This is a genomic window from Ensifer sp. KUDG1 (genome assembly GCF_050434285.1).
Lineage (GTDB): Bacteria > Pseudomonadota > Alphaproteobacteria > Rhizobiales > Rhizobiaceae > Ensifer.
This window is the reverse complement of the sequence record NZ_JBNDIG010000001.1, coordinates 167,010-275,417: the sequence shown is the minus strand read 5'-3', so window position 1 is coordinate 275,417 and position 108,408 is coordinate 167,010. Positions and strand designations below refer to the sequence as shown.

125 protein-coding genes (1 of these 125 cut by a window edge) are annotated in these 108,408 nt (G+C 63.9%); 70 read left to right on the top strand and 55 right to left on the bottom strand.

The features are described 5' to 3' along the window. The first annotated feature begins 115 nt into the window (after positions 1 to 115). From M2267_RS01475 to M2267_RS01465, 3 genes are all read left to right on the top strand, one after another. Positions 116 to 922, top strand: coding sequence for an AraC family transcriptional regulator (locus M2267_RS01475; protein WP_429112072.1), 807 nt, complete (start codon positions 116 to 118; stop codon positions 920 to 922). A gap of 95 nt (positions 923 to 1,017) precedes the next feature. Next, positions 1,018 to 1,935 carry a DMT family transporter gene (locus M2267_RS01470; protein WP_429112070.1) on the top strand — a complete coding sequence of 306 codons (918 nt, stop codon included), beginning with the start codon at positions 1,018 to 1,020 and terminating at the stop codon, positions 1,933 to 1,935. Positions 1,936 to 1,968: 33 nt separating this feature from the next. Further along, complete coding sequence (locus M2267_RS01465; protein ID WP_429112069.1) at positions 1,969 to 2,667, top strand: B3/B4 domain-containing protein; 699 nt, start codon at positions 1,969 to 1,971, stop codon at positions 2,665 to 2,667. 74 nt (positions 2,668 to 2,741) lie between these two features. Here the strand turns inward: M2267_RS01465 and M2267_RS01460 are convergent, their stop codons facing one another. Beyond that, entirely contained in the window at positions 2,742 to 4,325 is a 1,584-nt protein-coding gene (locus M2267_RS01460) for a peptide chain release factor 3 (RefSeq protein WP_429112068.1), read from the bottom strand. 91 nt (positions 4,326 to 4,416) lie between these two features. Between M2267_RS01460 and dut the strand changes: the two genes are divergently transcribed. Further along, the gene (dut, locus tag M2267_RS01455; protein ID WP_429112067.1) at positions 4,417 to 4,890 is read left to right on the top strand and encodes a dUTP diphosphatase; all 474 of its coding nucleotides are present in this window, start codon (positions 4,417 to 4,419) and stop codon (positions 4,888 to 4,890) included. A 154-nt stretch (positions 4,891 to 5,044) separates the two neighbouring features. Here dut and M2267_RS01450 read toward each other — a convergent pair whose 3' ends face one another. Next, on the bottom strand, positions 5,045 to 5,482 hold the full coding sequence (locus tag M2267_RS01450) for an Lrp/AsnC family transcriptional regulator (protein ID WP_060608367.1): 438 nt from the start codon (positions 5,480 to 5,482) through the stop codon (positions 5,045 to 5,047). 132 nt (positions 5,483 to 5,614) lie between these two features. On the opposite strand from M2267_RS01450, the gene M2267_RS01445 reads away from it, so the two are divergent. Together M2267_RS01445 and M2267_RS01440 are read left to right on the top strand one after the other, a co-directional pair. Beyond that, positions 5,615 to 6,529: a DMT family transporter gene (locus M2267_RS01445; RefSeq protein WP_429112065.1), complete on the top strand. Its 915-nt coding sequence runs from the start codon at positions 5,615 to 5,617 to the stop codon at positions 6,527 to 6,529. Beyond that, positions 6,526 to 6,831, top strand: a complete 306-nt coding sequence (locus tag M2267_RS01440) for an NIPSNAP family protein (protein WP_429112063.1) — start codon at positions 6,526 to 6,528, stop codon at positions 6,829 to 6,831. Before M2267_RS01445 ends, M2267_RS01440 begins: the two co-directional genes overlap by 4 nt. A 39-nt stretch (positions 6,832 to 6,870) precedes the next feature. Here M2267_RS01440 and M2267_RS01435 read toward each other — a convergent pair whose 3' ends face one another. Beyond that, positions 6,871 to 7,503 carry a LysE family translocator gene (locus M2267_RS01435; RefSeq protein WP_043615486.1) on the bottom strand — a complete coding sequence of 211 codons (633 nt, stop codon included), beginning with the start codon at positions 7,501 to 7,503 and terminating at the stop codon, positions 6,871 to 6,873. A gap of 174 nt (positions 7,504 to 7,677) precedes the next feature. Between M2267_RS01435 and M2267_RS01430 the strand changes: the two genes are divergently transcribed. Next, positions 7,678 to 8,295, top strand: a complete 618-nt coding sequence (locus M2267_RS01430; RefSeq protein WP_043615483.1) for a LysE family translocator — start codon at positions 7,678 to 7,680, stop codon at positions 8,293 to 8,295. Positions 8,296 to 8,432: 137 nt separating this feature from the next. After that, entirely contained in the window at positions 8,433 to 9,401 is a 969-nt protein-coding gene (gene cysK, locus M2267_RS01425) for a cysteine synthase A (protein WP_429112061.1), read from the top strand. A 77-nt stretch (positions 9,402 to 9,478) separates the two neighbouring features. Here the strand turns inward: cysK and M2267_RS01420 are convergent, their stop codons facing one another. From M2267_RS01420 to rsmI, 10 genes are all read right to left on the bottom strand, one after another. Beyond that, on the bottom strand, positions 9,479 to 9,967 hold the full coding sequence (locus M2267_RS01420; protein WP_429112059.1) for an SRPBCC domain-containing protein: 489 nt from the start codon (positions 9,965 to 9,967) through the stop codon (positions 9,479 to 9,481). Between the two features lie 114 nt (positions 9,968 to 10,081). After that, complete coding sequence (locus M2267_RS01415; protein ID WP_429112057.1) at positions 10,082 to 11,614, bottom strand: YifB family Mg chelatase-like AAA ATPase; 1,533 nt, start codon at positions 11,612 to 11,614, stop codon at positions 10,082 to 10,084. A gap of 216 nt (positions 11,615 to 11,830) precedes the next feature. Next, positions 11,831 to 12,778, bottom strand: coding sequence for a glutathione synthase (gene gshB, locus M2267_RS01410; RefSeq protein WP_429112056.1), 948 nt, complete (start codon positions 12,776 to 12,778; stop codon positions 11,831 to 11,833). 147 nt (positions 12,779 to 12,925) lie between these two features. After that, a complete protein-coding gene (locus M2267_RS01405) occupies positions 12,926 to 13,915 on the bottom strand; it encodes an endonuclease/exonuclease/phosphatase family protein (RefSeq protein WP_429112054.1) in 990 nt (329 codons plus the stop codon). Next, a complete protein-coding gene (locus M2267_RS01400) occupies positions 13,912 to 15,024 on the bottom strand; it encodes a sn-glycerol-3-phosphate import ATP-binding protein UgpC (RefSeq protein ID WP_429112052.1) in 1,113 nt (370 codons plus the stop codon). The genes M2267_RS01405 and M2267_RS01400 overlap by 4 nt, the downstream gene beginning before the upstream one ends. A gap of 65 nt (positions 15,025 to 15,089) precedes the next feature. Beyond that, on the bottom strand, positions 15,090 to 15,932 hold the full coding sequence (gene ugpE, locus M2267_RS01395) for a sn-glycerol-3-phosphate ABC transporter permease UgpE (protein WP_065775942.1): 843 nt from the start codon (positions 15,930 to 15,932) through the stop codon (positions 15,090 to 15,092). Between the two features lie 10 nt (positions 15,933 to 15,942). Further along, entirely contained in the window at positions 15,943 to 16,947 is a 1,005-nt protein-coding gene (locus M2267_RS01390) for an ABC transporter permease subunit (protein WP_429112050.1), read from the bottom strand. Between the two features lie 5 nt (positions 16,948 to 16,952). Beyond that, complete coding sequence (locus M2267_RS01385) at positions 16,953 to 18,251, bottom strand: extracellular solute-binding protein (protein WP_429112049.1); 1,299 nt, start codon at positions 18,249 to 18,251, stop codon at positions 16,953 to 16,955. Positions 18,252 to 18,410: 159 nt separating this feature from the next. Continuing rightward, on the bottom strand, positions 18,411 to 18,779 hold the full coding sequence (locus M2267_RS01380; RefSeq protein WP_429112047.1) for a YraN family protein: 369 nt from the start codon (positions 18,777 to 18,779) through the stop codon (positions 18,411 to 18,413). After that, entirely contained in the window at positions 18,769 to 19,698 is a 930-nt protein-coding gene (gene rsmI / locus M2267_RS01375; protein WP_429112045.1) for a 16S rRNA (cytidine(1402)-2'-O)-methyltransferase, read from the bottom strand. Before rsmI ends, M2267_RS01380 begins: the two co-directional genes overlap by 11 nt. A 252-nt stretch (positions 19,699 to 19,950) precedes the next feature. On the opposite strand from rsmI, the gene dnaN reads away from it, so the two are divergent. The 7 genes from dnaN to M2267_RS01340 all read left to right on the top strand — a co-directional run bounded on the left by dnaN (position 19,951) and on the right by M2267_RS01340 (position 25,115). After that, complete coding sequence (gene dnaN, locus M2267_RS01370) at positions 19,951 to 21,069, top strand: DNA polymerase III subunit beta (RefSeq protein ID WP_429112044.1); 1,119 nt, start codon at positions 19,951 to 19,953, stop codon at positions 21,067 to 21,069. A gap of 237 nt (positions 21,070 to 21,306) precedes the next feature. Continuing rightward, a complete protein-coding gene (pmtA, locus tag M2267_RS01365; RefSeq protein WP_082005986.1) occupies positions 21,307 to 21,909 on the top strand; it encodes a phospholipid N-methyltransferase PmtA in 603 nt (200 codons plus the stop codon). Positions 21,910 to 21,913: 4 nt separating this feature from the next. Further along, positions 21,914 to 22,501, top strand: coding sequence for a histidine phosphatase family protein (locus M2267_RS01360; RefSeq protein WP_429112043.1), 588 nt, complete (start codon positions 21,914 to 21,916; stop codon positions 22,499 to 22,501). Positions 22,502 to 22,504: 3 nt separating this feature from the next. Continuing rightward, a complete protein-coding gene (pyrF, locus tag M2267_RS01355) occupies positions 22,505 to 23,209 on the top strand; it encodes an orotidine-5'-phosphate decarboxylase (RefSeq protein ID WP_429112042.1) in 705 nt (234 codons plus the stop codon). A 115-nt stretch (positions 23,210 to 23,324) separates the two neighbouring features. Beyond that, positions 23,325 to 23,612 (top strand): DUF1330 domain-containing protein, encoded by a 288-nt coding sequence (locus M2267_RS01350; protein ID WP_043615443.1) that lies wholly within the window; start codon positions 23,325 to 23,327, stop codon positions 23,610 to 23,612. A 121-nt stretch (positions 23,613 to 23,733) separates the two neighbouring features. Beyond that, a complete protein-coding gene (locus M2267_RS01345) occupies positions 23,734 to 24,714 on the top strand; it encodes a complex I NDUFA9 subunit family protein (RefSeq protein WP_429112040.1) in 981 nt (326 codons plus the stop codon). Between the two features lie 239 nt (positions 24,715 to 24,953). Continuing rightward, positions 24,954 to 25,115, top strand: a complete 162-nt coding sequence (locus tag M2267_RS01340) for a hypothetical protein (RefSeq protein ID WP_034804494.1) — start codon at positions 24,954 to 24,956, stop codon at positions 25,113 to 25,115. Positions 25,116 to 25,280: 165 nt separating this feature from the next. On the opposite strand, the gene M2267_RS01335 is transcribed toward M2267_RS01340, so the two are convergent. Beyond that, positions 25,281 to 26,087: an undecaprenyl-diphosphate phosphatase gene (locus tag M2267_RS01335; RefSeq protein ID WP_429112039.1), complete on the bottom strand. Its 807-nt coding sequence runs from the start codon at positions 26,085 to 26,087 to the stop codon at positions 25,281 to 25,283. A 162-nt stretch (positions 26,088 to 26,249) separates the two neighbouring features. Here M2267_RS01335 and M2267_RS01330 point away from each other — a divergent pair, with 162 nt between their 5' ends. The 10 genes from M2267_RS01330 to M2267_RS01285 all read left to right on the top strand — a co-directional run bounded on the left by M2267_RS01330 (position 26,250) and on the right by M2267_RS01285 (position 37,790). Next, complete coding sequence (locus tag M2267_RS01330; RefSeq protein WP_043615432.1) at positions 26,250 to 26,942, top strand: glutathione S-transferase family protein; 693 nt, start codon at positions 26,250 to 26,252, stop codon at positions 26,940 to 26,942. Continuing rightward, a complete protein-coding gene (queG, locus tag M2267_RS01325) occupies positions 26,923 to 28,125 on the top strand; it encodes a tRNA epoxyqueuosine(34) reductase QueG (RefSeq protein WP_429112037.1) in 1,203 nt (400 codons plus the stop codon). The genes M2267_RS01330 and queG overlap by 20 nt, the downstream gene beginning before the upstream one ends. Further along, entirely contained in the window at positions 28,113 to 28,988 is an 876-nt protein-coding gene (locus M2267_RS01320) for an SDR family oxidoreductase (RefSeq protein WP_429112035.1), read from the top strand. Before queG ends, M2267_RS01320 begins: the two co-directional genes overlap by 13 nt. 461 nt (positions 28,989 to 29,449) lie before the next feature. Then, positions 29,450 to 29,824 carry a septal ring lytic transglycosylase RlpA family protein gene (locus M2267_RS01315; RefSeq protein WP_043615424.1) on the top strand — a complete coding sequence of 125 codons (375 nt, stop codon included), beginning with the start codon at positions 29,450 to 29,452 and terminating at the stop codon, positions 29,822 to 29,824. Positions 29,825 to 29,960: 136 nt separating this feature from the next. Then, positions 29,961 to 31,247: an RsmB/NOP family class I SAM-dependent RNA methyltransferase gene (locus M2267_RS01310; RefSeq protein ID WP_043615420.1), complete on the top strand. Its 1,287-nt coding sequence runs from the start codon at positions 29,961 to 29,963 to the stop codon at positions 31,245 to 31,247. A 188-nt stretch (positions 31,248 to 31,435) separates the two neighbouring features. Next, positions 31,436 to 32,716: an imelysin family protein gene (locus tag M2267_RS01305; RefSeq protein WP_043615417.1), complete on the top strand. Its 1,281-nt coding sequence runs from the start codon at positions 31,436 to 31,438 to the stop codon at positions 32,714 to 32,716. Between the two features lie 88 nt (positions 32,717 to 32,804). Continuing rightward, positions 32,805 to 34,295, top strand: coding sequence for a di-heme oxidoredictase family protein (locus M2267_RS01300; protein WP_429112032.1), 1,491 nt, complete (start codon positions 32,805 to 32,807; stop codon positions 34,293 to 34,295). Beyond that, positions 34,295 to 35,410, top strand: a complete 1,116-nt coding sequence (locus M2267_RS01295) for an imelysin family protein (RefSeq protein ID WP_429112031.1) — start codon at positions 34,295 to 34,297, stop codon at positions 35,408 to 35,410. Before M2267_RS01300 ends, M2267_RS01295 begins: the two co-directional genes overlap by 1 nt. A 231-nt stretch (positions 35,411 to 35,641) precedes the next feature. Further along, complete coding sequence (locus M2267_RS01290; RefSeq protein ID WP_429112029.1) at positions 35,642 to 36,631, top strand: magnesium transporter CorA family protein; 990 nt, start codon at positions 35,642 to 35,644, stop codon at positions 36,629 to 36,631. A gap of 73 nt (positions 36,632 to 36,704) precedes the next feature. Then, entirely contained in the window at positions 36,705 to 37,790 is a 1,086-nt protein-coding gene (locus tag M2267_RS01285) for a DUF1513 domain-containing protein (RefSeq protein ID WP_429112027.1), read from the top strand. 13 nt (positions 37,791 to 37,803) lie between these two features. On the opposite strand, the gene M2267_RS01280 is transcribed toward M2267_RS01285, so the two are convergent. Then, positions 37,804 to 38,358, bottom strand: a complete 555-nt coding sequence (locus M2267_RS01280; RefSeq protein ID WP_043625836.1) for a GNAT family N-acetyltransferase — start codon at positions 38,356 to 38,358, stop codon at positions 37,804 to 37,806. Positions 38,359 to 38,441: 83 nt separating this feature from the next. Here M2267_RS01280 and M2267_RS01275 point away from each other — a divergent pair, with 83 nt between their 5' ends. The 4 genes from M2267_RS01275 (at position 38,442) to guaA (ending at position 41,715) form a co-directional block, all read left to right on the top strand. Further along, entirely contained in the window at positions 38,442 to 38,894 is a 453-nt protein-coding gene (locus M2267_RS01275; RefSeq protein WP_043625839.1) for a TspO/MBR family protein, read from the top strand. Positions 38,895 to 38,970: 76 nt separating this feature from the next. After that, positions 38,971 to 39,423, top strand: a complete 453-nt coding sequence (locus tag M2267_RS01270; protein ID WP_043625842.1) for a PaaI family thioesterase — start codon at positions 38,971 to 38,973, stop codon at positions 39,421 to 39,423. Beyond that, complete coding sequence (locus M2267_RS01265) at positions 39,420 to 40,058, top strand: 5'-methylthioadenosine/S-adenosylhomocysteine nucleosidase (protein WP_429112025.1); 639 nt, start codon at positions 39,420 to 39,422, stop codon at positions 40,056 to 40,058. The genes M2267_RS01270 and M2267_RS01265 overlap by 4 nt, the downstream gene beginning before the upstream one ends. A gap of 94 nt (positions 40,059 to 40,152) precedes the next feature. Continuing rightward, positions 40,153 to 41,715: a glutamine-hydrolyzing GMP synthase gene (gene guaA / locus M2267_RS01260; protein ID WP_043625848.1), complete on the top strand. Its 1,563-nt coding sequence runs from the start codon at positions 40,153 to 40,155 to the stop codon at positions 41,713 to 41,715. 101 nt (positions 41,716 to 41,816) lie between these two features. Here the strand turns inward: guaA and M2267_RS01255 are convergent, their stop codons facing one another. Next, on the bottom strand, positions 41,817 to 42,263 hold the full coding sequence (locus M2267_RS01255; RefSeq protein ID WP_429112024.1) for a MarR family winged helix-turn-helix transcriptional regulator: 447 nt from the start codon (positions 42,261 to 42,263) through the stop codon (positions 41,817 to 41,819). 147 nt (positions 42,264 to 42,410) lie between these two features. Here M2267_RS01255 and M2267_RS01250 point away from each other — a divergent pair, with 147 nt between their 5' ends. The 6 genes from M2267_RS01250 to M2267_RS01225 all read left to right on the top strand — a co-directional run bounded on the left by M2267_RS01250 (position 42,411) and on the right by M2267_RS01225 (position 46,320). Further along, a complete protein-coding gene (locus M2267_RS01250) occupies positions 42,411 to 43,169 on the top strand; it encodes an alpha/beta hydrolase (RefSeq protein WP_429112022.1) in 759 nt (252 codons plus the stop codon). A gap of 257 nt (positions 43,170 to 43,426) precedes the next feature. Further along, positions 43,427 to 44,161, top strand: coding sequence for an SDR family oxidoreductase (locus M2267_RS01245; protein ID WP_429112020.1), 735 nt, complete (start codon positions 43,427 to 43,429; stop codon positions 44,159 to 44,161). A gap of 125 nt (positions 44,162 to 44,286) precedes the next feature. Then, complete coding sequence (locus M2267_RS01240; RefSeq protein ID WP_043625896.1) at positions 44,287 to 44,616, top strand: ArsR/SmtB family transcription factor; 330 nt, start codon at positions 44,287 to 44,289, stop codon at positions 44,614 to 44,616. Further along, complete coding sequence (locus tag M2267_RS01235; RefSeq protein WP_429112018.1) at positions 44,613 to 45,080, top strand: SRPBCC family protein; 468 nt, start codon at positions 44,613 to 44,615, stop codon at positions 45,078 to 45,080. Before M2267_RS01240 ends, M2267_RS01235 begins: the two co-directional genes overlap by 4 nt. A gap of 121 nt (positions 45,081 to 45,201) precedes the next feature. Beyond that, the gene (locus M2267_RS01230; RefSeq protein WP_429112016.1) at positions 45,202 to 45,615 is read left to right on the top strand and encodes a GFA family protein; all 414 of its coding nucleotides are present in this window, start codon (positions 45,202 to 45,204) and stop codon (positions 45,613 to 45,615) included. Positions 45,616 to 45,747: 132 nt separating this feature from the next. Further along, positions 45,748 to 46,320, top strand: a complete 573-nt coding sequence (locus M2267_RS01225) for a 2'-5' RNA ligase family protein (protein ID WP_429112014.1) — start codon at positions 45,748 to 45,750, stop codon at positions 46,318 to 46,320. Between the two features lie 122 nt (positions 46,321 to 46,442). On the opposite strand, the gene M2267_RS01220 is transcribed toward M2267_RS01225, so the two are convergent. Continuing rightward, a complete protein-coding gene (locus M2267_RS01220) occupies positions 46,443 to 46,907 on the bottom strand; it encodes a hypothetical protein (RefSeq protein WP_043625866.1) in 465 nt (154 codons plus the stop codon). A 175-nt stretch (positions 46,908 to 47,082) separates the two neighbouring features. Next, the gene (locus M2267_RS01215; protein ID WP_429112013.1) at positions 47,083 to 47,709 is read right to left on the bottom strand and encodes a glutathione S-transferase family protein; all 627 of its coding nucleotides are present in this window, start codon (positions 47,707 to 47,709) and stop codon (positions 47,083 to 47,085) included. A 169-nt stretch (positions 47,710 to 47,878) separates the two neighbouring features. Here M2267_RS01215 and M2267_RS01210 point away from each other — a divergent pair, with 169 nt between their 5' ends. Further along, positions 47,879 to 48,937: a peptidase M14 gene (locus M2267_RS01210; RefSeq protein ID WP_429112011.1), complete on the top strand. Its 1,059-nt coding sequence runs from the start codon at positions 47,879 to 47,881 to the stop codon at positions 48,935 to 48,937. Positions 48,938 to 48,963: 26 nt separating this feature from the next. Here the strand turns inward: M2267_RS01210 and M2267_RS01205 are convergent, their stop codons facing one another. Both M2267_RS01205 and M2267_RS01200 read right to left on the bottom strand, forming a co-directional pair. Continuing rightward, positions 48,964 to 49,437: an Lrp/AsnC family transcriptional regulator gene (locus M2267_RS01205; RefSeq protein ID WP_043625875.1), complete on the bottom strand. Its 474-nt coding sequence runs from the start codon at positions 49,435 to 49,437 to the stop codon at positions 48,964 to 48,966. Then, positions 49,430 to 49,630, bottom strand: a complete 201-nt coding sequence (locus M2267_RS01200; protein WP_402323569.1) for a hypothetical protein — start codon at positions 49,628 to 49,630, stop codon at positions 49,430 to 49,432. Before M2267_RS01200 ends, M2267_RS01205 begins: the two co-directional genes overlap by 8 nt. Positions 49,631 to 49,645: 15 nt before the next feature. Here M2267_RS01200 and tatA point away from each other — a divergent pair, with 15 nt between their 5' ends. From tatA to M2267_RS01175, 5 genes are all read left to right on the top strand, one after another. Beyond that, positions 49,646 to 50,815 (top strand): tyrosine aminotransferase, encoded by a 1,170-nt coding sequence (gene tatA / locus M2267_RS01195; RefSeq protein WP_429112008.1) that lies wholly within the window; start codon positions 49,646 to 49,648, stop codon positions 50,813 to 50,815. A gap of 8 nt (positions 50,816 to 50,823) precedes the next feature. Then, complete coding sequence (locus M2267_RS01190; RefSeq protein ID WP_429112007.1) at positions 50,824 to 51,456, top strand: YitT family protein; 633 nt, start codon at positions 50,824 to 50,826, stop codon at positions 51,454 to 51,456. A 113-nt stretch (positions 51,457 to 51,569) separates the two neighbouring features. After that, complete coding sequence (locus tag M2267_RS01185) at positions 51,570 to 51,923, top strand: ArsC family reductase (RefSeq protein ID WP_429112006.1); 354 nt, start codon at positions 51,570 to 51,572, stop codon at positions 51,921 to 51,923. 20 nt (positions 51,924 to 51,943) lie between these two features. After that, complete coding sequence (gene ybaK, locus M2267_RS01180; protein ID WP_429112005.1) at positions 51,944 to 52,417, top strand: Cys-tRNA(Pro) deacylase; 474 nt, start codon at positions 51,944 to 51,946, stop codon at positions 52,415 to 52,417. A 111-nt stretch (positions 52,418 to 52,528) separates the two neighbouring features. Further along, positions 52,529 to 53,116: a dual specificity protein phosphatase family protein gene (locus M2267_RS01175; protein ID WP_429112003.1), complete on the top strand. Its 588-nt coding sequence runs from the start codon at positions 52,529 to 52,531 to the stop codon at positions 53,114 to 53,116. 304 nt (positions 53,117 to 53,420) lie between these two features. Here M2267_RS01175 and M2267_RS01170 read toward each other — a convergent pair whose 3' ends face one another. Next, on the bottom strand, positions 53,421 to 53,876 hold the full coding sequence (locus M2267_RS01170; protein ID WP_429113015.1) for a MarR family winged helix-turn-helix transcriptional regulator: 456 nt from the start codon (positions 53,874 to 53,876) through the stop codon (positions 53,421 to 53,423). Between the two features lie 84 nt (positions 53,877 to 53,960). On the opposite strand from M2267_RS01170, the gene M2267_RS01165 reads away from it, so the two are divergent. The 3 genes from M2267_RS01165 (at position 53,961) to M2267_RS01155 (ending at position 56,946) form a co-directional block, all read left to right on the top strand. Beyond that, positions 53,961 to 54,632, top strand: coding sequence for a glutathione S-transferase family protein (locus tag M2267_RS01165; protein ID WP_429112002.1), 672 nt, complete (start codon positions 53,961 to 53,963; stop codon positions 54,630 to 54,632). 66 nt (positions 54,633 to 54,698) lie between these two features. After that, positions 54,699 to 55,604, top strand: coding sequence for an MBL fold metallo-hydrolase (locus tag M2267_RS01160; protein ID WP_429112000.1), 906 nt, complete (start codon positions 54,699 to 54,701; stop codon positions 55,602 to 55,604). A gap of 88 nt (positions 55,605 to 55,692) precedes the next feature. Beyond that, the gene (locus M2267_RS01155; RefSeq protein WP_429111998.1) at positions 55,693 to 56,946 is read left to right on the top strand and encodes an aminopeptidase; all 1,254 of its coding nucleotides are present in this window, start codon (positions 55,693 to 55,695) and stop codon (positions 56,944 to 56,946) included. A gap of 90 nt (positions 56,947 to 57,036) precedes the next feature. Here M2267_RS01155 and M2267_RS01150 read toward each other — a convergent pair whose 3' ends face one another. The 3 genes from M2267_RS01150 to M2267_RS01140 all read right to left on the bottom strand — a co-directional run bounded on the left by M2267_RS01150 (position 57,037) and on the right by M2267_RS01140 (position 59,037). Then, the gene (locus tag M2267_RS01150; protein WP_043617047.1) at positions 57,037 to 57,435 is read right to left on the bottom strand and encodes a VOC family protein; all 399 of its coding nucleotides are present in this window, start codon (positions 57,433 to 57,435) and stop codon (positions 57,037 to 57,039) included. A gap of 21 nt (positions 57,436 to 57,456) precedes the next feature. Beyond that, on the bottom strand, positions 57,457 to 58,086 hold the full coding sequence (locus M2267_RS01145; RefSeq protein ID WP_429111997.1) for an RNA polymerase sigma factor: 630 nt from the start codon (positions 58,084 to 58,086) through the stop codon (positions 57,457 to 57,459). 72 nt (positions 58,087 to 58,158) lie between these two features. Then, on the bottom strand, positions 58,159 to 59,037 hold the full coding sequence (locus tag M2267_RS01140; RefSeq protein WP_429111995.1) for an EamA family transporter: 879 nt from the start codon (positions 59,035 to 59,037) through the stop codon (positions 58,159 to 58,161). A 90-nt stretch (positions 59,038 to 59,127) separates the two neighbouring features. Between M2267_RS01140 and M2267_RS01135 the strand changes: the two genes are divergently transcribed. Further along, on the top strand, positions 59,128 to 59,622 hold the full coding sequence (locus M2267_RS01135) for a MarR family winged helix-turn-helix transcriptional regulator (RefSeq protein ID WP_429111994.1): 495 nt from the start codon (positions 59,128 to 59,130) through the stop codon (positions 59,620 to 59,622). Positions 59,623 to 59,628: 6 nt separating this feature from the next. Here M2267_RS01135 and M2267_RS01130 read toward each other — a convergent pair whose 3' ends face one another. The 4 genes from M2267_RS01130 to M2267_RS01115 form a co-directional block, all read right to left on the bottom strand. After that, positions 59,629 to 60,219 carry an NAD(P)H-dependent oxidoreductase gene (locus tag M2267_RS01130; RefSeq protein ID WP_429111992.1) on the bottom strand — a complete coding sequence of 197 codons (591 nt, stop codon included), beginning with the start codon at positions 60,217 to 60,219 and terminating at the stop codon, positions 59,629 to 59,631. 133 nt (positions 60,220 to 60,352) lie between these two features. Next, entirely contained in the window at positions 60,353 to 60,937 is a 585-nt protein-coding gene (locus tag M2267_RS01125) for a chloramphenicol phosphotransferase CPT family protein (RefSeq protein WP_429111991.1), read from the bottom strand. A 66-nt stretch (positions 60,938 to 61,003) separates the two neighbouring features. Then, the gene (gene xseA / locus M2267_RS01120) at positions 61,004 to 62,608 is read right to left on the bottom strand and encodes an exodeoxyribonuclease VII large subunit (RefSeq protein WP_429111989.1); all 1,605 of its coding nucleotides are present in this window, start codon (positions 62,606 to 62,608) and stop codon (positions 61,004 to 61,006) included. 73 nt (positions 62,609 to 62,681) lie between these two features. Further along, a complete protein-coding gene (locus M2267_RS01115) occupies positions 62,682 to 64,463 on the bottom strand; it encodes a hypothetical protein (protein WP_429111987.1) in 1,782 nt (593 codons plus the stop codon). A gap of 176 nt (positions 64,464 to 64,639) precedes the next feature. On the opposite strand from M2267_RS01115, the gene M2267_RS01110 reads away from it, so the two are divergent. Genes M2267_RS01110 through M2267_RS01095 form a run of 4 tightly spaced genes read left to right on the top strand, consistent with a single transcriptional unit; the run spans position 64,640 to position 66,977 of the window. Next, entirely contained in the window at positions 64,640 to 65,674 is a 1,035-nt protein-coding gene (locus tag M2267_RS01110; RefSeq protein ID WP_429111985.1) for a glycosyltransferase family 2 protein, read from the top strand. Further along, entirely contained in the window at positions 65,671 to 66,378 is a 708-nt protein-coding gene (locus M2267_RS01105) for a class I SAM-dependent methyltransferase (protein WP_429111983.1), read from the top strand. The genes M2267_RS01110 and M2267_RS01105 overlap by 4 nt, the downstream gene beginning before the upstream one ends. A gap of 3 nt (positions 66,379 to 66,381) precedes the next feature. Beyond that, positions 66,382 to 66,750, top strand: a complete 369-nt coding sequence (locus tag M2267_RS01100; protein WP_245281632.1) for a transporter — start codon at positions 66,382 to 66,384, stop codon at positions 66,748 to 66,750. Between the two features lie 17 nt (positions 66,751 to 66,767). Continuing rightward, positions 66,768 to 66,977 (top strand): hypothetical protein, encoded by a 210-nt coding sequence (locus tag M2267_RS01095; RefSeq protein WP_043617063.1) that lies wholly within the window; start codon positions 66,768 to 66,770, stop codon positions 66,975 to 66,977. A gap of 4 nt (positions 66,978 to 66,981) precedes the next feature. Here the strand turns inward: M2267_RS01095 and M2267_RS01090 are convergent, their stop codons facing one another. After that, positions 66,982 to 67,761 carry a helix-turn-helix domain-containing protein gene (locus M2267_RS01090; RefSeq protein WP_043617066.1) on the bottom strand — a complete coding sequence of 260 codons (780 nt, stop codon included), beginning with the start codon at positions 67,759 to 67,761 and terminating at the stop codon, positions 66,982 to 66,984. 129 nt (positions 67,762 to 67,890) lie between these two features. Here M2267_RS01090 and M2267_RS01085 point away from each other — a divergent pair, with 129 nt between their 5' ends. Then, the gene (locus M2267_RS01085; RefSeq protein WP_429111981.1) at positions 67,891 to 68,295 is read left to right on the top strand and encodes a hypothetical protein; all 405 of its coding nucleotides are present in this window, start codon (positions 67,891 to 67,893) and stop codon (positions 68,293 to 68,295) included. A 66-nt stretch (positions 68,296 to 68,361) separates the two neighbouring features. Here the strand turns inward: M2267_RS01085 and M2267_RS01080 are convergent, their stop codons facing one another. Beyond that, positions 68,362 to 69,348, bottom strand: coding sequence for a Gfo/Idh/MocA family protein (locus tag M2267_RS01080; protein ID WP_043617070.1), 987 nt, complete (start codon positions 69,346 to 69,348; stop codon positions 68,362 to 68,364). Between the two features lie 199 nt (positions 69,349 to 69,547). Between M2267_RS01080 and M2267_RS01075 the strand changes: the two genes are divergently transcribed. Then, the gene (locus M2267_RS01075; RefSeq protein WP_429111979.1) at positions 69,548 to 70,498 is read left to right on the top strand and encodes an aldo/keto reductase; all 951 of its coding nucleotides are present in this window, start codon (positions 69,548 to 69,550) and stop codon (positions 70,496 to 70,498) included. Positions 70,499 to 70,517: 19 nt separating this feature from the next. Continuing rightward, positions 70,518 to 70,991, top strand: a complete 474-nt coding sequence (locus M2267_RS01070) for an N-acetyltransferase family protein (protein WP_429111977.1) — start codon at positions 70,518 to 70,520, stop codon at positions 70,989 to 70,991. Here M2267_RS01070 and M2267_RS01065 read toward each other — a convergent pair. Together M2267_RS01065 and M2267_RS01060 are read right to left on the bottom strand one after the other, a co-directional pair. Further along, positions 70,943 to 71,578, bottom strand: a complete 636-nt coding sequence (locus M2267_RS01065; protein WP_429111975.1) for a hypothetical protein — start codon at positions 71,576 to 71,578, stop codon at positions 70,943 to 70,945. The two genes, M2267_RS01070 and M2267_RS01065, sit on opposite strands and share 49 nt — an antisense overlap. A gap of 79 nt (positions 71,579 to 71,657) precedes the next feature. After that, positions 71,658 to 72,548 (bottom strand): LysR family transcriptional regulator, encoded by an 891-nt coding sequence (locus M2267_RS01060; RefSeq protein ID WP_429111973.1) that lies wholly within the window; start codon positions 72,546 to 72,548, stop codon positions 71,658 to 71,660. Between the two features lie 248 nt (positions 72,549 to 72,796). Between M2267_RS01060 and M2267_RS01055 the strand changes: the two genes are divergently transcribed. From M2267_RS01055 to M2267_RS01045, 3 genes are all read left to right on the top strand, one after another. Then, on the top strand, positions 72,797 to 73,792 hold the full coding sequence (locus M2267_RS01055) for an aldo/keto reductase (RefSeq protein ID WP_429111972.1): 996 nt from the start codon (positions 72,797 to 72,799) through the stop codon (positions 73,790 to 73,792). A gap of 102 nt (positions 73,793 to 73,894) precedes the next feature. Next, positions 73,895 to 74,257 carry a nuclear transport factor 2 family protein gene (locus M2267_RS01050; RefSeq protein WP_034804642.1) on the top strand — a complete coding sequence of 121 codons (363 nt, stop codon included), beginning with the start codon at positions 73,895 to 73,897 and terminating at the stop codon, positions 74,255 to 74,257. Next, the gene (locus M2267_RS01045; protein ID WP_429111971.1) at positions 74,254 to 74,652 is read left to right on the top strand and encodes a VOC family protein; all 399 of its coding nucleotides are present in this window, start codon (positions 74,254 to 74,256) and stop codon (positions 74,650 to 74,652) included. The genes M2267_RS01050 and M2267_RS01045 overlap by 4 nt, the downstream gene beginning before the upstream one ends. Positions 74,653 to 74,712: 60 nt before the next feature. Here M2267_RS01045 and pheT read toward each other — a convergent pair whose 3' ends face one another. The 9 genes from pheT to M2267_RS01000 all read right to left on the bottom strand — a co-directional run bounded on the left by pheT (position 74,713) and on the right by M2267_RS01000 (position 83,070). After that, on the bottom strand, positions 74,713 to 77,139 hold the full coding sequence (gene pheT / locus M2267_RS01040; protein WP_429111969.1) for a phenylalanine--tRNA ligase subunit beta: 2,427 nt from the start codon (positions 77,137 to 77,139) through the stop codon (positions 74,713 to 74,715). Positions 77,140 to 77,172: 33 nt separating this feature from the next. After that, positions 77,173 to 78,255, bottom strand: coding sequence for a phenylalanine--tRNA ligase subunit alpha (gene pheS, locus M2267_RS01035; RefSeq protein ID WP_043617089.1), 1,083 nt, complete (start codon positions 78,253 to 78,255; stop codon positions 77,173 to 77,175). A 52-nt stretch (positions 78,256 to 78,307) separates the two neighbouring features. After that, the gene (locus M2267_RS01030; protein ID WP_429111966.1) at positions 78,308 to 79,081 is read right to left on the bottom strand and encodes a serine/threonine protein phosphatase; all 774 of its coding nucleotides are present in this window, start codon (positions 79,079 to 79,081) and stop codon (positions 78,308 to 78,310) included. 145 nt (positions 79,082 to 79,226) lie between these two features. Next, a complete protein-coding gene (gene rplT, locus M2267_RS01025) occupies positions 79,227 to 79,631 on the bottom strand; it encodes a 50S ribosomal protein L20 (protein ID WP_043617092.1) in 405 nt (134 codons plus the stop codon). Positions 79,632 to 79,670: 39 nt separating this feature from the next. Then, positions 79,671 to 79,874 carry a 50S ribosomal protein L35 gene (rpmI, locus tag M2267_RS01020; RefSeq protein WP_043617095.1) on the bottom strand — a complete coding sequence of 68 codons (204 nt, stop codon included), beginning with the start codon at positions 79,872 to 79,874 and terminating at the stop codon, positions 79,671 to 79,673. A 221-nt stretch (positions 79,875 to 80,095) separates the two neighbouring features. Further along, positions 80,096 to 81,463 (bottom strand): sensor histidine kinase, encoded by a 1,368-nt coding sequence (locus M2267_RS01015; protein ID WP_429111964.1) that lies wholly within the window; start codon positions 81,461 to 81,463, stop codon positions 80,096 to 80,098. After that, on the bottom strand, positions 81,460 to 82,125 hold the full coding sequence (locus M2267_RS01010; protein ID WP_043617101.1) for a response regulator transcription factor: 666 nt from the start codon (positions 82,123 to 82,125) through the stop codon (positions 81,460 to 81,462). The genes M2267_RS01015 and M2267_RS01010 overlap by 4 nt, the downstream gene beginning before the upstream one ends. A 9-nt stretch (positions 82,126 to 82,134) precedes the next feature. Continuing rightward, positions 82,135 to 82,602: a PepSY domain-containing protein gene (locus tag M2267_RS01005; protein WP_052201799.1), complete on the bottom strand. Its 468-nt coding sequence runs from the start codon at positions 82,600 to 82,602 to the stop codon at positions 82,135 to 82,137. Positions 82,603 to 82,881: 279 nt separating this feature from the next. Then, entirely contained in the window at positions 82,882 to 83,070 is a 189-nt protein-coding gene (locus tag M2267_RS01000) for a hypothetical protein (protein WP_043617105.1), read from the bottom strand. Positions 83,071 to 83,085: 15 nt separating this feature from the next. Here M2267_RS01000 and M2267_RS00995 point away from each other — a divergent pair, with 15 nt between their 5' ends. Then, entirely contained in the window at positions 83,086 to 83,391 is a 306-nt protein-coding gene (locus M2267_RS00995; RefSeq protein ID WP_429111962.1) for a hypothetical protein, read from the top strand. A gap of 172 nt (positions 83,392 to 83,563) precedes the next feature. On the opposite strand, the gene infC is transcribed toward M2267_RS00995, so the two are convergent. Continuing rightward, on the bottom strand, positions 83,564 to 84,100 hold the full coding sequence (gene infC / locus M2267_RS00990; RefSeq protein ID WP_043617110.1) for a translation initiation factor IF-3: 537 nt from the start codon (positions 84,098 to 84,100) through the stop codon (positions 83,564 to 83,566). Between the two features lie 220 nt (positions 84,101 to 84,320). Between infC and M2267_RS00985 the strand changes: the two genes are divergently transcribed. Both M2267_RS00985 and M2267_RS00980 read left to right on the top strand, forming a co-directional pair. Beyond that, the gene (locus tag M2267_RS00985) at positions 84,321 to 85,124 is read left to right on the top strand and encodes an alpha/beta hydrolase (protein WP_429111961.1); all 804 of its coding nucleotides are present in this window, start codon (positions 84,321 to 84,323) and stop codon (positions 85,122 to 85,124) included. 288 nt (positions 85,125 to 85,412) lie between these two features. After that, entirely contained in the window at positions 85,413 to 86,033 is a 621-nt protein-coding gene (locus tag M2267_RS00980; RefSeq protein WP_043617116.1) for a transglutaminase-like cysteine peptidase, read from the top strand. A 73-nt stretch (positions 86,034 to 86,106) separates the two neighbouring features. Here the strand turns inward: M2267_RS00980 and mbfA are convergent, their stop codons facing one another. Next, positions 86,107 to 87,090: an iron exporter MbfA gene (gene mbfA / locus M2267_RS00975; protein ID WP_402323603.1), complete on the bottom strand. Its 984-nt coding sequence runs from the start codon at positions 87,088 to 87,090 to the stop codon at positions 86,107 to 86,109. Between the two features lie 165 nt (positions 87,091 to 87,255). On the opposite strand from mbfA, the gene M2267_RS00970 reads away from it, so the two are divergent. Continuing rightward, entirely contained in the window at positions 87,256 to 88,086 is an 831-nt protein-coding gene (locus M2267_RS00970) for a lipo-like protein (protein ID WP_429111959.1), read from the top strand. On the opposite strand, the gene M2267_RS00965 is transcribed toward M2267_RS00970, so the two are convergent. Together M2267_RS00965 and efp are read right to left on the bottom strand one after the other, a co-directional pair. After that, a complete protein-coding gene (locus M2267_RS00965; RefSeq protein WP_429111957.1) occupies positions 88,076 to 89,317 on the bottom strand; it encodes a class I SAM-dependent methyltransferase in 1,242 nt (413 codons plus the stop codon). The two genes, M2267_RS00970 and M2267_RS00965, sit on opposite strands and share 11 nt — an antisense overlap. A 160-nt stretch (positions 89,318 to 89,477) precedes the next feature. Continuing rightward, positions 89,478 to 90,047: an elongation factor P gene (efp, locus tag M2267_RS00960; protein WP_043617128.1), complete on the bottom strand. Its 570-nt coding sequence runs from the start codon at positions 90,045 to 90,047 to the stop codon at positions 89,478 to 89,480. A gap of 160 nt (positions 90,048 to 90,207) precedes the next feature. Between efp and epmA the strand changes: the two genes are divergently transcribed. The 7 genes from epmA to M2267_RS00925 all read left to right on the top strand — a co-directional run bounded on the left by epmA (position 90,208) and on the right by M2267_RS00925 (position 96,224). Beyond that, positions 90,208 to 91,260: an EF-P lysine aminoacylase EpmA gene (gene epmA / locus M2267_RS00955; protein ID WP_429111956.1), complete on the top strand. Its 1,053-nt coding sequence runs from the start codon at positions 90,208 to 90,210 to the stop codon at positions 91,258 to 91,260. Continuing rightward, the gene (locus M2267_RS00950) at positions 91,257 to 92,309 is read left to right on the top strand and encodes a lysine-2,3-aminomutase-like protein (protein WP_429111954.1); all 1,053 of its coding nucleotides are present in this window, start codon (positions 91,257 to 91,259) and stop codon (positions 92,307 to 92,309) included. The genes epmA and M2267_RS00950 overlap by 4 nt, the downstream gene beginning before the upstream one ends. A gap of 167 nt (positions 92,310 to 92,476) precedes the next feature. Continuing rightward, complete coding sequence (locus tag M2267_RS00945) at positions 92,477 to 92,908, top strand: carboxymuconolactone decarboxylase family protein (RefSeq protein ID WP_429111952.1); 432 nt, start codon at positions 92,477 to 92,479, stop codon at positions 92,906 to 92,908. A 1-nt stretch (position 92,909) separates the two neighbouring features. After that, positions 92,910 to 93,215, top strand: coding sequence for a sigma factor (locus M2267_RS00940; protein ID WP_429111951.1), 306 nt, complete (start codon positions 92,910 to 92,912; stop codon positions 93,213 to 93,215). Then, the gene (locus tag M2267_RS00935; protein WP_429111949.1) at positions 93,155 to 93,802 is read left to right on the top strand and encodes a sigma factor-like helix-turn-helix DNA-binding protein; all 648 of its coding nucleotides are present in this window, start codon (positions 93,155 to 93,157) and stop codon (positions 93,800 to 93,802) included. Before M2267_RS00940 ends, M2267_RS00935 begins: the two co-directional genes overlap by 61 nt. Positions 93,803 to 93,892: 90 nt before the next feature. Continuing rightward, positions 93,893 to 95,323: an MFS transporter gene (locus M2267_RS00930; RefSeq protein WP_429111947.1), complete on the top strand. Its 1,431-nt coding sequence runs from the start codon at positions 93,893 to 93,895 to the stop codon at positions 95,321 to 95,323. 85 nt (positions 95,324 to 95,408) lie between these two features. Beyond that, the gene (locus tag M2267_RS00925; protein ID WP_429111945.1) at positions 95,409 to 96,224 is read left to right on the top strand and encodes a class I SAM-dependent methyltransferase; all 816 of its coding nucleotides are present in this window, start codon (positions 95,409 to 95,411) and stop codon (positions 96,222 to 96,224) included. Positions 96,225 to 96,295: 71 nt separating this feature from the next. On the opposite strand, the gene M2267_RS00920 is transcribed toward M2267_RS00925, so the two are convergent. After that, positions 96,296 to 96,958, bottom strand: coding sequence for an OmpA family protein (locus M2267_RS00920; protein ID WP_029742421.1), 663 nt, complete (start codon positions 96,956 to 96,958; stop codon positions 96,296 to 96,298). 203 nt (positions 96,959 to 97,161) lie between these two features. Between M2267_RS00920 and M2267_RS00915 the strand changes: the two genes are divergently transcribed. Then, complete coding sequence (locus M2267_RS00915; RefSeq protein ID WP_192448145.1) at positions 97,162 to 97,800, top strand: exopolysaccharide biosynthesis protein; 639 nt, start codon at positions 97,162 to 97,164, stop codon at positions 97,798 to 97,800. A 118-nt stretch (positions 97,801 to 97,918) separates the two neighbouring features. Here M2267_RS00915 and M2267_RS00910 read toward each other — a convergent pair whose 3' ends face one another. The 4 genes from M2267_RS00910 to M2267_RS00895 form a co-directional block, all read right to left on the bottom strand. Continuing rightward, positions 97,919 to 98,266 carry an antibiotic biosynthesis monooxygenase gene (locus M2267_RS00910; protein WP_429111943.1) on the bottom strand — a complete coding sequence of 116 codons (348 nt, stop codon included), beginning with the start codon at positions 98,264 to 98,266 and terminating at the stop codon, positions 97,919 to 97,921. Between the two features lie 99 nt (positions 98,267 to 98,365). Further along, positions 98,366 to 99,391 (bottom strand): histone deacetylase family protein, encoded by a 1,026-nt coding sequence (locus M2267_RS00905; protein WP_429111942.1) that lies wholly within the window; start codon positions 99,389 to 99,391, stop codon positions 98,366 to 98,368. A 293-nt stretch (positions 99,392 to 99,684) separates the two neighbouring features. After that, positions 99,685 to 100,212, bottom strand: a complete 528-nt coding sequence (locus M2267_RS00900; RefSeq protein ID WP_429111941.1) for an N-acetyltransferase family protein — start codon at positions 100,210 to 100,212, stop codon at positions 99,685 to 99,687. A 2-nt stretch (positions 100,213 to 100,214) separates the two neighbouring features. Further along, positions 100,215 to 100,793: a helix-turn-helix domain-containing protein gene (locus tag M2267_RS00895; RefSeq protein ID WP_192448148.1), complete on the bottom strand. Its 579-nt coding sequence runs from the start codon at positions 100,791 to 100,793 to the stop codon at positions 100,215 to 100,217. A gap of 219 nt (positions 100,794 to 101,012) precedes the next feature. Between M2267_RS00895 and M2267_RS00890 the strand changes: the two genes are divergently transcribed. After that, positions 101,013 to 102,254, top strand: a complete 1,242-nt coding sequence (locus M2267_RS00890) for an MFS transporter (RefSeq protein WP_429111939.1) — start codon at positions 101,013 to 101,015, stop codon at positions 102,252 to 102,254. Positions 102,255 to 102,324: 70 nt separating this feature from the next. Further along, the gene (gene lepA, locus M2267_RS00885) at positions 102,325 to 104,151 is read left to right on the top strand and encodes a translation elongation factor 4 (protein ID WP_429111937.1); all 1,827 of its coding nucleotides are present in this window, start codon (positions 102,325 to 102,327) and stop codon (positions 104,149 to 104,151) included. Between the two features lie 164 nt (positions 104,152 to 104,315). Here the strand turns inward: lepA and M2267_RS00880 are convergent, their stop codons facing one another. Then, positions 104,316 to 105,782, bottom strand: coding sequence for an MFS transporter (locus M2267_RS00880; protein ID WP_429111935.1), 1,467 nt, complete (start codon positions 105,780 to 105,782; stop codon positions 104,316 to 104,318). 130 nt (positions 105,783 to 105,912) lie between these two features. Between M2267_RS00880 and M2267_RS00875 the strand changes: the two genes are divergently transcribed. Further along, positions 105,913 to 106,533 carry a TetR/AcrR family transcriptional regulator gene (locus M2267_RS00875; protein WP_429111933.1) on the top strand — a complete coding sequence of 207 codons (621 nt, stop codon included), beginning with the start codon at positions 105,913 to 105,915 and terminating at the stop codon, positions 106,531 to 106,533. Positions 106,534 to 106,625: 92 nt separating this feature from the next. Here M2267_RS00875 and M2267_RS00870 read toward each other — a convergent pair whose 3' ends face one another. The 4 genes in view from M2267_RS00870 to M2267_RS00855 are tightly spaced (at most 25 nt apart) and all read right to left on the bottom strand, a layout consistent with a single transcriptional unit that may run on beyond the window. Continuing rightward, positions 106,626 to 107,138 carry an N-acetyltransferase family protein gene (locus M2267_RS00870; protein ID WP_429111932.1) on the bottom strand — a complete coding sequence of 171 codons (513 nt, stop codon included), beginning with the start codon at positions 107,136 to 107,138 and terminating at the stop codon, positions 106,626 to 106,628. Between the two features lie 25 nt (positions 107,139 to 107,163). Next, positions 107,164 to 107,727: a sugar O-acetyltransferase gene (locus M2267_RS00865; protein ID WP_429111930.1), complete on the bottom strand. Its 564-nt coding sequence runs from the start codon at positions 107,725 to 107,727 to the stop codon at positions 107,164 to 107,166. A gap of 2 nt (positions 107,728 to 107,729) precedes the next feature. Continuing rightward, positions 107,730 to 108,203, bottom strand: a complete 474-nt coding sequence (locus tag M2267_RS00860; RefSeq protein WP_429111929.1) for a GFA family protein — start codon at positions 108,201 to 108,203, stop codon at positions 107,730 to 107,732. Further along, a protein-coding gene (locus tag M2267_RS00855; protein ID WP_429113013.1) for a type 1 glutamine amidotransferase crosses the window boundary here: on the bottom strand, positions 108,200 to 108,408 show its end. 547 nt of this gene lie beyond the right edge of the window; only the last 209 of its 756 coding nucleotides appear in the window; its start codon lies off the right edge, out of view — the gene reads right to left on this strand; its stop codon occupies positions 108,200 to 108,202. The genes M2267_RS00860 and M2267_RS00855 overlap by 4 nt, the downstream gene beginning before the upstream one ends.

The window sequence follows — 108,408 nt, the reverse complement described above, 5'->3', positions numbered from 1 at the left end:
AAAGATGAAAGTTTCCGTGAGCCGCGGATGTGAGCCCGAGGACGCGTCATTGCGATGGCCGGAGGCGGCTCTGCGGTGTACAAGACGAAGCTGGAGACCGGAGCAGGCGCGCGGGATGGCAAAGGGCAAGATCAGGATGCTGCGCAGTGCGGCCGCGGGCATAGACGCGGTCGAGGCCGAAACGCGCCAGTCCTTCGCCCGTCACACCCACGATCAGTTCGGCATCGGTCTCATCTATGAGGGCGCGCAGAAGTCGCTCAGTGGCCGTGGCATGGTCGAAGCCGGCGCCGGCGACATGATCACCGTCAACCCTGGCGAAGTGCATGACGGCACGCCGATCGGCGATGCCGGCCGCGCCTGGCGCATGCTCTATTTCGATCCATCCGTCATCGCCACTGCCGCCGAGGATATCAGCCAGGGCCGTGCGGATTCCGGAGAGTTCACTGCCCCCGCCTTTCACGACCGGGAGGTGGCAGATCAATTTCGGGCGCTGTTTGCGGCCATCACCGACCCAACGGCCAGGGCCGACGCCATCCGGCATGAAGAACAGCTCCTCATGCTGCTGGCAGGCGTTCTTGCCACCGGCAAGCGAAACCAGGGTGAGAGGCCGGCAACAGTCACGGCGGCCAAGGCGATGATCGACGACGACCCGACGGCCGCGATCACGCTGGCCGATCTCGCCGCTGAAGCCGGGCTCAGCCGGTTCCAGCTGGTGCGCAACTTCGCAAACGCGGTCGGCCTGACGCCACATGCCTATATCGTCCAGCGCCGGATCGATCTCGCTCGCCGCCTGATCGGTGGAGGCATGCCGCTGGCGGAGGCTGCGTTTACGGCCGGCTTTGCCGACCAGAGCCACATGACCCGCGTCTTCGTCCGCAAATATGGCCTCTCGCCCGGCATTTATGCCGAGGCCAGAAAGTAACACCCGCAATTCCGTTCAAGACCGTAGTCCTCCTCCGGGCGCATTGCTGCACCGGCCGCGCAGCGACAAGCGTGGCGCAGCAACGGAGAACGGACGTGTCGGGAAAATTTCAAGGCTATCTCTACTTGTCACTGGCGATGATCCTCGTCGGCAGCACGGTCATCGCCAGCAAGATCATCGCAGCGGGCCTGCCACCGTTCACGGCCACCGCGCTGCGCTTTGCCGTCGCCTTCCCGCTCTTCCTGCTGTTGATGTGGCTCACCAGGACGTCATCGCCGAAACTGAAAGGCCGCGACTGGCTTCTCCTCATCGCCCAGGCGGGCGCCGGCAGCGTCGGCTATACGACGCTCTTGATCGCCGGCCTGAGCCTGACGTCGGCAACCGATGCCGGCGTGGTGATCGGCACCCTGCCGGTGGTTTCCGCCGCCATCGCCATCCTTCTTCTCGGCGAGCGCCCGGACCGCAAAGTGCTTGCGGCGATCGCGCTTGCTGCAGCCGGCGTGCTCACCATCGTCTTCAAGCCCGGTGAAGGCGGCACCCATTCGCCGCTCGGCATCGCCTTTATCTTCGGTGCCGTCATCTGCGAGGGCCTGTTCATCCTTCTCAACAAGCGCGTGAAGACGGAAATTTCGCCGCTCGCGCTTTCGACGCTGATGGCCGGCCTCGGCTTCGTGGTCGCCCTCATCCCGGCACTCTTCGAAACGCATGCAACGGCCGCGATCGACAGGGACGCAATCGTTGCGGTTCTCTACTACGCCCTCATCCCGACCGTTGCCGGCTTCCTGCTCTGGTATGCGGGGTCGGCCAAAGTGAGCGGCACGGAGGCTTCCGTCTTCACCGCGCTGGCGCCCGTTTCAGCCGTCGCCTTTGCCTTTCTCTTGCTCGGCGAGCCGGTCGGCGCCCCACAATTGCTTGGGATCGGCTGTGTGCTCGCCGCCGTCCTCGGCATGACCCTACCCCAGATCCGCGCTGGCCGAAGGACAGCACGCGCCCTTCCGACCGCAAAGGCCTGAACCAGAGTGAACGCACCCAATTCGAGGACTTCCATGCACTTCCAGCACGCAGACGACATCTGGCGCGATTTCCCGGAGCTGAGCGCCGGCGCGCTTTTCATCGATGGCATCAGCGGCGGCGTCTCGGTCGGGGACCATGTTCGCCAGTTCCAGGCGATCGCGAACGATCGCCTCGGTTCAGGTTCGGAAAGCGACCTGGCCGAGATCCAGGCCTGGCGCCGGACCTTTGCCAAGATGGGGCTGAAGCCGACGCAGTATCGCTCGGCGTCTGAAGCCTTGCTCCGGCGCTTCCGCAAGGAAGGCGACCTACCTTCGATCCACCCGCTGATCGATCTCTGTAACGCCGCGTCGCTCGCCTTCGCCATACCGATCGCGGTCTTCGATCTGGCGCAGGTTGCCGGCCATCTGCATGTCTGCCGGGCATTCGGCAACGAGAGCTATCTGACGTTCTCAGGAGAAACGGAAAATCCGGAACCAGCCGAAGTGGTCTTCACTGACGCGGAGGGGTGGGCGCATGCCCGACGCTGGACCAACCGGCAGAGCGGCCTTTCGGCGATACGACCTCAGACCACGCGAGCGCTGATCGTGGCGGAAGCGCTGCACGAGACGGCGCGCGAGGATATCGAACGCCTGCTCACGGCACTTTCGCCGGCCATCGAACAGACCTGGGGCGCTCGCCCAAGCATGGCCATGCTCGATCGTTCGTCGCCGCGTTTCGATTTTTCGGTATAGGGATTTCGTTCGGAAAACGGCGCTTGAGCGCCGAGAGACCGGCCGATGCCTTGGCACCGGCCGGGCGCAAACAATCAGGCCGCCTTGGCGACGTGATATTCCTTGATCGCGACCATCTTGATCGCCGGATAGCGCTCTGCCTCGTAGCGCAGCGAGAAGCTGTCCTGCGCCAAAAACACCGGGTCGCCGTCGAGATCGCGGGCAATGTCGCCGCGGCGGGCCGTGACGAACTTGTCGAGTTCGGCCGGCTGGTCGGACGAGATCCAGCGGCAGACCGAGAAGCGCGACATTTCGAAGGAGACCGGCAGGCCGTATTCTCCCTGCAAGCGTTCCTTCAGAACGTCGAGCTGCAGCGCACCGACGACGCCGACGATCGCCGGCGAGCCATCTTCCGGCGAGAAGAGCTGCACGACGCCCTCTTCCGCCATCTGCTGCAGCGCTTCCTTCAGCTTCTTTGCCTTCATCGCATCTTCCAAGCGCACGCGGCGCAGGATTTCCGGCGAGAAGTTCGGCACGCCCTGGAACACCAGCGGTTCGCCCTCGGTCAGCGTATCGCCGATACGAAGCGTGCCATGGTTCGGGATACCGACGACATCGCCTGCGTAGGCCGTGTCGGCGAGCTGGCGCTGCGAGGCGAAGAAGAACTGCGGGGCGCTCAGGCCCAGTTGCTTGCCGGTGCGCGACAGGCGAGCCTTCATGCCGCGCTCGAGCTTGCCGGAGCAGACGCGGGCAAAGGCGATGCGGTCGCGATGGTTCGGGTCCATGTTGGCCTGGATCTTGAAGACGAAGGCCGTCATCTTGTCGTCGGTGGCATGCACCGTGCGGACATCCGCCACCTGGTCGCGCGGCGGCGGCGCGATGTCGCCGAGCGCATTGATGAGATCACGCACACCGAAGTTGCGCAGCGCCGAGCCGAAGAAGACCGGCGTCAGGTGACCTTCAAGGAAAGCCTTCTTGTCGAAGGGCTTGCAGGCCTCGATCGCCAGCATCAGCTCTTCGGTGAAGGCGTCGCGCTCGTTTTCCGGCAGGCGATGGGAGGCCATCTCCGGGCCGTTGACCTTGGTCGGGATTTCCTGCGTGTCCGAACCGCGCACGGTGTTGTCGGCGAGGTTGTAGGACCCGCAGAAGGTCTTGGAGCGCCCGATCGGCCAGGTCACCGGCGCGCAGTCGAGCGCCAGCTTCTCCTCAACCTCGTCCAGGATCTCGAAGGGATCGCGGCTTTCGCGGTCCATCTTGTTGACGAAGGTGATGATCGGGATGTCGCGCATGCGGCAGACTTCGAAGAGCTTCAGCGTGCGCGGTTCGATACCCTTGGCGGCGTCGATGACCATGACGGCCGCATCCACCGCCGTCAGCGTGCGATAGGTGTCGTCGGCGAAGTCTTCGTGACCGGGCGTATCGAGAATGTTGAAGACGTTGCCGCCATACTCGAAGGTCATCACCGAGGTGACGACCGAGATGCCGCGCTCGCGCTCGATCTTCATCCAGTCCGAACGGGTCTGGATGCGGTCCTTCTTGGCCTTGACCTCACCGGCGAGCTGGATGGCACCGCCGAACAGCAGCAACTTTTCCGTGAGCGTGGTCTTACCGGCGTCCGGGTGGGCGATAATCGCAAATGTGCGGCGGCGGGAGACCGCCTCGGCGAGAGTTTCAGCCATGTCGTAAAATCCTGTGAGTTGCCGCGTCCTTTACAGGCTCGGCCCCGATTATGCAATTGACCGAGGTGCCCGTGGCCCGGCTTATGCGGGCATGAGCACGCACACGTCCCTATCCCGCCCGACCCTCAACCTCGTTCGCCTGCCGCACGGCGAAGGCCTGGACCTTCCGGCCTACGAGACCGCAGGCGCTGCCGGCATGGATTTGCGCGCGGGCGTTGCCGCCGATCGGCCGCTGATGCTGAACCCAGGCAAGCGCGCCCTCGTTCCGACCGGCTTCATCTTCGAAGTGCCCGCCGGCTACGAGGCGCAGATCCGCCCGCGGTCCGGCCTTGCCTTCAAGCACGGCATCACCTGCCTCAACACGCCCGGCACGATCGACAGCGACTATCGCGGCGAAGTGAAGGTGCTGCTGGTCAATCTCGGCGACGAGGAGTTCATCATCGAGCGCGGCATGCGCATCGCCCAGATGGTGATCGCACCGGTCACGCAGGTGACTGTTCGCGAGGCCGACGGGGCAAGCGAGACGGCACGCGGCGCCGGCGGCTTCGGCTCGACCGGCGTCTGATCGACAGGCAGAAAACCGCTTCACACTTTTCCTGGAGTTCGCTCGTTTGGCTGGCGCAATCCCGGACGGAAAACCGCTGCGCCTTTTCCCGGAATTGCTCTTCTTCACGCAATCCCGGACGGAAAACCGCTGCACACTTTTCCTGGAATTGTTCTTAAACCAGCGGCGGCAGGCGGCGCTTGACCGGCGTCGATTTGACGATCGAGGTGTTGGTCTGCGCCTTCTCGGCGATCCGGTCGAGGATCGTGTCGAGCTGCGCCATGTCACGCACGTAGAGCTTGGCGATGAAACAGTCGTCGCCGGTGACCTTGTCGCACTCGACGAATTCCGGCGTTTCCTGGATCAGACGCTCGACGATGTGCAACATGCCCGGCATCGGCCGCACGCGGATGACCGCCTGCAGCGGGTAGCCGACCTTGGCGGGGTTGAGGGCGATGGTGAAACCGTCGAGGACGCCGCGCTCTTCCAGCTTGCGCAGCCGATCCGCAGCACTCGGAGAGGAGAGCCCCGCCTCCTGCGCCAGCTCCTTCAGCGACACCCGGGCATTGGCTGCCAGTATGTCGAGGATTCGTCGGTCTATCTCGTCCAGCATCACGGCACCATAAGTCACAACAACAATCAGAACTTCGATAATTAGGCAATATAGCATAATCGCCTTCGTTCATCCATGGGAAAGGCCATGAGTACCGGCTATTCTGCGATCACCAATAGGAGAGCAGTGACCATGAATACCGAACTCAAACGCGGCAGTATCGAGATGACGGCAGCAATGCTGATCTCCGGTACCATCGGCTGGTTCGTGCTGAAGTCGGGGCAGCCGGTGACGAGCGTGGTGTTCTGGCGATGCGTCTTCGGGGCCGTGACACTCGTTGCCATTGCCTGGGCGCTCGGACTTCTCGACCGTCGCCACTTCAGCCGGCGGATGCTGCTGCTTTCGGTCATCGGCGGCATCGCGATCGTGGTCAACTGGCTGCTGCTGTTCGCGGCCTATTCCCACGCATCGATCTCGATCGCGACGATGGTCTACAACACCCAGCCCTTCATGCTCTTGGGGCTCGGCGCCGTATTCCTCGGCGAGAAGATCACTGTCACCAAGATCTTCTGGCTCCTGGTGTCGTTTGCCGGCATGCTCGCGATCATTTCGGCCAAGCCCAGCCAGGGCTTCGCGCCCGAAGACTACCTGATCGGCGTTGCGCTTTCGATCGGCGCTGCCTTCTTCTACGCGATCGCGGCGATTGCGACCAAGCTGCTCAAGGGCACGCCGCCGCATCTGATCGCGCTGATCCAGGTGATCACCGGCACCGTGATGCTGGCACCGATGGCGCTTGCCGCACCCGCCCCGTCAGGCGCAACGCAATGGTCGATCGTCCTGACCCTCGGCATCATCCACACCGGACTGATGTATGTGCTGCTCTACGGCGCGATCCAGCGGCTGCCGACACATATGACTGGCGCGCTTTCCTTCATCTATCCGATCGCGGCGATCGTCGTCGACCGCTTCGCTTTCGGGCACCAGCTGCAGCCGATCCAGATCGCTGGCTCGGTCGCGATCCTCGTTGCCGCCGCCGGCATGACCCTTGGCTGGAAACTTCGGTTTCCGTCTTCTATCAAGCGGGAACGCGAAGGGAGAACCGCATGATCACCTGCTACCTGAAATACGTTATCGACCCTTACAAGGCGGCCGAGTTCGAGCATTACGCCAAACTCTGGATCCCGCTCGTCAATCGGCTGGGCGGCACGCACCACGGCTACTTCCTGCCGCACGAGGGGGCGAACAACATTGCGCTGGCACTCTTCAGCTTTCCGAGCCTTGCCGCCTACGAGGTCTACCGCAAGGAAATGGCCGCGGATCCGGAATGCCAGGACGCCTTCGCCTATGCCGAGAAGACACGCTGCATCCTCAGCTACGAGCGCAGCTTCATGCGGCCGGTTTTCGAGTAAGCCCGCTCCGGGATTGACGAAGGCATCGGCAAGCGCGCGTTAGCGCCGCGCTTCCGAGGCCATGCTCAGCGCGAAGCCGAACAGCGCCGTACCCATCGCCCAGCGCTGCACCACCATGAACAACGGCCGCCCGGCAAGGAAGGCGGCGATACCGCTGGCGGCGAGCGCGATCATGGCGTTGACCGTCACGCTGGTCGCGATCTGGATCGAGCCGAAGACCAGCGATTGCCCGAGCACGTTGCCGAGTTCCGGCCGGATGAATTGCGGCAGCAGCGAGAGATAGAGCACCGCCACCTTGGGATTGAGCAGGCTCGTCAGGAAGCCCATGACGAACAGCTTCTTCGGCCCATCCTTCGGTAGGTTCTTGACCTGAAAGGGCGAGCGGCCACCGGGCCTGACGGCCTGCCAGGCGAGATAGAGAAGATAGGCCGCACCGGCGATGCGAAGCGCATCATAGGCAAAGGGTACGGCCAGGAGCAGCGCCGTGATCCCGAGTGCCGCCGAGACCATGTAGACGACGAAGCCGAGCGCCACCCCGCCGAGCGAGATCAATCCGGCGCCAGGCCCCTGGCTGATCGAGCGCGAGATCAGATAGATCATGTTCGGCCCCGGCGTCAGCACCATGCCAAGGGCCAGGAGGGCAAAGCCGATCATATCCTTCAACTCGGGCATGGAGAGGCGCCTTTCGCTCGTTTTCAGCAAGCTCTACGCATTTCGCTGCAGCGGACAACGCCAGACTTGTCACCCGGTCAATTTCGTCAGCGGACGCCCGCCGATCGCAGTTCGGTGATTTCCTTTTTCGGCCGCTTGCGGTAGAAATCGGCATCATCTTCGCAAGGACGTTCCATGACGCTCGCGGCCCTCATCGCCTATAGCGGCGCGCTCTTCATCGCCGCTGCCATCCCCGGCCCCGGCGTGACCGCGCTGGTTGCGCGCGCGCTCGGCTCCGGTTTCCGCGAAACCTTCTTCATGGGCCTCGGCATCGCGCTTGGCGACATGATCTATCTGACTGCCGTCATCCTCGGGCTCGCGCTGATCGCCCAGACCTTCACCACAGCCTTCCTGGTGGTGAAGTTTGCCGGGGTTCTCTATCTCGCTTACATCGCCTGGAAGCTCTGGAGCGCGGGGCTACTGCCGGAGGACATCAAGGCAAAGCCGTCGACGAGTGCGGCCATGTCCTTCCTGTCCGGCCTGCTGATCACGCTCGGCAATCCGAAGACGATGCTGTTTTACGTGGCGCTCGTGCCCACGCTGATCGACATCAGAGCGATCGGCCCCGGCGATTACGGCCTGCTGCTGACCGCCACCTTCCTGGTGCTCCTAAGCGTGCTCGTGCCCTATATGCTGCTCGCCTCGCGTGCGCGCCTGTTGCTCAAGCAACCGAAGGCCCTGAAAGCGCTGAACCGGGTCGCCGCCAGCGTGCTTGCCGGCACGGCGGCCTATATCGCCGTTCGCGCCAACTGAAAAAACTTTTCCCGAACAACAACTTCGCCGGTGGTTTTTCCTTCGGCGGATCGCCGTGCGGTGTTTGTCGTTCTGGAATTGCGCGATCATTGTTCCTATTCTCATAGCTCGACAATTCACGCCCAAGGGAGAAACCCATGTCCGACACACGCAAGCCCGGCCGCGGCCGCGTCTACTCCTCGATCACGGAAACGATCGGTGACACGCCCATCGTGCGGCTGGACAAGCTTGCCAAGGAAAAGGGCGTCAAGGCGAACCTGCTGGCCAAGCTCGAATTCTTCAACCCGATCGCATCGGTCAAGGACCGTATCGGCGTGGCGATGATCGAGAGCCTGGAAGCGCAAGGCAAGATTACGCCCGGCCGCACGACGCTGGTCGAGCCGACCTCAGGCAACACCGGCATCGCGCTCGCCTTCGTCGCAGCCGCCAAGGGCTACAAGCTGATCCTGACGATGCCGGAGACCATGTCGGTGGAGCGGCGCAAGATGCTGGCGCTGCTCGGCGCCGAACTGGTACTGACCGAAGGCGCCAAGGGCATGAAGGGCGCGATCGCCAAGGCGCAGGAACTGGTCGAGACGCTGCCGGACGCCATCATCCCGCAGCAGTTCGAAAACCCGGCCAATCCGGAAATCCACCGCAAGACGACGGCCGAGGAAATCTGGAACGACACGGACGGCGCGGTCGACATTTTCGTCTCCGGCATCGGCACCGGCGGCACGATTACCGGCGCCGGGCAGGTGCTGAAGGCGCGCAAGCCCTCAATCAAGGTGATCGCCGTCGAGCCGGAAGAATCGCCGGTTCTTTCCGGTGGCGCCCCCGGCCCGCACAAGATCCAGGGCATCGGCGCAGGTTTTGCCCCGGCGATCCTCGACACCACGGTTTATGACGAGATCGTCACTGTCAGCAGCGCCGAGGCGATCGAATTGGCACGCCTGGTCGCCAAGCTCGAAGGCGTGCCGGTCGGCATTTCCGCGGGCGCCGCACTCACCGCCGCAATCGAGATCGGCCAGCGCGAGGAAAATGCCGGCAAGACCATCGTCGTCATCATCCCGTCCTTTGCCGAACGCTACCTCTCGACGGTGCTTTTCGAGGGCCTGGGCGGCTGATCGGGCTGGCATCACCTACAATTGGAAAGGGCGCCACGGGGCGCCCTTTTTGTTTGTCGTTGATGCGTGGTTCCGCTTCAGCCAGCCTGCTCCGTGAAGCCTGCAAGATTGGCGAGCGTCGAGCGCAGGCCGGCGTCGTGATCCTCCTTCGAAATGCCCTCCGGCACGTTTTCGCAGGTGACGCTGACGCGGGTGCCATCTGCCGCCGGCTCCAGCGCCCAGGTGATCCGCATCGTCCCGGCAAAAGCCGGATCGTCGGATTGAAACTCGGTCTCCTGCACCACGCACCGATCCGGCTCCAACGCGACGAAGCGACCGGAAACGATGTCTGCGTCCTCCGAGCTCTTGCCCTGCGTCCTGCCGTCCGGCGTCTCGTAGATCAGCGTCATCCGGAAGACGCCGCCGGCATGGGGCTCAAAAGCATGCACCTGCCCCTTCATGCCTTCGGGCGGCAGCCAGACCGCCACCGCAGCGTGATCGACCAGCGCGGCGTAGATCTTTGACGGAAGCGCCTGGATCAGACATTCGGCGCGATCGGTTCTTCTGCCCTTTGGAGTATCCGTCATCCAGTTCACTCCTCGCCGGCCAAGCTGCTTCAAGAAAGCTTGGACGATCCGCTTCCAGCATCATGCGTGCCCGAGACGGCGAGAGCTGGGCATGCACAGTCTTGTCTGCCCTCGTCAGGCAGCCGCCTGCAGCCGCTCGCCGGCAATGCGATAGGAAATCGCCTCGGCGAGATGAATGCGGCCGACGGTTACTGCGCCATCGAGATCGGCGAGCGTGCGGGCGACCTTCAGCACACGGTGGTAGCCGCGGGCGGAGAACTTCATCTTTTCGGCAGCGTCCCTGAGAAGCTGCAGCCCGGCCGCATCGGGTGCCGCAATCTTCTCGATCAGCGAGGTCGATGCGCGAGCATTGCTGGTCAGCTCCGCATGGCCGAGGGCGGCAAAACGGTCGATCTGCATGGCGCGGGCGCGGGCGACGCGACGGGCGACGACCTCGCTGCTTTCGGCCGCTGCCGGCTTCAAGAGGTCGGCGGCACTGACGGCCGGCACGTCGATGCGGATATCGATGCGGTCCATCAGCGGGCCGGAGATACGCGCCTGGTAGTCGGACATACAGCGCGGGCCGCGGGCGCAGCTACGACCCGGCTCGCCGGCCATGCCGCAGCGGCAGGGGTTCATGGCGGCGACAAGTTGGATCGCGGCGGGATAGCTCACCCGGTGATTGGCGCGGGCGATGATGCATTCGGCCGTTTCGAGCGGCTGGCGCAGCGCATCGAGTACCTGCGGCGTGAATTCTGGGAACTCGTCAAGGAACAACACGCCGTGATGGGCGAGCGACGCCTCGCCGGGCTTGGCGCGAAGGCCGCCACCAACCATCGCGGCCATGGTGGCGGAATGGTGCGGCGTGCGAAACGGCCGCCGGTCCGAAAGCTTGCCGCCCGGCAGCTGCCCGGCGATCGAGTGGATCATCGAGACTTCGAGCAATTCGGCCGGATTGAGCGGCGGCAGGATCGACGGCAGGCGGGCGGCAAGCATCGACTTGCCCGATCCGGGCGGGCCGACCATCAAGAGATTGTGGTTGCCGGCAGCAGCCACCTCGAGCGCCCGCTTGGCGCTCTCCTGCCCCTTGATGTCGGCGAGATCGGGCAGGTTCGATGCGCCCGAGCGGATGGCGGCCTCAGGCCGCGAAAGCACCTGCGTGCCGCGGAAATGGTTGGCGATCGCGATCAGGCTGCGCGGCGCCAGGATATCGATCTCGGCGCCGGCCCAGGCCGCCTCGGGTCCGCTTTCGGCCGGGCAGATCAGCCCCTTGCCGAGCGCATTGGCGCCGATTGCCGCGGGAAGCGCTCCGGCAACGGCGGCAATGGTGCCATCGAGATTGAGTTCACCGATGACGACGTATGGCGCCAGTGCATCGCCGGGGATGGCGCCGAGGGCTGCCATCAGCCCGAGTGCGATGGCTAGGTCGAAATGGCTGCCTTCCTTCGGCAGGTCGGCGGGCGCGAGATTGACGGTCACCCGCTTGGCCGGCAGGGCGAGACCGGAGGCATGCAACGCGGCCTGCACCCGCTCGCGGCTTTCGGCGACGGCCTTGTCTGGCAGGCCGACGATCTGCATGCCGACCTTGCCCGGCGCGACCATCACCTGCACATCAACAGGCAGTCCCTCGATACCCTGAAATGCGACCGTGCTGACGCGCGCGACCATGCTTGCCCCCTCGCCCAGGCAGCCCGGCTATCGGGCGCCGCAACCGCCCAGGGTTGCAGGCAGAAGCCTTGCACGGATCGCGCACAAAAACAAGAACAATAACAGAACACTTGAAAGGCGTGGACGCACCGGCAAGGGGCCGTTCCAGAAAACGGCCGCGGGCAAAGACCCGCGGCACGCTTGTTCCACCGGTGGCAGGTTACAAGCTAGTGCCGATCAGGCGCGCTTGCGTTCGATCGCGTCCCAAAGCAGGCTCGCGACATCGGCGCCGCCGAACTTCTTGACTTCGCGGATGCCGGTCGGCGAGGTCACGTTGATCTCGGTCATGTAGTCGCCGATGACGTCGATGCCGACGAAGAGGAAGCCGCGCTTCTTGAGTGCCGGCGCGATGCGGGCGCAGATTTCCTTTTCGCGTGCCGTCAACTCCGTCGGCTCGGGGCGGCCGCCGGCATGCATGTTGGAGCGGGCGTCATGGTCCGCCGGAACGCGATTGATGGCGCCCACCGGCTCGCCGTCGACGAGCAGGATGCGCTTGTCGCCCTTGCGCACCGCCGGCAGGTATTCCTGGGCGATGAAGGGCTCGCGGAACATCTGCCCGAACATTTCCAGCAGCGACGACATGTTGCGGTCGTCGCGGGTCGAGTGGAAGACGCCTGCGCCGCCATTGCCGTAGAGCGGCTTCAGGATGATGTCGCCCATTTCCTGGCGGAAGCTTGCGATTTCGGCGGGATCGCGGGTGATCAGCGTCTTCGGCATCAGGTCGGCAAATTCGGTGACGAAGATCTTCTCCGGCGAGTTGCGCACCCAGGCCGGATCGTTGACGACGAGCGTCTTCGGATGCAGGCGCTCGAGCAGATGCGTCGAGGTGATGTAGGCCATGTCGAAGGGCGGGTCCTGACGGAGCAGGATGACGTCCATGGTCGAAAGATCGACACGCTCGGCTTCGCCAAGCGTGAAGTGGTCACCCTTGACGTCGCGCAGCGTCATCGGCTGCACGCTCGCATAGACCTTGCCGTCGCGCAGCGACAGCTTTTCGGGCGTGTAGTGGAAAAGGCGATAGCCGCGCGACTGTGCCTCGAGGCTCATGGCGAAGGTGGAATCCCCCGCAATGTTGATGCCTGACACATGGTCCATCTGGACCCCGACATTGACGATTTTCGCCATCTACCCATCCCTCATGGATCACGGACAGCCGTGATCGATTTCAAACCGCCTGAGCGAAAGAGGGCGAGAAAACCGTCGCCCCCTGCCGCACTGATAAAGCCCTCGACATGTAGAATGCGGGCGGGCCTTAGGCAAGGAGAGCCGGGCCTATTCGAAGCCTTCGACGACGCAGGTGATGAGATCGTGGTCCGAAAGCGGCCGGCCGGTTTCGTCGAGCGACGGGATGATGCGGGTCTCGCCAATTTTCAGACCGCGCGACAGGAACCAGTCGAGCTTCATCGCCCGTTCCGGCCAGCGGGTGATGAGGCTCGGCCGTGTGGTCATGATGTCGAGCGAGCCGCCGTGGCGGGTAAAGCCGCGTGAGGCACTGACGGCAAAGAGGCCTTCGGCCTCGAAGTCGCCGCCGGCATGGTTGCCGGTGTTGAGGTCACCGCCGATCAGCAGCGGCAGGCCCGGGAAGGCGTCATCGAGCGCGTCGATCAATTCCTTGACCTGGCGCTCGCGATAGACGGCGGTCGTTGCGCTTTCGAGATGGGTGGAGACGGCGACGAAGGGACCAGCCTCGGTCTCAATGACGGCGCCGATTGCCATACGTTCGCCAAGGCGCGGCTGCTCGCCATCGGTGAACCACAGGCGTTCACCCCAGAGGCGCAACATGAAGGGTCGACCGAGCGGCACGGATGCCATCAACGCATTGCCATGGAAACCCTTGGCGTTGAAATCGTCCTCGCAGAATTCGCGCTCGGTGTCGGAGCCGAGGCCAAGCTCGATAAACTCGATGCCATAGGCGTATTGCATGCCGAGCGTATCGGCGACTTCGGCGGTCGGATGAAGCTGGCCGGTGCGGGCCATGCCGTTGTCCATTTCCGAAAGCAGGACGACCGGCGCGCCCGTTTCAGCCAGATGTGCAGCACTTTCCGGCGCAAACAGGCAGCGCTCCAGGTTCCACGCAGCGACGGTGAACGGAAAAGCGAGCGGCGCGGCCGACGAAGGCGTACCGCCGACCTCGACGCTGTTCATCTCCGGCCGGGCAGCCATGGCGGCGTCATGGGCGGCGATGGTGCGAACGATCTCGGCAAAGCTGGCGCGGGTTTCAAGCGAGGGAACGGCAAGTTGCTCGACGGTTTCGAAAATCACGATGCGGTCTCCAGGCGAAGGGTCTGCGCCGGGGCTTCATTGGCAAACGACGTGCCGCGCTCCAGCCGCGTTCCGGTCTCGGGCGAGAAGAAGTGCAGGCGGTCGACCGCGATGGTCACCGCGAGATCGCCCGACAGCGGCGTTTCCGGAGACAGCGCGATAGTCAGCGCCTGGCCCTCGATGGCGCCATGCACGAGCCGCTGGGCGCCCAGTTCCTCGACATAGTCGACCTGAAACAGCATGGCGTCCTCGCCGACGCCCGCAAGCCGGAGATCCTCGGCGCGAAGGCCAACGGTGACGGCACCCTCCACCGGCGCGCGGGCGGCGAGGTCTATCCGGTAGAGGCCGATCTGTAGGCTACCGCCTTCGATGTGCCCCTTGATCAGGTTCATCGCCGGTGAGCCGATGAAACTCGCGACGAAGGTCGAGGCCGGACGGTGGTAGACGTCGAGCGGCCGGCCGATCTGCTCGATGCGGCCGCCGTTCAGGACTACCAGCCGGTCGGCAAGCGTCATCGCTTCGAGCTGGTCGTGGGTGACGTAGAGCGAGGTCGTGCCGAGACGCTTCTGCAGGCGCTTGATCTCGCCGCGCATCGACACGCGCAGCTTGGCATCGAGGTTGGAGAGCGGCTCGTCGAACAGGAAGGCCGCCGGCTTGCGCACGATGGCGCGGCCCATGGCGACGCGCTGGCGCTGGCCGCCCGAGAGCGCGCGGGGCTTGCGGGAGAGATACGGCTCGATCTCCAGCATGCGCGCGGCTTCGGCGACGCGGGCGTCGATCTCGGCCTTCGGCGTCTTGCGGTTCTTCAGACCGTAGGCGAGGTTGTCGTAGACGGTCATGTGCGGATAGAGCGCGTAGTTCTGGAAGACCATGGCGATGTCGCGCTCGGCCGGATCGACGTCGTTGATGACGCGCGAGCCGATCGTCACCGTGCCCTTGGATATCGTTTCAAGGCCGGCGACCATGCGCAAGAGCGTGGACTTGCCGCAGCCGGACGGGCCGACCAGCACGATGAATTCGCCGTCCTCGATGTCGATGGAGACGGATTTCACCGCCTCGACATTGCCGTGATAGATCTTCGAGACCTCGGCGATGGTAATGGCCGCCATGGCTGCCTCCGTAAATTTGTGTCGTTTCAGGAGCGGGCGGGATCTGTGCCCCGCCGCAGCTCCGCTTACTTGTCGCTTTCAGTCAGGCCCTTGATGAACCAGCGCTGGAAGATCACCACGATCATGACAGGCGGCAGCATGGCGAGGATCGCCAGCGCAAAGGCCTCGTTGTAGTCGGGGATGTTCGAGCCGACCCAGACGAGCAGGATCTGCTTGATGCCGCGCACCAGCGTGAAGAAGCCTTCGTCGGTCGTCATCAAGGTCGGCCAGAGATACTGGTTCCAGCCGTAGACGAACATGATGATGAAGATCGCCGCCATCATCGTGCGCGAGAGCGGCACCAGCACGTCGATGAAGAACTTGAAGGGTCCGGCGCCGTCGATGCGCGCGGCCTCCAGCAACTCGTCCGGCACCGACTTGAAAAACTGCCGGAAGTAGAAGGTGCCCGTCGCCGAGGCGAGAAGCGGCACGATCAGGCCGGTATAGGTGTTGGTCAGCTTCAACGTGTTCATCACTTCATAGGACGGCAGGATGCGCACTTCGAGCGGCAGGAGCAGCGTCGTGAAGATCACCCAGAAGAAGAAGGTCGCGAGCGGAAAGCGGAAATAGACCAGCGCATAGGCGGCCAGCATGGACAGCACGATCTTGCCGACGGCAAAGCCCAAGCCCAGGATCATCGAGTTCAGCATCATGTTGAAGCCGGTGATCTTGCCGGTGAAGCCGCCCTCACGGGTCAGCACCGTCTGATAGGTTTCGACGAAATGGCCGCCCCAGGTGAGGCTGAGGCCGTTGCGGTGAATATCGGCCGCCTCGTGGGTCGAGGTCATGAAGGCGACGACAACCGGCGCCACCATGATGAAGACGCCGAAGAGCAGGATGACGTGGTCGAAAATCTTGGTGCGATACATCGGCCCCACCTCAATTGTAGTGCACGCGCCGCTCGATGAAGCGGAACTGGAAAATGGTGAGCACGAAGACGATGAGCATCAGGATGACCGACTGGGCGGAGGAGCCGCCGAGGTCGTTGCCGCGGAAACCATCCATGTAGACCTTGTAGACAAGGGTGATCGGGTTGTTCGCCGCCTTGTCCTTCACCATCACGTCGATGACGCCGAAGGTGTCGAACAGCGCGTAGGTGACGTTGATGATCAGCAGGAAGAAGGCGGTCGGCGCCAGAAGCGGCAGGATGACGGTCCAGAAGCGGCGGAAGCCCGAGCGGCAGTCGATCGCCGCCGCCTCGCGCACCGAGACCGGAATGCCCTGGAGCCCCGAGAGGAAGAAGATGAAATTGTAGGGGATCTGTTTCCAGACCGAGACGACCACCATGGAAAAGGCGGTGTCGAAGTAATTCAGACCGACCTTGATGTCCCAGCCAAACCAGCGGGCGAGCTCGACGATCGGGCCGATATGCTGGTCGAAGAACATCATGCCGATCAGACCCGCAACCGGCGGGGCGATGGCGTAGACCCAGATGAGCAGCGTCTTGTAGGCGGCGTTGCCGCGGATGACGCCGTCGGCCTTGACGGCGAGCAGCAGGCCGATCGACAGCGCAAAGAACGTCACGAGCGCCGTGAAGACCGCGGTAAAGCGGGCGATGCCGAGATATTCGCCTGACTTCAGCGCGTCCGTATAGTTGGTCATGCCGACGAAGGTCGAGCCGAAGCCGAAGGGGTCTTCGAGATAGAAGGACGACTGGATCGCCTGAACCGAGGGCCAGTAGAAGAAGATGAAGATGATCGCGAGCTGCGGCGCGAGGAAGAGGTAAGGCAGGAACCGCGAGGAGAATTGCACACGCTTTGCAGCGCTTTCCCCTCCGCTATTCGACTGGCCACCGAAAAGCCGGAAGGCGCCGAAGCGACGCCTCCCGGTCTTTGCTCCGGTCCCTCCCCGCGCTGCGGGGAGGAGATCTGTCACGGTCGACATGGAGATCAGCCGGCCGTCTTGGCGAAGCGAGCGAGCAGCTCGTTGCCTTCCTTCTCGATCGTATCGAACGCGTCCTTGACGGTCGTTTCGCCCGAGAAGATGCGGCCGTATTCGCGTTCCATGATTTCGCGGATCTGCGGGTAGAAGCCGAGGCGGTAGCCCTTCGACCAGTCGCCCGCCGGCAGCATGAGCTGCTTGATGCCGACTTCGGCAACCGGCTTCTCCTTGTAGTAGCCGTCCTTCTGGGCAAGCTCGTAGGCTGCCTTGGTGATGGCGACGTAGCCGGTGGCCTTGTGGTAGAAGTACTGGATCTCAGGCGAGGTCAGGAACTGGAAGAAGTCGGCAACGCACTTGTTTTCCTCATCCGACTTGCCGGACATGGCAAACAGAGCAGCACCGCCGATGAAGGAGTTGGTGCCGGCGCCCTTGATCGAGCCCCAATAGGGCAGGAAGGTTGCCGAGAACGGCATCTGCGCCGTCTTCTGCAGGCCGCCGAAGGAGCCCGACGAACCGATCCAGAACGCGGCCTTGCCTTCTTCGAAGACCTTCTGGTTGTCATTCCAGCCGGCGCCGTAGAACGCGAAGTAGCCTTCGTCCTTCCAGGCCTTGAGCTTGTCGAACATCATCACGAGGTTCGGGTCGGTGACCTTCAGCTCGGTGTCGACGACGGCGTCGTAGCCGTTGTTGTTGGTGGCGAACTGGATGTTGTTGCGCGAGAAGAAGTTCTCGGTGAACTGCCAGGTCAGCTGCGACTGGACGAGCGGGATGTAGCCGGCCTCTTTCAGCTTCGGGGCGGCAGCTTCGAACTCTTCCCAGGTCTTCGGCGCTTCGACGCCGGCCTTCTTCAGCGCTTCGTCGTTGATGTACATGATCGGCGCCGACGAGTTGAACGGCATGCCGACGAACTTGCCTTCGCTGTCGGCGTAGAAGTAGCGCACACCGTCGATGAAGGCATTGCGGTCGAAGTCGTGGCCGGCCTTGATGATCAGGTCTTCAGCCGGGATGACCGCGCCCTTGGCGTTGATGATGGTGGCGGCACCGGCGTCGAAGACCTGCAGGATGTTCGGCTGTTCGCCCGAGCGGAAGGCGGCGATACCGGAAGCGAGCGCTTCCTCGTAGGTGCCCTTGGAAACCGGGGTCAGCGCGCAGGCGCTCTGGGCTTCGTTGAACTTCTTGGAAACTTCATTGATGACTTCGCCGTTGCGGCCGGCCATGCCGTGCCACCAGGTAATATTGGTCGCGGCAAGCGACGAGGTCGCGGAAAATGCAAGGGTAAGGGCTGCGAGCGTAAACTTCTTGAACATGACTAATCCTCTCCACCGGGTTGCGGATGGCAGTGGACTAGTGACCTTCAATGACAGGCCCGTAACGCTTTTATGTCGGAACGATTACAAATTCGAGAATATGTTCCAACGAGGGCACCCGCGGAACAACGCAATCATTTTCCTTCATTATGCGCCGATTCAGAACGCATCCGGCAGGTGCCGCGGCCAGCCCCAGGGCGTCACCGTGACGATGTCGTAACGTACGGAAAGCCTGTTGAAATCCGGCTGTTTCGCCAGCCAGAGATCGCTTGCGGCACGAATGCGCCTCTGTGCGGTCGCCGTTACGGCGAAGACGCCGTCTTCGGCCGAGCGGCGGGCCTTGACCTCGACGCAGGCGATGAGGTCGCCCCGCCTTGCAATGATGTCGATCTCGCCAAGTTTGGTGCGATGGCGCATGGCGACGATGCGGTAGCCCTTGAGCAGGAGACAAAGCGCGGCCCGGTATTCGGCAAGGTATCCTCGCCTCAGCGCCTTCAGCTTCCGCTTGTCGCCGCCATCAGTCGTCATGGCGCTCTTTCAGTTGCAGCAGCCGATCATAGAGTTCCTTGCGCGGCAGGCCCGTCTGGCGGGCGGCTTCGGTTGCCGCCTTGCCGGTGGGCATGTCGGCAACGAGGCTTTGCAGCAGCGCATCGACATCGGCCGCTTCCGGTTCGGGCGCGGCGTCAGGAGGGCCGATGACGAGCACGATCTCGCCCTTGACCGGCCCCGCCTCTTCATAATGAACGGCAAGCTCGCCAAGCGTGCCGCGGCGAAACTCCTCGAAGGTCTTGGTCAGTTCTCGGCAGACGGAGGCCCGCCTGCCCTCGCCCAGGACCTCGGCTGCCGCAGCGACGGTTGCAGCGATCCGGTGTGGCGATTCGAAGAACAGGATGGTTGCCGGCACGGCGGCGAGTTCCCTGAAGCGATCGCGCTTGGCCTTGTCCTTGGTCGGCAGGAAACCGGCAAAAAGGAAAGCATCGTTCGGCAGGCCCGAACCGACGAGGGCTGCCAGCGGCGCCGAGGCGCCGGGGATCGGCACGACGCGATGTCCGGCTTCGATCGCAAGCTGCCCCAAGCGATAGCCGGGGTCGGAGACCAGCGGCGTGCCGGCATCGGACACCAGCGCCACCGAACGCCCCTCCGCGAGCGCTGCCAGCAAGCGCGGCCCGACCTCGTCGGCATTGTGCTCGTGGTAGGCGTAGGGACGATTGACGATGCCGTAGCGGTCGAGCAGCACGCGTGTAACCCGCGTGTCCTCGCAGGCCAGCACATCGGCGCCGGCCAGCGTTTCCAGCGCCCGCAACGTGATATCGCCGAGATTGCCGATCGGGGTCGCCACCAGATAGAGCGCGGCATCGAGGGGGCGGGCCGGAACGCTCACATTGTGCAGCCGATAGCTGCGCTCCCTTTGTCCGCCTGCCGGTTCCGCTGTCTTCTGCTTTTCCACCTGTAACGTCCTGATCGTGCTGACCGATGTGTCTATCCGGCCTTTATGAGTGAGCCACCATGACAGAGCAAGGGCAAGACGGCGGGCCTACGTGCCGCATCTGGGGACAGAAGCCCTCAAACCCCTTGCTTTCCGGGCGCTCTTTCTGCCATTTTGCCGGTCCACATCTATCCGGTCGGTCGGCCGGGGCACTCGCAGTTGACGCTCAGGCGGACGTTTCGCCCGCCGGGCAATGGTTGAAAGCGGCATCCCATGCGCATTACTCTCGAGCGATCCAACCTCCTGAAATCGCTGAACCACGTGCACCGCGTGGTGGAGCGGCGAAACACGATCCCGATCCTCTCGAACGTGCTCCTGCGTTCCGACGGCGCCAGCCTCGAAATGAAGGCGACCGACCTCGACCTCGAAATCACCGAGGCGACACCGGCGCAGGTGGAACAGGCAGGCGCGACCACCGTGCCGGCGCACCTGCTCTACGACATCGTGCGCAAGCTGCCCGACGGTTCGGAAGTGCTGCTCGCCACCAACACCGAAGGCACGGCGATGACCGTCGCCTCGGGCCGCTCCAAGTTCTCGCTGCAGTGCCTGCCGCAATCCGACTTCCCGGACCTGACCGCCGGCAGCTTCTCGCACTCGTTCCGCCTCAAGGCGACCGACCTCAAGATGTTGATCGATCGCACCCAGTTCGCGATCTCGACCGAGGAAACCCGCTACTATCTCAACGGCATCTTCGTCCACACGGTTGAAAGCAAGGGTGAACTGAAGCTGCGCGCCGTCGCAACCGACGGCCACCGCCTGGCGCGCGCCGACGTCGAAGCGCCGTCGGGTTCCGAAGGCATGCCGGGCATCATCATCCCGCGCAAGACCGTCAGCGAATTGCAGAAGCTGCTCGACAACCCGGATCTCGTCGTCACCGTCGAAGTCTCCGACGCCAAGATCCGCCTGACGATGGGCTCGATCGTCATGACCTCGAAGCTGATCGACGGCACCTTCCCCGACTACCAGCGTGTCATCCCGGCCAACAACGACAAGGAACTGCGCGTCGATTGCCAGTCCTTCGCCCAGGCCGTCGACCGCGTATCGACGATCTCGTCGGAGCGTGGCCGCGCCGTCAAGCTGGCGCTGAACGAAGGCCAGATGACGCTGACGGTCAACAATCCGGATTCCGGCAGTGCTACGGAAGAACTGCCCGTCGGCTACGACCACGATCCGCTCGAAATTGGCTTCAACGCCAAGTACCTGCTCGACATCACGTCGCAGCTGACCGGCACCGATGCGATCTTCATGCTGGCAGACCCGGGCTCGCCGACGCTCGTCCGTGATCTGGCCGCTGAAGATGCGCTCTATGTGCTCATGCCGATGCGCGTGTAGCCGGGCCTGACGTGGCAGGAATTGCCAACCCGTCACGCCCGCGCGTGGCGGGTTTTTTGTTGGCCGCGGCATTTGCGGGCTGTTGATAAGCGAACGCTTTCAGGCGCAGACAGACTTGTTTTTGCCGCAGATGGGGACACATTATGTTGACGCCGCCGCCACCGGCTCGAATCACCGGGTGGGGAATTTTGCGCGGACGGCCTGTGCGAGGAGAGGACAGCGGTTTTGAGGGGTTCAATGAATTTGCGCGTGAAGGTGAAGGAACGGCTCGGACGGAAGTTCGACGAGGAGATTCGCTTTTTCAAGGGATGGATGAGCAACGCCAAGGCCGTCGGCGCGATCCTGCCGACCTCCTCCGTCACCGCGCGCCGAATGGCAAGCGTCATCAACCCGGCCTCGGGCCTACCGGTTCTTGAGCTCGGCCCCGGCACTGGCGTCATCACCAAGGCGATCCTGGAGCGTGGCCTTGAGCCGTCCAATCTCGTGTCGATCGAGTATTCGACCGATTTCTACAATCAGCTCAAGACCAACTTCAACGGCGTCAACTTCATCAACGGCGATGCTTTCGATCTGGAGCATACCCTTGGCGAACTCAATGGCCAGACCTTTGACAGCGTCGTCTCGGCGGTGCCGCTTCTGAACTTCCCGATGCACCGGCGCGTCGAACTGATCGACGATCTGCTGTCGCGCATTCCGGTCGGCCGGCCGGTCGTGCAGATTTCCTACGGACCTTTGTCGCCCGTCGTTGCCATGCCGGACCGCTACAGCATCCAGCATCTCGACTTCGTCGTGCGCAACATTCCGCCGGCGCAGCTCTGGGTCTATCGCCGGGCGCACTGACAGGATGTTCGGCGTCTACGTCACCCATCCGCAGGTCCAGATCGATCCTGATGTGCCCGTCCCGCAATGGGGCCTTTCCACGGTTGGCCGCGAACGCGCGGTCATCACCGCCGCGTTGCCCTGGGTGCGATCGCTCGGACGGATCGTTTCGAGCGACGAAACCAAGGCGATCGAGACCGCACAGCTGCTGGCCGATGCGGCCGGCGTGACGGTCGAGGTGCACCACGACATGGGCGAGAACGATCGCTCGGCTACCGGCTTCCTGCCGCCGCCGGAATTCGAGAAGGCGGCTGACTGGTTCTTCGCCAATCCCACCGAGAGCTTCAAGGGCTGGGAGCGGGCGATCGACGCCCAGGCCCGCATCTCGGATGCGGTCTTTCGGATCCTCGAGGACCACGACCCGAAGATCCCGATCGCCTTCGTGGGCCATGGCGGCGTCGGCACGCTTCTGAAATGCCGGCTCACCGGCGCGCCGATCTCGCGCGCCGCCGACCAGAAGGGTGGCGGCGGCGGCAATGTCTTTGCTTTCCGCCTTGCGGATCGAGCCGTCGCATGCGACTGGACCCCGATGGAACACTGGCAGGGGATTTAGACGATGACCGAAACCGCGCGCGACAGACTGATCGTTGGCCTCGACCTTCCGACGATTGCGGATGCCGAGAAGATCGTGTCGACGCTCGGAAACGACGTCTCCTTCTATAAGATCGGCTACCAGCTGGTCTTTGCCGGCGGCCTGGAATTCGCACGCGACCTGGCCAAGAGCGGCAAGAAGGTCTTCCTCGACATGAAGCTGCTCGACATCGACAACACGGTGGCCAAGGGCGTCGAGAACATCGCCAAGATGGGCATGTCGATGCTGACCCTGCACGCCTATCCGAAGGCGATGAAGGCAGCTGTCGAGGCCGCGAAGGGCTCCGACCTCTGCCTGCTCGGCGTCACCGTGCTCACCTCGATGGACGAGCAGGACGTGATCGATGCCGGCTACGAATACGACCCGCACACGCTGGTGCTGCGCCGGGCCGAACAGGCGCGCGCCGCCGGCATGGGCGGCATCGTCTGCTCGGCGGAAGAATCTTCGGCCGTGCGCAAGATCATCGGCCCCAACATGGCGCTCGTCACTCCCGGCATCCGCCCGGCCGGCGCGGACAAGGGCGACCAGAAGCGGGTGATGACGCCGTCCGAGGCGCTCAAGGCCGGATCCAGCCATCTCGTCGTCGCGCGCCCAATCGTCGCAGCCGCCGAGCCGCTTGTCGCTGCCCGCGCCATCCTCGCCGAAATGAACGGCGCGCTTGCCCGCTGATGCCGGGCGGCACCCCTCGGACCCGCGTGGCCGGCCGATCCGCTTGACCTCGGCCCAAATTTGCCGGAAGTAACACTCCCGTCAGCCTTTCGTGCTGCAAGACGAGGAGCTCAGTATGGCCAAGGGATACTGGATCGCACGGGTCGATGTCCGCGACCCCGAGCGCTACAAGGACTATGTGGCGGCCGCAAAGCCGGCCTTCGAGAAGTACGGCGCCAATTTTCTGGCGCGCGGCGGTGTGCATCACCGGCTGGAAGGTGGCGTTCGCGCCCGCAACGTGGTTATCGAATTTCCATCGCTGCAGGCGGCGATCGACTGTTATAACTCGCCCGAGTACCAGATTGCCGCCGCTATCCGCCAGGAAGTCGCCGACGCCGAGATGGTGGTCGTCGAAGGCGTCTGATCCCCACCGCCTCCAACCTTCAGCAGGCTCTGCACGCAGGCGTCGATTGGCCTTCACCTCTCGCGGCTGTTGGGCTATGTAGCAATCAATTCTTTCCGATCCGATCAGGAGTGCACATCCCATGACCTTGTCCAACCTTCCGCCGCTGGTGACGATTTTCGGCGGATCCGGGTTCGTCGGCCGTCATGTGGTGCGCGCGCTCGCCAAGCGCGGCTATCGCATCCGCGTCGCCGTTCGCCGTCCGGATCTTGCCGGCCATCTCCAGCCGCTCGGCAATGTCGGCCAGATCTCCTTCGTCCAGGCGAACCTGCGTTACCGTAAATCGGTCGACCGCGCGGTCGAAGGCTCCGATCACGTCATCAACTGCGTCGGCGTACTGTTCGAGAGCGGCCGCAACACCTTCGATGCGGTCCAGGATTTCGGCGCCCGTGCCGTGGCTGAAGCGGCCCGCGGCGTCGGCGCGACGCTGACCCACATCTCCGCCATCGGCGCCGACGCATCGTCCGCTTCGAACTATGCCCGCAGCAAGGGCCGCGCCGAGGCCGCTATCCTGGAAACGAAGCCCGACGCGATCATCCTGCGTCCGTCGGTCGTCTTCGGCCCCGAGGACGGCTTCTTCAACAAATTCGCCAACATGGCCCGCTTCTCGCCGGTCCTGCCGCTGGTCGGCGGCGGTGAGACGAAATTCCAGCCCGTCTACGTGACCGACGTCGCCGAAGCTGTGGCCCGCGCCGTCGATGGCAAGATCGCCAAGGGCAAGATCTACGAACTCGGTGGCCCTGACGTCTTGAGCTTCCGTGACTGTCTCGAGATCATGCTCAACACAATTGACCGCAAGCGCACGCTCGTCTCGCTGCCCTTCGGCGTTGCGTCCCTGATCGGCAGCGTTTCGTCGCTGATCCCCTTCGTCACGCCGCCGCTCACCGCCGACCAGGTGGTGTTGCTGAAATCCGACAATGTCGTCTCGGCAAAGGCCGTCTCGGAAGGCCGCACGCTTTCGGGCATCGGCATCGACCCGACGATGCTGGAACCGATCCTGCCGACCTACCTCGTGCGCTACCGTCCACAGGGCCAGTACACCCGCAGCGGCCGCGCCGCCTGATCGGCAGCGACCCAGTGATTTTTTGAACGGCCGTCGGAACCTCCGGCGGCCGTTTTCTGTTGTATTGCGGTAACAGCGTTGCAGTTCTGCCGCACTGGCAAAAGCGATTGGCATTTACCGCAAATTCAACATGTCCTGATATTGATCATGTCATATCCACCAACTAAACACCGCCTCGCGCCCCCGATCCCAAGGCATGACGGCGGGCGGCGGCATCATTCTCGAAAGGCATAGCGTCCATGGGCAAGTCGATCGCAATCTTTTTTGCGTGTGCGGCACTGATCATTCTGGCTGGCTCGTTCATGGCGCCGAACACGGTCGCCAGCAGCGGCAAGGATTGCGCGCCGGCCTATGGCGTCGATCCGTGCACCACGGCATCGATCGACCTTTCCGGCCACTAAGGGGCGGCGCCTCGACGAGGCATCAAAAAGTTATTGGCGGGGGCCAGTGGCCGCGTGCGTTTCTTCTTGAGACGCACGCGGCTTTGTTTATGGAGGCCGCTTTAGGCCAAAGAAAAAGGCGCGTCCGGAACGCGCCTTTTGTCATTCTGAGATCGTCGGTTCCGCTCAGCCAAGCAGCCACAGACCGATCAGGCCGGCGATCCCGACGACGATGCGCCAGATGGCGAAAGGCGTGAAGCCGCGCCGCGAGACGAAGTCGAGCAGCGAGCGCACGACGAAAATGCCGGCGACGAAGGCTGCGATGAAACCGACGGCAATCATGGTGAAATCGTCGAAGGACAGCGCGTCGCGGTTCTTGTAGAGGTCCAGCGTGAAGGCGCCGAGCATGGTCGGCATCGCCAGGAAGAACGAGAACTCGGCGGCGGAGCGCTTGTCGGTGCCCATCAGCAGCGCGCCGGCGATGGTCGCGCCGGAACGGGACGTACCGGGGATCATCGCCAGGCATTGGAACAGGCCGATCTTCAGCGCCAGCGACGGCGGATAGTCCATCACGTCGGTATAGCGCGGCTTCAGCGGCATCTGGTCGATCGCATAGAGGATGACGCCACCGACGATCAGCACGACGCAGATCAGGACAGGCGTCTCGAACAGCACCGTCTTGATGAAATCATGGGCGATGGCGCCGATGACGGCCGCCGGCAGGAAAGCGAGCAGCACTGACACGACGAAGCGGCGCGCCTTGATGCTTGTCGGCAGCGCCAGCGCGATCGACAGAAGCTTCTGGAAATAAACGAGCAGGATCGCCAGAATGGCGCCAAGCTGGATGAGAACGGCGAAGGTGTTGCCCGGCGACTTGAAGCCGAGAAAGTGGCCGGCGAGGAGAACATGCGCCGTCGACGAGACAGGGATAAACTCCGTCAGGCCCTCGATGAGCCCGAGGACGAGCGCGCTGATGATCGATTGATCCGCCATATATGAGATTTTCCTGACAAGTTTTGAAGTGGGGGGAAAAGGCTGATTCGCTTGTGTTTGCCACCACAAATTTCTATAGCTCTTTCTTATGAGCCGTGGCCAGACGCTTGCGCCGCCACGCTGATGCCCCCAGCAAAAAGCCTCTGAGAAACCAGATCATCGATGCCGACACTGTATCATCACCCAATGTCCTCCGCCTCACGGTTCGTTCGCCTGATCCTTTCGGAATACGGCTATCAGACGGAACTGACCGATGAGCAGCCCTGGGAAAATCGGCGCGACTTCCTGGCGTTGAACCCGGCCGGCACGCTACCGGTCTATGTTGACGATAGTATGAGGGCTCTCTGTGGGGCCACGATCATCTCGGAATATCTCGACGAGACGAACGGCATCATGAAGCGGGATCGCCGGCTGCTCGCGGAAGATCCGTTCCAGCGCGCCGAGATCCGCCGGCTGGTCGAGTGGTTCCTGCAGAAGATGGAAGCCGATGTGACCCGGCCGCTGGTGCGCGAGCGTATCTTCAAGCTGCAGATGACGCCGGACCAGGGCGGCGGCGCGCCCGACAGCAAGATCCTGCGCACGTCCCGCGCCAATATCCGCCAGCACATGAAATACCTTTCGTGGCTCGCGGGCACACGCACCTGGCTTGCCGGCGACCGCATTTCCTATGCGGATCTCGCCGCGGCCGCCACCGTGTCCGTGCTCGACTATCTTGGAGAAATCGACTGGTCGGACGCTCCAAGCGCCAAGGAATGGTACCAGCGGCTGAAGTCCCGCCCCTCCTTCCGCCCGCTGCTTGCCGAGCGCGTGCGCGGCGTGACCCCCGTTCCGCACTATGCGGATCTCGACTTCTGAGGCGAACAGCGTGCCCGGCATCGATGCCAAGGCAGACAGTGAGGAACGGCGCCGGCTGAAGCTGACGGCGTTCCTGAAGGCGGAAGCGGCAGACAAGGGCTTCGATCTCTGTCGCATCACCCGGCCCGATGCCATTCCGCAAGCCCCAAGCCGGCTCAGGGAATTCCTCGACGAGCGCTTCCACGGCACGATGGACTGGCTCGAGGAGACAGCCGCGCGCCGTTCCGATCCGCGCACGCTCTGGAGCGAGGTGCGCTCCGTCGTCATGTTCGCGATGAACTACGGACCGGACGACGATCCGCGCGGCATTCTCGAGCAGACCGACCGCGGCGCGATCTCGGTCTATGCCCAGAACCGCGACTATCACGACATCATCAAGGGCAAGCTGAAGGAAGTCGCGACCCGCTTTGCCGCCCGCGCCGGCGAGGACGTCAAGGTCTTCGTCGATACGGCCCCCGTGATGGAAAAGCCGCTGGCGGAGCAGGCCGGCCTCGGCTGGCAGGGCAAGCACACCAATCTCGTCAGCCGCGACTATGGCTCATGGCTGTTTCTCGGCAGCCTGTTCACCACGGCCGACCTTGCGTTCGACGAGCCGGAGCGCGACCATTGCGGCTCCTGCCGCGCCTGCCTCGACGCCTGTCCGACCGACGCCTTCCCGGCGCCCTACCGGATCGACGCGCGCCGTTGCATCTCTTACCTCACGATCGAGCACAAGGGGCCGATCGATCCCGAACTCCGACCGCTGATCGGCAACCGCATCTATGGCTGCGACGACTGTCTTGCCGCCTGCCCCTGGAACAAGTTCGCGCAGGCGGCCTCGGAAATGAAGCTCAGGGCACGCGACGACCTGAAGGCGCCGTCGCTCGAAACCCTGCTTGACCTCGATGACCCGAGCTTCCGCAGCCTGTTTTCAGGCTCGCCGGTCAAGCGCATCGGTCGAGACCGCTTCGTGCGGAACGTGCTGATCGCCGCCGGCAACTCCGGTAGCGAGGCGCTGGTGCCCGCAGTCAAGGCCCGCGTCAACGACCCCTCTGCCGTCGTGCGGGCGATGGCGGTCTGGGCGCTGTCACGATTGGTCGCGCCTGCGGCGCTTGCGGAATTTGCCGAACAATGCGAGCCAGAGACGGACGAAGACGTCCTCAACGAATGGCAGATCGCGGGAGTGAGCCGATGCATGTCCTGATCCTTGGCGCCGGTTACTCCGGTACGGCAATCGCAAAAGCGATGGCCCCGACGGCCACAAGCGTCATCGGCACCACCCGGACCGAGGAGAAGGCGACAAAGCTCGAAAAGGCCGGCATCCGCCCGGTCCTCTTCGACGGAGAGACGATCTCCGACGAACTCGCCGCCGCCCTTGGCAAGGCAACCCATTTGATCCAGTCGATCGCGCCCGGTCGCGACGGCGATCCCATGTTCCGCGCCACGAGCCTGGACCTCGCGCAGATCGCGCCGAACCTCAAATGGATCGGCTACCTCTCGACGGTCGGCGTCTATGGCGACCACGGCGGAGAATGGGTCACCGAGGACATGCTGCGCAAACCGGTCTCGGCCCGCTCTGTCGAGCGGGTGGAGGCGGAGGACGCCTGGATCGCCTTCGGCAAGAAGAAGGATATTCCCGTCGCGGTGCTGAGGCTCTCCGGCATCTACGGCCCCGGACGCAACGCCTTCTGCAATCTCGAAAACGGCACGGCGCGGCGGCTGGTCAAGCCCGGCCAGGTGTTCAATCGCATCCGCGTCGAGGATATCGGCGCGGCAGCCCTGTTCCTCGCCAACACTGCCACCAGCGGCGTTTTCAACATCACCGACAACGAGCCGGCACCGCCGCAGGACGTGGTCGCGGAAGCCGCCCGGCTGATGGGTGTCGAGCCGCCGCCGGAAACGCCCTTCGAGCAAGCCGAACTGTCACCGATGGCCCGCACCTTCTATGGCGAAAACAAGCGGGTTTCAAACGCCCGCATGCGCGCAACCGGTTTTGAGTTCGCGTTTCCGGATTATCGCGTCTCGCTTGCACAGCTCTGGCAGTCGGGCGCCTGGCGCGGACAGTGAAACGAAATATGGCGCCCGCCAGATAGCATAACCCGTAATGCTTATAGAACGTCGACAGTCAGTCCGTCAGTAATGGTCAGGGCTGGGCGAGCGCAATTGTGACATTCTTTGGATATTCGTTCGATACTTGGCTAATTTCATACAACCTGTGCGCTAGTAACGAATTTTCGACCATCCGGATTCCGGAAAATTGGTCCAATTCGAAATTTTTAATGATTTTTTTCGTTTACCGGCGAGTTCGGCCCGCGTGCGGAAGTTGGCAAGCGCTCAACCCCTGATTCCAAAGAACTTCCGGTCCAGGTTTAAACTATTTCAAACAATCTTCGTTTTTGAAATTTCGTCATTTTTTAATAAATCCTAATAGAGCGTAAATGGTTGAAGCACGTTTTTGCCATTTTTCGCCCCAATTAGCGGTTCCCAGAAGTTTTTAACCAAGTGTTTTGACCGAGGGGATCGCCAGTTTGACGCCAGCGAAGATCAAGACTGCTGCCGCTGCAGCGCTATTCACGGCCACTATCGGTCTCGTTTCCGTTTCCGATAGCCATGCGGCCGGTGCCGGCTGCGGCGGCGCATCCTGGTATGCGCTGAGCTCCAAGACCGCCTCCGGCGAGCGCATGAATGCCACTCACCTGACGGCCGCCCATCGCAGCCTGAAATTCGGCACCAAGGTGCAGGTCACCAACAAGCGCAACGGCAAGAGCGTGATCGTTCGCATCAACGATCGCGGCCCCTTCATCCGCGGTCGCGTCATGGATCTTTCCAAGGCTGCTGCTTCGCAGATCGGCATGGTTCGCTCCGGTACTGCCAGCGTCTGCTACCGCGTCGTCAACTCCTGATCTTGAAATACTGCTACCCGGCCTGCGTTCGGGTGGATCTACTTCGCTAAAGGCCGTTCTCGGCGGTTAATCTTCTCCGCCGTCTTGCTCTTCGATGCCATCGCCGTTACCACGGCGAAAAAGGAGTTGATCGAAGATGCGTTTGGGCGGCAGGCTCGCTGGAGCCATTGAGGTTCTTGAGGATATCGAAAAGCGGAAGCGCCCGGTCGCCGACGCGCTCAAGGATTGGGGCCTTGCCCACCGTTTCGCCGGATCCGGCGATCGCTCGGCGATCGGCAACATCGTCTACGACGCCCTTCGCATGAAGCTCTCCCACGCTTACCTCATGGACAGCGACAGCGCCTCGGCGCTCGGCCATGCTGTGATGTACCGCCAGTGGGGCTTTTCGCCAGAAAAGCTGGCCGCCGAACTCGATGGCGACAAGTTCGCGCCGGAGGCACCGGCCGAACAGCTTCAGGCCTTCAGGTCGCGCCGGATCGAAGACGCCCCGGCCCATGTGCAGGGCGACATCCCCGAATGGGTGCAGGCCTCCTTTGAAGAAAACTTCTCCGACGACTGGCTGGAAGAAGCCAAGGCGCTCGCCGGCCGGCCGACGCTGGACCTGCGCGCCAACACGCTGAAGGCCTCGCGCGCCAAGGTGCTGAAGGCACTGGAGCGCAGCGGCGCCGAGGCAGCAACGATCGCCCGCAACGGCATCCGCATTCCCGCCGGCGAAGGCGCCTCGCGCCTGCCGAACGTGACCGCCGAGCTCTCCTTCCAGAAGGGCTGGTTCGAGGTCCAGGACGAGGGATCGCAGATCGTCGCCGACCTCGCCTATCCGCAGGAAGGCGAACAGGTGCTCGACTATTGCGCCGGCGGCGGTGGCAAGACGCTCGCCATGTCGGCGGCAATGAACAACAAGGGCCAGGTCCACGCCTACGACACCGACCGCAAGCGGCTCGCCCCGATCATCGAGCGGCTGAAGCGCGCCGGGACCCGCAATGTCCAGGTGCATGAATCGACCGAAAGCCTCGCGCCGCTGGCCGGCCGTTTCGATCGCGTGCTGGTCGATGCGCCCTGCACCGGAACCGGCACCTGGCGCCGTCGCCCCGATACCAAGTGGCGGCTGAACCAGAAGAACCTCGAAGAGCGCATCTCCCAGCAGGAAGAAGCGCTGGCAAGCGCGGCGCAGTTCGTCCGCCCCGGCGGCCACCTGATCTACGTCACCTGCTCGGTTCTGCCTGAGGAAAACGAGGCGCAGGTCTACGGCTTCTGCGAGGACAATCCGGAATTCGAGATCCTGTCGGCCGCCGACATCTGGGCGACGCTGTTTGGCACCGACAAGCCGCAGCCCTGGTCTGCGGACATGAAGACGGTGACGCTGACACCCGCTTCCACCGGCACGGACGGCTTCTTCTTCTGCCTGATGCAACGCAAGGGTTAAGGCCGTTTGACGATCGTCAAAAGGCGCGTATCAGATTGAAAGCGTTCTAAACTATACACTTTGACACAAGTTTGCTTTTGGTTCATGAGAAGCGGGCTCGGCGGGGCCTTTCTCATGGCCTGACGGCTGAACGACGCCATGTTTTGCGGCGCGTTCGACTGCGCCGGGGGACGCAACAGGAGAGGGTCATGACCAAGAAATTTTTCCGCGGCGCCGCGCTGGCGCTGATGACGGCGACCTCGGCGATGGCCCTGCAGCCGGCCCATGCCGCGACCGATGCCGCCGCCGTGGTGAAGCACTACACCGCCGTCGCTCACGCCAAGTTCGAAGATGCGCTGACGACCGCAGAAGCGCTCGACAAGGCGGTCGACGCGCTGATCGCGACGCCGAGCGAAGAAACGCTGAAGGCCGCGCGCGACGCCTGGAAGAAGGCCCGCAACCCCTACCAGGAAACCGAAGTCTACCGTTTCGGCAACGCGATCGTTGACGAGTGGGAAGGCAAGGTCAACGCCTGGCCGCTCGACGAAGGCCTGATCGACTATGTCGATCCGAGCTACGGCACCGAGAGCGACGAGAACGCGCTGTTCACCGCCAATGTCATCGCCAACAAGACGATCAAGATCGACGGCAAGGACGTCGACGCCTCCAACATCACGCCGGAATTCCTGGCGGGCACGCTGCAGGAAGCCGGCGGCATCGAGGCGAACGTCGCGACCGGCTACCACGCGATCGAATTCCTCCTCTGGGGCCAGGACCTGAACGGCACCAAGGCCGGCGCCGGCAACCGCCCGTACACGGATTACGACACCAAGGCGTGCACCGGCGGCAATTGCGACCGCCGCGCCGCCTACCTGAAGGCCGCGACCGAGCTGCTCGTTTCCGACCTCAAGGAGATGGTCGCCAACTGGACTCCGGATGGTGCCGCGACCAAGGCGGTCGAGGCCGACCCGAAGGCTGGCCTCGTCGCCATCCTCACCGGCATGGGCTCGCTCTCCTATGGGGAACTCGCCGGCGAACGCATGAAGCTCGGCCTCTTGCTGCACGATCCGGAAGAAGAGCATGACTGCTTCTCCGACAACACGCACAACTCGCACCTGCACGATGCGATCGGCATCCAGTCGGCCTATACGGGCGAATACACGCGCGTCGACGGCACGAAGATGACCGGCCCGTCGCTCTCCGAACTCGTCGCGGCCAAGGATGCCGCGCTCGACAAGGAGATGGCGGGCAACCTCGCCACCACAGTCGAGAAGATGCAGGCGATGGCCAAGCGCGCGGAAACGACCGAGGCCTACGACCAGATGATCGGCGAAGGCAATGCCGAGGGCAACGCCACCATTCAGGCGGCGATCGACGGCCTGATCGCCCAGGCAAAGACCGTACAGCGCGTCATTGCGTCGCTGGATCTCGGCACCGTCGAGCTTGAAGGTTCCGACAGCCTGGATAATCCTAACGCCGTCTTCCAATAAGCTGAAAAGGCGGGCCGCATCGACAAAGATGCGGCCCGATCCTCCTGAGATGAAACTCGGCGCTTCCCGCCTTTACGCGCTTCTTCTCATGCAAGCGCTTTCCACGGCCCTGCCCGCCTTCGCCGGCGGTGGCCTTTTGACCGAACGCTCCGATCTCGACGACAAGGACCGCCAGCGCGTGCAGGCGGTGACCCAGCCTGCGACCGATTTCTCCAAGGCGGAAACCTTCGAGGCTATGTCCGGGGGTGCCGCGACCTCGATCGCGCCCGTCAATGCCGACAGTTTTTCGCAGTTTTCGGCCAACCTCACCTTCCAAGAGGAAGAGGGCTTCAAGCTCGGCAACGCGCTCTTTCGCAAGCTTTGGGTTTCCTCCCCCTCCTCCACCCAGGCCTCCGACGGGCTCGGCCCGCTCTACAACGCCCGCGCCTGCCAGAGCTGTCACCTGAAGGACGGGCGCGGCCGGCCGCCGGAGGGTGCCGTCGATACGACCTCGATGTTCTTCCGCCTGGCGCGGCCGCCCCGCGACGACGAGGAGCGCCGGATGATCGCGGCGCACGAGGTGGTGAACTTCGGCGACCCTGTTTATGGCGCCCAGCTTCAGGATAGCGCCGTGCCCGGCCTTGCCGCCGAAGGCCATCTGAAGGTCAGCTACACCGAAGAGCCCTTCACCTTTCCTGACGGCGAAGCCGCGTCTTTGCGCCGGCCCAGCTATTCCGTCGCCGACCTTGCCTACGGACCGCTCGATCCAGCAACGACGCTCTCGCCGCGCGTGGCGCAGCCGATGATCGGCCTCGGCCTGATCGAGGCGATCCATGAGGCGGACATCCTGGCGAACGCCGACCCCGACGATAGGGATGGTGACGGCATCAGCGGCCGACCGGCGCTGACGCGGGATGCCAAGACCGGCAAGCTGATGCTCGGCCGCTTCGGCTGGAAGGCGCAGAACGCCACCGTGCGGCAGCAGAGCGCCGATGCCTTCGCCACCGATATCGGCATCTCGTCTCCCGACGCCGACCGGCCGCACGGCGATTGCACCGCAGCCCAGAAAGAATGCCTGACCATGTCGACCGGCGAGCAGGCGCGCCTCGGCCCCACAGAGGCGCCCGACCCGGTGCTCAACCTCGTGACCTTCTACTCGGAGAACCTTGCCGTGCCGGCGCGGCGCAAGGCGAGCTTTGCCGAAACGCTCCGCGGCAAGAAGGTCTTCTACGATCTCGGCTGCACCAGTTGCCACACGCCAAAATTCGTCACGCGCCGCGATGCGGTGGGCAAGGCGCAGTCCTTCCAGCTGATCTGGCCCTATTCCGATTTCCTGCTGCACGACATGGGCGAGGGTCTCGCCGACGGACAGCAGGTGGGTGTGGCTACCGGCAGCGAGTGGCGCACGCCGCCGCTTTGGGGCATCGGCTTGACGAAGACCGTCAGTGGGCACACTTTCCTGCTGCACGACGGACGCGCCCGCAATTTCACCGAAGCGATCCTGTGGCACGGCGGCGAAGGGCAGAAGGCCCGTGATGCCTTTGCCGCCCTTGCCGCAGGCGATCGCCGCGATCTCCTTGCCTTCCTGGAGTCACTCTGATGCCCCGCACGCATACGCTTACTCTCGCTTTTGCCCTGACCCTGACGGCCGTTTTCCCCGCAGTGGCCCAGGAAGGAAGCGCGCTCTCGCCGCGCGTCGTCAACGAGGCGGCCGTGCCTACGGTCATGGCCAAGGCCGTCGACGACTTCATCATCCCCGGCTACCGCAACCTCACGGAAAAGACCGCCGCCGCTACAAAGGCCACGGCCAAGCTCTGCGCGGCGCCGTCGCAGGCGACGGTCGATGGCGCTCGCACTGCGTTTTCCGAGGTGGTCGGCGCCTGGTCGGGGATCGAGGTGGTGAGGCTTGGTCCGGCGCTTGAGCAGAACCGGTTCGAGCGGTTCCTGTTCTACCCCGACCGCAAGAGCACGGGCTTGAAGCAGGTGCAGGCGATCGTCTCGAAGAAGGACGAAAGCGCTGCGGACGAAGCCAAGCTCAAGGGCAAGAGCGTTGCGGCGCAAGGCCTCGGCGCGCTCGAATACGTGCTCTACGGCACGGGCGCCGAGGCGCTTCTGAGCAAGGACGGCGATTTCCGCTGCCGCTACGGCCTGGCGATCACCAAGAACCTCGACACCATCGCCAACGAGTTCCTGGCCGCGTGGCAAAAGCCCGACGGCATTCAGTCGGCCTGGAAACATCCGGGGCCTGACAATCCTGAGTTCCGCGACAACCGCGAGGCGGCAACCGAGCTGCTCGGCATTCTCGTCCATGGCGTCGAGACGGTGAAGGACCAGCGGCTGAAACCGTTCTACGAGGGCAAGGACGACAAGGGACATCCGAAGCTCGCGATCTACTGGCGCTCCGGCAACACCATGCCGTCGATCGCCGCGAACGTTCGGGGGCTGAAGACCCTGTTCGACGTGGCCGACATGCAGAGCCTGCTACCGGAAGACAGCCGTTCGGTCGCGGGTTCGGCCGACTTCGTCTTCAAGTCGGTGATCAGCATGGCCGGCAATGTCGACGGGCCGATCGACGCGGCGCTGGCCGACGAAGGCAAACGCGGCAAGCTCGCCTTCCTGTCGCTCAACGTCAACGACCTGCTCAACCGCCTGAACAACGATTTCGGCGGCGCGATCGGGCTTGGCGCCGGCTTCTCCTTTGCCGACGGCGACTGAGGAAAATGCGTGCGGTTTTCCGCCCGCATCCCGTTCAAACCCAGAGTGTTGACAATCACGGCTTTTGGGCGCAAAGCCCTTCCCGTGTCCGCTCTCGCGGGCACGTTTCACCACAAGGACCAACTCCCAATGAACCCCGACAGTCGAAGTCGAGCCTTCACGCTCACGGCCGTCCGGTCCTGATTGATCAGGGCTTCAGGCGGTCGGATGACTCGCCCTATGGAGCCCAATATGCTGCGCATCTACAAAAGCCAGAACAGCCACCTCGTGCTTGTCGACATGATCGACGGCATCGCCCTGCCGACGCCGGCAATCTGGTACGACCTCTACAATCCATCGACCGAGGAAACGCGGCTCGTCGAAGGCCAGCTCGGCATCGAGATCCCAACCCGTGACGAGATGCAGGAGATCGAGCTTTCCGACCGGCTCTACCAGGAAGCCGGCGCGGAATTCATGACGATGACCTCAGCGGCCAAGCTCGACAGCGACTATCCAGTCAAGGTGCCGGTGACCTTCATCCTCAAGGGCACGACGCTGGTCACGGTGCGCCATGCCGACCCGAAGCCGTTCCAGACCTTTTCCCACCGCATCCAGAAGGCCAACGGCCAGATCTGCGAAAGCGGCGAACTGGTGATGCTCGGGCTGCTTGAGGCGATCATCGACCGTACGGCGGATGCGCTGGAGCGCGCCGGCAGCGAGGTCGACGGAATTTCGCGGGATGTGTTCCGCAAGACCAATGCCAGCGCCACCAAGAAGACGCGCGACCTGCAATCGCTGATCGAGCAGATCGGCCAGAAGGGCGATCTCTTGACGGTCATCCGCGAAAGCCTGGTCAGTATCGGCCGGCTGGTTGCCTATCACGTGGCGCTCGAAGGCATGGGGCCGCGCAAGGCGGGCAAGGAAAGCCGGCAGCGGATCAAGCTGATCCAGCGGGACGCGACGTCGCTCGGCGACCACGCGCTGTTTTTGTCGAACAAGATCAATTTCCTGCTCGACGCAACGCTTGGCCTCATCAATCTCGAGCAGAACCAGATCATCAAGATCTTCTCGGTTGCCGCCGTCGTCTTCCTGCCGCCGACGCTGGTCGCCTCGATCTACGGCATGAACTTCGGGGTGATGCCGGAACTGCAGTGGGAATTCGGCTACCCTGCGGCACTGATGCTGATGGTGATCTCGGCGATCGTGCCCTATTTCTACTTCAAGCGCCGGGGCTGGCTCTGAGCGTTTAAGGTGCCAAGACAAACGGCGGCACAGCCGCCGTTTGTGCGGAAATTCCATGACTGGGGACAATGGCATGACAGCCGCCACGGGCCTGATCGACCGGCGCAGTTTCCTGAAGATGGCGGGCGCAGCCTGGGTGACGAGCCTTGCCCCTGAGCGGGCCTTCGCGCTGACCAGAGCGGACGCCGTCTTCGCCTCGGCCTTCATGGCGCCTGATGGCAGCTATGGCGTTGCGACGCTGACGGAAGCGGGCGAGATCATCGACCGCACGGCGCTACCGGCCCGGGCCCACGGCATGGCCTATTCGCCTGTCAGCCGCCGCGCCGTCGCCTTTGCCCGCAGACCCGGCACCTATGCGATGATCCTTGCGACCGACGGCACGGCCGAGCCGATCGTGATTGCCGCAGCCGACGGCCGGCATTTCTACGGCCACGGCTGCTTCTCAGGAGACGGCAAGCTGCTCTATGCCACCGAGAACGACTTTGCCGCCAACCGCGGCATGGTCGGTATCTATGACGGCAGCGATAACTTCGCTCGCATCGGCGAATTCCCGACCTATGGCATCGGCCCGCACGACATGACGCTGAGCGCCAGCGGGAAGCTGCTGGCGATCGCCAATGGCGGCATCGAGACCCATCCGGATTTCGGCCGCACCAAGCTCAATCTCGACCACATGCAGCCGAGCCTGACCCTGGTCGACACCACGACCGGTGCGCTGGTGCAGAAGCACGGATTGCCGGATGATCTCAGCCGCCTGTCGACCCGACATGTCGACATCGGTCCGAAGGGCGAAATCTGGTTTGCCTGCCAATACGAAGGCGCGCGCAACGATCTGCCGCCGCTCGTCGGCTCGTTTTCCCAGGGAGAGGACCTGAAGTTCCTGTCGCTGCCCGAGCGCACGACGGAAGCGCTGGCGAACTATGTCGGCGCCATCGCCGTCAACCGGAACGAGGGACTGATCGGGCTGACGTCTCCGAAGGGCGGCGTGGCGGTGACGCTCGACGCACGAACCGGCGCGGTGCTGAAGCAAGAGCGCGTCATCGATGCGGCGGGGGTCGCCAGCGCCGATCACGGCTTTGCCGTTTCCTCCTATGACGGCCACTTCAAGGCCAACAAGAGCCGCGTGGCCTGGGACCAGCACATTGTGCGGCTGGTTTAGCGCCAAAGCGATCTCAGGCCGAAAAGCGGCCGTCGCCCGAGAGCTTTGCCAGATCGTTCCAGCGATAGGCGGTCTGGTCATGGTTTTCGCCACCGAGGCTCACCTGTCCCTGGCCGACGGCAACGGCGCCGAGGCGCTCGTAGAAACCCCGGCTCGGGTTGCTGGAAAGCACCCAGGCAAAGAGCGACTTGCCGCCCAATTCCCGGCAGTGGCCGGCGACGCTGCGCACCAGTGCCGAACCGATGCCGGCCCCCTGGAACTCCTTGAGAATGTAGAGCGCATAGAGCTCCCGGTCGAACCGCGGCGGCATCGAGCGCGCCTTGCCGTAATTGGCAAAGCCGATCACCCTGTTCGTGCTCATGTCGACCGCGACCAGATGGAACACATCGGCGATGCGCATGCGCCTTGCGTGACGCAGCGCCTGTTCCTCGATGCTCATGCCGTCGAGAAAGGCATCCGAAATCAGCCCGCGGAACGTCGATCGCCAGGTTTCGACGATGACGGAGGCGATCATCATGATGTCATCCGGGCCGGCCGGGCGGATGTCGATGCGTCTGAAGCTCTTCATGGCGATGATATAGGTGACACATCGCGGCTTCAAAACGGCGAGGCCGCTGGAAAGCGTCAAAGTTTGTTCTATCTGTCGAAGCCATGAACAGACCGATCGTTTACGCAATCTTCATCGCCGCCGTTCTCGGCCTCGGCCTTCTCATCGGCTACAACAACATCCCCGGCGAATGGTACCAGTCGCTGGCAAAACCCGCCTTCAATCCGCCGAACTGGGTCTTCGCGCCGGTCTGGTCGATCCTCTACGTGATGATCGGCATCGCCGGCGCCAGAATCTTTCTCGACCATCGCCGTACCGCCGCCATGCGCCTGTGGCTGGCGCAGATGATCCTCAACTTCCTCTGGTCGCCGCTGTTCTTCGGCATGCAGGACATCTCGTCGGCGTTGATCGTCATCCTTGCGCTCGTGATCGCGGTCGCCGGCTTCGTCATCGCAAGCTGGCAAAGAGACCGTCTTTCGGCCCTGCTATTCCTCCCCTATCTCGCCTGGGTTGCGTTTGCGACCGCACTCAACAGCGCGATTTTGCTCATGAATTGAACTTGTCGGACCTTCATGAGCGTGCCACTGTCCGCCCAGCATAATGATGCCGCGCGACACAAAGGCCCATGGACTGATGGACGACCGTGATCCCCCCGATTTCCGAAACCGCATCCGCAACAGTTTTGCGCGGCAGGCGGCGATGCGCACGATCGGCGCCGAACTGACACTGGTCGAGCAGGGCACGGTCGAAATCGAGCTGCCCTTCGACGACAAGCTGACGCAGCAGCATGGCTTCCTGCACGCCGGCGTGATCTCCGCAGCGCTGGATTCGGCGGGCACCTATGCGGCCTATTCGGTGATCGACCCGGATGCCTCGATCCTGACGATCGAATTCAAGGTCAACCTGCTTTCGCCTGGACGCGGCGAGCGGTTCCTGTTCCGCGGCGAGGTGACCAAGCCCGGCTCGACGATCATCGTTTCCGACGGTCGCGGCTATGCGATCCGCTCCGACGGACCGGCAAAGCTGATCGCCTCGATGACCGGAACAATGATGGTGGTACGCGGACGCGAAGGGATCGAAGGATGAGTTTTGCGGTCAAGGACGTTGCCGGACGCAAGGTGCTCTACGTCATGGCCGTGGATGCCGAATACGGCCCGCACCTGAAAGACCGGATCAAGCCGCTGATGACCGGCGTCGGCCCGGTCGAGGCGGCCGTGGTGTTGACGCGCACGCTTGGTGAACTTTCGGCCGAGCGGGCCCTGCCCGATCTCGTCGTTTCCCTCGGTTCGGCCGGTGCGGCCAAGCTCGAACAGACGGAAGTCTACCAGGCGGTTTCCGTCGGCTACCGCGACATGGACGCCTCGCCGCTCGGCTTCGAGAAGGGGAGAACGCCGTTTCTCGACCTTCCGGCCGTGGTGCCGCTGCCGCTGCGCATCCCCGGCGTGCCCGAGGCGCGGCTTTCGACTGGCGCCAACATCGTTTCGGGCGCTGCCTATGATGGGATCGACGCCGACATGGTGGAGATGGAGACCTTCGCGGTCTTACGCGCCTGCCAGTCCTTCGGAATTCCCCTGATTGCGCTTCGCGGCATTTCCGATGGCAAGGCCGAACTGAAGCATGTCAACGACTGGACGGAGTATCTTCACGTCATCGACGAGAAGCTTGCAAGCGTGATCGACCGGTTGGAGAATGCGGTCTTGAGTGGCGCGATCCCACTCTAAAACCCCGGAATTGTCCGGGTGCAATTGAATCGTTGCGTCGATGGCGGGCTTTCATTAAAGGCTCGCCATGATCAAGCTTGTTTGAAGGCACCCAATGACCCAGACAGCCCATCCCGACACCGTCCTTATCGTCGACTTCGGCAGCCAGGTGACGCAGCTCATCGCCCGACGCGTCCGCGAATCCGGTGTCTATTGCGAAATCGTGCCGTTCCAGTCGGCCGAAGAAGGTTTTCAGCGGCTGAAGCCGAAGGCCGTCATCCTCTCCGGTAGCCCGGCCTCGACGCTCGACATCGGCTCGCCGCGTGCGCCCTCGGTGATCTTCGATAGCGGCCTGCCGGTGTTCGGCATCTGCTATGGCCAGCAGACCATCTGCGCACAGCTCGGCGGCAAGGTCGAGAGCGGCCATCACCGCGAATTCGGCCGCGCCTTCCTCGAAGTCGAGAAGGACTGCCCGCTGTTCGAAGGCCTCTGGTCGGTCGGCTCGCGCCACCAGGTCTGGATGTCGCACGGCGACCGCGTCACCGCGATCCCGGAGGGCTTCGAGGTCGTCGCGACCTCCGCCAACGCGCCCTTCGCCTTCATCGCCGACGAAAAGCGCAAGTACTACGCCGTGCAGTTCCATCCGGAAGTGGTGCACACGCCCGACGGCGCCAAGCTGATTTCCAACTTCGTGCACAAGATTGCCGGCATCAAGGGCGACTGGTCGATGTCGGCCTACCGCGCCAAGGCGGTCGAAGCGATCCGCAAGCAGGTTGGCGACAAGAAGGTCATCTGCGCGCTCTCGGGCGGCGTCGACAGCTCGGTCGCAGCGCTCCTGATCCATGAGGCTGTCGGCGACCAGCTGACCTGCATTCTCGTCGACCACGGCCTGATGCGCAAGGACGAGGCGAAGAACGTCGTCGCGATGTTCGAGGAGCACTACAACCTGCACCTCCTGCACGTCGACGCATCCGACCGCTTCATCGGCGAACTGGAAGGCCAGAGCGATCCCGAGACCAAGCGCAAGATCATCGGCCGCCTGTTCATCGAAGTGTTCGAAGAAGAGGCAAAGAAGCTCGGCGGCGCCGACTTCCTCGCTCAGGGCACCCTCTATCCCGACGTCATCGAAAGCGTTTCCTTCACCGGCGGCCCGTCGGTGACGATCAAGTCGCACCACAATGTCGGCGGCCTGCCCGAACGCATGAATATGCAGCTCGTCGAGCCGCTGCGCGAACTCTTCAAGGACGAAGTGCGCGTGCTCGGCCGCGAGCTCGGCCTGCCCGACAGCTTCATCGGCCGCCACCCCTTCCCGGGTCCGGGCCTTGCCATCCGTTGCCCGGGCGGCATCAGCCGCGAGAAGCTCGAGATTCTCCGCGAAGCGGATGCGATCTATCTCGACGAGATCCGCAAGGCCGGCCTCTACGACGCGATCTGGCAGGCGTTTGCCGTACTTCTGCCGGTGCAGACCGTCGGCGTCATGGGCGATGGCCGCACCTACGAGTTCGTCTGTGCCCTTCGCGCCGTCACCTCGGTCGACGGCATGACGGCGGACTTCTACCACTACGACATGGAGTTCCTCGGACGCGCGGCGACGCGCATCATCAACGAAGTCCGCGGCATCAACCGCGTCGTCTACGACGTGACCTCGAAGCCGCCGGGCACGATCGAGTGGGAGTAAACGCGCGGACGCATCTGCTGCGTCGGCGATAGAAAATGTTAGAGGGCGTGCTTCGGCGCGCCCTTTTTGCTTCCCGGAAGAGTGGCGGCCCGGATGCAGCGTTACTTCACCGCGTCGCGCATCCCATCGCGCAGTTTCCGGACCCGTTCGTTCAAGTCGATCATTTCCGGTACCGTGAAGCCGGAATTGTCCAGGAGCGCATCGGTCAGGCAACCGGTCTTCACGTGCAGGCCGCGCCCTTTCGCGGTGAGATGGACCTCGACCTGCCGCTCGTCCGTGACGCTGCGATGCCGACCCAGGAAGCCGGCGGCTTCGAGGCGCTTCACGGCCGGCGTGATGGTGCTCGATTCCAGACCCAGCCGATCGGCGATCGCCGAGATCGTCAGTCCATCCCTCTCCCAAAGCGTGCTCAGGACGAGATACTGCGTATAGGTCACGCCGAGCGCATCGAGCATCGGCTTGTAGACGCGGTTGATGGCGATCGACGCCGAGTAGATCGAGAAACAGAGCTGGCTGTCAAGCGGCAGCGTTGTCGGGTCGTCGGGCATTCCAGCCTCCTTGCGGCGCTTGCGGCCTTTCGCCGCGAAAATAGATATCGCGATAATTAATATCTTTACAAGAAAACGGAGTCGCCGCATACGATACTTATCGCGATAATAAATGTCGCGAAAATAACTCACCGAAGGAGATCCGAAATGCTCAAGTCCCTGATCACCGCCGCCGCTTTCGCCCTCTCCGCAAGCGCGCTGACACCGGCCCACGCGGCCCCCGCCACCAAGAATGTCGTGCTCGTTCACGGCGCCTTTGCCGACGGCTCCGGCTGGCAGGGCGTCTACAACATCCTGAATAAGGACGGCTACAACGTCACCATCGTCCAGAACCCGACTGTGACGCTTGCCGGCGACGTTGCGGCCACCAAGCGTGCGATCGCCGCGCAGGACGGACCGGTCGTGCTCGTCGGCCACTCCTATGGCGGCGTGGTCGTTTCGGAAGCCGGCACCGACGAGAAGGTGAAGTCGATCGTCTACATCGCCGCCTTTGCGCCGGATAAGGGCGAGTCCGTTTCCTCGCTCATCGCCAACCCGCCGGCCGGCGCGGCCGTTCCGCCGATCCTGCCGCCGGTCGATGGCTTCCTCTCGCTCGACAAGGAAAAGTTCGCTGCTGCCTTCGCGGCCGATGTCGATCCTGAGCTTGCCGCCTTCATGGCCGACTCCCAGGTACCGTGGGGCATTGAAGCGACAACCGGCGCCGTCACCGCCCCGGCCTGGAAGGAAAAGCCGAGCTTCTACCTGGTCGCGACCGACGACCACATGATCCCGCCGGCCGCCCAGCGCCAGATGGCAAAGCGGGCGGGTTCCACCGTGGTCGAGACATCCGGCAGCCACGCCATCTACGTCTCCAAGCCCGAGGCGGTGGCCGCGATCATCGAGCAGGCCGCGCAGGCGAGCGAATAAGCGGCCTCAACGGACAGCGACAGAAATGGGGGCGAAGTGCGAAGCTTCGCCCTTTCGCTTGTCTCCAGGGTCAGCCTAACGACCAATCCGCGCGGAACCCTGCTCCACCGTCGCCATCATTGGTTAGAACTTCTGACCACGTCATCCTCGATTGGCCGCTCGATCGAGCGGATCGCCTTTTCTATCCTCCGTCTCATCAACTCAGGGGCATCAGCACCCGAGCCAATCAGAAACGGACCTCTCGAAAGGCGATATCCATGGAGAATGTTCAGGGAAAAGTCGTGGCCATCACCGGCGCAAGCAGCGGCATCGGCGAAGCCGCCGCCAAGAGGCTGGCTGCAGCCGGCGCCAAGGTGGTGATCGGTGCGCGCCGAGCCGACCGGCTGGCGCGCATCGCCGACGAAATCACCGCTGCCGGCGGCGAGGTCCGCTTTCGCGTGCTCGACGTTACCGACCGCGACGACGTTGCCGCCTTCGCCCGCTTTGCCCAGGCCGAATTCGGGCGCCTCGACGCCATCGTCAACAATGCCGGCGTGATGCCGCTGTCACCGCTGGCCGCGCTCAAGGTCGACGAGTGGGACCGCATGGTCGACGTGAACATCAAGGGCGTGCTCTACGGCATTGCCGCGGCCCTGCCGATCATGCGTGCGCAAGGATCCGGGCAGATCATCAACATCTCCTCGATCGGTGGCCATTCGGTGTCGCCGACGGCCGCCGTCTATTGCGCCACCAAGTACGCCGTCCGGGCGATCTCGGACGGCCTGAGGCAGGAGACCGATCGCATCCGCGTTACCGTCATCTCGCCCGGAACAACGACCTCCGAGCTCGCCGATACGATCAGCGACCCCAGCGCGCGCGAGGCGATGAAGGAATGGCGGGCCGTCTGCATCAGTCCCGACGCCGTTGCATCGTCGATCGCCTACGCCATCGGCCAGCCCGATGACGTCGACGTCAGTGAGATCATCGTGCGCCCGACGGCGAGCCCGCATTGAGGCAATCCGCTCCGGGGATCAAAGCGACAGAAAGGCTCGCCTCGAGCGTGCCTTTTCTTTCTGCACTGGCGTCAAAACCAATAGTATTGACTAATCAATTAGTATCCGCTATTTATTTATTCATGATGATCGAAACCGCCCCCGTCACCGCCGTCATGCGCGCCCTTGCCGATCCGACCCGGCGCGCCGTGTTCGAGCGCATCGCCAATGCCGAGGAAATCACCGTCGTCGAACTGACGCGCGGCAGCGGCGTGACGCAGGGCGCGATATCGCAGCACCTCAAGTCGCTGAAGCAGGCGGGCCTCGTCGCCGAGCGCCCGGAGGGCCGCAACGTCTACTACCGCGCCGAGCCCGAGGGCCTGGCGCCGCTCGTCGACTGGATGAGCCATTACGGCAGCTTCTGGCGCGACCGCTTTGCCAATCTGCGCACCCTTCTCAAGGAGATCGATCCATGACCGACGCAGCAGCCTTGAAACTCGAGACCCAGGATATCGTCGTCGACGAGGTCTTTCCGCATACGCCTGAGACGATCTGGAGGACGCTGACCAACGGCGAATTGATGGGCCGCTGGATCATGCCGCCGGCGGGCTTCCGACCGGTGGAAGGCACCCATTTCACTTTCCAGACGACGCCGGCCGGCGCGTGGGATGGCACCATCCGTTGCCAGGTGCTGGAGGTGCGCCCGCATGAACGCTTCGTCTATTCCTGGAAAGGCGGCGATGAGGGCAATAGCGGCTACGGATCGCGCCTCGATACGGTCGTCACCTGGACGCTGACGAAGGTCGACAACGGCACCCGCCTCCGGCTCGTTCATTCCGGCTTCGTCACGCCGAAGAACGACAGCGCATACGCCAACATGAGCAACGGCTGGCCGAAGGTCCTGTCGCGCCTCGGCACCGTTACCGACGAACAGCATTGAAGCCCGGGCGGATCGCCGAAGCGATCCGGCACCGCACCCACCTCGATAGGCAAAGCGTTCGATCGGCGCGCGCCTGTGCGGCCGCGCGCCGGCTTTGCCGTGCCCGCAACAGGAGGAATGCATGAGCAAGTCCTATATCGGCGGATGCGCCTGCGGCGCGATCCGCTACGAGATCTCTGGAGAACCGGTCTTCTCCAACGACTGCCAGTGCCGCGACTGCCAGCACGAAAGCGGGACCGGGCACGGATCGCACATGACGTTCCGCCGCGAGGGCGTGAAGCTCGAAGGCCAGGCCTCGCATTGGGACATGGTCGCCGACAGCGGCCATGTGAAGACGCGCGGCTTCTGCCCCACCTGCGGCTCGCCGGTTTACATGACCTTCTCGGCCATGCCGGAATTCTTCAGCGTTCGCGCGGCAAGCCTCGACGATCCCAGCCGCTACAGACCGCAGGCGGTGACCTATGCCGTGCGCGGCCTTGCCTGGGACCGTCTCGATCCGGACCTGCAGAAATTTAGCCGGATGCCGACGGAGTAGCGAAGCAGGAGTCTCAGCCAACGGGCGAAGTCTTCCCTTGCCCACCGGATGTCCTTGGCATTGTCGGCCGGCATCCCCATCTGCCTTTGAGGCCACATGTCGTGGCGCGCGCCCCGGGCGGTGGAGGATGCCGTGTCGTCGAACCAATTCGCATTCGATCTCGGTGATCCCCAGCCGGCCCCGGCAACCGACATCCTCTACTTCGCGCTGCTTCCGGACGAGCCCGCCGCCACGCAGGCGCTGGCAATCGCCGAAAGGGATTTCGCCGACCAGGCGGCGGACGGCTTCATCTACCGGCCCGATCGCCTGCACGTCTCCGTCGACAAGCGCTGGCAGGGCCGCGGCATGCCCGACTTCGCGGTCGCGGATGCGCTGCGGCAGGGTGCGCGCATCGACGTGCCACCGGTCGAGATCCGGCTCGACAGGCTGGTCAGCAACGGCAATGGCCGCGACCGGCCGCGCGCCCTGACGACGCGCGACGCCGCACCGGGCTTCAGCGCGCTGGTCCGGCAAATCGGGGCGCTCAAACGCCCGCTCGCGGCAATCCCTCACATGACGCTCTACCGGAACGATCGGGTCGCGCCGGAGATCCGCGTTTCAGAACCGGTCTCCTGGGTGGCGCGCGAACTCGTTCTGATCCATGCGCGCAAGGGGACGGGCTCCGCGAAGATCCTCGCCCGCTGGCCGCTGCTGCCGGCGCGCTAAAGCGCCCGCGGTGCCATGACCTGCCTTTGGCGGCTTACGGGTTGCCGCAGCCAAAGGCAGGTCACCGCGTGACAGCATCGAGCGGCGTGGCTCGAAATGCCGACTGCCGGGACGGCCTGAGATCAGGAATGCTTCAATTGCGTGTTGCAGATGCTGTAGTAGCCGCCACCCTTCTTGATCCAGGTGAGGCCGTTCAATGAATTGTTCGCCTTGTCGGCGTTGTACTGGTCGAGGCATGTGTGCATGCGCGCCTTGCCGGCTGTTTCCGTAGAATATTTCGCATCGACCTTGCTCGGGAAGACCACGCCCTTCGGCGCCTTGGCCGTCGTCGCGGCCGGTTCCGGAGCACTTTCCGTGTTGCTTGCCGTGGGCTCTTCATTGGTCATGGCGGTCGGCTTGGCGGCAGCTTCCGTGCCACACTGGGCTTTTCGGAAATCGTTCCACTTCATGCCATTGAGCGAACCGGCAGCCTGCGCCGACTTATACTTCGCGCTGCACTCGCTCATGCTCAGAGCGTGTGCACCGGATGAAAAAAAGAAGGGAGAAAGCGAGAGAACGGTGAGGGCTGCAATGCGGGTGATTTTCATGGAAATTCCCCTTTGCCAGAGGCATCAAACGCCCAAGAGGCTCCTGAACGCCAGCCTCGCAACGAGAATCTGCCGCGTTTGTGACCGGATGATGGAAATTGCACCGGGCCGAAGGTGGCCGGGCAATCACGCCTTGGTGATGTGGCGGCCCGGCTTCGACAAGAAACCCTGCTCGTTATGCCGGCGGGATGAAGGGCTGACTGATGGCCTGGAACACCGGAAGCGCTTCAAGCATGTCTGCATGCGCCTGCAGCCGCGGATAGCGTGCCACCACGACCAGATCGGGATGCACCTCCTTGAGGAAGCGCAACACGGCCGCAACGGCAATATCCGCATGACCGATGCGCTCGCCGAACCAGTAGGCGCCCGTGCCTTCCGCGCGGCTTGTTTCGAGAACCTGAAGCGTCTCTTCGATCTGGCGGCGGCAGCGGTCGACCCAGAGTGCCGAGACCGCGCCGTGCAGCCTTTTCTCGTAGAAGAGGCTGACTGCCTTGTCGCCGAGACCGGTCGCAAGCGTGGCGATCCTCAGCGCCCGATGGCGCGCCGGTTCCGTCCGCGGGAACAGGACCCGGTCGTCGGAGACGAGACTGTCGAGATAATCGAGGATGATATGGCTGTCGACAAGCACCGTCCCATCGTCCAGCACCAGCGTCGGCACGCGCGTCAACGGATTGTAGGCGCGAAGCTCGTCGGCATTGCCGAAGGACGACCACGGACGGTGTTCGAACGGAATGTCGTAGAGGCTGAGCGCGATGCCCACGCGTCGCACGAAGGGGGAGTCATATTGGCCGATGAGGATCATCTTGCGGTTTCCTGCCTGTGGTGACGGTTCAAGGAACAATAGGCCGGCCCTCCATGTCAAAGGCAAAGCGCCATCGGCGCGACCCGAAATCGCACCCCTGTTTTAGCGACTTGCGGAGCGCCGCCGGAATGCCGATAAGCGCCACCAGCATACGATACGGGAGGAGCCCATGGACGTTTCCGAAATCATCATCGCCGGCGATACGCCCGGCATCGAATGGCGCCTGCCGGTCTTCCGTTTCAAGGGCAGGACAGCCGCCGCACCCAAGACCTACATCCAGGCTGCGTTGCACGCCAACGAGCTGCCGGGCACTGCCCTCGCGCATTTCCTGCTGCAACGCCTGCAGCAGGCGGAGAAGGACGGCGCCATCCTCGGCGACATCACTGTCGTACCGCAGGCAAACCCGATCGGAGCCGCACAGTCGCATTTCGGCGAGTTGCAGGGCCGCTTCGACCTGGGATCGCGCACCAATTTCAACCGTGATTTCCCGTTGATCGCGCTTGGCGACCGTGACCGGCTGATCGACGATCTCGACCGTTACTCCGCAACGGACCGGCTGAAACGGCAGCTGCTGCATATGGCGCTCGGCGCCGACCTGATGCTCGATCTTCATTGCGACGACGAGGCGCTGCAATACGCCTATATCGACGACGCCTTCTGGCCGGAAGCCGGCGACCTCGCCTCGGCGCTCGACATGGAAGCGGTGTTCCTTTCGGACGGCGAAAGCTCCGCCTTCGAAGAGGCTGTCGCCTATGCCTGGAAATATGAAACCGGGCAGAAGAAGACGCGCCTGCCGGGACGCCTCTCGGTGACGGTCGAGCTTCGCGGCACGCGCGACGTCTATCCGGAGCTTGCCCGCAAGGATGCCGAAGGCGTCTTCCGCTTCCTCGTCGCCCGCGGCGTCGTGACCGGTGACGAAGAAACCATCGCACCCTTCGCCGGCATCGTCGCGCCGCTCGACAACATCGAGATGATCCGGGCCCCTGAGGCCGGCGCCATCCTGTTCCACCGGGATATCGGCGAGAGCGTGAAGGCCGGCGACCTGCTCGCAACGATCCTTACGCGCCCAGGCCAGGCGGATGGCGCCCTCGAAGTGCGCGCGCCGCAGGACGGGCTGATCGTCACCCGCGTCTCGACGCGCCTTGCACGCCGACGCTCGGACCTGATGAAGATCGCCTGCGCCGCGCCGTCGAGCGCCGTGCGCAAACCCGGGTCGCTCGAAGCCTAGACCGCCATTGAATGTTCAAGCGGCCGTCACGCCCCCGTGGCGGCCGTCATCTTTGGGCTGTCGAGCAGGATGGTCGAGCGCAAGGTCTTGATCTCGGCGATCTGCTCGAATTCGCTCCAGAGCAGGCGCTTGTAATCGGCGACGTCGCGCACCGCGATCTTCAGAAGAAAGTCGAAATCGCCGGCGACCGTGTGGCATTCCACCACCTCCGGCATGCGCGACACCAGCTCGATGAAACGCTGGCCGACTTTGCTTGCGGTGCGCTCCAGCGTCACCTCGACAAAGGCCTGGAAGCCGATGCCCGCTGCCTTCGGATCGACGACCACCGTCTGGCGGATGACGCCGGCCGCATAGAGCCGGGCAAGGCGGCGCGACAGCGGCGCCGGCGAAAGGCCGACCCGCGCCGCAAGCGCATTGTTGCTGAGCGATGCATCCTCCACCAGCAGGCGGATGATCCGCCGGTCGATCTGATCCAATTCCATCGCTACCTTTTCAACCATCCTCGGCCCCTAGCGCGCAAATCAGCAAATCAATTGCAGAGTTTTGCGCAAATAGCACGCTGTCGATATTGTCGCCGTGGCAAATATCGCATCGATTTTGCGCTTGCGCTGACTTAAGAAGAAAGCCGCAGGGCAGCCGGAGGAACGGCGGCCGGCAGGCTTTCTCGACCGATATCGCATCGCTGCCATTCAAGGGGGAATTTCCGGCATGTTCGACGCTCTGACCCGCCAACCCGATGATCCGTTGCTGGCCCTCATCGGGCTTTACCGCAAGGACGAGCGCCCCGGAAAGGTCGATCTCGGCGTCGGCGTCTACCGCGACGAAACCGGCCACACGCCCATCTTCCGCGCCGTCAAGGCGGCGGAGAAGCGCCTGCTCGAAACGCAGGACAGCAAGTCCTATGTCGGCCCCGAAGGCGACCTCGTCTTCCTCGACCATCTCTGGACGCTGGTCGGTGGCGACACGATCGATCGCAGCCATATCGCCGGCGTGCAGACACCGGGCGGTTCCGGCGCGCTTCGGCTCGCGGCCGACCTCATTCACCAGATGGGCGGCAAGCGCATCTGGATCGGGCTGCCGAGCTGGCCGAACCATGCCAGCATCTTCAAGACGGCAGGCCTTGAGCCCGCCGGTTACCCGTTCTTCGACGTGCCGACGCAGACCGTGCTCTTCGACAACATGATGACGGCACTCCAGGGTGCTGCAGCCGGCGATGCCGTGCTGTTGCATGCGAGCTGCCACAACCCGACCGGCGGTGTCATCACTGAGGCGCAGTGGATGGAGCTTGCCGCCGTCATCGCCGAGCGCGGCCTGCTGCCGCTCGTCGACCTTGCCTATCAGGGCTTCGGCCGCGGCCTCGACGAGGATGTCGCCGGGCTCCGCCACCTGATCGGCGTCGTGCCGGAAGCGCTGGTTGCCGTTTCCTGCTCCAAGTCCTTCGGGCTTTATCGCGAGCGCGCCGGCGCAATCTTCGCGGTGACGAGCTCGTCTTCGTCGGCCGATACGGTCCGCTCCAACCTCGCCGGCCTCGCTCGCACCAGCTACTCGATGCCGCCAGATCACGGTGCTGCCATCGTGCGGATGATCCTTTCCGACGCCGAGCTCAAGCGCGACTGGCAGGAAGAACTCGAAACCATGCGTCTGCGTATCACCAACATCCGCCGCGCGCTCGCCGAAGGCCTGCGCGATCGCTGGCAGGCGCTCGGCGCCGTCGCCAGTCAGGAAGGCATGTTCTCGCTGCTGCCGCTCGCCGAGGCCGACGTCATGCGGCTTCGCAACGAGCACGGCATCTACATGCCCGGTTCCGGCCGCATCAACATTGCCGGCCTGAAGACGGCGGAAGTCGACGGCGTCATCGCCAACTTCAAGAACCTCTGAGGACCACGATGGCCGAGCGCAGCATCGACGCGACAGAAACCCCGACCGAACGCCATCGCCTCTACGAGGATGCGCTGGCGATCCTGACGGGCACGCTGATCATGTCGCTCGGCATCATCATCTACAGCAAGGCGATGCTGCTCACGGGCAGCACGTCGGGCCTGGCGCTGCTGCTGCAATATGCGACCGGCGCCGAGTTCTGGATGGTCTTTTCGCTTGTCAACCTGCCCTTCTACGCCCTGGCGGTCAAACGCCTCGGCTGGATGTTTGCGCTGCGCACCTTCATCGCCGTCAGCCTCGTTTCGCTGTTCTCGCGGCTGACGGCCGGCTGGGTGGAGATCGCCCGGCTTGACCCGATCTATGCGGCGGTTGTCGGCGGCGGGTTAATGGGCATGGGCCTGTTGATCCTCTTTCGCCATCGCACCGGTCTTGGCGGCATCAACATCGTCGCGATCTACCTCCAGGAACGGTTCGGCATCCGTGCCGGATATTTCCAGCTGGCGGTCGATCTCGCCATTCTGGCTGCCGCCTTCTTCGTTCTGCCGCCATCGAACCTGGCGCTTTCGGTGATCGGCGCGGCGGTCGTCAACATGACGCTGGCGATCAATCACAAGCCGGGGCGCTATGCCGGCGTGACCTGACGCAAGGTCTCGGTCTTCCCTCCTGCGCATCGGGCGGTTATCACTCCTGCCACGCTTTGAAATTGCGCGATTCCCGGCGTTCGGGAATTGCTCGCTGCGGCTGGAGCATGGGCATGACGGTTACGATTTACGGCATCAAGAACTGCGACACGATGAAGAAGGCGCGCACCTGGCTCGACGGCCGGGGCATCGCCTATCGCTTCCACGACTACAAGGCCGAGGGCATCGACCGCCCGCATCTGGAGCGCTGGTGCAAGGAAGCCGGATGGGAAACGGTGCTGAACCGCGCCGGCACGACCTTCCGCAAGCTCGACGAGGCCGATCGACAAAACCTCGACGCGCAGAAGGCAATCGCGCTGATGCTCGCTCAGCCCTCGATGATCAAGCGCCCGGTGCTCGAAGCCGACGGCAACCTGCTGATCGGCTTCAAGCCGGACCTCTACGAGGCGGTGCTCGCCAAAGCCTGATCCCATTCGGAGCGACGACGATGTCGAAAACCACGCGCGCCACGCAGATGCTTTCGAAGGCCGGCGTCGCCTTCAGCCTGCATACCTATGACTACGATCCCAATGCGGAGCGCGTCGGCCTGCAGGCGGCCGAGGCGCTTGGCGAGGATCCGTGCCGGGTGCTGAAGACGCTGATGGCCGAGGTCGACGGCAAGCCGGTCTGCTGCGTCGTGCCCTCCGACCGCGAGGTCAGCATGAAGAAGCTCGCCGCCGCCTTCGGCGGCAAGTCGGCGGCGATGATGAAGCCGACGGAAGCCGAGCGGCTGACCGGCTACCATGTCGGCGGCATCAGCCCGTTCGGACAGAAGAAGCTGGTACCGACGGCGATCGAGGAGGCAGCACTTGCCGAAGCGCAGGTCTACATCAATGGCGGGCAGCGCGGCCTGCAGGTGCGGCTCGCACCGCGCGACGCCCAGTCCGCGCTAAAGGCGATCGCTGCACCGCTCATCGCCTGAAACAGCCGCCATCAAAACATCACAGATGCCTAATACGTGCCGAATAGCCGGGGCAAAAACTGTGCAGCAATCGCAGGCACACCCGCGCACGAACGGCGTCGGGTCTGTCTCATGGCATCTGCAAGATTTCTCACCGCGAAGCGTCTGCTGAGACGCCTCGCCGTCGCCGTCGTCGCACTCGTCGCGGGCCTGGTTATCTATCTCGTCGGTCTTCAGTGGACCGGCAATTTCCATACGCTCGTGGCCGGTGAGGTCTACCGTTCGGCACAGCCGACGCCGGAGGCGATCGCTGCCTATTCCAAGGCCTACGGCATCCGCACCATTCTCAACCTGCGCGGCGAAAGACCGAGCGAGCGCTGGTATCGCGAAGAGGTTGCCGCCGCAGAGCGCAACGGTATCCGGCTCATAAACTTCCCCATGTCCGCTTCGGCCGAGATCGACCGCAAGGAAACCGACGTACTGATGGCGATCCTCCGGGACGCACCGAAGCCGCTTCTGATCCACTGCAAGGCCGGCGCCGACCGCACCGGGCTCGTCTCGACGATCTACCTGCAGCAGATCGCAGGAGTCGATGAGGAAACGGCCGAGTGGCAGCTTTCGCCACTCTATGGACACGTGGCCATTCCCTATCTCTCCGGCACCTTCGCCATGGACGAGACCTGGGAAGCCCTCGAGAAGTCGTTCGGACTGAGCAGTTAAAGGCCGCTGCTGCGGAAATCGGCGGGTGACCGTCCGCGGACGCGGCCCCTCATCCGGCCTGCCGGCCACCTTCTCCCCGCAGGCGGGGCGAAGGAGACCCGTGGCACCCGCCCACCTCAACAACGGCGACCTCTACTTCCGGAGATGGCGGCTCGTTCTGTGACGGAGGCTCCGTTCTGCGGCGTTACGAGCGAGGCGGGTCCCCTCTCCCCGCCCGCGGGGAGAGGGTTAGGGTGAGGGGCCATCCAAGCGCGGCGATCACCATCCGACTGTCCGCCGTCACGCTCTCCTTGAGTTGCAACGCCTACCTCAACTTCGCCAGCAACGCCGCCAGTTGCCGTGCCTCCCCCTCGCTCAATCTCGCTCCGACATGCGACTCGATCGACGGGCCATAGGTTAGCCACATACGCGCGCGCATCGCCCTTCCGGCCTCGGTGACGACAACCCATTGGCCGCGACCGTCGGCGTCGAAGGCTTCGCGACGGACCAACCCCTCTTTGACCAGGCGATCGATCAGGCGGGAGAGATTGTATTGGGCGAGCAGCGTGCGCGCCTCGATCTCGAAGGGCCGCAGCCTGCCGTCTTCCGCCTGAACCAGTTCCCACAACACGTCGTACCAGCCGAGCGGCGGCAGGCTGGCCGCCTTGAAATCGGCCTCGATCCGAGCAAGCACGCACTCCCGTGCGCGCATCAGCCCTATCCAGGCCGCGGTCGTTTCAGGACCAGGGCCCCTTTCGTCGATTTTTGTCTCTTTTCTCATAGATGCAATTACATCCATCTTGAAAGTCGAAGCAAGTCCACATACATGCATATGCATCTACTTTTCTTCAGCCGGGAGATCGCCATGCTTACCCTCGTCAGCCACCATCTCTGCCCCTACGTGCAGCGCGCCTCGATAGCGCTCGACGAAAAAGGCGTTCGCTTCGAGCGAACCTATATCGACCTCAGGGCCAAGCCCGACTGGTTCCTGAAGGTTTCGCCGCTCGGCAAGGTGCCGCTGCTGCAGGTGCCGCAGCCGGGCGGCGAAGCGGTGCTGTTCGAAAGCTCCGTCATCGCCGAATATGTCGAGGAAAGCCAAGCCGGCCCGAAGCTTCACCCGCAAGATGCGCTGGAGCGCGCCCGTCATCGCGGCTGGATGGAATTCGGCTCGTCGATCCTTTCTGATCTCTGGGGCTTCGAGACCGCCCGGGACCAGGAAACCTACGAGCAGAAACGCCAGGCGATCACCGGCAAGTTTGCGACCATGGAAGCGGCGCTCGGCGAAAGCCCCTACTTTGCCGGCACACAGTTTTCTCTCGTCGATGCTGTCTTTGCGCCGGTCTTCCGCTACTTCGATCTCTTCGACACGCTCGCCGACCACGGCATCTTCGACGGGCTCGATCGTATCAACGCCTGGCGCAAAGCGCTCGCCGAGCGACCAAGCGTCAAGGCAGCCGTGACGCCGGACTACGGTGAGCGGCTGATGACGTTCCTCAGGGAGCACGACGCCTATCTGCTGCGCGCCCGGCAGGCATAAAGAAAAGCGCAAGATCATGCCGTCCTTCAGTTTGGCGCGCGCCTGCTCTATGACAGGGCGTAAGCCATGCTGGAGGAGCGCCTTGTGACGGACATGACCTCGACCCTGACGATCCTTGAGCCCTACCCCGGCGTCTATGCCTATTATGACGGGCGCGTTGCCGGGGTGCGGCTTCATTCAGAGGCGGCGAACTGGCTCGATGACGGCGCCTACGAACTCGGCGTTGCCTCCTATGCCATCGTCGACGGCCGCGAGGCGCTGGTCTACGACACCCATATCTCGCTCGATCACGCCCGGGCGATCCGCAACCACCTCGAAAGCCTTGGCGTCACCACGATCCGCGTCGTGCTCAGCCATTGGCACAAGGACCACGTGGCCGGAAATGCGGTCTTTGCCGATTGCGAGATCATCGCCCTCCGGCTGACGGCACAGAAGCTTGAGGAGAACCGTGAGAAGATCGAAACGGCGACGCCACCGATCCAGCCGCTCGTCATGCCGAGCCGGCTGTTTACGGAGACGCTCGCGCTCAACGTCGGCAAACGTCGGGTCGAGTTGCATCACTTCGCTATCCATAGCGCCGACGGCAACGTGATCTGGTTGCCCGAGGAAAAGTTGCTGCTGGCCGGCGATACGCTCGAGGATACGACGACCTTCATCAGCGAGGCCGATCAGACGGCGATGCACATCGCCGAACTCATGCGCCTGCGGCAATGGCCGATTGCTCGGATTCTGCCCGCCCATGGCGACCGCGAACGCATCGCCAGCGGCGGCTACGGGCCGGAACTGATCGATGCCAATCGCGGCTACATCGAGCGGCTGACGCAGGCGATCGCGACCGGTGCTGCCACAGGCACGCTCAAGGAATTCGCCGCCGCGGAGATCGCCTCCGGCGCGATCCTCTATTTCGCGCCCTATGAGGCCGTGCACAGGAGCAATGTCGAGCGGGTGCGTGCGGCCCTCAGCGCGCGCTGATTGCATCAAACCTCCGGCACTCAGCCTTCATTTTCGCCGCAAAGCGCTCTAAGTCTTCTTCTTCCGATTTCAGAAAGACAGGTAGATCATGACCTTTCCCGCCAATATGCCCGATCCGATCGACCCGGTGAAACTCGACAAGCTCGCGGAAGTCGCGATCCAGGTCGGCCTGCAGCTTCAGCGCGGCCAGGACCTTGTCATGACCGCGCCGGTCGCGGCGATGCCGCTCGTTCGCCTCATCACCAAACACGCCTACAAGGCCGGTGCCGGCCTCGTGACGACGCTCTATTCGGACGAGGACACGACGCTTTCGCGTTATGCCTATGCACCGGACGAGAGCTTCGACCGGGCAAGCGACTGGCTGTTCAAGGGCATGGCCGAAGCTTTCGCCGGTGGTGCAGCGCGGCTCGCGATCTCCGGCGACAACCCGATGATGCTGTCGGCGCAGGATCCGGCCAAGGTGGCGCGGGCCAACAAGGCAAATTCCATTGCCTATAAGCCGGCGCTCGAAAAAATCTCCAACTTCGACATCAACTGGAACATCGTTTCCTACCCGAACCCGTCCTGGGCGAAGCTCGTCTTCCCGAACGACCCGGAAGAGGTTGCCGTCGAGAAGCTCGCCAACGCCATCTTCGCCGCCTCGCGCGTCGACGTCGCCGACCCGGTGGCCGCCTGGAAGGAGCACAACGCCAACCTCGCCCGGCGCTCGGCCTGGCTGAACGGCGAACGCTTTGCCGCGCTGCACTTCACCGGCCCCGGCACCGACCTGACCGTAGGATTGGCCGACGGCCATCTGTGGTGCGGCGGCGCGTCGGAAGCCAAGAACGGTGTCACCTGCAACCCGAACATCCCGACCGAGGAAGTGTTCACGACCCCGCACGCGCTGCGTGTCGAAGGCCATGTCTCCTCCACCAAGCCGCTGTCGCACCAGGGCACGCTGATCGACAACATCCAGGTGCGCTTCGAGGGCGGTCGGATCGTCGAGGCCAAGGCCTCGCGCGGCGAGGAAGTGCTGAACAAAGTGCTCGATACCGACGAAGGCGCGCGCCGGCTCGGCGAAGTGGCGCTGGTGCCGCATTCCTCGCCGATCTCGGCGAGCGGCATCCTGTTCTACAACACGCTGTTCGACGAAAACGCCTCGTGCCACATCGCGCTCGGCCAGTGCTATTCCGGCTGCTTCGTCGACGACACCAAGCTGACACCGGAACAGATCCGCGCCCAGGGCGGCAATTCCAGCCTCATTCACATCGACTGGATGATCGGTTCGGGCCAGGTCGACATCGACGGCGTGCGCGTCGATGGTAGCCGCGTTCCTGTCATGCGAAAGGGTGAATGGGCCTGATCACGGCCCCTCCCCGGTCTCGTCCGACCTGAAAGGCTTGTGGCCGCCGCAACACATGCGGCGGCCTTTTCTATAGGGGAAACTGCCCCCTCAGCCGTTGGCAGCCCGCTTCAGGCGCGGCATCTCCGCCGATTGGTAGAGCGACAGGACGTGGCCATCGGGATCGGCGAATTCTGCCGACCAGCCGCCGGGCGCATGGCTCACCGGCGTGACGATGGTGGTTCCCTTTTCGGCAAGGCCGCCCACGACATCGTCGATACCGCCCTCGGCGAGATCGAAGACGACGATCGGCGTGTTGCCCGGCTTGCTTTCCGCGACGAAGAAGATCAACTCGACCTCGTCTTCTATCTTGGCCATCAGCCAGGCGCCCGCTTCGTCGTCCTCCATGCGCTGGACGTTGAGACCCAGAACATCACGGTAGAAGGCTTCCGTCCGGGCAAGTTCCGAGACGAAGTAGCAGATGGCCCCGATACGTGGTTTCGACAGCATTGGTTGCTTCCTTTTTGCTTGTTACGCCGGCTTGTTGCCGCCGGTTGCAGTTTCGTGAGACGCGCGCGGCGAAAAATTGATCGCGAAGAGATGGCCGTCCGGATCGTGGCTGGCAAAGGCGGCGCGCCCGCTCCGCGTGATCGGCAGCAACGCCTGGCGGATGCGGCCGCTTTCGAGCGGATAGCGAAGCCCGGACAGCTCCAGACTGCTCTCGACATGGCCGGCATCACGCCAGGCCCGGCGCAGCATCAGGATGCGCTGGCGCAGCGCTTCATCGGAAATGCCAAGGAGGTGACGGATTTCGAGGCGATTGTGGCCGGCGATCGCCAGCAGCATCACGATCCTGAGGCTGGGGGAAAGCGTGGCGGCGAAGGCGAGCGGATCGGCGGACGGCCCCTCTTCCGTTTCGGGTGCGTCCGCTTGCTGCTCCCGGCGAAAGCGGCGGGCGGCGGTGCGCGCCTGCATCGCCGCGAGCTTGCGGAGAACGCCGCAGAACCAGGCACGATCGCTGCCGGTCGGAAAACGCCCTGCCTTGAGCGCCACGATCAGCGCCTCATGCAGCAAATCCTCCGCTTCGGCCGCGCGGCGGGTCTGGCGCCTGGCGAAACGGAGGAGATCAAAATAGTGCGCCGGCGTCAGGTGCTCGGTCATTGCGGCATGCGCTTCCTGGGAATTGAGGTCCCGGCAATGTGAAGCGCATGCCCTGTGGTTGCAAGCCCACACTCAAGCGCGGGCCGCGCGCACCTTCGGGGCGAGCTGCGCTCGCTGGCTCAGCCAGACGCTGACGAAGACGACGAGGATACCGAGCGCCTGGACCGGCGTCAGCTGCTCTCCGAGCACGCCCCAGCCGAGCAGGATGGCGACGACGGGGCTTAAGAAACCGAGCGGCGACACGGCAGAGGGCTCGAGGCGCGAGAGGCCGCGGAACCAGAGCAGATAGGTGAAGGCGGCGCCGATCAGGCCGAGATAGGCAAGACCGAGGACGTTGGCCGTCGTCAGCGGCGGCAGCGACGGCTCGAAGAACAGCGCCACCGGCACGAGCATGAGGCCACCTGCCGCCAATTGCCAGGCGGTGAAGGTGAGCGGCGGCACCGGCGGCGCCCAGTGGCGGCTGAGCACCGTGCCGAAGGCCATGGAAACGGCGCCGGCGAGACCGGCGAGCACCCCGAGCGGATCGAGCGCGGCGCCGGGCGTGAGCACCAGCAGAGCGACGCCGGCGATGCCCGCAAGGCCGGCGACGACGCTGAGCAGACGGATCGGCGAGCCCAGGAAGACGCGCGACAGGAGGATTACGATCAGCGGCTGTACGGCACCGACCGTGGCGGCGACGCCGCCCGGCAGCCTGTAAGCCGAAACGAAGAGCATCGCCCAGAAGAAGGAAAAGTTGAGTGCGCCGAGCACGAAGGTGCGCGGCCACCAGATGCCTTCCGGCAATCGCCGGACGATGAGCAGCAGGAGCAGCCCCGCCGGAAGCGCCCGCAGCATGGCGACCGTCAGCGGATAGCCGGACGGCAGGAACTCGGTGGTGACGAGGTAGGTGCTGCCCCAAATGGCCGGTGCCAGAGCGGTCAAGGCAAGGTCGACGGTGCGGCTCGAGCTCATATCTTTACCTCAAGAATCTCTATATCAAGATAAATTGAGAATAAGCGCGGTTTATCTCTAAGTCAAGATACTCTATGCTGAGATAAATGCATGGAGGTATTGATGGATCGCGTCGACAGGATTTTGGCCCAATGGCACCGGGAACGGCCGGACCTTGACGTTTCGGCCATGGGTCTGCTGGGGAGGCTCTCACGGGTCTCGACACATGTCGCCCGCGAAATCGAGAAATCGTTTTCCGAACGCGGGTTGAATGCGTCGAGCTTCGACGTGCTTGCGACGCTTCGTCGGTCCGGGCCGCCCTATCGGCTTTCGCCCGGAGAACTTCTGGATACGACCATGGTCAGCTCCGGCACCATGACCAACCGCATCGATCAACTTGAAAAGGCCGGGCTCGTGGAACGGATCGCCAATCCCGAGGACAGGCGGGGGGTGATCATCGCTTTGACGGACGAGGGCTTGCGCCGTGTCGACGAGGCCGCGACCGCGCATGTGGCCAACCAGCATCGCGTCGTTTCCGCGCTGTCGCCCGAGGAACGCTTGGTGCTCAACGCACTGCTGCGCAAATATCTCGCGACGTTCGAGTAGCCGCGATCACAGACTGGAGGCAAGCCGGCGGACACGCTCCAGATGCGCCTTGCGCTCGCCGTCGGTCGCCCGATCCATGTCGTGCAGCGCCAACATGCGGAAGTTCAGCCCCTTGGCGCAGAAGGCGGCGATGCCGCGCTTCAAAAGCCGCTTCACCGGATTGCCCATGTAGAGATGCACCACCCACCAGGGCGAGCCGGTCGTCGTCAGCGCCCAGAAGAGCTTGATGTTGTGGAGCCGCGGGATGATGCGGCCGCCGGCCGGGTCGTTGTCGAAGGCGACGCCCGGGACAAAGACGCGATCGAAGAAGCCCTTCAGGATCGCCGGAAAATTGAACCACCATTGCGGAAAGACGAGCACCAGCCCGTCGGCCGCCTGCAGCCGCGCGATCCAATCTGCAGCGCCTGAGCGATCATAGGCGTCGGTGAAGTAGCTGCCGCGCTCGGCAACGGTGAGGCGCGGATCGAAATCCTCGCGATAGAGGTCGAGCAAGTCGACCGAATGGCCGTTCGCCTCCAAGGCGGCGCGCGCCTGACGCGCCACGCTTGCGGCAAAACTGTCTTCGAGCGGGTGAGCAAGCACGAGCAGGATGCGCATCCGGCGTTCCCTAACATATCGATCTGGATTCAAGATCCGTAGCTGGGAAAATGAGCTGAAAAATCAACCGAATACAATGCTGTTTTTCGCGAGCGACGAGCGCCACCGAAGAAGCATAGCCGGCTCACTGTTCTTAGACCTGGGATTTCCCCGATCCTGCCCGCGCCTCCAGCGCCAGTGCGTCGAAGGCGGAGGGCGAGCAGCGCACAGACCAGGCGGAAATCAACTGAGCGGCGGCGTCCTCGGCGGCCTGCCCCGGACCGAGCTCCAGATCGTAACGTTGTCCGAAGTGAATGCGGTGAAAATCATCCGCGGCGCTGCCAATCGGCCGGTCGGCGCGAAGCCGCTCGCGCCGGACCAGTTCGTCGAGTTCACAGTGAAGCGCGACAAAGAACACGTCGAACGGCTGAAACATCACCGCGAGCTCAGACGCCCAGCCGGGCTCCTCGAGAATGTGCTCCAGCAGGAGATTGTTGCCGGCTGACGCATAGGCAACCAGCGAGCGGTGGAACCCGTCGAAGAAGCGCGCCCGGTGTTCCTTCCAGCGAAAATCGCCGAGGCGGAACCGTTCCATCGGCACCGTTCCCGAATCGCGAAGATGGTCGATCGAGACGTGCCAGAACGGTTCGCCGATCTGCGCCTGGACCGCCCGCGCCAGCGTCGATTTTCCGCTGCTGGAGGCCCCGTGGATGAAGATAATCTTGGCTCGCTCGACCATGCCGGGCTCCGTCGCTCTCTTGGGAACGCTGGCGTTACGCCGTCGCCATGACAGCGGGATGACGCGCTAGAACAGGTTGCCCTGTTTCGGCGGGTCCCCCGCCGGCTCTGCGGGCTTCGTCTGCTTCTTGCGCGGCGCCGTCGGCGGAGAAGCCGGCTCGCCCTCGCCTTCGCCGGCAATGGCCGAAACGCGACCGTCGGCAAATTCCAGGCTGAGCGTCATGCCAACCGAGACGGACGCAGCCTGGCGCACCGGCCCGCCTTCGGCGTCACGCACCAGTGCAAAACCGCGCTGCAGGACGTTGCGATAGGAAAGCGACTGCAGGATGCGGTCCTGGGCGACGATGACGCTGCGCAGGCGGCGCACGTCGGCGCGCACGGCCGCATCGGACCGGGCCGCAAGGCCGGCGACGCGATCGGATGCCCGATGGATCTGGCCGATGAGGCGCGAAGGCAAGGCGCGCAATGCAGCGTCCGCCGCCGAAACCCGCGCCTCGCCCCGATGCACCTGCCGCTCGACGATGCGGTCGGCCTTGTTCATGGCGTCGGCCAGGCGCTGGCGGCGCTCGGAAAGCTTGCCCTTGAGAAGATCGGCACGCAGCTCGGCAGAAACGCGCTCGAACTGGCGCCGCTTGTTGGCCGTGTTCATCGTGAGGCCACGCCCGAGCCCGAGGGCGGCCTCGTCGAAACGGCGGCGCGGCAACGCCAGCAACTGGTCGAGCGACGGCAGCGCCCGTGCGAGCGCGCGCACCGACTGGCGTCGATTGTCCATCTGGCGGCCGACGGCAGACTTGAGGCGGGCCGACAGGCCGGAGAGACCGGCTTCGAGATCGGCCCTGACTGGCACTGCCATTTCGGCAGCACCCGTCGGCGTCGGCGCACGCTGGTCGGCGGCATAGTCGATCAGCGTCCAGTCGGTCTCGTGGCCGACGGCGGAAATCAATGGGATCTCGGAGGCGGCAGCCGCGCGCACGACGGCCTCGTCGTTGAAGCCCCAGAGGTCTTCGAGGCTGCCGCCGCCACGCGCAACGATCAGCACATCCGGCCGCGCAATCGGCCCGCCGGGCTCGACCGCGTTGAAGCCGCGGATCGCCGCTGCCACCTCGTCACCCGAGCCATCGCCCTGCACCCGAACCGGCCAGACGACGACATGGACGGGGAAGCGATCGGCAATGCGGTGCAGGATGTCGCGGATGACGGCACCGGTCGGCGACGTCACGACACCGATCACCTTGGGCATATAGGGCAACGGCCTCTTGCGATTGGCGTCGAACAGCCCTTCGGCGGCGAGCTTGCGCTTGCGCTCTTCGAGCAGCGCCATCAGCGCGCCGGCTCCGGCCGGCTCCATCGTCTCGATGACGATCTGATACTTCGACGAGCCGGGGAAGGTCGTGACCTTGCCGGTCGCGATCACCTCCATGCCCTCTTCCGGACGGAAGCGCAGCCGCGAGAAGGTGCCCTTCCAGATCACCGCGTCGATGCGCGCGCGGTCGTCCTTGAGAGCGAAATAGGCGTGGCCCGAGGAATGCGGGCCGCGATAGCCGGAGATCTCGCCGCGCACGCGCACCTGGTCGAAGGCCTGTTCGACCGTTCGCTTGATCGAGCCCGAAAGCTCGGACACCGAATATTCAGTGAGGTTGCTCGGAGAATCGTTGTCGAAGAAAGAGGCCATTGCCTCTTTTACCGCACCCTTCGCCGAAGGCCAGCACATCCCTCACGCTTTCCACGCGCCAGGGGCGTGGCGCTCAAGGCGACAGCGTGTAGAGCCGGATGGGCGAGCCTTCCGACACCGGCAGGGGCGTCAGAAACGCCGGCACACGCCCGGCGGCGAGGTCGGCATAGAGACCATCGGGAGCACGGGCAGCTATGATCTGCGTTTGCACGTCGACGGCGCAGAAGGCGAGCACCGGCTGGCCGAGCTGGTGCAACAGGACGGCTGCGGCTTCAGGCTCGGCCAGGCCGATCTTCAGCTCGCGAAGCATGCCGGCGGCATTGCGATGATAGGGAGCGCTGAGCACGCGGTGTTCGGTGCGGCGAAGCAGTGTCGCGCCGATATCCGACGGTCCGACGACCAGCGACGGCGCAAGCCGCTCAATATCGGCAAGCGCGACGTCGCTCAGGCACGCCTCGCCGTTGGTGACCACCCTTTCTGCCGCAGCAAACCCGTTGATCCCCTTTTCTGCAAGCGTTCCGGCGATGGCCCACGTCGCCGGAACGGAAACGAGCAGGGCGCCGACATAGAGAAGGGAGGCGCGGGCCCCAGCCGTTCCGCCGCCCGACCGCGCGCGCAGATCGGCCAGCAGCAGCGCCATCGGCACGATGGCGAGCAGGTTGGAGAATGCCATGCCGCGGACCTGGACAAGCGCGATCGCCAGGCTCGAAAACACCAGGGCAAGGAGCACGAGATGGAGATCGACCCGGTCGCGACGCCAGATGCGCCAGAGGCAGATCGCCGAGGCAAAGGCGCCGGTGAAATAGTAAGCGCCGATATTGGTCGGCTCCTGCGCAGCAATGAGCGCGACGGAACGGGCTTCGGAGACCTGGTCGAGCCAGAGTTCGACGAGCAACGGATCGAGACCGGCCAGCGGATTGCCGAGGCATTGCGGCGCCACCGCCAGGGCGACCGCGACAACGCCGAGACCGCAGAGAGCGAGCGCGCCGAAGCGCAGCGCCGGCGCGCGGTGGCTGACCGTGACGGCCGCGAGCGCCAGAAGGACGCCGCCGGTCAACGCCAGCGAATAGAAGGCGATCGAGAGATTGTCGCAGGTCGCGACGAAATAGAGGCGCGGCGGCACGGTCGAAAAGAAGATGACGCTGAGGCCCGTTGCCAGCGACAGGCCGAAGGCGACCGTCGCGCGGGCGGCCGGTTGGCCGGCCCAGAGCCATTGGCAGGCAACGATGGCGCAGACGACGGCCACGAACGGCGTGGTTTCGGCACCGACGGCGATCGCGATGGCCGCCGCCACTCCGGCAAGCGCATAGTTCAGGGCACGATACCGGCGATCGACGAGCATGGCCACCATGACCGCAGCCAGCACCAGTTGCACATTGTGGTGGTCGATCGCTCCTCCGAGGAAGCGGTTCGAGGTGGCGATGAAGATCGCAGTCAGCCCCAGGCAGAAATGCATGGCGGCCGTGCCGCCGGCCCGGCGTCCGGCGAGCCCCATCGCCGCCAGCAGCGTGACCGCGAGCGCCATCGGCCAGATCGCCAGCGCCAGGACTTCCGCCTGCGCCACGCCGACAAAGGGCCGGAACAAGGACATGATCTCGGCGATCGGCAGGTCGATCAGGCGCGACCAGTGCATCAGCGTTCCGCCCTCGAGCCCCAGGCGGAGCTGCATCAGGTCGAACCAGCTCTGGCCGGCAAGGAGATCGCGCACCTCGACCAGGCGCATGGCATCGTCATTGTCGCGGCCGAGATAATCCGGTGCCCGCATGAACTGGGTGACGAGGAAAAGAACCGTGGGCACGCCATAGGCGAGCACCATCCATAGGAGGTTCGACGAGAACCGTCGCTGCCTGGGCATCGCCGCCATTTCCGGTAGTGCTGCCGTGCCGCCCGACATAGGTCTCCGTCCCTCTTGATCGCGCGGAGCTTACGCCCCTGCGATCAAGAAAGCGTAAAGCGCACGGCAGCGGCGCATGCCGCTTGGACCGCCCCGCGCGGCGCACCTTGGCACCTTGTTAACACCCTGATCCTATGATGGCGCGATCCAACAGCAACCGAGCCACCTTGATGTTCGACCGCTTCAACATCGCCGTTCTCCTGCCTTGCTACAACGAAGCATCGACCATCGGACAGGTGGTCCAGGGTTTCCAGACGGCACTGCCGACGGCACGCATCTACGTCTATGACAACAACTCGACCGACGGCACCGCGCTGAAGGCGATGCTCGCCGGCGCGACCGTTGTGCGTGAACGCCGGCAGGGCAAGGGGCACGTGGTGCGCCGCATGCTCGCCGATATCGACGCCGACATCTATGTCATGGCGGACGGCGACAGCACCTATTGCCCGACCGATGCGGAAGACCTAATCCGCACCCTGATCACCGAGCGCGCCGACATGGTGGTCGGAACGCGGCGCGGGGTTCACGACGACGCCGGCCGGCAGGGCCACGCCTTCGGCAACAGGCTCTTCAACATTCTCTATCGGGAAATTTTCGGCACGGATTTCAACGACATCTTCTCCGGTTACCGCGTGCTCTCGCGGCGCTTTGCCAAGAGCTTCCCGGCCATTTCCAACGGTTTCGAAATCGAGACCGAGATGTCGGTCCATGCCTCGCGTCTCAAGTTGCCGGTCGCGGAACTGGAACTGGACTATGGCCGGCGCCCGGAAGGTTCCCATTCCAAGCTGTCGACCTACAAGGACGGCGCCAAGATCCTCTGGACCTTCGCGATGCTCATGAAGGAAACGCGGCCCTTCACGTTCTTCGGCGTGATCGCCATGGCCTTCTTTGCGACGAGCATCGGCTTCATGATGCCCGTCCTGCTCGAATATTTCGCGACCGGGCTCGTGCCGCGCATGCCCACCTGGGTCTTTGCGCTAGCCATGCTGATGATGTCGATCATCACGTTCACGGCAGGACTGATCCTCGATTCGGTCTCGCGCGCCCGCACCGAGCAGCTCCGGCTGCACTACATCGCAACCCCTTCGCGGGCCATGCCGGTCGAGAGCGTCGACATCCAGGAGGCCGGATTGCAGTCGGCACCACGCATTGTGCGGGAGAGCCGCGGATGAACCGGGAAACGACCAACCGCATCCGCTTCCTGATCGAAGACGTCATTCCACCGATCCTCAGGGATTCGCGCTTGTTCAAGGGCATGGCGAGCCTTGCCTGGGGCAAGCACATCGCGCATCTCGCCGACTTTCGCGCACGGGCGCCGTTCCTGTCAGCGAACGAGTACGAGGACCTCTACCGGCAGCATCCCCGGGTGCACGAGGGAACGGACAATTCCGAAGCCTGCGTGCGCAAGATCGCGGCAAGCGTCGTCGGCGACAGCGTCTGCGACGTCGGTTGCGGCACCGGTGTTCTCTTGAAGCGGATCCGGGAGACCAAGCCTGGCCTCACGCGCCTCGCCGGCGTCGACTTCGCCATCGACGATGCGGCCCGGATCGAAGGCATCGAATATCACGCCGCGATGATCGAAGACCTGCCCTTTGCCGACGGCGAATTCGACACGGTCGTCTGCACGCATGTGATCGAGCACATTCTCGACTATCGCAAGGCGATCGCCGAGCTTCGCCGGGTCACCCGCCGGCGGCTGATCATCGTCGTGCCGCGTGAACGCGAATATCGCTACACCTTCAATCCGCACTTCAACTTCTTCCCCTATACCCACTCCTTCCTGCGGGCGATGCATCCGGTTCCAGCAGCGCATACATGTGTCGATATCGGCCGCGACATCTTCTATTGCGAAGACAGAACTGCCGCGGCGGAGTGAGGCATGGCGATGAACCTCAATCTCGCACCCACCGTCTGGTTCGGGCTGTTTTTCACCCCGGTGCTGATCTCGGCCGGGCAGATCCTCTTCAAGTTGACAAGCGCGAAGACCGGGAACGCCAGTGCCCAGGGGCTTCTGGCCCTGGCCCTCAGCCCGACCCTGCTGATCGCGCTCGCCGTCTATGGTATCGGCACGATCATCTGGATCTTCACGATCAAGTCGGTGCCCTTGACGATCGCCTATTCCTTCATGGCGCTCACCTTCTGCATCGTGCCGCTGCTCGCCGCCGTCTTTCTCGGCGAGGCGGTGACGCTGCGCTACGCCTTCGGCGCCGCGCTGATCATCAGCGGCATGATCATCATCAACTCCTAAGGGGATAGGCGGGCCTCATGATCGTCACCGCATCCTTCGTCCTCGGCATTGCCATATGCGGCCTCAAATCCGCCCGCGCCTGCCTGTTTGCAGGCACCGGGCTGCTGGCGCTGGCCGGAGCAAACGGCGACTGGATCCAGGCGGCGGCAGCGATCGGCGCCTACAACATGGGCGTCGCGCTGATGATTTGCGGCGCAATCGCCATCGGCATCGAGCGCGACCGGTAGCCCGTCATCCCTTGCGTTCGAAGAACGCCCTGGTCTCCTCGTCCGCCGGAAAGAAGGATTCGATCAGCACGCCCTCGACCAGCGCATCCTGGGTCGAGCCGAAGGTCTGAAGCGTGGTGATGAAGCTCAAGCGCAAGCCGCCGATGTCGAGCTCGATCGGCAGCACTGGCAGCCGGTCGGTGTCCGGATGGTTCTCGATCGCACGCGCCACGGCCGGATTGGACGCGGCTTTTTCCAGCCGCTTGCCGAGACGGCTGCGCGGACCTTGCAACCAGGCTTCGGTCCTGACCCGCTGCACCAGATCGGCGGCAGCGGCCTCCCAGTTGACGACCAGCTTGCGCACATTGTCGTTGCCAAGGAAGGTGTCGAGGAAGTTTTCTCCGGGCTGAAACGGAATGTCGGCGGCAACAGCAAGGCTCGCCAGCGCCGGGTTGACGACCAGCAGCGTATATTCGTGGTCGAGCACCAGCCCCGGATAGGGATCATGTCTCGCGAGAATCAGCCTGATGGCATTGGCAACGACCGGCGGCATGGCGTCCAGCCCGGCGGCAGGCCGCGTCGCCATGCGCGGTCGATAGCCAGCTGCCGAAAACAGCGTGCCCTGGTCGCGCGCCGGCACTTCCAGCACGGAGGCCAGCCGCAAAATCATACCCTCCGACGGCTTCGAACGGCCGGTCTCAAGAAATGACAGGTGGCGCGCCGAGATGCCGGCGGCAACCGCAAGATCAAGCTGGCTCATGCGCCGGTGCCCGCGCCATTCCTTCAGATGTTCGCCAAACTGCATGGGTCGTGATTCTCCGTTCTGCCGGAGAGTGGCGCGCGGCGGACGTAAAATCCATTACCTCAGAGGTAATTGGCTCGATGACGTCATCGGCGCAAATATCCGGCCATCGACAAACGGATGGAGCCGACGATGACCTTCTCGAACCGCAGCCTGCTCAACAAGACCTTCCTTGCCGACGGCGTATACTCGCTGGCCGTCGGCGCCGTGCTGATCCTCGGCGCGGCACCGCTTGCCGCATTGTTCAGCCCCGCCGCGACCCCCGCCGTGTTGAAGGTGCTCGGCGTCGGACTGTTGCTTTGGGGGCTGTTTCACCTCTCCGCGGCACGCAACGGCGGCCCGGTGGCGGCCGCTGCACGCGTCAGCATCGCCGGCGACGTGCTGTGGCAGGTGGCAAGCGTGGCGCTGCTGGTCGCGGCCTACCCGCTTCTCAATGTCGCGGGTATCGGTTTCATCGTCATCGGCCTGATCACGGTCGCCGACTTTCTGATCTTCAAGCTGCGGGGCCTCGCACGAGAACAGGCAGCGCTTGCCTGACGGGACGATCGCAGGAGATCATGAAGCAAGGGCCTGCCGGCAAGACCGGCGGGCCCTTGCCGTCGATCAGATGGTCTCCCAACCGTCCTTGGCGCTGGCGCGGTAGATCGCGTCGATGAATTTCTGATTGAGGCGGGAGTTTTCCAGCGTCACCACTTCCTCGTCCTCGCCCCTGGCGGCGCGGGCGAAAGCCTCGGCCTGGAGCTTGTACTGGCGCGCGTCCTGGAAGCGGAAGAGCTGGGACTGGGCGTGGTTCTGGTTCGTCAATTCCACTTCCTCGCGGCCGTAGCGGTCAGCATTGAAAGGCGACTTCACCTCGATGAAGCCCTTGTCACCATGGAAGACCATGACCTGGCGGGCCGCCAACTGGGTGGAGATATAGAAGCTCAGCTCGAAATCACCGAAATCGGCGCGCACGCTCGAATAGATATCCGTGCCGAATTCCGGATCGCGATCGGTGCTTGCCTGAACGCGCACCGGCTCCTTGCCTGTGACGAAGCGGGTGGTGATCGTCGGGTAGACGCCGATATCCGGCAGGCCGCCGCCGCCGAGCGCCGGGATGTTGCGCATGTTGTTGGGGTCGCGGTTGAAATAGGTGAAGGCACCCTGGACGTGGCGCAGCCGGCCGATTGCGCCCTCGGCGATCAGCGAGCGGACCTTTCGCCAGACCGGGCTGTAGGTGACCATGAAGGCTTCGGCGATCACGACGCCGTTGCGGTCACGCGCGGCGATGAGCTGGTCGATCTCGGATGCACGCAGCGCAATCGGCTTTTCGCAAAGCACATGCTTGCCGGCATTGGCGGCCTTGACCGACCACTCCACATGCTGCGCCGTCGGCAGCGGAATATAGACCGCATCGATGACGTCGGAGGCAAGCATCTCTTCGTAGGAACCGAAGGCATGCGGCGCGGAGAAGCGATCGGCCATGGCCCGGGCCTTGGCGAAGTCGCGGCTGGCAACAGCCGAAACGACGGCGTTCTCCGCGTCCTGAATGGCCGGCACGACGAGGTCGCGGCCGATCCTGGCCGTGGACAGAATTCCGAAACGTAACATGACAAGGCTCCCTGATTTGGCGGCAGAGACTAGCGCCGAGGTACGTACCTAGCAAGCGGCAGAGCGCGGTTTGGCGAAGAAGGGCACCGTGCAGAAAATTGCCGAAAGGCGGGTGACAATGTCAGCTTTTCTGCCCTATCTTTCCCTCGCAATCCTCCCGATCGCAACATGCCTTCATCCAGTCCAATGGAGCGAAACCATGGAAAAACTGAGACTTGGCCGCACCGACCTGACAATCGCGCCCCTCGTCTTCGGCGGCAATGTCTTCGGCTGGACCGCCGACGAGAAGACCTCTTTCGCGCTGCTCGACGCCTTTTTCGATGTCGGGTTCAACGCCATCGACACTGCCGATGTCTATTCTTCCTGGGCGCCCGGCAATCAGGGCGGCGAGTCCGAAACGATCATCGGCAAGTGGCTGAAACAGTCGGGCCGGTCTCGCGACAGGGCCGTCATCGTCACCAAGGTCGGCTCCGAACTCGGACCCGACCGCAAGGGGCTTTCGCGCCGCTGGATCCTGCAAGCGGTCGAGGATTCGCTGAAACGCCTGCAGACCGACCATATCGACCTCTATCTCTCGCATTGGCCGGATCCGGAAACGCCCTACGAGGAGACGCTTGCGGCCTACGACCAGCTTCTGTCCGAAGGCAAGGTGCGGGCGATCGGCGCCTCCAACCTGAACTCGCTGCAACTGCGCGAGGCGCTCGACGTGTCCGCCAACCAGGGCCTGCCCCGCTATCAGGTGCTGCAGCCGGAATATAATCTCTACGACCGCGATGCCTTCGAAGGGCCGCTGCGCGACCTCTGCATTGCCGAGGAGATCGGCGTCATCAGCTATTTCGGGCTGGCGCGCGGCTTCCTTTCGGGAAAGTACCGGACGCACAAGGACCTCGAAGGCTCGGCACGCGGCAGCGGTGTCGAGAAATATCTCGACGGACGCGGCATGCGCATCCTTGGCGTGCTCGACGACATCGCCGCCGATACCGGGGCAACCCAGGCGGAAATCGCCCTTGCCTGGATCCGCACGCGCAAAGGCGTCACGGCCCCCATCGCCAGCGCCACCAGCCTTGCGCAATTGCAGAGCCTCATTCGGTCCGCGGAACTCAAGTTGTCGGACGAGGCGGTGCGAAAACTCAACGACGTCGGTGAATGACGGGAGCAAAAACAACACAATGGCATTGACGATACGCGCCGCGACAGGCGGCGACGAGGCGGACTGGCGTCGCCTCTGGGCCGGCTATGTCGCCTTTTCCGGCAGCGAACTCGCCGAAGACATCATCGACGGCACCTGGAAGCGGTTGACCGATCCCGTCGCGCCGCTCTTTGCGCGGCTGGCGATCCTCGACGGGCAGGTGGTCGGCTTTGCGATCTGCCAGGAGCAACTCGCCACCTTCTTCCGCCATCCGATCTGCTATATCGAGGATCTCTATGTCGAGCCTGCCGCACGCGGCCAGGGCGTGGCGCGGGCGATGATCGACGATCTGATCGCGCATTGCCAGGATAAGGGCTGGGACCGGCTCTACTGGTACACCGAGGCCGACAATGCAACGGCGCGGCGGCTCTATGACCGCTACTCCGGCACCGACGAGCATGTGCGCTATAAGGTCAATATCGGCGCGGTCCTCACGTCCGGAAACCCGGCATAGGCCTCGGCATGGCGGCCTCCCTGGTTCGCCATACCGGCCTTGGTCAAGACACCCCGCGGCTCGACGAAGCTCATGATCCGGCGCGCCGGCCGCTCGTGCCATTGGATGTTGAAAGCCCAGAGCTTCGGGAAGAAACAGAGCGAGGCATAGGGCAGATGGTCGTGGATCCACCAGGCGATCGACTGCCAGCCGCCGATCTCGCCGCGCCGGTCCCAGACCCAGGGGATGACGATACAGGCGGTGGCGCCGATGCATCCGTCTGCATCGCGCATGTCCCAGATGTGATCTGCGGCCGAGGCCGCATTGGTCGAGCAGTTCAGCCCGTTGGCATTGCCGAAGCCGTTGACGGCGCGGTTGCGGTAGCCGGAGCGGATGACGAGGCGGCCGAAGGTCGCTTCCAGCGGTTCCAGCAGTTCCTCGCAGAGACGCCGCCCGGCCTCGATCGCCAGATCCGGATCATCGGGAATGTTCGGGATACGGTAAAAGTCGGCGATCTCCGAATGCAGGAAATCGCGGAAGAAGAAGTTCCGGGAAAGCCGCACCCGGCCGAGATCTTCAAGGCCCTTCATCGAGCCGGGCTTCTTCATGGGCCTTCCTCTCATCAAGACATGAAACCAATGGCATTCCAGATCCGGGCCTGTCGCGCCACCCGATTTCGCGACGTGGCTATCCGCTGTGCCGGAAGAAATCGATGAAGGCGCGCAGTGCCGGCCGCATCTGCCGGCGGCTCGGATAGTAGAGATAGGGACCGGCATAGGGTGCGCACCAATCCGCCATGACGCGCTCCAGCTTGCCTTCGGCAATCGCGGTCTCGACCCGTGAGAGGAAGAGATAGGCAAGGCCGGCGCCGCCCATTGTCGCCTTGATGATCGGCCGGTCTTCGCCAAGGATCAGCGGTCCCTCGACCGACACCGTCAGTTCCTCGCCATCCTTCTCGAATTCCCAGCGATAGAGCGTGCCGTTGGAGAAGCGCCGACGGATGCAGCGATGCTGCGCGAGGTCGCGCGGATGCTGCGGCCGGCCGTAGCGTCGGAAGTATTCGGGCGACGCGACGACGGCGCTTTCGAGCTCCGGCCCGACCTTCACCGCGATCATGTCGGCCTCCAGGCTCTCGCCGAGCCTGATGCCGGCATCGAAACCTTCCTGGACGATATCGGTGAAGCCGTCCTCGTTGGCGATTTCGAGCACAATCTCGGGATAGCGGTCCAGGAAGGCGCCCAGGCGCGGCGCCAGGATCAGATCGGCAGCGAAACGCGGTGCAGTGATGCGCAGGTTGCCGGCGGGACGCTCGCGGGCATCCGACGCCGCTTCGAGCGCATGGGCGATCTCGTCGAGCGCCGGCGCCAGCCGTTCGAGCAGCCGGCGCCCCTCCTCCGTCGGCGCGACGCTTCGGGTGGTGCGGGCGAGCAGGCGAATGCCGAGGCTCGCCTCGAGGCTGCCGACGGCGTGGCTGACGGCCGAAGGTGCGACGCCCAGCTCGCGCGCGGCGCCGCGAAAACTGCCATGGGCGGCGACGGCGGCCAGTACCGCAAGTTGGGAAAGCTGAGTTCTGTTCATTGATCGAAATGATAGAACAGCCCGTGAGAATTGACAGCGATTTTCAGTCGCCGCGCCGAGGCCTATTCTTCAGGTGTTGCCAGGCTCGAACGACGCGAGGAGTGCGTTTGGCCATGACACAGAGGAACCCGTCGTGGCGCCATAGGAGGGCGTAACGGCGGTTTTCACCCACCCATTCATGCCTCGGACGATAGACGTGCGCTCCCAGCGCGCTACCTCCGACGCATGGCAGCCAGACAGGATCAGACATGAAAACCCGCAAACTCGGAAGTGACCTTACCGTCTCCACAATCGGCCTTGGATGCATGGGCATGAGTTTTGCCTATGGCGCCGCGGACGAAGCGGAATCGATCCGCACGCTACAGCGCGCCGTCGATCTCGGTATCACCTTCTTCGACACGGCCGAAGTCTACGGCCCGTTCGAGAACGAAAAGCTCGTCGGCAAGGCGCTCGGCCCGATGCGCGACAAGGTGGTCATCGCCACCAAGTTCGGCTTCCGCATCGAAACCGGCGTGCCGAGCGTCCAGGCGATCAGGGGCGTCGACGGCCGGCCGGAACAGGCAAAGGCGGTGGCGGAAGCCTCGCTCCAGCGGCTCGGCACCGATGTCATCGATCTCTACTACCAGCACCGCGTCGATCCTGAGGTGCCGATCGAGGACACCGTCGGCGCCATGGCCGAACTGGTGCGCGAGGGCAAGGTACGGGCGCTCGGGCTCTCGGAAGCGAGTGCGGCCACCATCCGCCGCGCCCATAGGGTTCACCCGATCGCCGCGGTGCAGAGCGAGTATTCGCTCTGGTCACGCGACCCGGAGGAAGACGTGCTTGCCACCTGCCGCGAACTCGGCATCGGCTTCGTGCCCTACAGCCCGCTTGGACGCGGCATGCTGACCGGCGCGATCCGCAAGACCGAGGATCTGGAAGCCGACGACTTCCGCCGCTCGCTGCCGCGGTTCCAGGCGGAGAACCTCGACGCCAACGTCCGGCAGGTCGAAACGCTGCAGGCGCTGGCCAAAGAAAAGGGTGTGACCGCCGCCCAACTGGCTCTTGCCTGGGTGATCAACCAGGGCGACTTCATCGTGCCGATCCCCGGCGCCCGCAAGCTCGACCATCTGGAACAGAACGCCGCCGCTGCGGACATCACGCTCACGGCCGAAGAATCGAGCCGGCTCGCCGAAGCCCTCTCCCCGGCCCTGGTCGCCGGCAAGCGCTACACAGATGCGTCGCTGGCGCTCACCAACCGCTGACACCTTCTCCTCGCGCCCACCGGCGCGAGGAGATCACCCATCGAAATTCCCGCCGGGTGCCCTACCTCTCGATCGACGGTCAAAAGGTCAGGAGGAGCGGGGATGTCCGACGAACAGGCGATCAGTGCAGTGGTGCACCTCTATGTCGACGGCATGGCATTTGCGAACGAGGGGGCGCTGCGCAAGGCGTTCCATCCGGATGCTGCGATCATCGGCAACTACCAGGGCGCACTCGAATGGATGACGCGTGACGGCTTCATCAAGGCGATCCTCGACACCGGTGCGGCACCGCCCGGAACACAGCCGGAAATGGACGTGCAGATGATCGACATTACCGGCGACGCCGCCACGGTGAAGGTCATCGACAGCTTCGCCGGAGAGCGCTTCTCCGATTACCTGTCGCTGGTGAAGATCGACGGCCGCTGGCTGATCGTCAACAAGATCTATCACCTGCACGCGCAATGACGGACGGCGGACCCGAGGCCACGTCGACCGGCCGGCTGCTTGCCATCGAGCATGTACAGCTTGCGATACCGGAGGGCGGCGAAGACTTGGCGCGCGGCTTTTACGGTGGGCTGCTCGGGCTGACGGAGATCGCCAAGCCGGCCAACCTGCTTGGCCGTGGTGGTTGCTGGTTCGAGCAGGGCAGCATCCGCCTGCATCTCGGCATCGACCGGGATTTCGTACCGGCGCGCAAGGCCCATCCGGCCTTCCTGGTCGACGGTCTCGAACGCCTGATCCTCAGGCTCGAAGCCGGCGGCGTGACGATCGCTGAGGCCGAACCGCTTGCCGGCTACCGCAGATGTTATGTCAACGACCCCTTCGGCAACCGCATCGAGCTGATGCAGCGCGCGCAATAGGGTTCAACAAAAAGGCCGCTGCGGTGCAGCGGCCTTTTTCGTTCAGTCGTATCGATCGGGTCAGGCGCGCAGAACGCCGCCGGTCGTCTTCGTCACATTGGCGACGATCTTGGCGGTGAGCGCCTCGAAATCCTCGTCGGTGAGCGTGCGCTCGACCGGCTGGATGGTCACCTCGATGGCGATCGACTTCTTGCCTTCGCCGAGCGAGGCGCCCTCGAAGACGTCGAAGACGCTGACGCCGGTGACCAGCTTGCGGTCGGCACCGGAAGCGGCGCGCAGGATGGCGCCGGCTTCCACCGTCTTGTCGACGACGAAGGCGAAGTCGCGCTTGACCGCCTGGAACGGCGAGAGGTCGAGCGCCGGCTTGGTGCGGGTCGCCTTCTTCTTCGGCTCGGGCATGGCATCGACATAGATCTCGAAGCCTGCGAGCGCGCCCGAGACGTCGAGCGCTTCGAGCGTCTTCGGGTGGAACTCGCCGAAAGTGCCGAGAACGATCTTCGGACCAAGCTTGATCGTGCCGGAGCGGCCCGGGTGGTACCAGGCGGGACCGCCCGGCTCAAACTGGACGTTGCCCATCGGCACGCCGCAGGCTTCGAGCACTGCGATGGCATCGGCCTTGGCATCGAAGACGTCGACCGGTTTGCCGCCGCCCTTGGCGGCGTTCGACCAGAGACGACCTGCTCCGTTCAACGAAGCGGTGCCGCGACGAATGCCGCCGGCAACGCGGCGCTGCGCGTCCGCCGTATCGCCTTCATAGGTACCGGACACCTCAAACAGCGCGACGTCGCCGAAACCCTTGTCGGCGTTGCGCTGAGCAGCGGTCAAGAGACCCGGCAACAGCGACGGGCGCATGTCGGACATGTCGGCGGCAATCGGGTTGGCGAGCTTCAGCGCCGGTGCGCCGCCGCCAAAGAGCTTGGCCTGTTCCTCGGAGATGAACGACCAGGTGACGGCTTCGAGCATGCCGCGGCTTGCGAGCGCACGCTTGGCAAGGCGCGTGCGGATCTGCAGCGTCGTGAGGATCTTGCCGTTGACGGTGCCATGGCTCGGCAGCGGGGCGGCGACAATGTTGTCGACGCCGTGAATGCGCATGACCTCTTCGACGAGATCGGCCTTGCCGTCGACATCGGGGCGCCAGGACGGAACCGAGACCTTGAAGCGATCGCCGGAACCTTCGACGCCGAAGCCGAGCTTCTTCAGGATCGAGACGCTCTCCTCGGAGGAGACTTCCAGGCCCGTCAGGCGCTTCACTTCGGAAACCGGGAAGTCGACGATCTTCGGGCTGTAGCCGGCATAACCGACCACTTCCGCCTTGGCCGCCGTGCCGCCGCAGAGTTCGAGCACCAGCTCGGTGGTGCGCTCGAGACCGGGCACCATGTATTCCGGATCGACGCCACGTTCGAAGCGGTAGCGCGCATCGGTGATGATGCCGAGCGTGCGGCCGGTCTTGGCGATGTTCATCGGGTCCCAGAGCGCCGATTCGATGAGCACGTCGGTGGTGTTCTCGTCGCAGCCGGAATGTTCGCCGCCCATGACGCCGCCGATCGACTCGATCGCCTTTTCGTCGGCGATAACCACGTTGTTGGGGCCGAGTTTGTATTCGCGCTGGTCGAGCGCAAGCACCGTCTCGCCGTCCTTGGCGCGGCGGACCGTCAGGTTGCCCTTGACCTTGGCGGCGTCGAAGACGTGCATCGGGCGACCCTGGTCGAAGGTCATGTAGTTGGTGATGTCGACCAGAGCGTTGATCGGGCGCAGGCCGATGGCGAGCAGACGCTGCTGCATCCACTTCGGCGACGGGCCGTTCTTGACGCCGCGCACCAGGCGCAGCGAGAAGCCCGGGCAGAGATGCTTGTCTTCGCCGAGGTCGAGCGTCAGCTTGGTGGGCGTGTCGCCTTCCACCTTGAAGGTCGGCGCGTTGCGCGCCTTCAAGGTGCCAAGGCCGGAAGCGGCGAGGTCACGGGCAATGCCGTAGACGCTGGTGCAGTCCGGCCGGTTCGGCGTCAGGTTGATCTCGATCATCGGATCGTCGAGGCCGGCGTAGGTCGCATAGCTCGTGCCGACGGGCGCATCGGCGGGAAGGTCGATGATGCCGTTGTGATCCTCGGAGATCTGCAGTTCCTTTTCCGAGCACATCATGCCGCGGCTTTCGACGCCACGGATGGTGCCGACGGCGAGCGTCACGTCGATGCCGGGCACGTAGGTGCCGGGGGCTGCAAAAGCGCCGACGAGGCCGGCACGCGCATTCGGTGCGCCGCAGACGACCTGGATCGGAGCGCCGGCGCCGGTGTCGACCATCAGCACGCGCAGCTTGTCGGCGTTCGGATGCTGCTCGGCCGAAACGACCTTGGCGATGACGAAGGGCTTGAAGGCGGCCTTGTCGTCGACGTCTTCCACTTCGAGCCCGATCATCGTCAGGCGCGCGCAGATCTCTTCCAGCGAAGCGTCGGTTTCAAGGTGGTCCTTGAGCCAGGAAAGCGTGAATTTCATGATTTCACCTGTGTCCTAAATATCTGCGCGCGATCAGGCCGAGAGACCGCCGAACAGCGTCGGCATGTCCAGCGGGCGGAAGCCATAGTGGGTCATCCAGCGGACGTCGGCGTTGAAGAAGTCACGCAGGTCCGGCATGCCGTATTTCAGCATCGCGATGCGATCGAGGCCCATGCCCCAGGCGAAACCCTGGTACTCGTCCGGGTCGAGCCCGCCGGAGCGCAGCACGTTCGGGTGCACCATGCCGCAGCCGAGGATCTCCATCCAGTCGGTGCCTTCGCCGAACTTGACGATCGGGCCGGAGCGGTCGCACTGGATATCGACCTCGAAAGACGGCTCGGTGAAGGGGAAGAACGACGGGCGGAAGCGCATCGTCACCTGGTCGACCTCGAAGAAGGCCTTGCAGAATTCTTCCAGCACCCAGCGCATGTTGGCGACATTCGCCGCCTTGTCGATCACCAGGCCTTCGACCTGATGGAACATCGGCGAATGGGTCGCGTCGGAATCCTGCCGGTAGGTCTTGCCGGGAATGATGATGCGGATCGGCGGCTTCTGCGCTTCCATGGTGCGGATCTGCACCGGCGAGGTGTGCGTGCGCAGCACCTTGCGCTCACCGTTTTCATCCGGATTGAAGAAGAAGGTGTCGTGCATCTCGCGAGCCGGATGGCCCTCGGGGAAATTCAGCGCCGTGAAGTTGTAGTAGTCGGTTTCGATGTCCGGCCCTTCGGCGATCGAGAAGCCCATGTCGCCGAAGATCGCGGTGATCTCGTCGACGATCTGGCTGATCGGGTGAATGCGGCCACGCTCGGCCGGCGACGAGCGCACCGGCAGGCTGATGTCGACGGTCTCGCGCGCCAGGCGCTCGGCGATCGCCTGGTCCTTGAGCGCCGACTTGCGAGCGGCGATCGCTTCGGCGACCGTGTTCTTCAGCGCGTTGATCTGCGCGCCGCGGGTCTGGCGCTCCTCGGGCGTCATGGTGCCGAGCGTCTTCAGCAGCTCGGAGATCGAGCCCTTCTTGCCGAGTGCGTTGACGCGCACCGCCTCGATCGATCCTTCGTCGCCGGCGGCGTCGATGTCCGCCAGGAGTGTCCGTTCCAGTGTTTCCAGTTCGCTCATTCTGTCCTGCCTCGATGCGGGAATGGGTTCGGTTCTATATCGGTTCTTGTCTTCAAGAATGTGATTGCGTCGCACCCGCCAGATAGTCCGTCGCAGCGATGAAACGGATGATATCGTTGCCCTTGCGGAAGCGCAGGAGGAAGCGCGCCAGCGGCAGCAAGCGGATGAAGAGCGGCATGATTTCGGTGAGCGCCCTGCTGGCTTCCGCCGGAGCGGCGGACTTCCAGGCGGCAAAGGCCACTGCCGGGGTCTCCGGCAGAAGGGCCCGGCTCGCTACCTGCAAAAACAGGAGCCAGAGGTCGCGCGCCTGGGCGGTCGCCAGCGGCATGACGCTCGCAGGCACCTCCTCGAAATCGAGGAAGCCGAATTCGCCGTTGTCGATGATGAAATCGCGCGGATGCGGGCGTCCGTGGCAAAGGCCGGCGCGGTGCAGGCGCCCGAGTTCCGCAGCACAGCGCACCAGCAGCTGATCGTGGGCGTCGGCGTCACTGTCGCGCAGCGGCCCCATATGCTTGCTGACCGGCAGGCCGAGATGGGAGAGAACCAGCACCTTCGGTCCGCGATAGATGACCTCAGGCGTCATGAAACCGGCCTCGGAGAAGGTCGCGATCTGGCGAACTTCGCGCTCGATCATGCCCTCGATGTCGAGAAGCGGGGAAGGCAGCAGCACGGGAAGGCCACAGATCCGGGCGATGAAGGCTTGCGTGCGCAGCCAAAGACGGGGGCCCTGGCGGCAGTAGCGCTTGATCCAGACCATACGATCCTTGAGCTCGCAGCGCTCAACGCGCTCCCGGCCGGCTGCAAGCGCTGCCAGCAGAGACGTCATATCGTCGTCATCAAGCTCCGGGACCGCGCATGGTCCCCTTCGATCGTGGTACACTTTCGTCCCGTAAAACAAGAAAAACCCGCGCCAGCCCTGCCAGCGCGGGTTTCCCAACTAATTTCAAAAACGATTTTGGGAAAACGCTGGCTTAACGAACAGCGCTTTCAAACTCGTTTTCCGTACCTGCTTCCTTGAGGTAGGCGAGCGCCTTCTTGGAAGCTTCGACGAGGGCGCCGAATGCTGCCGGCTCATGGATAGCCATGTCGGACAGAACCTTGCGGTCGACTTCGATGCCAGCCTTGTTCAGGCCGTCGATGAAGCGGCCGTAGGTCAGGCCGAATTCGCGGACGGCAGCGTTGATACGCTGGATCCAGAGAGCGCGGAAGTTGCGCTTGTTAACCTTGCGGTCGCGGTAAGCGTACTGCTTCGAACGGTCAACCGCTGCCTTGGCGGCGCGGATGGTGTTCTTGCGACGGCCGTAGAAGCCCTTGGCTGCCTTCAGCGTCTTCTTGTGCTTGGCGTGGGCGGTTACGCCGCGTTTTACACGTGCCATGTCATGATCTCCTTAACGTGTCCAATATGCCTGAAAGTCTTAGAGACCGTTCGGCAGGTAGTTCTTGACGACCTTCTTGCCATCGGGCTCAGCGAGGATCATCGTTCCACGCGCGTCGCGGATGAACTTATTGGTACGCTTGATCATGCCGTGGCGCTTGCCAGCAGCTGCAGCACGAACCTTGCCGGTGGCGGTGATCTTGAACCGCTTCTTGGCAGACGATTTCGTCTTCATCTTGGGCATTTTGCTACTCCATTGTTCTTAAGAATCGAAACGGACAGACGAGGTCCATTTCCAGCGTTAAGAACGGCCACGGCATGCCCTGCCGGACCGTTCGGACGGGGGCTTATAACCGCACATCCCGAAAAGCGCAACTGGGGAATCGAAAGAGCGGGCTGCAAGCGGCGATCCAGTGCCTTCGCCGCCTGCGCATGCCGCCTTTTTTTGCGGCGACGCATTGCACCTCAGGTCGGATCGCGCGGGCGCCGGCTGCCGCCGCCGACGTCGAAGATCAGCGCGACCTCAAGACCACCCAACGCCGATTGCCCGAGCGACATGGCCGCGCCATAGGCCTCCGCTATATCGGCGCTGATCGCCAGTCCGAGGCCATTGCCGGAAGCGTGGCCCGGCGCGGAATTGGCACTGTGGCTCCCGCGGTGCATTGCCTGCGCGCGATCGCCCTCCGCAATGCCCGGCCCATCGTCACCGACGGCGATCCGAACGCGCCCGTCGATCATCCCCGCCGAAAGCCGGATACGCGCCCGCGCCCATTTGGCAGCATTGTCGAGCAGGTTGCCGAGACATTCGGCAAGGTCGGCCGGATCGACGTCGATCGAAATCGACGGATCGATGTCGACCTCCCAGGCAACGTCGCGCTCGGCGGTCACGGGACGCAGGACGCTGACCAGCTTGTTGCCGAGGTCGGCGATCGAGGTCGTTGCCATGCGCTCGACGCCCATGCGGGCCGCCTGAAGCTGGCGGTCGGCGCGCTGGCGCACGAGGTCGACCTGCTCGAGGGCGATGTCGCGCTGTTGTTTCGGCAGGCCTTCGGCAAGTTGTGCCAACACCGTCAGCGGCGTCTTCAGCCCGTGGGCAAGATCGCTGGCGCGCGCCCGGGCCTGCGCCAACGCCGTCGCGCGCTCCGCAAGCAGAAGATTGATTTCGCTGACGAGCGGCTGCACTTCGCTCGGGCCGGCCAGACCAAAGTCCTTCTCCTCGCCGGAGCGGACGCGAGCGGCCCGCTCCCGCAGCCGCGCCAGCGGCAGAAGGCCGAGCGCACCCTGTAGAAATGCGGCGCCGGCAAGCACGGCCGCCGTCGCCAGCAGCATCAGCCGGATGCGGCCGTGAAAGGCGGACAAGGCGTCATCGAGTTCGCCGCGCGCAAAACCGGCGGCGACGGCGAACCGCTTGGCATCCGCGCCCTCGCCGAGCGTCAGGGCCTGGCGGTAGACGAGGATCGGCGCACCGTCGGGCCCCTCCGCCTCAAGAAAACCCAAGTGGTGCGGCGCCGACGGGCGATCGGCATCGATCACCGTGTCCCAGAGAGAGCGTGAACGCAGCGGCGTGCCGCCGTCTCGGTCGAGCTGCCAGTAGCGGCCGCCGGCCGGCAGGCTCAGGCGTGGATCGGCCGGCTCGCGCGGCAGCACCAATTCACCGTTGCGCACCCGCACCTGGGCGGCAACGGTATCGACGAGCGTTGCCATTTCGGCGCGGTAGCGTCCGGCAACATAATCGGTGAAAAGCCGGCTTAAAGACAGCCAGACCACCAGCAGAACCAGGCAGATGGCGACCGATGCGCCGATTGCCAGCCTCAGCCGCAACGAGCGGATCATGCACCAACGTCCGGCAGCACATAGCCAAACCCGCGCCGCGTTTCGATCGCGCCGCTCTCTGTCTTCTTGCGCAGGCGGGCAATCATCGCTTCCACCGCATTCTTGGCGGCATCGTCGTCGCGGCCCTGCACGTGGCTTGCCAGCTCGAGCGGCGTGACAACCTGGCCCTTGCGCTCCACGAACAGGGCGAGCATGCGGTATTCGAGCGGGCTGAGGTCGAGCGGCTGCCCGTCGAAGGTCACTCGGCGCCCAGCTTCGTCGAGGGTGAAGCGCCCGGCAGCACGCACCGATGTCACACGCGGACCGGCGCGCCGCAGGAGCGCGCGCAGCCGCGCCAGGAGTTCCTCGGCGCGGAAGGGTTTCGGCAGGTAATCGTCCGCCCCGGCATCGAAACCGTCGACGCGCTCCATCCAGGAGCCGCGCGCCGTCAGCACCAGAACCGGCGTCTCCAGCCCCGCCTGCCGCCAGCGCTTCAGGATCGACAGCCCGTCCATACCCGGCAGGCCGAGATCGAGGATGACCAGGGCGTAGTTGCCGCTCTCTCCTTGCTCCCAGACATCCGGGCCATGGGAAAGCGTATCGACGCCATAACCTTCGGCCTCCAGCCGGCTTGCCACATGAGCTGCAATATTGGGATCGTCCTCCGCCAGAAGAATCCGCATGACGCTCCTCTAGAACCCGAAAATGTTCACGAACTTGCCGGTTCGAGCATTGATGCGCAGGTTGCGGATCGTGCCCTGCCGGTCGCGGGTGCGGAGCCGGTAGATCTCGCTGCCGCCGGATCGCTTGAGATCGACCGCGATGACCCGGCCGTATCTGTCTTCGTCGACCAGCCGAAGAACCTCCTTCAGCGGCAGGATGTCGCCCTTTTCGACGCCGTCGCGCGCCCGCTCCTGATCGCTCCGCCGCGCACCGCCGGCGCCATCCGCCCCGAGGTCTTCGTCGTCATCATCGTCTTCGTCGTCGTCATCATCATCGCCATCATCGTCGTTGCCGTGACCGCCGCCGCCATGCGAGCCGCCGTCATCGTCGTCGTCGTCATCCTTGGCCAGGGCCGCGATGCCGCCAGGCTGCGGCGCGAGCGAAAGCAGGAGCGAGCAGCAGAAGAGCGCGATCAGGTCTCGTCGTGTCATCGCCATGGCTTCATCCTGTCGCAACTGCTCCTCAGCTTCAGGTCCTTCCACATGCGTTGCGGATGCGCCCGCCAGGTGGTTTCTCTACCGCGACGCCGCGGACATCGTTCGGGGCGAGCCTATGCCAGCCTTGGCGAGAACGCCAGCGACGCGCATGCCCCCAATGCCGTCTCGGGCACAGGGGGCATACGCTTGCCGGGTCGGACCGCCGGGCGGGCTGGTGACGGCCGACCATTGCTCCGGCGCATGGTGTGGGGCTAATGCGCCGGGCAAATCGTGACCGGATCAGAATGCCGGACGGATGGAGACGCTGCCGATCGGTCCCGGATTGCGGCGGATATCGCTGTCGTGCGGCTCGACCGTCACGACGCGAACGCCGCGTTCGTATTCCACCTCGACCTCGAGCACCCGGCCGAGATTGTCGACGGCAACCAGCGAGCCATTGCGCAGGCCGCGGAGATTTTCATCGGTCACCCGTAGCTCAATCTCATGATCATCCCGGGCATCGTCGAAGTCGTCGTCAATGTCGTCAAAGCGGTCGTCATCATCGTCATCGTCACGATGACCGGGACCGCGATCATCGTCATCGTCGTCGTCGCGATCATGGCCCCGATCGTCGTCGCGGTCGTCATCGCCACCACCGTGGTCGTCGTTGTCGTTGTCGTCATCGTCGGCGAACGCCATGGTCGAGAAAGGATGCGACGGACCGGTGGCAACGAGCGAGGCGCCGATCGGCGCCGATACGAGGCCGCAGATACCGACCGTAGAAACGAGCAAGGCCTTTCGCAGCACTGAATTCATGATCTCGGCTCCTTCTCCCGATTTGATGCGGAGAGAATGGCACGGGATGCCTGACAGCACGCTGAGGGCGACTGTCAGCATTCTGTCAGCAAAGCCGGAAGGATCGCGCAACGAAAAAAGCCGCCCGGAGGCGGCTTTCGTCATTTCGACGGATGGGCGGCAGCGCTTAGCGCGGCGCGAGAACCATCATCATCTGACGGCCTTCGAGCTTCGGCTCGGCTTCCACCTTGGCGATCGCCTGGGTGTCGTCCTTGACCTGCAGCAGAAGCTTCATGCCCAGTTCCTGGTGCGCCATTTCGCGGCCGCGGAACTTCAGCGTGACCTTGACCTTGTCGCCGTCCTCGAAGAACCGGTTCATTGCCTTCATCTTCACGTCATAGTCATGCGTGTCGATGTTCGGGCGCATCTTGATTTCTTTGATTTCGACGATCTTCTGCTTCTTGCGCGCTTCAGCCGCCTTCTTCTGGTTGGCGTATTTCAGCTTGCCCAGATCCAGGATCTTGCACACCGGCGGTTCGGAGTTCGGTGCGATTTCTACCAGATCAAGACCGGCTTCCTCCGCCATGCGGAGCGCCTGATCGATCGGAACGGCGCCGATGTTCTGGCCTTCGGCGTCGATAAGCTGAACCCGGGGCACCCGGATTTCCTTGTTTGAGCGCGGCCCCTCCTTGACGGGGGCGTCCGCTTTGAACGGTCTGCGAATGGTCGTACTCTCCTCGAGCTATTTCGAAAAATGTTGTTTAATTCGTTCGCCGGCGCGATCCCAAACGAAGCGCCTGAATCTGTCACCGACGGCTATGTGTGAATTGCGACGGGAGAGTCAATAGCACGGCTTGCAAGGAAAATCACCACCTGTCGATAGCAAGACGAATCTGTTTTAGAAGGAAAATCGCCAACGAAACCGGCCTTTGGAGAGAATTTGCATGCAGAACACGCCAGCCGAGACGGAAAACAGCTTCATCGAGGTCGGCGCAGCGGAGGCCGGACGCAGGATCGCAATGCGCGTGCGGCATGCCGACAAGCCGACGGACGGGCAGCCGACGCTGGTCTGGCTCGGCGGCTACCGTTCGGACATGACCGGCACCAAGGCGGTCGAGGTCGAGCGCTATGCGATGGAGCGAGGCGCTGACTGCGTGCGCTTCGATTATTCCGGCCATGGCGCCTCCGGCGGTGCCTTCGCCGACGGCACGATCTCGCGGTGGCTCGAAGAAAGCCTCGCCGTCATCGACCAGGCCGCACCCGGACGCGTGGTGCTGATCGGCTCGTCGATGGGCTGCTGGATTGCCTTGCGGGTCATCCAGGAACTCCGGCGTCGGGGCGACGGAAACCGGGTCGCCGGCCTCGTGCTGATCGCGCCGGCACCCGACTTTACCGCCGAACTGATCGAGCCCAACCTGACGGATGCGGAGCGGGCCTCGCTCTCCGAACGCGGCTATTTCGAAGAGCCTTCCGAATATAGCCCCGAACCGAACATCTTTACCCGCGCGCTGATCGAGGACGGGCGAAAAAACCGGGTGCTCGACGGCACGATCTCGACCGGCTGCCCGGTGCACATCCTGCAGGGCATGCGCGACCCCGACGTGCCCTATACCCACGCCTTGCGGCTGATGGAGCACCTGCCCGCCGACGACGTCGTGATGACGCTCATTCGCGATGGCGATCATCGCCTCTCGCGCGAAGAAGACATTGCTAAAATGAAACAGGCGATCGGCACGATGCTCGCCTGAGCCGTCGCCGGAATATCCCTTCCTTTCGACCAGAACCCAGGGACAAAACCGCTCCTGCGCCGCAGATCCCCTGCGGCGCAACGGTTCGCGTGCGTCCAGTTCCGGTTTTAACCATAAACTCCGATGCCCCGATTCCGGAGATTGACTCTGCAGTCCCGACGCTATTAACTCTTTATTAACGATTAGAGCAGCGCCGGGGACGAACCTAAACAAGCTGCCTTCAACTCAGGATTGCGCGAATGCGTCCGGACAAAGAGCGTCCGGCATACCGCGCCGCAGGGGACTTGTATGGCGTCTTGGACTGGAGTTAAGGGAAGTATCGCGGCGTTCTGCGCACTTTTCATTTCAGCAAACACGGCAATCCCCGCACAGGCGGGATCGTCTCCCTGGATGCAGACTGGCTCGGCGACCTCGCAGCCGATCGGCCACTACGAATTCTGTCAGAAGTACAAGAGCGAGTGCAACGTACGCTCCAAGGGAACCGTCGCTGCACGCGTGACCGAACGGGGCTGGGCAACGATCCGGCAGGTGAACGCGACCGTCAACCGCGAGATCACGCCGATGACCGACCTGGAACTGCACGGCCGGGACGAAGTCTGGTCCTATCCGGACGGCGCTGGCGACTGCGAAGACTTCGTACTCGAAAAGCGCAAGCGCCTGATGAGCAAGGGCTTCTCGGCAAGCGACCTGTTGATCACCGTGGTGCGCAAGCCCGACGGCGAAGGCCATGCGGTACTGACCGTGCGCACCGCGCAGGGCGACTTCATCCTCGACAACCTCGAAAACGGCGTCAAGCTCTGGACCCATACGCCCTACCGCTACCTGAAGCGCCAGGCGTCGAACCACAGCGGCCGCTGGGTCACGATCCAGAACGGCGCGGAAGTCCTCGTCGGCTCGGTCGGCAACTGACTTCAAGGCAACACGAAGAGTTTTTAAAAAAGGGCCGGTCGAACCGGCCCTTTTTCGTATCTGCCCCGCGCCGTCAGGCGTTGCCGATCAGGATGCCGGCCGCCAGCACCAGACCGCCGCCGAGCACCACCTGGAAGGCGGCTCTGAGGAACGGCGTTTCCATGTAGCGGTTCTGGATGAAGGCGATCGCCCAAAGCTCGACGAAGACGATCACGGCCGCCGTCGCGGTCGCCGTCCAGAAATGCGGGATCAGGTAGGGCAGCGCATGGCCGAGACCGCCAAGCGCGGTCATGATGCCCGACGCCAGGCCGCGCTTGATCGGCGAGCCGCGACCGGAAAGCTTGCCGTCATCATGGGCGGCTTCGGTGAAGCCCATGGAAATACCGGCACCGACGGAGGCCGAGAGACCGACGAGGAAGGTCTGCCAGGTGTCCTGGGTCGCGAAGGCCGCGGCGAAGATCGGGGCCAGCGTCGACACCGAACCGTCCATCAGGCCGGCGAGACCGGGCTGAACGTAAGTGAGGATGAACTGGCGGCGCGCGGTCTGGTCCTCCTCGGCGCGCACGTCCTCGGGCGTATGCTGCTCGCCGAGCCGACGGGCGAGCGATTCATGCGATTTTTCGGCGATCGCGAGATCGCCGAGCAGTTTGCGGGTGGCGGCATCCTGGGTTCTGGTCGCGGCCTCGACATAGAAGCGGTGCGCCGCCTCCTCCATCGCTTCGGCTTCCTCGCGCGCCTTTTCGATCGGCATTTCGGCAATCAGCCAGTCGGGCTTGCGCTCGGGGAAGTCGCGCACATGCTCGCGCCGGATGAGCGGGATACGGTTGCCGAAACGCTGGACGTGCAGATCGATCAACCATTGCCTGTGGTGGCTTTCCTCCTCCGCCATCTCCTCGAACACTTTTGCCGAGTGGGGGTATTGCGCCCGAAGCGCATCGGCATAGGCGAGATAAATGCGCCCGTCGTCCTCTTCGGAGGAGATCGCGAGCGCCAGGATTTCCTGTTCGCTCAGGGACAAAAACGGGCGCTTGGAACGGGAGAAGAGACGGGAAAACATCGGGAGGAAACCTTCTTTAGAATAATTCTAAAATAGAAATCTGAGATGCCACCGTCAAGGCCAAAGCCATGCAATCATGCGACAATCTCTCGACAGAGTGTCGCGGCTCGGCCACGATGCCGGCCAGCCGCGAATCTCATTCCCTTCTCCGGAGCGATCGCCTCGATGAGGACCATCTATCCGCTTTCCGAAAGCAAAGACACAGTGTTGGATCGTCTCGGCGCCAGGCTCGCCGCGCGCCTGCAGGCGCAGACATCCGGCTACGAACCCTACACGCCATCCGATCAGGAAACGCTGGCGCGCACGCTGCGCCCGGGCGACATTCTCTTGATCGAGGGCAACCAGAAGGTTTCGGCGGCGATCAAGTACCTGACGCAATCGACCTGGTCGCATGCCGCCTTCTTTGCCGGCGACCAGATGCCGCTGACGCTCGATCAGGCGACATTGCCGGTCATCGAGCGGCCGCAGCTGATCGAGGTCAACATCGGCGAGGGCTGCGTCGCCGTGCCGTTGAAGAAATACGCCTCGTTCAACACCCGCATCTGCCGGCCGATCGCGCTGACGCCGGATGATCGCACGGCACTCGTCGGCTTCATGATCTCGAGGCTCGGGTTGAAATACGACCTGAAGAACATTCTGGACATGCTGCGCTACTTCCTGCCGACACCGCCGGTTCCGGTGCGCTGGCGGCGACGGTTGCTGGCCTTCGGTTCCGGCGATCCGACGCGGGCGATCTGCTCGACGCTGATTGCGGCCGCCTTCGAGCAGATCCGCTATCCGATCCTGCCCGAGGTTACCCGCGCGCCCGGACGGGCGGCCGCAACCTCGACCTATTCACGCGAAGAGATCCTGCACATCCGCCACCATTCGCTCTACACGCCCAGGGATTTCGACCTCTCGCCGTACTTTGCGATCGTCAAGCCGACGCTGGAGTTCGGCTTCGACTACAAGCGATTGCGCTGGCACGGTGACGGAGAACACCCGTTCAAAGGTTGAGAGCGAGCGCCTGTTCGCGGGCCATGAAATCGCGCTGGCGGTCGGTGATGTAGTCGCGAACGATCGGCGCGGCATCACGCGAGCGCGACAGCTGCATGTGGAAGACGAGCTGGCTGCCGGTGCGGAACATCATCTCGGCACTGATCAGATAGAACTCCCACATACGGGCAAAGCGCTCGTCGTAGAGGGCGATCACCTTGTCGCGGTTCGCGTCGAAGCGCGCGCCCCAATGGGCTAGCGTCGTTGCATAGTGCACCCGCAGGAATTCGAGATCGCTGACCCAGAGGCTGTTGCGCTCGACGACCTCGAAGACCTCCGACAGTGCCGGCGAATAGGCGCCCGGGAAGATGTACTTGCGAAGCCAGGAGCTTGCCATGCCGGGCGGGCTCATGTGGCCGATCGAATGCAGCACCGCCAGGCCGTCGTCCGGCATCAGCGCGTTCAGCTTCTTGAAGAACTCGTCATAGTGATGGACGCCGACATGTTCGAACATGCCGACCGAGACGATGCGGTCGAACGGCCCCTCAACATCGCGATAGTCTTTGAGCTCGAAGCGCACCCGATCCGAAAGGCCAGCCTTACGCGCCCTTTCGGTGGCAAGCGCCTGCTGCTCCTTGGAAAGCGTGACGCCGAGCACCTGAACATCGGCGAGCTGCGCGAGATACATCGCAAGGTCGCCCCAGCCGCAGCCGATATCGAGCACCTTCATGCCGGGCTCCAGGCAAAGCTTGGAGGCAAGCAACCTCAGCTTGTTGCGCTGCGCCGTCTCGAGCGTCTCGTTCGGCTCGCGGAAATAGGCGCAGGAGTAGAGCATGTTCTCGTCGAGGAACAGCTTGTAGAACTCGTTGCCGAGATCGTAGTGATGCGCGACGTTCTGCTGTGCCTTGCCCTTGGGGTTGGCCTGCTGGCGCTTGCGGAAGCGCATCTTTACCGCGCGCAGCAACTTCTGGATCGGGTAGGAGCCGAGCGACAGGCGGTTGATCGAAAACAGCGTCAGGAAATCCCGGAGGGTGGAGCCCTCCTCGAAGCGCATGGTGCCATCCATATAGGCTTCGCCGGCGGCCAGTTCCGCATTGAAGACGAGGCTGCGATAGAGCTTCTTGTCGGTGAGACGCATCGTCACTTCCGGCCCGGGCGTCCCGGAATAAACGTGCCTCTTGCCATCGGCATCGATCACCGTCAGGCGACCCTTGCGAATGAACGACTTCATCATATGCGACAATGGGAACATGCAGGCCCTCTCGTGACACGTCGTATCGGCGCCGCATCCTAGCACCCGTTTTTCGAAATGCGCCCCTTAAATTTCTGGTTGCTCACGCAGCCTGCCGGAAACGAAAACGGGGACGGCAACCTTCGCTGCCGTCCCCGTCCAAATTGACCTGGTCGATGCCTCAGTCCTTGGCGCGCTCGACGTAGGAACCGTCTTCCGTCGCGATGACGACGCGGGTGCCGGCCTGGATGTGCGGCGGAACGAGCGTGCGAACGCCGTTCGACAGAACCGCCGGCTTGTAGGACGACGAAGCCGTCTGGCCCTTGACGACCGGCTCGGTCTCGGTGATTTCGAGCGTCACGTGGCGCGGCAGGTCGATGGCGATCGCCAGGCCTTCGTGGATCGAAAGAATGACGGCCATGCCTTCCTGCAGGTAGGCCTTGAGGTCGCCGATATCGTCCGTGCTCATGACCAGCTGGTCATAGCTTTCCGGGTTCATGAAGTGGAAGCCTTCGGCGTCTTCATAAAGGAAGGTGTGCTCGCGGTCTTCGACGAAGGCGCGCTCGACCTGTTCGGTCGTGCGGTAGCGTTCGGAGACCTTCACGCCGTCGGAAATGCGGCGCATGTCGACCTGGGTGACCGGCGTGCCCTTGCCCGGGTGGAAGTTCTGGGCGGTAAGCACGACATAGAGCTTGCCGTCGACGTCGAGTACGTTGCCCTTACGGACAGATGAAGCGATGACCTTGACCATTAGTCTTCCTTGTAACAGAGGTATGCGCGACACCGTGGGCCGGAAACACTGGCCCTGAAGGACGCGAAAATAAGGATTTCGCGCCGCCACTACCCTAATTTCGTGCAAATAGCCAGCCTGAGCCGGCATCTGCGCGAAGAAAGCCTGGACTGAACCGACCATGTCGCATGCCTCACCCTGGTGGACACCCGATGTCCATGCCGACCGGCGCCCGTTTCTTCTCGGCCGCAACCGGATCCAATCGGCATTGCGCCGGTTCTTCGAGACACGCGATTTCATCGAGGTCGACACCGCGACCCTGCAGGTCTCGCCCGGCAACGAGGCACATCTGCATGCCTTCGCCACAGAGGCGCTCAATCACGACGGAACCGCGCATCCGCTCTATCTGCACACCTCGCCGGAATTTGCCTGCAAGAAGCTGCTGGCGGCCGGCGAACAGCGCATCGCCTGTTTCGCCCATGTCTACCGCAACCGCGAGCGCGGACCGCTGCACCACCCCGAGTTCACCATGCTCGAATGGTACCGCACTGGTGAAAGCTACGAGGCCTTGATGCGCGACTGCGCCGAGATCCTGGCGCTTGCGGCGGAAACGACCGGCACGAAGCAATTCGTTTTCCAGGGGCAGGCCTGCGATCCCTTCGCCGCTCCGGAGCGCCTCAGCGTGGCGGACGCCTTCGAGCGTTTTGCCGGCATCGATCTCCTGGCCTCGATCGTCCCGAGCGGCGAAACCGATCGCGAAACCCTTGCCGCAGCGATGGCCGCTGCCGGTCTTCGGGTCGCCCATGACGACACCTGGGCCGATCTTTTCAGCCGCGTGCTCGTCGAAAAGGTCGAACCGCATCTCGGCTTCGGCCGTGCGACGATTCTCGACGAATATCCGACGGCGGAAGCCGCGCTCGCCCGCCCCGCCGCGCGCGACCGTCGCGTTGCCGAACGCTTCGAGCTCTATGCCTGTGGCGTCGAACTTGCGAATGCCTTCGGCGAACTGACCGACGCGGCCGAGCAGCGCCGGCGCTTCGAGATGGAAATGGTCGAAAAGGCCCGCGTCTATGGCGAGACCTATCCGCTCGACGAGGATTTTCTGGCGGCACTCGCGATCATGCCCGAAGCAAGCGGCATTGCGCTCGGCTTCGACCGGCTGGTGATGCTCGCAACCGGGGCGTCGCGCATCGACCAGGTGCTTTGGGCGCCCGTGGCGGAGACACGAGCGTGAACGTTCACCGCCCGATCAAGACCGCACGCGAGTTGGTCGAAACAGGCCTCATCGACAGCGCCAAGGAGGCGGCGGTTGCCACTGTTGCCGAGCGTTATGCCGTCGCGATCAGCCCTGCGATCGCCGGTCTCATCGATCCCAACGACCCCAATGACCCGATTGCCCGCCAGTTCGTGCCCGACGCGGCCGAACTGACGCTGCTGCCTGAAGAGCGCGACGACCCGATCGGGGACAAGCCGCACAGCCCCGTCACCGGCATCATTCACCGCTATCCGGACCGGGTTCTTCTGAAGGCCGTGCATGTCTGCCCGGTCTATTGCCGCTTCTGCTTCCGCCGCGAGATGGTCGGGCCGCAGGGTCTCGGCACGCTGACGCCGGCCGAACTCGATGCTGCGATCGCCTATATCGCCGCGCACGAGGAAATCTGGGAGGTGATCCTCACCGGTGGTGATCCGCTGGTGTTGTCGCCGCGACGGCTCACCGAACTCATGGAACGGCTGAAGCCGATCCCGCATGTGAAGATCGTCCGTTTCCACACGCGCGTTCCGGTGGTCGAGCCGGCACGCATCGACGCCGACCTGATCGCGGCGCTGAAGGCCAGCGGCAAGGCGACCTATGTGGCGCTGCATGCCAACCACCCGCGCGAGCTGACGGACGAGGCGCGTGCTGCCTCTGCCCGACTGATCGATGCCGGCATCGTCATGGTCAGCCAGTCGGTGCTCTTGAGGGGCGTCAACGACGATGCGGAGGTGCTTGCCAGCCTGATGCGCGCCTTCGTCGAGACGCGGATCAAGCCCTATTACCTGCACCACCCGGACCTCGCGCCCGGTACCAGCCATTTCCGCCTGACGATCGAGGAAGGCCAGGCGCTGGTCGCCGCCCTGCGCGGCCGGGTCTCCGGCCTCTGCCAGCCCACCTACATCCTCGACATTCCCGGCGGGCACGGCAAGGCGGTGATCAGCGCTGCCTCGATCGCGGCCGAGGGCGGCGGCTGTTACACGGTCACGGATTTTCGCGGCGGCGAGCACAGCTATCCACCGAAAGCCTGATGACCGCGAGAAATCGCGACTCTCAAATTATTGAAACTTCTTCAAAATAATCAGCTCATGCATTTTTCTTCGCGTCCTGCGAGAAAAATTATCGAGCCCGCGTCACAGCTGTCCGGCGTCGATCGTCAATTGGTCATAAGCAACACAACAACGATGGAGTTGAGACCATGACCGATACCAAAGCCGTCCGCTACGAACAGGAAATCGCCGATGTGCTCGGCGCGCTCGCCGACGTGCACAAGACCATGGACCTGCACGGGCTCGACCGCACGATCCACAATCTCGTGCAACTGCGCGCCTCGCAGATCAACCGCTGCGGCTTCTGCGTGAAGATGCACACCAAGGAATCCCGCGCCGAGGGCGAGAGCAACGAGCGGCTCGACCGCATCATCGTCTGGGACCAGGTCAGTGATTTCACCCCGCGTGAGAAGGCAGCCCTTGCCTGGACCGAGGCACTGACCGAACTGGAACCGCGCACCGATTTTGCGCCGCTTCGCGCCGAGCTGCGCCAGCATTTCAGCGAAAAGGAGATCAGCGTCATCACCGCGACGGTGGCGATGATCAACCTTTGGAACCGCATCCAGATTTCGAGGCACTGACATGAAAGACCGGCAGCACATGCAGATCTTCGAGGAGGGGCGCCCGCGCCTCCTCGGTCTTGCCTACCGCATTCTCGGCTCGCGTGCCGATGCGGAAGATGCGGTGCAGGACACGTTCCTGAAATGGCAGGAGGTCGACCGGGCATCGATCGACACGCCGGCGGCATGGCTGACGACGGCCTGCACCCGCCGCTGCCTCGACCTCCTGAAAGCGGCGCACCGCAAGCGCGTCGACTATGTCGGCGCATGCTGCCCGAGCCGATCCATACGGCGAGCGACGACAATGCCGAGGAGAAGCTGGCGCTGACCTCCTCGCTCACCACCGCGTTCCTTTTGATGCTCGAACGGCTGACGCCGAAGGAGCGCGCCGCATATCTGCTGCACGAGATCTTCGGCCAGCCCTATGAGGAAGTGGCCGAAACGCTCGACATGCAGGAAACCGCCGCGCGCAAGCTGGTGTCGCGCGCCAAGACCAACATCGGGCTGGAGAAGGCCCGGCACCAGACGCCGCGCGAACGACAGGACGAACTGCTTTCGGCCTTTCACACGGCGATCCACGGCGGCAATGTTACCGGGCTCTCGGCCCTGCTTTCGGCCGATGTGAAGCTGACGGCCGACGGCGGCGGCAAGGTGGCGACCGTGCTCGGCGTGCTCGCCGGCAAGGAAACGGTGCTCGCCTTCATCGTAGACCGGCTTACCGAATACTGGTCGCACTACGTTTGGGAAATCGGCGACATCAATGGCGGCCGCGGCATCGTGCTTCGGGACGAAGCGAAAAACGAGATCGCGGCAACCGTCGCCTTCGGCTATGACGGCGACGGAAACGTCAACGACATCTTCATCATGCGCAACCCGGAAAAGCTCACGCGTTTCGGCGAGGCTGCGCTCCACTGATACTGGCGGCTTCGCCTTTGCAAACGTGATCCTCCCCACCGGCGAGGCCGGTCGCACGTTTACGGCGATACCCCTGCATGAGGTACTGACATGCTCGAAAAAACATCCGCTCCTCCCCATCAGGAAACCGGCTGGCGCGCGCTTTTGACCGGCGGCAACGCCGTGCATTCGCTGGTGCTCAGCGGTGGCGTCGCGCTGCACGCGCTCAACATCTATGTCGTGACGACGATCATGCCGTCGATCGTGCGCGAGATCGGCGGGCTCGAATATTACGCCTGGAGCACGACCGTCTTCGTCGCCGCCTCGATCCTCGGCGCGGCCCTGTCGGCCCGGCTGCTTGGTGTCGTCGGCGCCGGCGGCGCCTATGCGATCGGTGCGCTCGTCTTCGGCCTGGGCACGCTCCTCTGCGCCGCAGCCCCCTCGATGGCGATGCTGCTTGCCGGCCGCGCGATCCAGGGCTTTGGCGGCGGGCTGCTCTATGCGCTTGCCTATGGCGTGATCCGCGAGGTCTTCCGGCCGGAACTGTGGACCCGCGCCATCGGCCTGATTTCGGCCACCTGGGGCACGGCGACACTTGTCGGCCCGGCGATCGGCGGCATGTTCGCCGAGTTTTCCACCTGGCGCGTCGCCTTCTGGTCGCTCTTGCCGCTGACGGCGTTGCTGGCGACGCTCGCCTTCTCGACCTTGCCGCGCAAGGCTGCCGGCGAGAGCGGGCGCACACCGCTTCCCTTGGTGCAACTGGCGCTGCTCGTCGCCATCGTGCTAGCGCTTTCCGTCGCCAGCACGCTGACCACGGCGGCGGAGCAGGTAGGCTGCGTCGGCGCCGCGATCCTCATGTTCCTGGCGCTGCTCGTCGTCGAGAAGCGGGCGACCGGCAAATTGCTCCCCTCCGGCAGTTTCACCCCGGCCTCCCCGCTGGCAGCCCTTTATGCTACGATCACCCTGCTGATGGTCGGCCTGCAGCCGGAAATCTATGTGCCGTACCTCTTGCAGGAGTTGCACGGCTTGTCGCCGCTGGTCGCCGTCTACATTGCGGCGCTGATGTCGATCGGCTGGACCGCCGGGTCGATGACAAGCGCGCACTGGCACGGCGAAAGGGCGAAGCAGACGATCTTTGCCGGCCCGGCCTTCGGCTTTGCCGGCCTGGCACTGATTGCGCTGTTCATGCCGATGGCAGGCTCGGAATTCATGGTGATCGCCGCGCCGCTCAGCATCGGCATAATGGCGGTCGGTTTCGGCATGGGCTTTGCCTGGCCGCACATTGTGACGGCCGTCTATGAATTTGCGCCGGAGGGCGAAGCGGAGAAGGCGTCGAGCTCGATTACCACGGTCCAACTCTTCGCCGCAGCGCTCGGCGCGGCGCTTGCCGGGCTGACTGCCAATCTCGCCGGCATCGAAACGCCGTCGACGGAAGGCGTGGCAACGGCGACGCGCTGGCTCTTCTGGCTGTTTGCGCTGATGCCGGCGCTGGCCGTGCTGACAGCCGGGCGTGTCTGGCGGGCGCGCCGAACGGCGATATAGGCGCCTTTGCGGGCCTTCTCCGGGGTGGAGGGCCTGCAAAATGCAAGTTGTGCGGCGGGGTGCGCAACGCCCTTGGGAGGAGAGGATGGAAGCCGAGGAGATCGGCCTTCATGGCGTACGGGAGACCTTGCTGGTCACGCTCCAGGCCAAAGCCGCAGAGAGCGTGTTCCCGGATTCCCTGCTCAACGATCACTTTGCCGCCGATCTGATGCGGCGGCTCGCCGGCAGGCCGAAACCACCCGATGCCGGCCACGACATGACCATCGGCATTGCCGTGCGCGCCCATATGCTCGACCGCTGGACGCGCCTCTTTATCGGGCGCCACCCGGACGCAATCGTGCTCAACCTCGGCTGCGGTCTCGACACCCGCGTGCTGCGGCTCGATCCGCCCGCGTCCATCGGCTGGTTCGACGTCGACTTTCCCGATGTGATCGCCTTGCGGCGACAGTTCTTCCCGGAGCGCCGGGGCGCAACCATGATCGCGTCCTCCATCACAGAAAGAGGCTGGATCGACCTCGTTCCGGCGGATCGCCCGGCGATTGTCGTCGCCGAGGGCGTATTTCCCTATCTTTCCGAACAGGATGTCCGCGACCTTCTGCGGCGCTTGACCTCCTGTCTTGCCGGCGGGGAAATCGTCTTCGACGCCTACAGCCATCTCGGTATCGAGCTTTTGCGGCTCAGCCCATCGCTGCGGGCAACGGGGGCTGAGCTTCGCTGGGGACTGGAAAACGCGCAAGCGCTGGAACGCGACGTGCCCGGGCTGACGTTGCTCGACGAGATCAGCGAGTATGATTCGGGCCAGGTCGCGCGCCTGTCGCCATTGGCGCGCATAGCGGCGCATGTCGTCAGTGCCCTGCCGATGCTGCGCCGGATGGGCCGCCTGTTGCGCTACCGCTTCTAGCCCGACGAAAATGAAAAAGGGCCGCGCCTTTCGGCGCAGCCCTTTCATTACAAGCCGTCGATTTCGACCGATCAGGCCTTGATCGGCGCGATCGAGATTTCGACGCGGCGGTTCTGCGCGCGGCCGGCTTCGCTGCCGTTGGACGCGATCGGACGCTCCTTGCCGTAGCCCATGGCCGACATGCGGCGCTGGTCGACGCCCTGACCAGCGAGATAGTTGGCGACCGAAGCGGCACGGCGCTCGGAAAGGCCCTGGTTGTACGAGGCGCTGCCGGTCGCGTCCGTGTGGCCGTCGACATCGATCATCGTCTTGTTGAACTTGCGCAGCACGATCGCCACCGAGTTCAGCGTGTCGTAGAAGGCCGGGATCACCTGGTCGCGGTCGGTCGCGAACGTGATGTTGGACGGCATGTTGAGGATGATGCGGTCGCCGGCGCGGGTGACCGATACGCCGGTGCCCTGCAGCTGGGCGCGCAGTTCGGCTTCCTGGTTGTCCATGTAGTTGCCGATCAGGCCGCCACCGAGACCGCCGATCGCGGCGCCGACGAGGGCCGAGTCACGCCGTCCTGCAGCACTGCCGCCAACCAGCAGACCGGTTGCCGCGCCGAGGCCTGCGCCGATCAGCGCGCCACCGGCGGTGTTCGACATCTTCTGCTCGCCCGTATAGGGATCGGTGGTGGTGCATCCCGAAAGATAGATGGCCGCGACAGCCAGAATGGCGCATTTCTTGATCATGGAATCAGTTGTCCCCATTGGTGCTCGAAGTTGCTTCATACTAGCGATTGCGGCAGGAAGATGAAGAGGCGTCCCATTCACGCCACGGTTTGCCGGCAAATCCCGCTTCTCCAGCGGCCGGCGTGGCCATCAGGGCACACAATAACCGATCCTTCACACGCTCTTGATAGGACGGGCATCCAAGAAAAGAGAGGCAAGCTCCAATGGCAATCGAGTTCGGCGACACGCAACGCAGTCTCAGCGACACGCTCAACGGCATGATTGCCTCGATCCGCGGCGAGACGATCACGCTGCGCGAACTGATGACCGAAATCGGCGAACAGGGCTTCCTGCTGCTGTGCGCCCTGCTGACGCTGCCGTTTCTGCTGCCGGTGTCGATCCCGGGCGTCAGCACCGTCTTCGGCGCGGCGATCATCCTGATTTCCGTATCGGTCACGCTCAACCGACTGCCATGGATGCCGCAGCGCATTCTCGATCGCCGGATCGAAACCGAGAAGCTGGTGCCGACCCTGCAAAAAGGCGCGGATATCGTTTCCAAGCTCGACCGCTATGTCCGGCCGCGTCTCGGCTTCCTGACGCAGGGCGCGCTGATGAACCGCTTCAACGGCCTGATGATCATGGCCGGCGGCATCCTGCTGATGTTCCCGCTTGGGCTCATCCCGCTGTCGAACACGCTGCCGGGGATCGCGATCCTGCTTCTCTCGCTCGGTATCATCCAGCGCGACGGGCTGATGGTGGCCGGCGGCTATCTCTTCCTCGTCGCGACGACGGTCTATTTCACCGTGCTTGCCTATATGGCCTTTGCCGCCGGCCAGGGCCTGTCGACGTTCTTCGTTTCCTGACGCGCGTTCGCATCGGAAGCATGGATCGGCCCGGCTGACCGCCGGGCCTTTTTCGTTCCAGCCCTCTGTTACACCTAATTCCGGACGGAAAACCGCTGCAACGTTTGCTGGAACGGCCCTAGGCAGCCAGCCCGCCGAAGGCGCGGTAGCTGGCGAAATCGGTACGGATGCCGAGCGTCTTCATCAGCGCCTCGCGATCGAGGCCGAGCTGGCGGTCGAACTCGATCAGCGCGGCTGCGACCTTGGGCGCGACGTCGGCACTCGCGAATTCGATCATGGTGATGAAATCGAACTGGCCGGGACCAGCATGCTGCTCCAGGAACAGGTCTTTCACATAACCATCCTGCTTGCGAATGACGGCCAGCGTCTTGTCGACCAGTTCGACGAATTGCGGCCGGGCTTCCGCCGGCACGGTGTATTTGTTGATGCGGTAAAGCGGCGCCACGCTATTTGACCGACTGCTCATAGCTCTTTTCCTCTGATCTCTTTTGAACGAGAGTAGTCGTACGACCTCAAGTAAAGTTGAGGTCAATAGCGGCAAGCGCATTTTTCCGAATGCTGACCTTTAGCCAGAAATACCCTTCAGCACATTGGCGACGTTGAGGCCGATTTCCGGTACGCCGTAGCCGCCCTCCATGCAGACGACGACCGGCAGGCCGGTGCGCTGCAGCGCCTCGCCCATGCGCAGATAATCTTCGGATTTCAGTCGGAAGAACGAGATCGGATCGCGCTCGAAGGTATCGACGCCGAGCGAGACGACCAGGGCCTCGGCACCGAAGGCCTCGATGCGCGAGAGCGCATCGGCCATGGCCGCCGACCAGGCGTCAAACAGCGTACCGCGCGGCAGCGGGTAGTTCTTCGTCGTGCCGAGCCCGGCGCCGGCGCCCTCCTCGTCGGCAAAGCCGAGGAAATGCGGAAAGGCCTCGACGGGGTCGCCATGCAGCGAGGCGAAGTAGACGTCGCCGCGCTCGTAGAAAATATCCTGGGTGCCGTTGCCATGGTGGAAATCGACGTCGAGCACGGCGACCTTCCGGGCACCATGATCCCTTAGGCGCTGGGCGGCGCAGGCGGCATTGTTGATGAAGGAATAGCCGCCATAGAGATCGATCGCCGCATGATGGCCGGGCGGGCGGCAGAGCGCGAAGGCGGCACGGTTGCCGGCATGGATGTGGTCGGCGGCCGAGATGGCACAATCCATCGCGGCGCGGGCGGCCGCATAGGTGCCCTCGGTGATCGCCGTTTCCGCCGCGAAGGAATAGTAGCCGAGCGCGCCGTCGATGTCCCTCGGCGGATGCTGGCGCATGCGCCGCGCCGGAAAGCAGGCCGGGATCGCCTCGCCGCGGTAGCCATCGGCAACCCAGCGGGACCAGGCGATTTCGAGAAAGTCGAGATAATCGGGCGCATGCAGCTTGAGCGCGACATCGAGACCGTGACGTTCCGGTGCCACGACATCGTGGAAGCCGGCTTCTTTGACCGCCGCCAGAATCCACTCGGCGCGAAACGGCGCCTCGAAAGGCGGCACAAGTTCGCCGCCGAAAAGCTCGGTCTTGGCGTCACGGAGCTTGTGGTCTTCGGTGTAACAAATGCGCATGGGGATGTCCTGAAGAGGCTACAGATGGTGCCGGTACCCTACCCGTGGTTTCAGACTTGGCAACCTTGGTGGATGCCCCTCATCCGGCCTGCCGGCCACCTTCTCCCCGCAAGCGGGGCGAAGGAGACGCGCGGCACCCGCTCGGCCACAGTGTACGCTCGCGGGTTCTCCGATCAGGCGTGAAACGGTCAGCCCGCACCTCGCGCATGTCCCCTCTCCCCGCGAGCGGGGAGAGGGTTAGTCCTCGGGTTTAACCCGAGGAGAGGGGCAATCGCGAGCCGCGACAAATGCCACTAAGCCGCAATCCGCTTGTAAAAGAACGTCGTGGCGCACAGGCCGCCCTCCGGCCACATGGCGTAATCCGGGATGACGCCGACGCGCTCCCAGCCGAGGCGCGGATAGATCGCCTCGGCATCGCTGCCGGTCGCTGTGTCGAGCACCAGCAGTGTCTTGCCGCGGGTGGCGGCTTCGCGCTCGACCGCGTCCATCAGCCGGCGCGCCAGGCCCTTGCCGCGGGCGTCGCGATGCACCAGCAGCTTCTTCAGGTCGCCGCGATGCGGCTGGTTCGGCATCTGCGCGACGCCGACCTGCACGGTGCCAAAGATGCGGCCGGCAACCTCGGCAACCATCAGCAGCGTCTCACCGCCGGCAACCGCCTCCGCGACGCCGCGCCAGTAGGCGAGTGCCGCTTCCGGCGGATAGGGCTGCATGAAACCGACCGAGGCGCCGCCCTCGACGCAATCGGATAGCACCTCGGCAAGCGCCGGGATGGCGTCGCGGGTCTGGGCTTCATCGAGCAGGCGGATCTGAATGTCGGACATGGTCAAACCTTGGTGCGGCAGAGGATGACGGCATAGTGAGCCGGCTCATCGTGGGGGTTGTGGAAGATGTGGCCCGCCTCCAGCCCCATGAACAGGCAGTCGCCTGGCTCGAGCGAATGGAAGCCGGATGCAGTCGTCATTTCGAGCCGCCCGGAAAACAGCCAGAGATGCTGGGTGATGCCGCGATCGGAGGGTTGCCGCTCGAAGACGACGCGGGCACCGGGCGGAAACTCGACCTCGACGATATCGATCGGCGAGCCAAGACCGTCCGGGGAGACGGAGCGGCGCAGATAGCCGGATTCCGGATCGCGCCAGAGTCGCTGATCGGCGCGCCTGGCAAGCGGTGATGCCTCCTCGGCTTCGAAGGCAAAGAGCGCGGAAAGGGTCGTCGAGAGCGCGCTGCAAAGCTTGGCAAGAAGCTGGGCGGTCGGGCTCGCCTCGCCGCGCTCGATGCGCGAGATCATCGCCCGGCTGACGCCGGAGCTTGAGGCGAGCTCGTCGAGCGTCAGGTTCTGTTGCGTCCGCAGCGTGCGGATGCGCTCGCCAATGGCATGTTCGAGAGGGTCGGTGACGTTTTCCATTATTTGAGATTGCATTTCTCATATAGTGGAGTCAAGACTACGAAAGACTGAAAATACGGGCATGCGATGCCGCATTGGCGACAGCGCGACACGGGTGTTTCGGTTATGGTGGCGGCTTCGGACGCAGAAACGAGAAAAGCTTTCACTTCAATACTTTAGACGGCCCTCATCCATCACGCCAGCGCACCCGCACGGGCGGCCTCCATCGACAGGTTGGACATGACCAAGCAGCCCTCCTCGCTGACCTCGATCGCCAGTATCGTCGCCTCGATGACGGCGGTCGCGATCGGCAACGGCATGATGCTCGCCTATGTGCCCTTCGCGCTGACGCGCTCGGACGCGCCGGACTGGGTGCCGGGGGCTGCTGTCACGATGATTGCCTTTGGCGGACTGATCGGCTGCGTCATCGCCGGGCCGATGATCCGCCGGGTCGGCCATGCGCGCGCCTTCTCGTGCTCGATGGCGCTCGTCATTCTCTCGGCGCTGACGATTGCGCTTGGCATGCACCCGCTTCTGTGGGTGCTTGCGCGCGGCCTCTACGGCGCGTCCGGCAACACCAATTTCATCATCGCCCAGAGCTGGCTCAACCATGCGAGCGAAAACCACTGGCGCGGCAAGGCGATGGCGCTGTTCTACATGGCCTATGTCATCGGGCTCGGCACGGGCGCCTGGCTGTTCGGGCAGATCCCGGCGGACGGCAACCTGCCGCCGCTCGTCACCATCTTCTTCACCGCCCTTGCCCTTCTGCCGATCGGGCTCACCCGCCTGCCGACGCCACCACCGCCGGCCAAGGTCAGCATCGACATCCCGATGGTCTGGCGCAATTCGCCCGTCGCCTTCATCGGCGTGCTCGCCGCCGGCGGCCTTTCGATGGTGGTGCAGGGCTTCACGCCGATCTATGCGGCCGCCAACAATGTCAGCCAGGGCGATGTCGCCAACCTGATGTTCGTCATGCAGTTCGGCCTCATCGCCATCCAGTACCCGATGGGAACGCTGTCGGACCGTATCGACCGGCGCCTGGTGCTGATCGGCACGTGCCTGCTGATCCTTGCTGCCGGCTTTTTCGCGCTGTCGGCCTCCTTCAGCAATCTGCTCCTGCTCATGCTGGTCTTTGCGTTGTTCGCCGGTGCGGTCGAGACCGTCTATTCGATCGCCAATGCGCATGCCAACGACCGCACGGATCCCGCCGATTTCGTCCCGCTTGCCAGCACCATGCTGGTCGCCTGGTCGATCGCCGCGACCGCCGTGCCGATGCTGGTAACGCTGCTGACACCGGTGTTCGGGCAGCGCACGTTCATATATGCGGCGATGGTCGTTGCCGCCCTTTATGCCTTCTTCGTGCTGCTCAGGTTGCGCAAGCGCGATGAGGTGCCGGCGGCCGAGCGCGAGAGCTTCGAGATCAGGAGTGCGCAGGTGCCCAATGCCGGCGCGCTCGTCGATGCGGAGGCGAGTGCCGAATAGCCTGATTTATAGTGAACGAAGCCTTCATTTCCCGCTTTGCGGCGGTTGAAGGCACTGCTATATGCGGCCCATGAGCACAACATCTTCGAAGACGCCCCTTTCGCATATCCGCAACTTCTCGATCGTGGCCCACATCGACCACGGCAAGTCGACGCTTGCCGACCGGCTGATCCAGTCCACCGGCGGCCTCGCCGAGCGCGAGATGTCCGAGCAGGTGCTCGACAGCATGGATATCGAGCGCGAGCGCGGCATCACCATCAAGGCCCAGACGGTGCGCCTGCACTACAAGGCCAATGATGGCGAAACCTATGTGCTGAACCTGATCGACACCCCCGGCCACGTCGACTTCGCCTACGAAGTCTCGCGCTCGCTGTCGGCCTGCGAAGGCTCGCTGCTCGTCGTCGACGCGTCTCAAGGGGTGGAAGCCCAGACGCTCGCCAACGTTTACCAGGCGATCGACAACAACCACGAACTCGTCACCGTGCTCAACAAGATCGACCTGCCGGCGGCCGAACCGGACCGCATCAAGGAGCAGATCGAGGAAGTGATCGGCATCGACGCGTCCGACGCCGTGCTGATTTCGGCCAAGACCGGCCTCGGCATCCCTAATGTGCTCGAAGCGATCGTCACCAAGCTGCCGGCGCCGAAGAGCGACGGCGGCGATGCGGCACCCTTGAAGGCCCTGCTCGTCGACAGCTGGTACGACACCTATCTCGGCGTCATGGTTCTCGTGCGCATCATCGACGGCACGCTCAAGAAGGGCATGACCATCCGCATGATGGGTACCGACGCCAAGTACACGATCGAACGCGTCGGCGTGCTGACGCCGAAAATGGTGGCGATGGATGCGCTCGGCCCAGGCGAGATCGGCTTCATCACCGCTTCGATCAAGGAAGTGGCCGATACCCGCGTCGGCGATACCATCACCGAGGACAAGCGTCCGACCGCAACCGCACTGCCGGGCTTCAAGCCGGCGCAGCCGGTGGTCTTCTGCGGCCTCTTCCCGGTCGATGCCGCGGACTTCGAGGATCTGCGCTCGGCAATGGGCAAGCTGCGCCTCAACGACGCCTCGTTCTCGTTCGAGATGGAATCCTCGGCAGCACTCGGCTTCGGCTTCCGTTGCGGCTTCCTCGGGCTGCTGCACCTCGAAATCATCCAGGAGCGCCTCGAGCGCGAGTTCGACCTCGACCTGATCGCGACCGCGCCTTCGGTCGTCTACAAGCTGTTCATGACCGACGGCTCGGAACGCGAACTGCACAACCCGGCCGACATGCCCGACGTCGTCAAGATCGCCGAGATCCATGAGCCGTGGATCCGCGCGACGATCCTGACGCCCGACGATTATCTCGGCGGCATCCTGAAGCTCTGCCAGGACCGCCGCGGCATCCAGATCGAGCTGACCTATGTCGGCACCCGCGCGATGCTGACCTACGACCTGCCGCTCAACGAAGTCGTCTTCGATTTCTACGACCGCCTGAAGTCGATCTCCAAGGGCTACGCCTCGTTCGACTACCAGATCACCGACCACAAGGAAGGCAACCTTGTGAAGATGTCGATCCTCGTCAACGGCGAGCCGGTCGACGCATTGTCGATGATGGTGCACCGGATGGCTGCCGAAAAGCGCGGCCGCGAAATGTGCGAGAAGCTCAAGGAGCTGATCCCGAAGCACATGTTCAAGATCCCGATCCAGGCGGCGATCGGCGGCAACGTCATTGCCCGCGAAACCATCTCGGCGCTGCGCAAGGACGTGACGGCCAAGTGCTACGGCGGCGACGCCACCCGCAAGCGCAAGCTCTTGGAAAAGCAGAAGGCCGGCAAGAAGCGCATGCGCCAGTTCGGCAAGGTGGAGATCCCGCAGGAGGCCTTCATCGCCGCCCTCAAGATGGGCGACGAGTAAGCGGCAGCGCCGCATGTTTCAACGATTGAAAGGGCGGCCCTCGGGTCGCCCTTTTTGGTTTGTGAAGGTGAGGCGATGCTGGAGCAGCACCATTGGTCGCACGCAGGTCTGGTTTCCCGGACTAGCTACTCCGTTCTTTTACTCACAGTGACGTGCCACCCCATCTATTCCGGCAGCTTCTTCGGCAGCCAGAGCCAGGCGATGATGCCCAATGCGAGCAGTGACAGTGCACCAACGCCGGCCGCGATGTGAAGGCCGGTGAGGAAGGCTTCCTTGGCCTGCAGCACCGTTTCTGGCGACAGACCCGGGTTATCGAGGGTTTCGTTGAGCGTGCCGGCCACGCCTGGGCCGAGCAGCCGGAAGCTGAGTGCCGCCAGCGAGCCTAAAAGCGTGATACCGAGCGCATTGCCGAGCTCGTTGCTGGTCTCGGCGATCGAACCCGCGGCACCGGCGCGTTCGGCGGGCACGGCCGACACGGCGATCTCGGCGACGAGGCTGAAGGAGAGGCCGTAGCCTATGCCCGCAACCACTGTCGAGGTGATGAGGGCTGCCACGCCCGCCTCCGTGCCCGTGAAGAGCAGCAGAAAGAGACCGGCCGCGATCAGGAAATGCGTCGCGACAAGCGCCTTCTTACGCCCGACCACATCGACGATGCGCGCCGTCCCGACGCAGGTCGCCATCAGTACGACGGCGCCGGGCAAGGTCAAAAGTGCCGCGGTAAAAACATCAAAGCCCAGGACCGATTGCAGATAGATGCCCGAGAGGTATCCGACGGCGGACCAGACGATCAGCGGCACGAGGCCGGTGAGAATGGCGATGGAAAAGATGCGGTCGCGAAACAGGCCGAGGTCGAGCAGCGGATAGGCGATCCGCGTTTGCCGGCGAAGGAACAGTACGATGGCGAGGACGCCAACGATCCCCGAAAGCGTCTGGAGCGGCGTGAAGCCGTAGGCGGCTGCGGTCTTGAGCGAATAGGTGGTGAGCAGGATACCGGCAAAGGACAGGACGAGGCTTGGCAGGTCGATGCGGCCATAGGTCGTGGAGCGCACTTCGCGAAGAAGGATCGGTGCGGCGATGAGGAAGCCGAGCACGACAGGAACATTGATCAGGAACACCACGCCCCAGTCGAGCCGCTGCAACAAAATGCCGCCGATCACCGGACCGATGGCGAAGCCGGCCGCAAAGGTGGCGGCGAAGATGCCGATCGCCTGCGCCCGCAGTCGCGGATCCGGAAACAGCGCACTGACGATTGCCAGCCCCGAGGGCAGCAATGTCGCGCCGCCGAGCCCCATCAGCGCCCGGGAAGCAATCAACGCCATGGGCGACTGCGCATAGGCCGCACCGAGCGATCCTGCACCAAAGATCACCGCACCGATCATGATCAGCTTCAACCGCCCGTAGCGATCGCCGATATTGCCGAAGGCAATCAGCAGCGAACCGACGACGAAACCGTAGATATCGAGGATCCAAAGCGCCTGGTCGGCGGTGGGCAAGAGGGCCGAAGTCACGCGCGGCATGGCGAGATAGAGGATGGAGCCGTCCATGGCCACGATGAGGACCAGCGGCAGCACGGCGATGAGGCCGAGCCATGCGCTTCGGCCTTGGGAGTGAGGGAGTGAGACGTCAGTCATTGGGCACGAATCCTTTGCCAACGGCACGCGTGCGCATGCCGTTTCGGCCGCCAGCCGTCAGGCAGGCGGATGGTTGCGATGGGAGAGTTTATTCTATATACTTCAGGTAAGTTACTTTTGGTATATAGCGATGTCAAGCGCAATGGAAAAGAACCCGGCCGCCGCGAAGCGTGTTCGCCTGAGCCGCGAGCAGCGGCTAAACCAACTCATAGACGTGGCGTGGAGCCTCGTTCGTGACGAAGGCACCGACGCGCTGACGCTGCCGCGTCTGGCCGAGGCAGCAGCGGTCGCCAAGCCGGTGGTCTACGATCACTTCGGTACCCGCAACGGGCTGCTCGCGGCGCTCTACCAGGATTTTGATGCGCGTCAGACCGTGGTGATGGATGCTGCGATTGCCGCGAGCGAACCGACACTTCAGGGAACCGCCAGGAACATTGCCGCGTCTTACGTCGAGTGCGTGCTGGCACAGGGCCGCGAGATCCCCGGCGTGCTGGCAGCGCTCGCCGGCTCGCCCGAGCTTGCGAGCGTCAAACGCACCTATCAGCTGATTTACATCGAGAAGTGCCGGAAGGTGCTGAGCCCGTTCACGGGAGAGAAGCGCATCGCGGCGGCCGCGTTCTGGGCGATGCTCGGCGCCGCCGATGGCCTCTCCAACGCCGCAGCGACGGGAGACATCACGGCCGACGAGGCGCGGGACGAACTTTGTGAGACGATCCTGGCCATGGTGGAGCGAAGCGTCGGGCCGGCGTGACGTCGGTTCGTGATTGTTCGGGCCTGGATCCTCGGATCAAGTCCAAGGATCGAATTGGGAGAGTACCGAAAGGTCTGGCGGCAGCGTCCGCCTCACCCCTCTGAAAGCAGGAATCGTTTCGAGATACGGTCCACCGGCCTCCCGTCCGCAAGCGGCACGGCCTTGTCGACCTTGTAGTCGACGAAGCCCATCTTGCCGTAATACGTAAGCCCGCCGGTATTGTCGGCGCGGATGGTGGCGTTGAGGGCGCTGAGGCCGATCGAACGGGCATGGTCGCAGGTCGCCTTGAAGAGCGCCGTACCGGCGCCGGGCACCTTGTTGCCGGGGCGCGAGAAAGTGCCGATGTCGGCCCAGTCCTCTGGTATCCCGTCCCACTGGTCGAGCGCCTGGAAGGCGCAGGGCTCACCCACCTCGTCCTCGGCGACGAAGCAGCTGACGAAGCCGGGACCGGCGAGATAATGCGCCACGAAGCTCTCCGGCGTGAACGGCGTCTGATGGGCGGTGGTGCCGCCGATCGCGATGATCTCGTTGAGGAAAGCGCACAATGCCGGTGCATCGTCCGGCCGCGCCGGGCGCACACGGATCGTCTTCACGTCATTCGCCATCAAAAATCGTCCTTCTAAAAACGTCTTAAGTGGTCCGTCGGCGGAGCGGGCGCGCCGGGTTGCCGGCGACCACGGCGCCAGCCGCCACGTCCTTCGTCACCACCGAGCCCGCGCCAACGATGGCGCCCTCGCCGATCGTCACGCCGCCAAGAATGATCGCCCCACCGCCGACCCAGACATCTGCGCCTATCGTCACCGGCTTGGCGACTTCGAGACCCTGGCCACGAAGCACGGCATCCCTGTGGTGCTCGGCGCAATAGATCTGCACGTTCGGCCCCAGCATCGTCCCTGCGCCGATCGTCACGCGACCGCTGTCGAGGATGGTACAGCCGGCATTGAGATAGACGCGGGCGCCAAGGTGGATGTTGATGCCGTAGGAGCAATGGAACGGCGCCTCGATGACGACGTCATCGGCAACGGCACCGAACAGCGCCCGCAGCGCCGACGCCATGTTTCCACGCTCCACCGGCGGCATGGTGTTGTGCTGATGGACCGCAATGCGGGCCGTTCTCCGAAGCGCCTCGAGTTCGTCGACGAGGCAGGAGTACCATTCTCCGGCTGCCATCTTGTCGCGTTCGCTGGTTGTCACGCTTATGCTTTCGCTTCCGCGACCGCGCGCCGCGCCAGGCTTTCCGGCGGCCACATCGTCTTCATGTCGTAGTAGACCTCGAAGGCCGGCGCGCCGCCCTCGAGCGACAGCCACTGAACCTTGGAGCGGGTGAAGATATGCGCATCCGGCGGGAAGTCCGACGGGTGGTCGAGGCTTGCGATCCGGACGAACGAAAGCCAGCCGCGCCGGCCGTAGTCGCTCCAGAGCGCCGTCTGGCATTCGGCGCAACGGTAGACGTCATGCGGGCGACCGCTGTCCGTCGGAAGCGTGACGACGACCGGCTCGCCTCCGGTAAGTTCGATATTGTCACGCTCGATCACGCCGTTGACGACGAAGGCGCTGCCGACCTGACGCTGGCAATCGCTGCAATGGCAGCAATTGACGAACATCGGCGCTGCCTTCAACCGATAGCGGATCCTGCCGCAGAAGCAGCCGCCGTTTGGTGCATCGCTCATCCGCTAATCTCCTCCAACGCCGGTTCCTCATTTGCCGCGCTGCCCTGCTGGCGGATGATCGTCGCGACCCAGGCGCGGGCAAGAGCCAGGCCCGCGGTATCCGCCTGCCGGCCGTGGCGCGCGGCGTGTTCATGGTAGCGCGCAAGCCAGGTGGGATCGAGCCGCTTGATCGTGTCCGGGAAGGCGCGATTCCAGTCTTCGACGA

Coding starts and splice junctions, on each gene's coding strand:
- M2267_RS01475 (WP_429112072.1), top strand. CDS start 116: ATGGCAAAGGGCAAGATCAGGATGCTGCGCAGTGCGGCCGCGGGCATA.
- M2267_RS01465 (WP_429112069.1), top strand. CDS start 1,969: ATGCACTTCCAGCACGCAGACGACATCTGGCGCGATTTCCCGGAGCTG.
- M2267_RS01460 (WP_429112068.1), bottom strand. CDS start 4,325: ATGGCTGAAACTCTCGCCGAGGCGGTCTCCCGCCGCCGCACATTTGCG.
- dut (WP_429112067.1), top strand. CDS start 4,417: ATGAGCACGCACACGTCCCTATCCCGCCCGACCCTCAACCTCGTTCGC.
- M2267_RS01450 (WP_060608367.1), bottom strand. CDS start 5,482: ATGCTGGACGAGATAGACCGACGAATCCTCGACATACTGGCAGCCAAT.
- M2267_RS01445 (WP_429112065.1), top strand. CDS start 5,615: ATGAATACCGAACTCAAACGCGGCAGTATCGAGATGACGGCAGCAATG.
- M2267_RS01440 (WP_429112063.1), top strand. CDS start 6,526: ATGATCACCTGCTACCTGAAATACGTTATCGACCCTTACAAGGCGGCC.
- M2267_RS01435 (WP_043615486.1), bottom strand. CDS start 7,503: ATGCCCGAGTTGAAGGATATGATCGGCTTTGCCCTCCTGGCCCTTGGC.
- M2267_RS01430 (WP_043615483.1), top strand. CDS start 7,678: ATGACGCTCGCGGCCCTCATCGCCTATAGCGGCGCGCTCTTCATCGCC.
- cysK (WP_429112061.1), top strand. CDS start 8,433: ATGTCCGACACACGCAAGCCCGGCCGCGGCCGCGTCTACTCCTCGATC.
- M2267_RS01420 (WP_429112059.1), bottom strand. CDS start 9,967: ATGACGGATACTCCAAAGGGCAGAAGAACCGATCGCGCCGAATGTCTG.
- M2267_RS01415 (WP_429112057.1), bottom strand. CDS start 11,614: ATGGTCGCGCGCGTCAGCACGGTCGCATTTCAGGGTATCGAGGGACTG.
- gshB (WP_429112056.1), bottom strand. CDS start 12,778: ATGGCGAAAATCGTCAATGTCGGGGTCCAGATGGACCATGTGTCAGGC.
- M2267_RS01400 (WP_429112052.1), bottom strand. CDS start 15,024: ATGGCGGCCATTACCATCGCCGAGGTCTCGAAGATCTATCACGGCAAT.
- ugpE (WP_065775942.1), bottom strand. CDS start 15,932: ATGTATCGCACCAAGATTTTCGACCACGTCATCCTGCTCTTCGGCGTC.
- M2267_RS01390 (WP_429112050.1), bottom strand. CDS start 16,947: ATGTCGACCGTGACAGATCTCCTCCCCGCAGCGCGGGGAGGGACCGGA.
- M2267_RS01385 (WP_429112049.1), bottom strand. CDS start 18,251: ATGTTCAAGAAGTTTACGCTCGCAGCCCTTACCCTTGCATTTTCCGCG.
- M2267_RS01380 (WP_429112047.1), bottom strand. CDS start 18,779: ATGACGACTGATGGCGGCGACAAGCGGAAGCTGAAGGCGCTGAGGCGA.
- dnaN (WP_429112044.1), top strand. CDS start 19,951: ATGCGCATTACTCTCGAGCGATCCAACCTCCTGAAATCGCTGAACCAC.
- pmtA (WP_082005986.1), top strand. CDS start 21,307: ATGAATTTGCGCGTGAAGGTGAAGGAACGGCTCGGACGGAAGTTCGAC.
- M2267_RS01360 (WP_429112043.1), top strand. CDS start 21,914: ATGTTCGGCGTCTACGTCACCCATCCGCAGGTCCAGATCGATCCTGAT.
- pyrF (WP_429112042.1), top strand. CDS start 22,505: ATGACCGAAACCGCGCGCGACAGACTGATCGTTGGCCTCGACCTTCCG.
- M2267_RS01350 (WP_043615443.1), top strand. CDS start 23,325: ATGGCCAAGGGATACTGGATCGCACGGGTCGATGTCCGCGACCCCGAG.
- M2267_RS01345 (WP_429112040.1), top strand. CDS start 23,734: ATGACCTTGTCCAACCTTCCGCCGCTGGTGACGATTTTCGGCGGATCC.
- M2267_RS01340 (WP_034804494.1), top strand. CDS start 24,954: ATGGGCAAGTCGATCGCAATCTTTTTTGCGTGTGCGGCACTGATCATT.
- M2267_RS01335 (WP_429112039.1), bottom strand. CDS start 26,087: ATGGCGGATCAATCGATCATCAGCGCGCTCGTCCTCGGGCTCATCGAG.
- M2267_RS01330 (WP_043615432.1), top strand. CDS start 26,250: ATGCCGACACTGTATCATCACCCAATGTCCTCCGCCTCACGGTTCGTT.
- queG (WP_429112037.1), top strand. CDS start 26,923: ATGCGGATCTCGACTTCTGAGGCGAACAGCGTGCCCGGCATCGATGCC.
- M2267_RS01320 (WP_429112035.1), top strand. CDS start 28,113: ATGCATGTCCTGATCCTTGGCGCCGGTTACTCCGGTACGGCAATCGCA.
- M2267_RS01310 (WP_043615420.1), top strand. CDS start 29,961: ATGCGTTTGGGCGGCAGGCTCGCTGGAGCCATTGAGGTTCTTGAGGAT.
- M2267_RS01305 (WP_043615417.1), top strand. CDS start 31,436: ATGACCAAGAAATTTTTCCGCGGCGCCGCGCTGGCGCTGATGACGGCG.
- M2267_RS01300 (WP_429112032.1), top strand. CDS start 32,805: ATGCAAGCGCTTTCCACGGCCCTGCCCGCCTTCGCCGGCGGTGGCCTT.
- M2267_RS01295 (WP_429112031.1), top strand. CDS start 34,295: ATGCCCCGCACGCATACGCTTACTCTCGCTTTTGCCCTGACCCTGACG.
- M2267_RS01290 (WP_429112029.1), top strand. CDS start 35,642: ATGCTGCGCATCTACAAAAGCCAGAACAGCCACCTCGTGCTTGTCGAC.
- M2267_RS01285 (WP_429112027.1), top strand. CDS start 36,705: ATGACAGCCGCCACGGGCCTGATCGACCGGCGCAGTTTCCTGAAGATG.
- M2267_RS01280 (WP_043625836.1), bottom strand. CDS start 38,358: ATGAAGAGCTTCAGACGCATCGACATCCGCCCGGCCGGCCCGGATGAC.
- M2267_RS01275 (WP_043625839.1), top strand. CDS start 38,442: ATGAACAGACCGATCGTTTACGCAATCTTCATCGCCGCCGTTCTCGGC.
- M2267_RS01270 (WP_043625842.1), top strand. CDS start 38,971: ATGGACGACCGTGATCCCCCCGATTTCCGAAACCGCATCCGCAACAGT.
- M2267_RS01265 (WP_429112025.1), top strand. CDS start 39,420: ATGAGTTTTGCGGTCAAGGACGTTGCCGGACGCAAGGTGCTCTACGTC.
- guaA (WP_043625848.1), top strand. CDS start 40,153: ATGACCCAGACAGCCCATCCCGACACCGTCCTTATCGTCGACTTCGGC.
- M2267_RS01255 (WP_429112024.1), bottom strand. CDS start 42,263: ATGCCCGACGACCCGACAACGCTGCCGCTTGACAGCCAGCTCTGTTTC.
- M2267_RS01250 (WP_429112022.1), top strand. CDS start 42,411: ATGCTCAAGTCCCTGATCACCGCCGCCGCTTTCGCCCTCTCCGCAAGC.
- M2267_RS01245 (WP_429112020.1), top strand. CDS start 43,427: ATGGAGAATGTTCAGGGAAAAGTCGTGGCCATCACCGGCGCAAGCAGC.
- M2267_RS01240 (WP_043625896.1), top strand. CDS start 44,287: ATGATCGAAACCGCCCCCGTCACCGCCGTCATGCGCGCCCTTGCCGAT.
- M2267_RS01235 (WP_429112018.1), top strand. CDS start 44,613: ATGACCGACGCAGCAGCCTTGAAACTCGAGACCCAGGATATCGTCGTC.
- M2267_RS01230 (WP_429112016.1), top strand. CDS start 45,202: ATGAGCAAGTCCTATATCGGCGGATGCGCCTGCGGCGCGATCCGCTAC.
- M2267_RS01220 (WP_043625866.1), bottom strand. CDS start 46,907: ATGAAAATCACCCGCATTGCAGCCCTCACCGTTCTCTCGCTTTCTCCC.
- M2267_RS01215 (WP_429112013.1), bottom strand. CDS start 47,709: ATGATCCTCATCGGCCAATATGACTCCCCCTTCGTGCGACGCGTGGGC.
- M2267_RS01210 (WP_429112011.1), top strand. CDS start 47,879: ATGGACGTTTCCGAAATCATCATCGCCGGCGATACGCCCGGCATCGAA.
- M2267_RS01205 (WP_043625875.1), bottom strand. CDS start 49,437: ATGGTTGAAAAGGTAGCGATGGAATTGGATCAGATCGACCGGCGGATC.
- tatA (WP_429112008.1), top strand. CDS start 49,646: ATGTTCGACGCTCTGACCCGCCAACCCGATGATCCGTTGCTGGCCCTC.
- M2267_RS01190 (WP_429112007.1), top strand. CDS start 50,824: ATGGCCGAGCGCAGCATCGACGCGACAGAAACCCCGACCGAACGCCAT.
- M2267_RS01185 (WP_429112006.1), top strand. CDS start 51,570: ATGACGGTTACGATTTACGGCATCAAGAACTGCGACACGATGAAGAAG.
- ybaK (WP_429112005.1), top strand. CDS start 51,944: ATGTCGAAAACCACGCGCGCCACGCAGATGCTTTCGAAGGCCGGCGTC.
- M2267_RS01175 (WP_429112003.1), top strand. CDS start 52,529: ATGGCATCTGCAAGATTTCTCACCGCGAAGCGTCTGCTGAGACGCCTC.
- M2267_RS01170 (WP_429113015.1), bottom strand. CDS start 53,876: ATGAGAAAAGAGACAAAAATCGACGAAAGGGGCCCTGGTCCTGAAACG.
- M2267_RS01165 (WP_429112002.1), top strand. CDS start 53,961: ATGCTTACCCTCGTCAGCCACCATCTCTGCCCCTACGTGCAGCGCGCC.
- M2267_RS01160 (WP_429112000.1), top strand. CDS start 54,699: ATGCTGGAGGAGCGCCTTGTGACGGACATGACCTCGACCCTGACGATC.
- M2267_RS01155 (WP_429111998.1), top strand. CDS start 55,693: ATGACCTTTCCCGCCAATATGCCCGATCCGATCGACCCGGTGAAACTC.
- M2267_RS01150 (WP_043617047.1), bottom strand. CDS start 57,435: ATGCTGTCGAAACCACGTATCGGGGCCATCTGCTACTTCGTCTCGGAA.
- M2267_RS01145 (WP_429111997.1), bottom strand. CDS start 58,086: ATGACCGAGCACCTGACGCCGGCGCACTATTTTGATCTCCTCCGTTTC.
- M2267_RS01140 (WP_429111995.1), bottom strand. CDS start 59,037: ATGAGCTCGAGCCGCACCGTCGACCTTGCCTTGACCGCTCTGGCACCG.
- M2267_RS01135 (WP_429111994.1), top strand. CDS start 59,128: ATGGAGGTATTGATGGATCGCGTCGACAGGATTTTGGCCCAATGGCAC.
- M2267_RS01130 (WP_429111992.1), bottom strand. CDS start 60,219: ATGCGCATCCTGCTCGTGCTTGCTCACCCGCTCGAAGACAGTTTTGCC.
- M2267_RS01125 (WP_429111991.1), bottom strand. CDS start 60,937: ATGGTCGAGCGAGCCAAGATTATCTTCATCCACGGGGCCTCCAGCAGC.
- xseA (WP_429111989.1), bottom strand. CDS start 62,608: ATGGCCTCTTTCTTCGACAACGATTCTCCGAGCAACCTCACTGAATAT.
- M2267_RS01115 (WP_429111987.1), bottom strand. CDS start 64,463: ATGCCCAGGCAGCGACGGTTCTCGTCGAACCTCCTATGGATGGTGCTC.
- M2267_RS01110 (WP_429111985.1), top strand. CDS start 64,640: ATGGCGCGATCCAACAGCAACCGAGCCACCTTGATGTTCGACCGCTTC.
- M2267_RS01105 (WP_429111983.1), top strand. CDS start 65,671: ATGAACCGGGAAACGACCAACCGCATCCGCTTCCTGATCGAAGACGTC.
- M2267_RS01100 (WP_245281632.1), top strand. CDS start 66,382: ATGGCGATGAACCTCAATCTCGCACCCACCGTCTGGTTCGGGCTGTTT.
- M2267_RS01095 (WP_043617063.1), top strand. CDS start 66,768: ATGATCGTCACCGCATCCTTCGTCCTCGGCATTGCCATATGCGGCCTC.
- M2267_RS01090 (WP_043617066.1), bottom strand. CDS start 67,761: ATGCAGTTTGGCGAACATCTGAAGGAATGGCGCGGGCACCGGCGCATG.
- M2267_RS01085 (WP_429111981.1), top strand. CDS start 67,891: ATGACCTTCTCGAACCGCAGCCTGCTCAACAAGACCTTCCTTGCCGAC.
- M2267_RS01080 (WP_043617070.1), bottom strand. CDS start 69,348: ATGTTACGTTTCGGAATTCTGTCCACGGCCAGGATCGGCCGCGACCTC.
- M2267_RS01075 (WP_429111979.1), top strand. CDS start 69,548: ATGGAAAAACTGAGACTTGGCCGCACCGACCTGACAATCGCGCCCCTC.
- M2267_RS01070 (WP_429111977.1), top strand. CDS start 70,518: ATGGCATTGACGATACGCGCCGCGACAGGCGGCGACGAGGCGGACTGG.
- M2267_RS01065 (WP_429111975.1), bottom strand. CDS start 71,578: ATGAAGAAGCCCGGCTCGATGAAGGGCCTTGAAGATCTCGGCCGGGTG.
- M2267_RS01060 (WP_429111973.1), bottom strand. CDS start 72,548: ATGAACAGAACTCAGCTTTCCCAACTTGCGGTACTGGCCGCCGTCGCC.
- M2267_RS01055 (WP_429111972.1), top strand. CDS start 72,797: ATGAAAACCCGCAAACTCGGAAGTGACCTTACCGTCTCCACAATCGGC.
- M2267_RS01050 (WP_034804642.1), top strand. CDS start 73,895: ATGTCCGACGAACAGGCGATCAGTGCAGTGGTGCACCTCTATGTCGAC.
- M2267_RS01045 (WP_429111971.1), top strand. CDS start 74,254: ATGACGGACGGCGGACCCGAGGCCACGTCGACCGGCCGGCTGCTTGCC.
- pheT (WP_429111969.1), bottom strand. CDS start 77,139: ATGAAATTCACGCTTTCCTGGCTCAAGGACCACCTTGAAACCGACGCT.
- pheS (WP_043617089.1), bottom strand. CDS start 78,255: ATGAGCGAACTGGAAACACTGGAACGGACACTCCTGGCGGACATCGAC.
- M2267_RS01030 (WP_429111966.1), bottom strand. CDS start 79,081: ATGACGTCTCTGCTGGCAGCGCTTGCAGCCGGCCGGGAGCGCGTTGAG.
- rplT (WP_043617092.1), bottom strand. CDS start 79,631: ATGGCACGTGTAAAACGCGGCGTAACCGCCCACGCCAAGCACAAGAAG.
- rpmI (WP_043617095.1), bottom strand. CDS start 79,874: ATGCCCAAGATGAAGACGAAATCGTCTGCCAAGAAGCGGTTCAAGATC.
- M2267_RS01015 (WP_429111964.1), bottom strand. CDS start 81,463: ATGATCCGCTCGTTGCGGCTGAGGCTGGCAATCGGCGCATCGGTCGCC.
- M2267_RS01010 (WP_043617101.1), bottom strand. CDS start 82,125: ATGCGGATTCTTCTGGCGGAGGACGATCCCAATATTGCAGCTCATGTG.
- M2267_RS01005 (WP_052201799.1), bottom strand. CDS start 82,602: ATGGCGATGACACGACGAGACCTGATCGCGCTCTTCTGCTGCTCGCTC.
- M2267_RS00995 (WP_429111962.1), top strand. CDS start 83,086: ATGATCATCCCGGGCATCGTCGAAGTCGTCGTCAATGTCGTCAAAGCG.
- M2267_RS00985 (WP_429111961.1), top strand. CDS start 84,321: ATGCAGAACACGCCAGCCGAGACGGAAAACAGCTTCATCGAGGTCGGC.
- M2267_RS00980 (WP_043617116.1), top strand. CDS start 85,413: ATGGCGTCTTGGACTGGAGTTAAGGGAAGTATCGCGGCGTTCTGCGCA.
- mbfA (WP_402323603.1), bottom strand. CDS start 87,090: ATGTTTTCCCGTCTCTTCTCCCGTTCCAAGCGCCCGTTTTTGTCCCTG.
- M2267_RS00970 (WP_429111959.1), top strand. CDS start 87,256: ATGAGGACCATCTATCCGCTTTCCGAAAGCAAAGACACAGTGTTGGAT.
- M2267_RS00965 (WP_429111957.1), bottom strand. CDS start 89,317: ATGTTCCCATTGTCGCATATGATGAAGTCGTTCATTCGCAAGGGTCGC.
- efp (WP_043617128.1), bottom strand. CDS start 90,047: ATGGTCAAGGTCATCGCTTCATCTGTCCGTAAGGGCAACGTACTCGAC.
- epmA (WP_429111956.1), top strand. CDS start 90,208: ATGTCGCATGCCTCACCCTGGTGGACACCCGATGTCCATGCCGACCGG.
- M2267_RS00945 (WP_429111952.1), top strand. CDS start 92,477: ATGACCGATACCAAAGCCGTCCGCTACGAACAGGAAATCGCCGATGTG.
- M2267_RS00940 (WP_429111951.1), top strand. CDS start 92,910: ATGAAAGACCGGCAGCACATGCAGATCTTCGAGGAGGGGCGCCCGCGC.
- M2267_RS00935 (WP_429111949.1), top strand. CDS start 93,155: ATGCTGCCCGAGCCGATCCATACGGCGAGCGACGACAATGCCGAGGAG.
- M2267_RS00930 (WP_429111947.1), top strand. CDS start 93,893: ATGCTCGAAAAAACATCCGCTCCTCCCCATCAGGAAACCGGCTGGCGC.
- M2267_RS00925 (WP_429111945.1), top strand. CDS start 95,409: ATGGAAGCCGAGGAGATCGGCCTTCATGGCGTACGGGAGACCTTGCTG.
- M2267_RS00920 (WP_029742421.1), bottom strand. CDS start 96,958: ATGATCAAGAAATGCGCCATTCTGGCTGTCGCGGCCATCTATCTTTCG.
- M2267_RS00915 (WP_192448145.1), top strand. CDS start 97,162: ATGGCAATCGAGTTCGGCGACACGCAACGCAGTCTCAGCGACACGCTC.
- M2267_RS00910 (WP_429111943.1), bottom strand. CDS start 98,266: ATGAGCAGTCGGTCAAATAGCGTGGCGCCGCTTTACCGCATCAACAAA.
- M2267_RS00905 (WP_429111942.1), bottom strand. CDS start 99,391: ATGCGCATTTGTTACACCGAAGACCACAAGCTCCGTGACGCCAAGACC.
- M2267_RS00900 (WP_429111941.1), bottom strand. CDS start 100,212: ATGTCCGACATTCAGATCCGCCTGCTCGATGAAGCCCAGACCCGCGAC.
- M2267_RS00895 (WP_192448148.1), bottom strand. CDS start 100,793: ATGGAAAACGTCACCGACCCTCTCGAACATGCCATTGGCGAGCGCATC.
- M2267_RS00890 (WP_429111939.1), top strand. CDS start 101,013: ATGACCAAGCAGCCCTCCTCGCTGACCTCGATCGCCAGTATCGTCGCC.
- lepA (WP_429111937.1), top strand. CDS start 102,325: ATGAGCACAACATCTTCGAAGACGCCCCTTTCGCATATCCGCAACTTC.
- M2267_RS00880 (WP_429111935.1), bottom strand. CDS start 105,782: ATGACTGACGTCTCACTCCCTCACTCCCAAGGCCGAAGCGCATGGCTC.
- M2267_RS00875 (WP_429111933.1), top strand. CDS start 105,913: ATGTCAAGCGCAATGGAAAAGAACCCGGCCGCCGCGAAGCGTGTTCGC.
- M2267_RS00870 (WP_429111932.1), bottom strand. CDS start 107,138: ATGGCGAATGACGTGAAGACGATCCGTGTGCGCCCGGCGCGGCCGGAC.
- M2267_RS00860 (WP_429111929.1), bottom strand. CDS start 108,203: ATGAGCGATGCACCAAACGGCGGCTGCTTCTGCGGCAGGATCCGCTAT.